This window comes from Pseudomonas sp. P106(2024) (assembly GCF_057480815.1).
The window spans coordinates 1-111866 of record NZ_JBLIYU010000009.1 but is presented as its reverse complement, the minus strand read 5'-3'; the positions used below and the strand labels follow the sequence as shown (position 1 = coordinate 111866).

Annotated in this window: 109 protein-coding genes, 4 tRNA genes and 2 pseudogenes (1 of these 115 running past the window's edge); 68 read left to right on the top strand and 47 right to left on the bottom strand. The window is 63.6% G+C overall.

All coding sequences use genetic code 11. From position 1 onward, the window contains the following. Positions 1-1291, top strand: partial view of a Si-specific NAD(P)(+) transhydrogenase gene (gene sthA, locus AC25M7_RS16275; RefSeq protein ID WP_023631920.1) — the 3' portion only. It extends 104 nt beyond the left edge of the window; 1291 of the gene's 1395 nt are visible here — the last part of the coding sequence; its start codon lies off the left edge, out of view; its stop codon occupies positions 1289-1291. A gap of 48 nt (positions 1292-1339) precedes the next feature. On the opposite strand, the gene AC25M7_RS16270 is transcribed toward sthA, so the two are convergent. Then, positions 1340-2056, bottom strand: a complete 717-nt coding sequence (locus tag AC25M7_RS16270) for a glycerophosphodiester phosphodiesterase (RefSeq protein ID WP_028692729.1) — start codon at positions 2054-2056, stop codon at positions 1340-1342. Positions 2057-2088: 32 nt separating this feature from the next. Next, positions 2089-2673, bottom strand: a complete 585-nt coding sequence (locus AC25M7_RS16265) for a PilZ domain-containing protein (RefSeq protein ID WP_236248512.1) — start codon at positions 2671-2673, stop codon at positions 2089-2091. Between the two features lie 93 nt (positions 2674-2766). Between AC25M7_RS16265 and AC25M7_RS16260 the strand changes: the two genes are divergently transcribed. The 3 genes from AC25M7_RS16260 (at position 2767) to AC25M7_RS16250 (ending at position 6015) form a co-directional block, all read left to right on the top strand. Next, positions 2767-4017, top strand: a complete 1251-nt coding sequence (locus tag AC25M7_RS16260) for a lipoprotein-releasing ABC transporter permease subunit (RefSeq protein WP_486971274.1) — start codon at positions 2767-2769, stop codon at positions 4015-4017. 7 nt (positions 4018-4024) lie between these two features. Then, complete coding sequence (gene lolD / locus AC25M7_RS16255; protein ID WP_207851595.1) at positions 4025-4708, top strand: lipoprotein-releasing ABC transporter ATP-binding protein LolD; 684 nt, start codon at positions 4025-4027, stop codon at positions 4706-4708. A gap of 62 nt (positions 4709-4770) precedes the next feature. Further along, a complete protein-coding gene (locus tag AC25M7_RS16250; protein WP_486971273.1) occupies positions 4771-6015 on the top strand; it encodes a lipoprotein-releasing ABC transporter permease subunit in 1245 nt (414 codons plus the stop codon). A 60-nt stretch (positions 6016-6075) separates the two neighbouring features. Here AC25M7_RS16250 and AC25M7_RS16245 read toward each other — a convergent pair whose 3' ends face one another. After that, positions 6076-7419, bottom strand: a complete 1344-nt coding sequence (locus AC25M7_RS16245; protein ID WP_486971272.1) for a heavy metal sensor histidine kinase — start codon at positions 7417-7419, stop codon at positions 6076-6078. Next, on the bottom strand, positions 7419-8099 hold the full coding sequence (locus AC25M7_RS16240) for a heavy metal response regulator transcription factor (protein WP_028692723.1): 681 nt from the start codon (positions 8097-8099) through the stop codon (positions 7419-7421). The genes AC25M7_RS16245 and AC25M7_RS16240 overlap by 1 nt, the downstream gene beginning before the upstream one ends. Before the next feature lie 156 nt (positions 8100-8255). Between AC25M7_RS16240 and AC25M7_RS16235 the strand changes: the two genes are divergently transcribed. Continuing rightward, complete coding sequence (locus tag AC25M7_RS16235) at positions 8256-8771, top strand: cupredoxin domain-containing protein (protein ID WP_062574603.1); 516 nt, start codon at positions 8256-8258, stop codon at positions 8769-8771. A 67-nt stretch (positions 8772-8838) separates the two neighbouring features. After that, positions 8839-9669: an NADPH-dependent 7-cyano-7-deazaguanine reductase QueF gene (queF, locus tag AC25M7_RS16230; RefSeq protein WP_486971271.1), complete on the top strand. Its 831-nt coding sequence runs from the start codon at positions 8839-8841 to the stop codon at positions 9667-9669. Positions 9670-9702: 33 nt separating this feature from the next. On the opposite strand, the gene AC25M7_RS16225 is transcribed toward queF, so the two are convergent. Both AC25M7_RS16225 and pcrP read right to left on the bottom strand, forming a co-directional pair. After that, on the bottom strand, positions 9703-9966 hold the full coding sequence (locus tag AC25M7_RS16225) for a DUF4404 family protein (RefSeq protein WP_186597072.1): 264 nt from the start codon (positions 9964-9966) through the stop codon (positions 9703-9705). A 123-nt stretch (positions 9967-10089) separates the two neighbouring features. Next, complete coding sequence (gene pcrP, locus AC25M7_RS16220) at positions 10090-10641, bottom strand: HAD superfamily inactivated hydrolase PcrP (protein WP_486971270.1); 552 nt, start codon at positions 10639-10641, stop codon at positions 10090-10092. Between the two features lie 188 nt (positions 10642-10829). On the opposite strand from pcrP, the gene AC25M7_RS16215 reads away from it, so the two are divergent. After that, on the top strand, positions 10830-11537 hold the full coding sequence (locus AC25M7_RS16215; protein ID WP_028692718.1) for an MlaA family lipoprotein: 708 nt from the start codon (positions 10830-10832) through the stop codon (positions 11535-11537). 51 nt (positions 11538-11588) lie between these two features. On the opposite strand, the gene AC25M7_RS16210 is transcribed toward AC25M7_RS16215, so the two are convergent. Next, complete coding sequence (locus AC25M7_RS16210; RefSeq protein WP_028692717.1) at positions 11589-11888, bottom strand: PilZ domain-containing protein; 300 nt, start codon at positions 11886-11888, stop codon at positions 11589-11591. A gap of 269 nt (positions 11889-12157) precedes the next feature. Here AC25M7_RS16210 and rssB point away from each other — a divergent pair, with 269 nt between their 5' ends. Both rssB and rssC read left to right on the top strand, forming a co-directional pair. Beyond that, complete coding sequence (rssB, locus tag AC25M7_RS16205; RefSeq protein ID WP_028692716.1) at positions 12158-13342, top strand: two-component system response regulator RssB; 1185 nt, start codon at positions 12158-12160, stop codon at positions 13340-13342. Then, on the top strand, positions 13339-13821 hold the full coding sequence (gene rssC / locus AC25M7_RS16200; protein WP_028692715.1) for an anti-sigma factor antagonist RssC: 483 nt from the start codon (positions 13339-13341) through the stop codon (positions 13819-13821). The genes rssB and rssC overlap by 4 nt, the downstream gene beginning before the upstream one ends. Positions 13822-13867: 46 nt before the next feature. On the opposite strand, the gene AC25M7_RS16195 is transcribed toward rssC, so the two are convergent. From AC25M7_RS16195 to AC25M7_RS16175, 5 genes are all read right to left on the bottom strand, one after another. Further along, complete coding sequence (locus AC25M7_RS16195) at positions 13868-15721, bottom strand: alkaline phosphatase D family protein (protein WP_486971269.1); 1854 nt, start codon at positions 15719-15721, stop codon at positions 13868-13870. Positions 15722-15918: 197 nt separating this feature from the next. Next, positions 15919-16839 carry a transaldolase gene (gene tal, locus AC25M7_RS16190; RefSeq protein ID WP_486971268.1) on the bottom strand — a complete coding sequence of 307 codons (921 nt, stop codon included), beginning with the start codon at positions 16837-16839 and terminating at the stop codon, positions 15919-15921. A 214-nt stretch (positions 16840-17053) separates the two neighbouring features. Further along, complete coding sequence (gene dusA / locus AC25M7_RS16185) at positions 17054-18061, bottom strand: tRNA dihydrouridine(20/20a) synthase DusA (protein WP_486971267.1); 1008 nt, start codon at positions 18059-18061, stop codon at positions 17054-17056. Positions 18062-18334: 273 nt separating this feature from the next. After that, a complete protein-coding gene (locus tag AC25M7_RS16180) occupies positions 18335-18604 on the bottom strand; it encodes a DUF3077 domain-containing protein (RefSeq protein WP_486971266.1) in 270 nt (89 codons plus the stop codon). A gap of 137 nt (positions 18605-18741) precedes the next feature. After that, positions 18742-18987 (bottom strand): hypothetical protein, encoded by a 246-nt coding sequence (locus tag AC25M7_RS16175; RefSeq protein ID WP_069016663.1) that lies wholly within the window; start codon positions 18985-18987, stop codon positions 18742-18744. A 397-nt stretch (positions 18988-19384) separates the two neighbouring features. Here AC25M7_RS16175 and AC25M7_RS16170 point away from each other — a divergent pair, with 397 nt between their 5' ends. After that, the gene (locus AC25M7_RS16170; RefSeq protein ID WP_069016662.1) at positions 19385-20197 is read left to right on the top strand and encodes a DNA adenine methylase; all 813 of its coding nucleotides are present in this window, start codon (positions 19385-19387) and stop codon (positions 20195-20197) included. 427 nt (positions 20198-20624) lie between these two features. On the opposite strand, the gene AC25M7_RS16165 is transcribed toward AC25M7_RS16170, so the two are convergent. Continuing rightward, complete coding sequence (locus tag AC25M7_RS16165) at positions 20625-21314, bottom strand: SOS response-associated peptidase family protein (protein WP_486971265.1); 690 nt, start codon at positions 21312-21314, stop codon at positions 20625-20627. Positions 21315-21421: 107 nt separating this feature from the next. Here AC25M7_RS16165 and AC25M7_RS16160 point away from each other — a divergent pair, with 107 nt between their 5' ends. From AC25M7_RS16160 to AC25M7_RS16145, 4 genes are all read left to right on the top strand, one after another. Continuing rightward, complete coding sequence (locus AC25M7_RS16160; protein ID WP_486971264.1) at positions 21422-21850, top strand: LexA family protein; 429 nt, start codon at positions 21422-21424, stop codon at positions 21848-21850. Continuing rightward, a complete protein-coding gene (gene umuC / locus AC25M7_RS16155; RefSeq protein ID WP_486971263.1) occupies positions 21840-23111 on the top strand; it encodes a translesion error-prone DNA polymerase V subunit UmuC in 1272 nt (423 codons plus the stop codon). The genes AC25M7_RS16160 and umuC overlap by 11 nt, the downstream gene beginning before the upstream one ends. Positions 23112-23404: 293 nt before the next feature. Further along, positions 23405-24514 carry a GmrSD restriction endonuclease domain-containing protein gene (locus AC25M7_RS16150; RefSeq protein WP_486971262.1) on the top strand — a complete coding sequence of 370 codons (1110 nt, stop codon included), beginning with the start codon at positions 23405-23407 and terminating at the stop codon, positions 24512-24514. After that, positions 24511-25227 (top strand): HEPN domain-containing protein, encoded by a 717-nt coding sequence (locus tag AC25M7_RS16145; protein ID WP_486971261.1) that lies wholly within the window; start codon positions 24511-24513, stop codon positions 25225-25227. Before AC25M7_RS16150 ends, AC25M7_RS16145 begins: the two co-directional genes overlap by 4 nt. A 671-nt stretch (positions 25228-25898) precedes the next feature. Here AC25M7_RS16145 and AC25M7_RS16140 read toward each other — a convergent pair. After that, positions 25899-26024, bottom strand: coding sequence for a hypothetical protein (locus tag AC25M7_RS16140; RefSeq protein WP_486971285.1), 126 nt, complete (start codon positions 26022-26024; stop codon positions 25899-25901). 382 nt (positions 26025-26406) lie between these two features. After that, positions 26407-27018 (bottom strand): hypothetical protein, encoded by a 612-nt coding sequence (locus AC25M7_RS16135; RefSeq protein ID WP_463401785.1) that lies wholly within the window; start codon positions 27016-27018, stop codon positions 26407-26409. Positions 27019-27134: 116 nt separating this feature from the next. On the opposite strand from AC25M7_RS16135, the gene AC25M7_RS16130 reads away from it, so the two are divergent. The 19 genes from AC25M7_RS16130 to AC25M7_RS16040 all read left to right on the top strand — a co-directional run bounded on the left by AC25M7_RS16130 (position 27135) and on the right by AC25M7_RS16040 (position 46711). Beyond that, complete coding sequence (locus AC25M7_RS16130) at positions 27135-27947, top strand: aminoglycoside phosphotransferase family protein (protein ID WP_463401784.1); 813 nt, start codon at positions 27135-27137, stop codon at positions 27945-27947. A 325-nt stretch (positions 27948-28272) separates the two neighbouring features. Next, a complete protein-coding gene (locus AC25M7_RS16125) occupies positions 28273-28857 on the top strand; it encodes a hypothetical protein (protein ID WP_036986699.1) in 585 nt (194 codons plus the stop codon). 329 nt (positions 28858-29186) lie between these two features. After that, positions 29187-29702, top strand: a complete 516-nt coding sequence (locus AC25M7_RS16120; protein ID WP_247283316.1) for a sigma-70 family RNA polymerase sigma factor — start codon at positions 29187-29189, stop codon at positions 29700-29702. Beyond that, on the top strand, positions 29699-30619 hold the full coding sequence (locus AC25M7_RS16115; RefSeq protein WP_486971260.1) for a FecR domain-containing protein: 921 nt from the start codon (positions 29699-29701) through the stop codon (positions 30617-30619). The genes AC25M7_RS16120 and AC25M7_RS16115 overlap by 4 nt, the downstream gene beginning before the upstream one ends. Positions 30620-30782: 163 nt before the next feature. Then, positions 30783-33194 carry a TonB-dependent siderophore receptor gene (locus AC25M7_RS16110; protein WP_486971259.1) on the top strand — a complete coding sequence of 804 codons (2412 nt, stop codon included), beginning with the start codon at positions 30783-30785 and terminating at the stop codon, positions 33192-33194. 222 nt (positions 33195-33416) lie between these two features. Beyond that, positions 33417-33707 (top strand): hypothetical protein, encoded by a 291-nt coding sequence (locus AC25M7_RS16105; protein WP_186600731.1) that lies wholly within the window; start codon positions 33417-33419, stop codon positions 33705-33707. Between the two features lie 11 nt (positions 33708-33718). Next, the gene (locus tag AC25M7_RS16100) at positions 33719-34351 is read left to right on the top strand and encodes a hypothetical protein (RefSeq protein ID WP_028692702.1); all 633 of its coding nucleotides are present in this window, start codon (positions 33719-33721) and stop codon (positions 34349-34351) included. A gap of 87 nt (positions 34352-34438) precedes the next feature. Further along, positions 34439-35053 (top strand): YjfI family protein, encoded by a 615-nt coding sequence (locus AC25M7_RS16095; RefSeq protein WP_051555763.1) that lies wholly within the window; start codon positions 34439-34441, stop codon positions 35051-35053. Between the two features lie 16 nt (positions 35054-35069). Next, a complete protein-coding gene (locus AC25M7_RS16090) occupies positions 35070-35771 on the top strand; it encodes a PspA/IM30 family protein (protein ID WP_028692700.1) in 702 nt (233 codons plus the stop codon). A gap of 217 nt (positions 35772-35988) precedes the next feature. Continuing rightward, complete coding sequence (locus tag AC25M7_RS16085; protein ID WP_028692699.1) at positions 35989-36645, top strand: DUF2491 family protein; 657 nt, start codon at positions 35989-35991, stop codon at positions 36643-36645. Positions 36646-36657: 12 nt separating this feature from the next. Beyond that, the gene (locus AC25M7_RS16080) at positions 36658-37083 is read left to right on the top strand and encodes a DUF350 domain-containing protein (protein WP_028692698.1); all 426 of its coding nucleotides are present in this window, start codon (positions 36658-36660) and stop codon (positions 37081-37083) included. A 25-nt stretch (positions 37084-37108) separates the two neighbouring features. Further along, positions 37109-37861, top strand: a complete 753-nt coding sequence (locus AC25M7_RS16075) for a DUF1190 domain-containing protein (RefSeq protein ID WP_062359546.1) — start codon at positions 37109-37111, stop codon at positions 37859-37861. A gap of 2 nt (positions 37862-37863) precedes the next feature. Further along, positions 37864-39021 carry a glutathionylspermidine synthase family protein gene (locus tag AC25M7_RS16070; protein ID WP_062574582.1) on the top strand — a complete coding sequence of 386 codons (1158 nt, stop codon included), beginning with the start codon at positions 37864-37866 and terminating at the stop codon, positions 39019-39021. Between the two features lie 388 nt (positions 39022-39409). Next, complete coding sequence (locus AC25M7_RS16065; protein WP_062574581.1) at positions 39410-39895, top strand: formate dehydrogenase subunit gamma; 486 nt, start codon at positions 39410-39412, stop codon at positions 39893-39895. After that, complete coding sequence (locus AC25M7_RS16060; protein WP_435768218.1) at positions 39889-41433, top strand: formate dehydrogenase beta subunit; 1545 nt, start codon at positions 39889-39891, stop codon at positions 41431-41433. Before AC25M7_RS16065 ends, AC25M7_RS16060 begins: the two co-directional genes overlap by 7 nt. Then, positions 41430-44306 (top strand): formate dehydrogenase subunit alpha, encoded by a 2877-nt coding sequence (gene fdhF / locus AC25M7_RS16055; protein WP_486971258.1) that lies wholly within the window; start codon positions 41430-41432, stop codon positions 44304-44306. Before AC25M7_RS16060 ends, fdhF begins: the two co-directional genes overlap by 4 nt. Then, entirely contained in the window at positions 44303-44506 is a 204-nt protein-coding gene (locus AC25M7_RS16050) for a formate dehydrogenase subunit delta (RefSeq protein ID WP_028692692.1), read from the top strand. The genes fdhF and AC25M7_RS16050 overlap by 4 nt, the downstream gene beginning before the upstream one ends. Positions 44507-44651: 145 nt before the next feature. Continuing rightward, a complete protein-coding gene (locus tag AC25M7_RS16045) occupies positions 44652-46469 on the top strand; it encodes an ABC transporter ATP-binding protein/permease (RefSeq protein WP_486971257.1) in 1818 nt (605 codons plus the stop codon). Positions 46470-46552: 83 nt separating this feature from the next. Next, positions 46553-46711: a YhfG family protein gene (locus tag AC25M7_RS16040; RefSeq protein WP_486971284.1), complete on the top strand. Its 159-nt coding sequence runs from the start codon at positions 46553-46555 to the stop codon at positions 46709-46711. A gap of 649 nt (positions 46712-47360) precedes the next feature. Here AC25M7_RS16040 and AC25M7_RS16035 read toward each other — a convergent pair. Beyond that, entirely contained in the window at positions 47361-49301 is a 1941-nt protein-coding gene (locus tag AC25M7_RS16035) for a methyl-accepting chemotaxis protein (protein WP_088852605.1), read from the bottom strand. A 621-nt stretch (positions 49302-49922) separates the two neighbouring features. On the opposite strand from AC25M7_RS16035, the gene AC25M7_RS16030 reads away from it, so the two are divergent. Continuing rightward, the gene (locus AC25M7_RS16030) at positions 49923-50210 is read left to right on the top strand and encodes a hypothetical protein (RefSeq protein ID WP_036986696.1); all 288 of its coding nucleotides are present in this window, start codon (positions 49923-49925) and stop codon (positions 50208-50210) included. Positions 50211-50258: 48 nt separating this feature from the next. On the opposite strand, the gene AC25M7_RS16025 is transcribed toward AC25M7_RS16030, so the two are convergent. Then, positions 50259-50708, bottom strand: a complete 450-nt coding sequence (locus tag AC25M7_RS16025; RefSeq protein WP_088852056.1) for a GNAT family N-acetyltransferase — start codon at positions 50706-50708, stop codon at positions 50259-50261. Between the two features lie 35 nt (positions 50709-50743). Beyond that, positions 50744-50945, bottom strand: a pseudogene (locus AC25M7_RS16020) (helix-turn-helix domain-containing protein); the annotation flags it as partial. Between the two features lie 104 nt (positions 50946-51049). Between AC25M7_RS16020 and AC25M7_RS16015 the strand changes: the two are divergent. After that, positions 51050-51421 carry a hypothetical protein gene (locus AC25M7_RS16015; protein WP_062359530.1) on the top strand — a complete coding sequence of 124 codons (372 nt, stop codon included), beginning with the start codon at positions 51050-51052 and terminating at the stop codon, positions 51419-51421. Between the two features lie 18 nt (positions 51422-51439). Here the strand turns inward: AC25M7_RS16015 and AC25M7_RS16010 are convergent, their stop codons facing one another. Further along, a complete protein-coding gene (locus AC25M7_RS16010) occupies positions 51440-52012 on the bottom strand; it encodes a biliverdin-producing heme oxygenase (RefSeq protein ID WP_486971256.1) in 573 nt (190 codons plus the stop codon). A 150-nt stretch (positions 52013-52162) separates the two neighbouring features. On the opposite strand from AC25M7_RS16010, the gene AC25M7_RS16005 reads away from it, so the two are divergent. Both AC25M7_RS16005 and AC25M7_RS16000 read left to right on the top strand, forming a co-directional pair. Then, entirely contained in the window at positions 52163-53203 is a 1041-nt protein-coding gene (locus tag AC25M7_RS16005) for a DUF1176 domain-containing protein (RefSeq protein ID WP_486971255.1), read from the top strand. A gap of 30 nt (positions 53204-53233) precedes the next feature. After that, entirely contained in the window at positions 53234-54283 is a 1050-nt protein-coding gene (locus tag AC25M7_RS16000; RefSeq protein WP_486971254.1) for a DUF1176 domain-containing protein, read from the top strand. Between the two features lie 42 nt (positions 54284-54325). Here the strand turns inward: AC25M7_RS16000 and AC25M7_RS15995 are convergent, their stop codons facing one another. After that, on the bottom strand, positions 54326-55111 hold the full coding sequence (locus AC25M7_RS15995) for a sulfite exporter TauE/SafE family protein (protein ID WP_486971253.1): 786 nt from the start codon (positions 55109-55111) through the stop codon (positions 54326-54328). A 193-nt stretch (positions 55112-55304) separates the two neighbouring features. On the opposite strand from AC25M7_RS15995, the gene AC25M7_RS15990 reads away from it, so the two are divergent. Next, positions 55305-55682 carry a RidA family protein gene (locus tag AC25M7_RS15990; RefSeq protein ID WP_062359526.1) on the top strand — a complete coding sequence of 126 codons (378 nt, stop codon included), beginning with the start codon at positions 55305-55307 and terminating at the stop codon, positions 55680-55682. A gap of 135 nt (positions 55683-55817) precedes the next feature. On the opposite strand, the gene mcpA is transcribed toward AC25M7_RS15990, so the two are convergent. Both mcpA and AC25M7_RS15980 read right to left on the bottom strand, forming a co-directional pair. Next, positions 55818-57704 carry a methyl-accepting chemotaxis protein McpA gene (gene mcpA / locus AC25M7_RS15985; RefSeq protein WP_028692685.1) on the bottom strand — a complete coding sequence of 629 codons (1887 nt, stop codon included), beginning with the start codon at positions 57702-57704 and terminating at the stop codon, positions 55818-55820. 150 nt (positions 57705-57854) lie between these two features. Next, positions 57855-58733 carry a LysR family transcriptional regulator gene (locus tag AC25M7_RS15980; RefSeq protein WP_486971252.1) on the bottom strand — a complete coding sequence of 293 codons (879 nt, stop codon included), beginning with the start codon at positions 58731-58733 and terminating at the stop codon, positions 57855-57857. Between the two features lie 100 nt (positions 58734-58833). Between AC25M7_RS15980 and AC25M7_RS15975 the strand changes: the two genes are divergently transcribed. Further along, positions 58834-59262 carry a PACE efflux transporter gene (locus tag AC25M7_RS15975; RefSeq protein ID WP_069016195.1) on the top strand — a complete coding sequence of 143 codons (429 nt, stop codon included), beginning with the start codon at positions 58834-58836 and terminating at the stop codon, positions 59260-59262. A 29-nt stretch (positions 59263-59291) separates the two neighbouring features. Here AC25M7_RS15975 and AC25M7_RS15970 read toward each other — a convergent pair whose 3' ends face one another. Beyond that, positions 59292-60269, bottom strand: coding sequence for a hypothetical protein (locus AC25M7_RS15970; protein ID WP_486971283.1), 978 nt, complete (start codon positions 60267-60269; stop codon positions 59292-59294). 178 nt (positions 60270-60447) lie between these two features. Next, on the bottom strand, positions 60448-60891 hold the full coding sequence (locus tag AC25M7_RS15965) for a GNAT family N-acetyltransferase (RefSeq protein ID WP_232853421.1): 444 nt from the start codon (positions 60889-60891) through the stop codon (positions 60448-60450). 99 nt (positions 60892-60990) lie between these two features. Between AC25M7_RS15965 and AC25M7_RS15960 the strand changes: the two genes are divergently transcribed. Then, complete coding sequence (locus AC25M7_RS15960) at positions 60991-61656, top strand: isochorismatase family protein (protein ID WP_307942084.1); 666 nt, start codon at positions 60991-60993, stop codon at positions 61654-61656. Here the strand turns inward: AC25M7_RS15960 and AC25M7_RS15955 are convergent. The 4 genes from AC25M7_RS15955 to AC25M7_RS15940 form a co-directional block, all read right to left on the bottom strand. Continuing rightward, entirely contained in the window at positions 61553-62242 is a 690-nt protein-coding gene (locus AC25M7_RS15955) for a GntR family transcriptional regulator (protein WP_062359518.1), read from the bottom strand. The genes AC25M7_RS15960 and AC25M7_RS15955 overlap by 104 nt on opposite strands. Before the next feature lie 19 nt (positions 62243-62261). Then, entirely contained in the window at positions 62262-62963 is a 702-nt protein-coding gene (locus AC25M7_RS15950; RefSeq protein WP_028692678.1) for a FadR/GntR family transcriptional regulator, read from the bottom strand. A gap of 70 nt (positions 62964-63033) precedes the next feature. Further along, a complete protein-coding gene (locus tag AC25M7_RS15945; RefSeq protein WP_028692677.1) occupies positions 63034-64344 on the bottom strand; it encodes a C4-dicarboxylate transporter DctA in 1311 nt (436 codons plus the stop codon). 209 nt (positions 64345-64553) lie between these two features. Further along, entirely contained in the window at positions 64554-64868 is a 315-nt protein-coding gene (locus AC25M7_RS15940; protein WP_028692676.1) for a helix-turn-helix domain-containing protein, read from the bottom strand. 243 nt (positions 64869-65111) lie between these two features. Between AC25M7_RS15940 and AC25M7_RS15935 the strand changes: the two are divergent. The 3 genes and pseudogenes from AC25M7_RS15935 to AC25M7_RS15925 all read left to right on the top strand — a co-directional run. Next, a pseudogene (locus tag AC25M7_RS15935) lies at positions 65112-65426 on the top strand (PAS domain-containing protein); the annotation flags it as partial. 174 nt (positions 65427-65600) lie between these two features. Continuing rightward, complete coding sequence (locus tag AC25M7_RS15930) at positions 65601-66710, top strand: methyl-accepting chemotaxis protein (protein WP_371877803.1); 1110 nt, start codon at positions 65601-65603, stop codon at positions 66708-66710. 12 nt (positions 66711-66722) lie between these two features. Then, positions 66723-68405 carry a putative bifunctional diguanylate cyclase/phosphodiesterase gene (locus AC25M7_RS15925; RefSeq protein ID WP_486971251.1) on the top strand — a complete coding sequence of 561 codons (1683 nt, stop codon included), beginning with the start codon at positions 66723-66725 and terminating at the stop codon, positions 68403-68405. 85 nt (positions 68406-68490) lie between these two features. Here the strand turns inward: AC25M7_RS15925 and rdrB are convergent, their stop codons facing one another. The 10 genes from rdrB to folD form a co-directional block, all read right to left on the bottom strand. Beyond that, on the bottom strand, positions 68491-71172 hold the full coding sequence (gene rdrB / locus AC25M7_RS15920) for an antiviral RADAR system adenosine deaminase RdrB (protein ID WP_062359513.1): 2682 nt from the start codon (positions 71170-71172) through the stop codon (positions 68491-68493). A gap of 1 nt (position 71173) precedes the next feature. Continuing rightward, entirely contained in the window at positions 71174-73777 is a 2604-nt protein-coding gene (gene rdrA, locus AC25M7_RS15915) for an antiviral RADAR system adenosine triphosphatase RdrA (RefSeq protein ID WP_486971250.1), read from the bottom strand. Positions 73778-73891: 114 nt separating this feature from the next. Then, positions 73892-74383, bottom strand: coding sequence for an Lrp/AsnC family transcriptional regulator (locus tag AC25M7_RS15910; RefSeq protein WP_028692673.1), 492 nt, complete (start codon positions 74381-74383; stop codon positions 73892-73894). 13 nt (positions 74384-74396) lie between these two features. Continuing rightward, positions 74397-75209, bottom strand: coding sequence for an ABC transporter ATP-binding protein (locus AC25M7_RS15905; protein ID WP_230962600.1), 813 nt, complete (start codon positions 75207-75209; stop codon positions 74397-74399). Between the two features lie 4 nt (positions 75210-75213). Continuing rightward, positions 75214-75927 (bottom strand): ABC transporter permease, encoded by a 714-nt coding sequence (locus AC25M7_RS15900; RefSeq protein ID WP_028692671.1) that lies wholly within the window; start codon positions 75925-75927, stop codon positions 75214-75216. Continuing rightward, positions 75924-76631, bottom strand: coding sequence for an ABC transporter permease (locus AC25M7_RS15895; protein ID WP_028692670.1), 708 nt, complete (start codon positions 76629-76631; stop codon positions 75924-75926). Before AC25M7_RS15895 ends, AC25M7_RS15900 begins: the two co-directional genes overlap by 4 nt. A gap of 68 nt (positions 76632-76699) precedes the next feature. Further along, positions 76700-77482, bottom strand: a complete 783-nt coding sequence (locus tag AC25M7_RS15890) for an ABC transporter substrate-binding protein (RefSeq protein ID WP_028692669.1) — start codon at positions 77480-77482, stop codon at positions 76700-76702. A 422-nt stretch (positions 77483-77904) separates the two neighbouring features. Beyond that, positions 77905-78951 (bottom strand): ornithine cyclodeaminase, encoded by a 1047-nt coding sequence (locus AC25M7_RS15885; protein WP_028692668.1) that lies wholly within the window; start codon positions 78949-78951, stop codon positions 77905-77907. A 19-nt stretch (positions 78952-78970) separates the two neighbouring features. Further along, positions 78971-79888: a citrulline utilization hydrolase CtlX gene (gene ctlX, locus AC25M7_RS15880; RefSeq protein WP_028692667.1), complete on the bottom strand. Its 918-nt coding sequence runs from the start codon at positions 79886-79888 to the stop codon at positions 78971-78973. A 199-nt stretch (positions 79889-80087) separates the two neighbouring features. Further along, positions 80088-80942 carry a bifunctional methylenetetrahydrofolate dehydrogenase/methenyltetrahydrofolate cyclohydrolase FolD gene (gene folD / locus AC25M7_RS15875; protein ID WP_028692666.1) on the bottom strand — a complete coding sequence of 285 codons (855 nt, stop codon included), beginning with the start codon at positions 80940-80942 and terminating at the stop codon, positions 80088-80090. A gap of 255 nt (positions 80943-81197) precedes the next feature. On the opposite strand from folD, the gene AC25M7_RS15870 reads away from it, so the two are divergent. The 11 genes from AC25M7_RS15870 to AC25M7_RS15820 all read left to right on the top strand — a co-directional run bounded on the left by AC25M7_RS15870 (position 81198) and on the right by AC25M7_RS15820 (position 90793). Beyond that, a tRNA-Arg gene (locus AC25M7_RS15870) sits at positions 81198-81274 on the top strand. Between the two features lie 35 nt (positions 81275-81309). Next, positions 81310-81385 (top strand) — tRNA-His (locus AC25M7_RS15865). A 56-nt stretch (positions 81386-81441) separates the two neighbouring features. Beyond that, positions 81442-81526, top strand: a tRNA-Leu gene (locus AC25M7_RS15860). 36 nt (positions 81527-81562) lie between these two features. Continuing rightward, a tRNA-His gene (locus AC25M7_RS15855) sits at positions 81563-81638 on the top strand. A 150-nt stretch (positions 81639-81788) separates the two neighbouring features. Then, positions 81789-82088: a DUF6388 family protein gene (locus tag AC25M7_RS15850; RefSeq protein ID WP_028692638.1), complete on the top strand. Its 300-nt coding sequence runs from the start codon at positions 81789-81791 to the stop codon at positions 82086-82088. A gap of 248 nt (positions 82089-82336) precedes the next feature. Beyond that, the gene (tig, locus tag AC25M7_RS15845) at positions 82337-83650 is read left to right on the top strand and encodes a trigger factor (protein WP_028692637.1); all 1314 of its coding nucleotides are present in this window, start codon (positions 82337-82339) and stop codon (positions 83648-83650) included. Between the two features lie 91 nt (positions 83651-83741). After that, positions 83742-84383, top strand: a complete 642-nt coding sequence (gene clpP, locus AC25M7_RS15840) for an ATP-dependent Clp endopeptidase proteolytic subunit ClpP (RefSeq protein WP_043213484.1) — start codon at positions 83742-83744, stop codon at positions 84381-84383. A gap of 108 nt (positions 84384-84491) precedes the next feature. Continuing rightward, positions 84492-85775 carry an ATP-dependent Clp protease ATP-binding subunit ClpX gene (gene clpX / locus AC25M7_RS15835; RefSeq protein ID WP_028692635.1) on the top strand — a complete coding sequence of 428 codons (1284 nt, stop codon included), beginning with the start codon at positions 84492-84494 and terminating at the stop codon, positions 85773-85775. Between the two features lie 155 nt (positions 85776-85930). Continuing rightward, positions 85931-88327, top strand: a complete 2397-nt coding sequence (gene lon / locus AC25M7_RS15830) for an endopeptidase La (RefSeq protein ID WP_028692634.1) — start codon at positions 85931-85933, stop codon at positions 88325-88327. Between the two features lie 153 nt (positions 88328-88480). Then, positions 88481-88753 carry a nucleoid-associated protein HU-beta gene (gene hupB / locus AC25M7_RS15825; protein ID WP_011533117.1) on the top strand — a complete coding sequence of 91 codons (273 nt, stop codon included), beginning with the start codon at positions 88481-88483 and terminating at the stop codon, positions 88751-88753. A gap of 180 nt (positions 88754-88933) precedes the next feature. Then, on the top strand, positions 88934-90793 hold the full coding sequence (locus AC25M7_RS15820; protein WP_062359508.1) for a SurA N-terminal domain-containing protein: 1860 nt from the start codon (positions 88934-88936) through the stop codon (positions 90791-90793). A gap of 107 nt (positions 90794-90900) precedes the next feature. Here the strand turns inward: AC25M7_RS15820 and AC25M7_RS15815 are convergent, their stop codons facing one another. Next, the gene (locus AC25M7_RS15815; RefSeq protein ID WP_028692632.1) at positions 90901-91941 is read right to left on the bottom strand and encodes a patatin-like phospholipase family protein; all 1041 of its coding nucleotides are present in this window, start codon (positions 91939-91941) and stop codon (positions 90901-90903) included. A gap of 158 nt (positions 91942-92099) precedes the next feature. On the opposite strand from AC25M7_RS15815, the gene AC25M7_RS15810 reads away from it, so the two are divergent. From AC25M7_RS15810 to AC25M7_RS15800, 3 genes are all read left to right on the top strand, one after another. After that, a complete protein-coding gene (locus AC25M7_RS15810; protein ID WP_028692631.1) occupies positions 92100-92378 on the top strand; it encodes a hypothetical protein in 279 nt (92 codons plus the stop codon). A gap of 14 nt (positions 92379-92392) precedes the next feature. Continuing rightward, positions 92393-93160, top strand: a complete 768-nt coding sequence (locus AC25M7_RS15805; RefSeq protein ID WP_028692630.1) for a CHAD domain-containing protein — start codon at positions 92393-92395, stop codon at positions 93158-93160. An 84-nt stretch (positions 93161-93244) separates the two neighbouring features. After that, positions 93245-94042, top strand: coding sequence for an acyl-CoA thioesterase (locus AC25M7_RS15800; RefSeq protein WP_486971249.1), 798 nt, complete (start codon positions 93245-93247; stop codon positions 94040-94042). 60 nt (positions 94043-94102) lie between these two features. Here AC25M7_RS15800 and AC25M7_RS15795 read toward each other — a convergent pair whose 3' ends face one another. The 3 genes from AC25M7_RS15795 to AC25M7_RS15785 form a co-directional block, all read right to left on the bottom strand. Then, positions 94103-94471 carry an Mpo1-like protein gene (locus tag AC25M7_RS15795; RefSeq protein ID WP_028692628.1) on the bottom strand — a complete coding sequence of 123 codons (369 nt, stop codon included), beginning with the start codon at positions 94469-94471 and terminating at the stop codon, positions 94103-94105. 91 nt (positions 94472-94562) lie between these two features. Further along, positions 94563-96041 (bottom strand): methyl-accepting chemotaxis protein, encoded by a 1479-nt coding sequence (locus AC25M7_RS15790; RefSeq protein WP_280093065.1) that lies wholly within the window; start codon positions 96039-96041, stop codon positions 94563-94565. An 86-nt stretch (positions 96042-96127) separates the two neighbouring features. Continuing rightward, positions 96128-96934: a TatD family hydrolase gene (locus AC25M7_RS15785; protein ID WP_307942068.1), complete on the bottom strand. Its 807-nt coding sequence runs from the start codon at positions 96932-96934 to the stop codon at positions 96128-96130. Positions 96935-97094: 160 nt separating this feature from the next. Between AC25M7_RS15785 and AC25M7_RS15780 the strand changes: the two genes are divergently transcribed. From AC25M7_RS15780 to greB, 4 genes are all read left to right on the top strand, one after another. Continuing rightward, positions 97095-98501: an MltF family protein gene (locus AC25M7_RS15780; protein ID WP_232853606.1), complete on the top strand. Its 1407-nt coding sequence runs from the start codon at positions 97095-97097 to the stop codon at positions 98499-98501. Positions 98502-98612: 111 nt separating this feature from the next. Further along, positions 98613-99047, top strand: a complete 435-nt coding sequence (locus tag AC25M7_RS15775; RefSeq protein ID WP_062359501.1) for a DoxX family protein — start codon at positions 98613-98615, stop codon at positions 99045-99047. A 246-nt stretch (positions 99048-99293) separates the two neighbouring features. Further along, positions 99294-99602 carry a hypothetical protein gene (locus AC25M7_RS15770; RefSeq protein WP_028692623.1) on the top strand — a complete coding sequence of 103 codons (309 nt, stop codon included), beginning with the start codon at positions 99294-99296 and terminating at the stop codon, positions 99600-99602. Between the two features lie 89 nt (positions 99603-99691). Continuing rightward, complete coding sequence (gene greB, locus AC25M7_RS15765) at positions 99692-100165, top strand: transcription elongation factor GreB (RefSeq protein ID WP_028692622.1); 474 nt, start codon at positions 99692-99694, stop codon at positions 100163-100165. A gap of 192 nt (positions 100166-100357) precedes the next feature. Here the strand turns inward: greB and AC25M7_RS15760 are convergent, their stop codons facing one another. Then, entirely contained in the window at positions 100358-102865 is a 2508-nt protein-coding gene (locus AC25M7_RS15760; RefSeq protein WP_486971248.1) for an ABC transporter permease, read from the bottom strand. Then, positions 102865-103548 carry an ABC transporter ATP-binding protein gene (locus tag AC25M7_RS15755; RefSeq protein ID WP_486971247.1) on the bottom strand — a complete coding sequence of 228 codons (684 nt, stop codon included), beginning with the start codon at positions 103546-103548 and terminating at the stop codon, positions 102865-102867. The genes AC25M7_RS15760 and AC25M7_RS15755 overlap by 1 nt, the downstream gene beginning before the upstream one ends. 10 nt (positions 103549-103558) lie before the next feature. Here AC25M7_RS15755 and AC25M7_RS15750 point away from each other — a divergent pair, with 10 nt between their 5' ends. The 3 genes from AC25M7_RS15750 to AC25M7_RS15740 all read left to right on the top strand — a co-directional run bounded on the left by AC25M7_RS15750 (position 103559) and on the right by AC25M7_RS15740 (position 105573). Further along, positions 103559-104164 carry an arylesterase gene (locus AC25M7_RS15750; protein ID WP_028692619.1) on the top strand — a complete coding sequence of 202 codons (606 nt, stop codon included), beginning with the start codon at positions 103559-103561 and terminating at the stop codon, positions 104162-104164. A gap of 58 nt (positions 104165-104222) precedes the next feature. Next, positions 104223-104504, top strand: coding sequence for a hypothetical protein (locus AC25M7_RS15745; RefSeq protein WP_028692618.1), 282 nt, complete (start codon positions 104223-104225; stop codon positions 104502-104504). A gap of 94 nt (positions 104505-104598) precedes the next feature. Beyond that, positions 104599-105573, top strand: coding sequence for a L,D-transpeptidase family protein (locus AC25M7_RS15740; RefSeq protein ID WP_028692617.1), 975 nt, complete (start codon positions 104599-104601; stop codon positions 105571-105573). A 230-nt stretch (positions 105574-105803) separates the two neighbouring features. Here AC25M7_RS15740 and oprI read toward each other — a convergent pair whose 3' ends face one another. Then, on the bottom strand, positions 105804-106055 hold the full coding sequence (oprI, locus tag AC25M7_RS15735; protein ID WP_003259780.1) for an outer membrane lipoprotei OprI: 252 nt from the start codon (positions 106053-106055) through the stop codon (positions 105804-105806). A 489-nt stretch (positions 106056-106544) separates the two neighbouring features. Between oprI and AC25M7_RS15730 the strand changes: the two genes are divergently transcribed. Then, complete coding sequence (locus AC25M7_RS15730; RefSeq protein WP_028692616.1) at positions 106545-106826, top strand: GNAT family N-acetyltransferase; 282 nt, start codon at positions 106545-106547, stop codon at positions 106824-106826. Between the two features lie 58 nt (positions 106827-106884). Here AC25M7_RS15730 and AC25M7_RS15725 read toward each other — a convergent pair whose 3' ends face one another. Beyond that, positions 106885-107961, bottom strand: a complete 1077-nt coding sequence (locus AC25M7_RS15725; RefSeq protein WP_028692615.1) for a 3-deoxy-7-phosphoheptulonate synthase — start codon at positions 107959-107961, stop codon at positions 106885-106887. A gap of 261 nt (positions 107962-108222) precedes the next feature. On the opposite strand from AC25M7_RS15725, the gene AC25M7_RS15720 reads away from it, so the two are divergent. The 3 genes from AC25M7_RS15720 (at position 108223) to cysB (ending at position 110880) form a co-directional block, all read left to right on the top strand. Then, positions 108223-109185 carry a putative 2-dehydropantoate 2-reductase gene (locus AC25M7_RS15720; RefSeq protein ID WP_028692614.1) on the top strand — a complete coding sequence of 321 codons (963 nt, stop codon included), beginning with the start codon at positions 108223-108225 and terminating at the stop codon, positions 109183-109185. A 95-nt stretch (positions 109186-109280) separates the two neighbouring features. Further along, positions 109281-109778 carry a universal stress protein gene (locus tag AC25M7_RS15715; RefSeq protein WP_028692613.1) on the top strand — a complete coding sequence of 166 codons (498 nt, stop codon included), beginning with the start codon at positions 109281-109283 and terminating at the stop codon, positions 109776-109778. A 127-nt stretch (positions 109779-109905) separates the two neighbouring features. After that, positions 109906-110880 (top strand): HTH-type transcriptional regulator CysB, encoded by a 975-nt coding sequence (gene cysB / locus AC25M7_RS15710; RefSeq protein ID WP_011533140.1) that lies wholly within the window; start codon positions 109906-109908, stop codon positions 110878-110880. Positions 110881-110947: 67 nt separating this feature from the next. Here cysB and AC25M7_RS15705 read toward each other — a convergent pair whose 3' ends face one another. Further along, positions 110948-111682, bottom strand: coding sequence for a phosphoadenylyl-sulfate reductase (locus AC25M7_RS15705; protein ID WP_062359495.1), 735 nt, complete (start codon positions 111680-111682; stop codon positions 110948-110950). Positions 111683-111866: the final 184 nt, after the last annotated feature.

Genomic DNA, 111866 nt, shown 5'->3' with positions numbered 1-111866 from the left:
CAGCCGTCGCCAGGTCGGCGGTAACTGCACCCACCTGGGCACCATCCCGTCCAAGGCGCTGCGTCACTCCGTGCGGCAGATCATGCAGTTCAACACCAACCCGATGTTCCGCGCCATCGGCGAGCCGCGCTGGTTCTCCTTCCCCGACGTGCTCAAGAGCGCCGAGAAAGTCATCAGCAAGCAGGTTGCCTCGCGTACCGGCTACTACGCGCGCAACCGCGTCGATGTGTTCGTCGGCACCGGCAGCTTCGCCGACGAGCAGACCGTCGAAGTGGTCTGCCCCAACGGCGTGGTCGAGAAGCTCAACGCCAAGCACATCATCATTGCCACCGGCTCGCGTCCGTATCGCCCGGCCGACATCGACTTCCACCACCCGCGGGTCTACGACAGCGACACCATCCTCAGCCTGAGCCACACCCCACGCAAGCTGATCGTCTACGGCGCCGGGGTGATCGGTTGCGAATACGCCTCGATCTTCAGCGGCCTGGGTGTGCTGGTCGAACTGGTCGACAACCGCGGCCAGCTGCTGAGCTTCCTCGACTCGGAAATCTCCCAGGCGCTGAGCTACCACTTCAGCAACAACAACATCACCGTGCGCCACAACGAGGAATACGACCGCGTCGAAGGCCTGGACAACGGGGTGATCCTGCACCTGAAGTCGGGCAAGAAGATCAAGGCCGACGCCTTGCTGTGGTGCAACGGCCGTACCGGCAACACCGACAAGCTGGGCCTGGAGAACATCGGCATCAAGGTCAACAGCCGTGGCCAGATCGAAGTTGACGAGACCTACCGCACCAGCGTGCCGAACATCTATGGCGCCGGTGACGTGATCGGCTGGCCGAGCCTGGCCAGCGCCGCCCACGACCAGGGCCGCTCGGCCGCCGGCAGCATCGTCGACAACGGCAGCTGGCGCTTCGTCAACGACGTGCCGACCGGCATCTACACCATTCCGGAGATCAGCTCGATCGGCAAGAACGAGCAGGAGCTGACCCAGGCCAAGGTGCCCTATGAAGTGGGCAAGGCCTTCTTCAAGAGCATGGCCCGCGCGCAGATCGCCGGCGAGCCGCAGGGCATGCTGAAGATCCTGTTCCACCGCGAGACCCTGGAAGTCCTCGGTGTGCACTGCTTCGGCTACCAGGCCTCGGAGATCGTCCATATCGGCCAGGCGGTGATGAACCAGCCGGGCGAACAGAACAACCTGAAGTACTTCGTCAACACCACCTTCAACTACCCGACCATGGCCGAGGCCTATCGGGTAGCTGCCTACGATGGACTGAACCGGCTTTTTTGAGCGGCTCCGACCGGTGGCCTGAGCCGGTCGGGGAGACCGATTTCAGCCCTACCCGAGGGTGGTCCTGGCCAAACCGGGAAAGTCTGTAATCAGGCTGTCCACGCCAAAGTCGGCGAGCCGGCGCATCAGCGCCGGTTCGTTGACCGTCCATACCGACACATGCAGGCCCTGGCGCTGCGCCTTGATCAGGCGTTCGGGGGTGCACAGCGTCCAGTTCAACGCCAGCATCTCGCAGTCGTAGTTCTGCGCGACCTTCAGCGGGTCGAGCCAGGCGTACTCGGCAACCAGTCCGCGCTTGATGTCGGGTACCAGCTCCTGGGCGGCGCCCAGCACTTCCCGTGAGCTCGAGGTGATGGTCACCTTGTCCAGCAGGCCATGCTGCTGGGCCAGTTCGCGGATCGCCAGCACGGTGCTGGCGGCACGGGTGCGCGAGGCACTCTTGACCTCCAGCTGCCAGTGCTCGAACGGGCACTTCTCGAACAACTCCTCGAGCCGCGGGATGGGGCAGGGCTGCACATGGCCCGGGCCGCCCTTGCGCGCATCGTAGGTGACCAGCTCGGCGGCGGTGTGCTCGACCACCTTGCCGCGCCGGCCAGTGGTGCGCTTGAGGGTCGGATCATGGATTACCATCAGCTCGTTGTCGGCCGACAGGTGCAGGTCGAGTTCGCAGCGGGTCACGCCATGGGACAGGCACTGGCGAAAGCTCTGCAGGGTATTCTCGGGCGCTTCGCCCTTGGCGCCGCGGTGGCCATAGATCAAGGTCACGTTCGTTCCTTCAAATCAGAGAGAAAAGGGCTTCAGGAAGCGGGGTCGTTCTGTTCCAGCGCCTGGCGTCGTTGCTGTTGCTGGCGCTGCAGGATGTAGCGGGCCAGCAGCTGGCGCTGGGCGTCGGTCATGTCGATGAACTCGGTGCCTACCTCGTAATCGCCATCCGGGCGCGGGTCGCAGTGGGTGACCCGGCCGCGCAGGAGCAGGCCATGGGCGCGGGGCATCAGCACCATCTTCACCTTGACCCGGGTGCCGGGGGCGATCTTCTGCGCCTGGGCGAACTCGATGCCGCCTTCAGAGATGATCACCGGCTGCGGCTGGCCGATTTCGCCGATCAGGGTCTGGGCGACCACGGCGCTGAGCAAGTCGAGACGTTTGTTCTGGGCGCGCAGGAAGGCTGCCAGGGTGCGGTCTTTTTCGCTCAGCTGGCGCAACAGGTGCTGCGACTCGAAGTCCGAAAGGTGCAGTTCGCTGAGCAGGTTGAACAGCTCGGAATCATCCTGCAACAGTTCTGTTTCAAGGGCTTCGGCCGCGCTAAGGGGGCTGATTTGAAGTGCGATCCGATCTTCGATGCGGTAGTATTCGCGGCGATCTTCTTCGTCTAATGTCGTCATGGCGAACCCAAGGTTACGGCGGTGGTCCGAGTGTAAAGCCGCCGTAGGCGCCTCGCCACAAGGACGTTCCCTTTCATCCGAACAAGCCCCGACATGTTCAGACCTCTATTCGTATTCATTGGTACGCGTTACACCCGTGCCAAGCGCCGCAATCACTTCGTCTCGTTCATTTCGCTCACCTCGATGATCGGCCTCGCCCTGGGCGTGGTGGTGATGATCGTGGTGCTCTCGGTGATGAACGGGTTCGACCACGAGATGCGTACCCGCGTGCTGGGTATGATCCCCCATGCAACGCTGGAGACCGGCCAGCCGATCGACGACTGGCAGGCCCTCGCCTCTAAAGTAAAGCAGAATCCGCAGGTGCTGGCGGTCGCGCCATTCACACAGATGCAGGGCCTGCTGACCCATGAAGGTAAGGTGCAGAAGGTGCTGCTCAACGGTATCGACCCGGCCCGCGAGCGCGAGGTGTCGATCATCGACAAGTTCGTCCTCGACGGCAGCCTCGACAAGCTGGCCCCGGGCGAGTGGGGCATCATGATCGGCGACAAGGCCGCGCAGAAACTGGGCGTGGGCATCGGCGACAAGCTGACTTTCGTTGCCCCCGAGGTCAGCGTCACCCCGGCGGGGATGTTCCCGCGCATGAAGCGCTTTACCGTGGTCGGCACCTTCCATGTCGGCGCCGGCGAGATCGACGGCTATCTGGGCCTGACCAACATCGCCGACCTGTCGCGCCTGCACCGCTGGAAGGCCGACCAGGTCCAGGGCGTGCGCCTGAAGTTCGACGACCTGTTCCAGGCCCCGCGGGCCTCTTGGGCCATCGCCCAGCAGCTGGGCGAGCAGGAGTTCTACCCGCGTGACTGGACCCGCACCCACGGCAACCTGTACCAGGCGATCCGCATGGAGAAATCCATGATCGGCCTGCTGTTGCTGCTGATCGTCGCGGTGGCGGCGTTCAACATCATTTCCACCCTGGTGATGGTGGTCAACGACAAGCGTGGCGACATCGCCATCCTGCGCACCCTGGGCGCCACGCCCGGGCAGATCATGGCCATCTTCATGGTCCAGGGCACGGTGATCGGCGTGGTCGGCACGCTGATCGGCGCGGTCCTGGGCATCCTCGGCGCGCTTAACGTGAGCGCGGCCATCGCCGGCATCGAGACCCTGATCGGGCACAAGTTCCTCAATGCCGATGTGTACTTCATCGATTACCTGCCGTCGCAGATCCAGTCCCAGGACGTGTACATGGTCTGTGGTGCGGCGCTGGTCCTGAGTTTCTTCGCCACCCTGTATCCGGCCTGGCGCGCCTCGCGCACCCAGCCGGCGGAGGCGCTACGTTATGAGTGAGTCGCGCATGAGTGATAAAACCGTGTTGAGCTGCCGCAACCTGGGCAAGAGCTACGAGGAAGGCCCGGAGTCGGTCCAGGTCTTGTCGGGGTTGAACCTCGAACTGCACCCGGGCGAGCGGGTGGCCATCGTCGGCAGCTCGGGCTCGGGCAAGAGTACCTTGCTCAACCTGCTCGGCGGCCTCGACACCCCGAGCCAGGGCAGCGTCTGGCTGGCCGGCGAGGAGCTGTCGGCGCTGGGCGAGCGGGCCCGCGGCCTGCTGCGCAACCGCGCCCTGGGCTTCGTCTACCAGTTCCACCACCTGCTGGCGGAGTTCACCGCCCTGGAAAACGCCTGCATGCCGCTGCTGATCGGCAAGACGCCGATCGCCGAGGCCCGCGAGCGTGCCGAGGCGCTGCTCAAGCGCGTTGGCCTGGGGCATCGGTTGAATCACAAGCCGGCCGAGCTGTCCGGTGGTGAACGCCAGCGTGTGGCGATCGCCCGCGCCCTGGTCAACCGCCCGGGCCTGGTCATGCTCGACGAGCCCACCGGCAACCTCGACCACCACACCGCCCAGGGTATCCAGGAACTGATGCAGGAGCTGTCGAATCACTCGCAGACCGCATTCCTGGTTGTGACCCACGACCTCAACCTGGCGCGGCAGATGGACCGTGTGCTGCGCCTGGAAGACGGGCACCTGGTGGCGATCTGAGTCGCCTGCATGGGGCGGCCTGAGGCGGCCCCGATTCATTTTTCACTTGGGTGTCCTCGTTCATGTTCAGACCCTTGTCGTTGTTCATCGGTGCCCGCTACACCCGTGCCAAGCGCCGCAACCACTTCATCTCGTTCATCTCGATGACTTCGATGATCGGCCTGTCGCTCGGCGTGCTGGCGATGATCACGGTGCTGTCGGTGATGAACGGCTTCCAGCGCGAGATGAGCTCACGCGTGCTGGGCCTGGTGCCCCATGCCGCGATTCTCGGCGCGCAGCCGCTGGACGACTGGCGCAAGGTCGCCAGCGCCGCCGAAAGCAACCCGGCGGTGATGGCCGCGGCGCCGATCACCGAGATGGAGGGCATGCTCTCGTACAAGGGGGCGATGCAGCCGATCCAGGTCGCCGGCATCGACCCGGCCGAGGAGGGCAAGGTCTCCATCGTCACCCAGCATATTGTCCAGGGCAGCCTGCAGGACCTGGTGCCGGGCGAGTACGGCGTGGTCATCGGTGAATTGACCGCCCGGCGCTTTCGCCTGAATACCGGCGACAAGCTGACCCTGATCGTTCCGGAAATCAGCAAGGAGCCGGGCGGCATCACCCCGCGCATGCAGCGCCTGACCGTGGTCGGCATCTTCAAGGTCGGCGCCGAACTGGATGGCTCCCAGGCCTACATCCATATCGCCGATGCCGGCGAGATGCAGCGCTGGGCGCCGGGCCAGGTGCAGGGCGTGCGGCTGAAGCTGCATGACCTGTACGCTGCGCCGCAGGTGTCCAAGGCCATCGCTGCGGGGCTGGGCGACGGCTACCGTGCCGATGACTGGTCGCACACCCAGGGCAGCCTGTTCAGCGCCATGAAAATGGAAAAGACCATGATCGGCCTGCTGCTGATGATGATCATCGCCGTGGCTGCCTTCAATATCATCGCCACCCTGGTGATGGTGGTGAACGACAAGGGCGCGGATATCGCCATCCTGCGCACCATCGGCGCGACGCCGGCGCAGATCATGGGCACGTTCATGGTCCAGGGCAGCCTGATCGGCATCGTCGGCACCCTGATCGGTGGCGTGCTCGGGGTGATCCTGGCACTGAACGTCAGCGCCGTGGTCGGCTGGATCGAGCGGGTCAGTGGGCAGCACATCTTCACCTCCGACATCTACTTCATCAGCAGCCTGCCCTCGGAGCTGCAGTGGGGCGATGTGGCGATCATCTGCCTGGCTGGGCTGGTGATGAGCTTCCTGGCGACCCTCTATCCTGCGTACCGCGCTTCGCAGATCGAACCGGCGATGGCGTTGCGTTACGAGTAAGGCAGGGGCGCTTTGCGCCCCTTTCGCCGGCTTGCCGGCGATGGGCTGCGCAGCAGCCCTCTAAGCAGGCAACTCGATCACGAAGCGCGTCCACCCACCTTCGCACTGGGCCCGAATATTCCCGCCGTGCGCCTGCACGATCGAGCGGGTGATGGCCAGCCCCAGGCCCGCATGCTCGCTGCTGCCCTCCTGGCGCGCCGGGTCTGCCCGATAGAAACGGTCGAACAGCCGCTCCAGCAGTTGCGGGGCGATTGCCGGGCCACTGTTGGCCACCTCGATGCGCAACCCCGGCGCAAGGCTCACACGAATCTCGCCCCCCGCCGGGGTGAAGCGCAGGGCATTGTCCAGCAGGTTCGACAAGGCCCGGCGCAGCATGTGTCGGTCGCCCTCGGCATGCGCCTGGCCCTCGCGAGACAGCCTGACCTCGGCTTCCTCAGCCAGCGGCGCGTAATACTCCAGCAGCGCATCGACCTCGATCGCCAGGTCCAGCGCCTGACTATTGGGCATCAGCAGACCGTGGTCGGCCTTGGCCAGATAGAGCATGTCGTTGACCAGCTGGGCCATCCACTGCAGTTCCTCGAGATTGCCATGCAGGGCCTCGCGGTACTCCTCGAGGCTGCGTGGGCGGGTGAGGGTGACCTGGGTGTGGGTCAGCAGGTTGGACAGCGGTGTGCGCAACTCGTGGGCGATGTCGGCGGAGAACGCCGACAGGCGTTGGAAAGCATCGTCCAGGCGCTGCAGCATGGCATTGACCGCGGCGGCCAGCTCGGCCAGTTCCTCGGGCATCTCGGCGGCCGGCAGGCGAGTGGTTAGCGAGCGGGCGTTGACGCTGGCGGCGACCTTGCCCATCCGCCGCAGCGGCTTCAGGCCACGGCGCACGGCCCAGGCACCCAGCAGCGCGGTGGCCAGCGCGCTGAGGCCGACCGTGAGCCAGATCAGGCGCTGCATGCCTTGCAGGAAGTGCTGGTGATGGGTGATGTCGAGGAACAAGGTCAACTGCGGCGAGTCGGGCCGGGTTTCGTCCAGCGGCAGGCTCAGTCCGCGGTAGTCGTTGCCCTGGGTATGCAGCGTGGCCAGGCCGGGCTGGGCCGGGGCGTCCGGCAGGTCGCCGCGGCTGGCGAACCAGGTGGTGCCGTCGACCGCGCGCACGCGCAAGGCCAGGTCGGACTGGTGGCTGAGCTCGTTGAGCAGCCCCGGCAGGCGCGTGGCCAGTTGCTCGGGGGTGGTGACGCCGTCGAGCAGGCTGCGCATCAGCGACAGGCGGCCGCTGAGCAGTTGCTGGTCGAGCTCGACGAAGTGCTGCTCGCTGGCGCGGCTGAACAGCAGGCCGGCGCCCAGCGAAACACTGGCGGTGCAGGCGGCGAACAGCAGCGCCAGGCGACGGCCGAGGGACAGGCGGCGCATCAGTCCTGGCGCTCCTCGAGCACGTAGCCCATGCCGCGCACGGTATGGATCAGCTTGGTGGCGTGATGGTCGTCGATCTTCAGGCGCAGGCGGCGGATGGCCACCTCGATGACGTTGGTGTCGCTGTCGAAGTTCATGTCCCACACCTGCGAGGCGATCAGCGACTTGGGCAGCACCTCGCCCTGGCGGCGCAGCAGCAGTTCGAGCAGGGCGAATTCCTTGGCGGTCAGGTCGACGCGCTGGCCGGCGCGTTCGGCGCGGCGGCGGATCAGGTCCAGGCGCAGGTCGGCCAGGTTCAGGCAGGTGTCCTGGCTGGCGCTGGCGCCTCGGCGCAGCAGGCTGCGCACCCGGGCCAGCAGTTCGGAGAAGGCGAATGGCTTGACCAGGTAGTCGTCAGCGCCCAGCTCCAGGCCGTGGACGCGGTCCTCGACGGCATCTCGGGCGGTGAGGAACAGCACCGGCGTTTCCAGCCCGGCCTGGCGCACGGCCTGGAGAATCTGCCAACCGTTGCGCCCCGGCAGCATCACATCGAGGATCAGCAGGTCGTGGTCACCGGTCAGGGCCAGGTGCTGGCCGGTGTCGCCATCGTTGGCAAGCTCAGTGACGAAGCCGGCTTCGCTCAGGCCCTGGCTCAGGTACTGGCCGGTCTTGGCCTGGTCTTCGACGATCAGCAGTTTCATGTGTTTACCAATGTTCGGATCAGCGCGATGCCGAAATCATACGTGACGATCTGGCGGCCTGCCCAAGCTGACAACGTTGTAATCTTCCCGTCAGCCAGCTGCCAGCCAGCCTTTTCGAGAATGGTCTCATTCTCCCAGAACGACCCGGAGTCACCCATGAAACACCTGTTCATCGCCGCCGCCCTCGCACTGGTCAGCCTGCCGAGCTTTGCCGACAACGGCAAACCCTTCGCCTTCGGCGAGCCGGCCGAGGCGGCCAAGGCCACCCGCACCATCGAGGTGGTACTCAAGGACATCGCCTTCGAACCGAAGAGCATCAAGGTCAAGGCTGGCGAGACCGTGCGCTTCGTGCTGGTCAACGAAGGCAAGCTGCCCCACGAGTTCAACCTGGGCGACAAGGCCATGCACGCCGAGCACCAGAAGGAAATGATCGCCATGCAGGGCAAGATGTTCACCGCCGGCATGAACCACGAAGGCATGGACCATGGCCAGATGGATCACGGCCAGATGGGCGCTGGCCACGGTCATGCGGGTGGCAACACCGTGCTGGTACAGCCCGGCCAGCGCGCCGAGCTGACCTGGACCTTCCGCAAGTCGGCGCCCATCGAGTTCGCCTGCAACGTGCCTGGCCACTACCAGGCGGGCATGGTCGGGCCGCTGACCATCGAGTGACATCGGCTCCAAGGCGGGGTGCAAAACCGGTAGACTAGGGCAATTTCGAACCTTCAGGTCAGTTTCCATGCATCCCGCCGCCGAACACTCCCCGCTGGGCAAGTCCAGCGAATACATCGCCACCTACACCCCTTCGCTGCTGTTCCCGATTCCCCGCCTGGCCAAATGGGCCGAGCTGGGCGTGAGTGGCGACGCGCTGCCGTGGCAGGGCGTGGACTTCTGGAACTGCTTCGAACTGTCCTGGCTGCTGCCCTCGGGCAAGCCGGTGGTGGCCATCGGTGAGTTCGCCATCCCGTGCGATTCGCCGAACATCATCGAGTCCAAGTCCTTCAAGCTGTACCTCAACTCGTTGAACCAGACGGTGTTCGAGTCGGTGGAGGCGTTGCAGGCGTGCCTGGTGCGGGATCTGTCCGCCGCAGCCGGCAAGCCGGTCGGGGTCAAGGTCAGCACCCTGGCCGAGGTAGAGGGGCAGGGCGTGACCACGCTGCCGGGCCAGTGTATCGACGCGCTGGATGTGAACATCAGCAACTACGAGCAGCCGCAACCGGAGCTGCTGCGTTGCGCGCCGGAGCGCGTGGTGGAAGAGACCGTGCACAGCCACCTGCTCAAATCCAACTGCCCGGTCACCGGCCAACCGGACTGGGGTAGCGTGGTGGTGGAGTACAAGGGGCAGGCGCTGGATCATGCCAGCCTGCTGACCTACCTGATCAGTTTTCGCCAGCATGCCGACTTCCACGAACAATGCGTGGAGCGGATCTACCTGGACCTGAAGAACCTGCTCAAGCCTGAGCACCTGACGGTGTATGCACGCTACGTGCGCCGCGGTGGGCTGGATATCAACCCGTACCGCAGCACTGGGGCGATCAGCCCCCAGAACCTGCGATTGGTGCGTCAGTAATGTAATGGGGCCGCGTTTGCGGCCCCATTCGGTTCAGATCCCCATGCTGTGCAGGTGATTGGCGATATTGCGCAGGATGGCGGTAAGGTCTGGGTGATCGGCCTCGAAACGTTCAACGGCGGTATTGACCCCATCGACCAGGTTGTTGTCGTTGGTCGCTTCCTCGAGCTTGATCTGGGCTTCGATCTGCTGCATCAGTTCATGCAGGTGTTCGCGCTCTTCCAGCGAGAGCGGTGGATTGCGGTCCAGTTGCTCGCGCAGGCTATCGAGTTGCTCTTGCAGTTCGCGGGCAGGCATTGTTCGTTCTCCATCAATGACTTGGCAAGCCATGGACCTCGGCGACACGGTAAAGGTTCTGGCCTGCCTTCTAGCGTAATCCACCTGCCGCAGCTTTGCATGACCCGCATCAACGGGGATGTATCAGGGTTTCTCGCCCCTGTGCCGGCGCTGGGCAATGTCCGCAAGGCAGGTGTCGAGGGATTCCAGGTGATCGATCACCGAGTGCACGCCCAGGCCGAATAGCGCCAGGGTCGCCTTGCCACGGGTGCGCTCCTGTTCCTGCCGGGTCATGGCCTGCCATTGACTGGGGCCGAGGTCGCAGGCCGCCAGGCCCACCGTCCACAGGCCGGCGTTGAGCCCGGCCTGCAGCAACCGTGGCTCACCGCTGACCAGCACGCAGCCTTCCAGGCGCTGGCTGTCGAGGCTCATCAGCGCCTGCCAGCAGGCGTTGGGCGCCGGCCATTTGCAGCCGTTGACCAGATGGCCCGGTAGCCAGCCGGGCAGCACGCTGCTCAGGCGCTTGCCCTGGGCGGCGCTGAGCTCGTCGAGCCAGATGCACGGCACCGCCTGCGCGCGCAGGCGGTGAAGGGAGTCGAGGGCGCCGGGGGCGGGCAGGGGGCTGCCGTCGTTTGCCTGGACCAGGCAGCCGTGCAGTCCGAACAGCACGGCGGTGAAGGCGGGTGCGTCTTGCATGGCAACGTCCCTAAATACCCCGCAAGCTACCCGGCGATTGTGACCAAGGGATGACGACTACAGTTGTTCACGAAATCTTGACAGAGATATGTAAAACTACCGTTCAGCCAGCAAGCCAGTATACTTGCGCCCTATCGAGCAGCGCGCCATAGGCCGTTGCCGCCGTGAAATCCGATGGAGAAACATCTATGCGTAGGATCGGTGCCGGAGTGATCGAGCGAGTCACCCAGGCCTGTGTCTGCGCCAGCTTGCTGCTGGCGCCCGTGGCAGCCACCCAGGCGGCAACCGAGGAGGATCCGTGGGAGTCGGTCAACCGACCGATCTTCAGGTTCAACGATGTCCTCGACACCTATGCCCTCAAGCCGCTGGCCCAGGGTTACCAGTACGTCACCCCGCAGTTCCTCGAGGATGGCATCCACAACATCTTCCGCAACCTGGGCGACGTCACCAACCTGGCCAACAACGTGCTGCAGCTCAAGCCTCGAGCGGCGGGCATCGACACGGCGCGGCTGATCGTCAACACCACCTTCGGCCTGGGCGGTTTCTTCGACGTCGGCACCAAGATGGGCCTGCAGCGCAGCGACGAGGACTTCGGCCAGACCCTCGGCTACTGGGGCGTGCCCAGCGGGCCGTACGTGGTCATTCCGTTCCTTGGCCCGAGCACCGTGCGTGACGGCCTGGCCAAGTACCCGGACACCTACACCGAACCCTACCGCTACATCGACCATGTGCCGACCCGCAACTCGATCTTCGCGATGGACGTGATCGACACCCGCGCCAGCCTGCTGTCGGCGGAGAAGCTGATCCAGGGCGACAAGTACATCTTCCTGCGCAATGCCTACCTGCAGAACCGCGAGTTCAAGGTCAAGGACGGCCAGGTCGAAGACGACTTCTGATCGACCGGCTTACGAAAAAGGCGACCTTCGGGTCGCCTTTTTCGTAACAGTTCAATGCATGGCCAGGATGCGCAGGCCGAACTTCTGCGCGCCGCCGGGCTGGTCGGCGATCCACACCACTTCGGTGCTGGCGTGCAGGCCGGCGAGGGCGGCGTGGTCGGAGTCGATGCGCACCTCGAGCTGGTCGCCCACTTTGAATCGCTGCGGTGCCTGGACCTGCATGCCGCTGCTGGAGAGGTCGATGCACACGGCACTGATCACCTGGCCGGCGTGCAGCAGGCTGACCTCGGCTTCAATGCGCATGCGTATGAAATCGCGTTTTTCGCTGTAATCCACGGGGGGCTGGGACATGCTTGCATCCTTTCGTCAGGTTGCGCCGATGTGCTTTCTTATAACGCCGGGTGATTTGCCCTGTAAAGTGCGGGGGAGTCTTCCTTGCCATGCTTGAAACGCCAGGCGGATGGGAGTACCGTCAGCGCCTTACAGGGCACCTCGCTATTTGCCGGACCAGTCTTCTTGTCCTACAACTCAAATAGAGAGTGGCTAAAGAGCATTCCAGTAGCCGTCTGTCGGTCTTTCACAGTCGCTACGCCAACCCAAATCTGGCGCCGTTCGCCCACATGCAGAAACCCAGTGCAACGCTGCTGATCATCGATGACGACGAGGTGGTCCGTGCCAGTCTCGCCGCCTATCTGGAAGACAGCGGCTTCAGCGTCCTTCAGGCCGGCAACGGCCAGCAGGGCCTCCAGGTCTTCGAAGCACACCAGCCCGACCTCGTGATCTGCGATCTGCGCATGCCGCAGATGGGCGGCCTTGAACTGATCCGCCGGATCAGCGAGCGCGCGCCGCAGTTGCCGGTGATCGTGGTGTCCGGTGCCGGCGTCATGAGCGACGCGGTCGAAGCCTTGCGCCTGGGCGCGGCGGACTACCTGATCAAGCCCTTGGAAGACCTGGCCGTGCTCGAGCACTCGGTGCGCCGCGCCCTCGATCGCTCGCGTCTGGTGCTGGAAAACCAGCGCTACCGGGAGAAGCTCGAAGCGGCCAACCGCGAGCTGGAGGCCAGTCTGCACCTGCTGCAGGAGGACCAGACCGCCGGTCGCCAGGTGCAGATGAACATGCTCCCGGAAAACCCCTGGGTGGCTGGCGAGTTCGCCTTCGAGCACCAGATCATTCCGTCGCTGTACCTGTCGGGCGATTTCGCCGACTACTTCCGTGTGGATGACCGGCGCATCGCCTTCTACCTGGCGGACGTCTCCGGTCACGGCGCCTCGTCGGCGTTCGTCACGGTGCTGCTCAAGTTCATGACCACGCGCCTGCTGTTCGAATTCAAGCGTGGCGGTAAAATGCGCGAGTTCAAGCCTTCGCAGGTGCTCAGCCACATCAACCGTGGGCTGATCAACTGCAAGCTGGGCAAGCATGTGACCATGGTCGGTGGCGTCATCGACGAGGACACCGGCCTGCTCACCTACAGCGTCGGCGGCCACTTGCCGCTGCCGGTGCTGTACACCCCGGGCCAGGCCCGCTACCTCGAAGGCCGCGGCCTGCCGGTAGGGTTGTTCGACGAGGCCAGCTACCAGGACCAGGTGCTGGAACTGCCACCGCAGTTCAGCCTCACCCTGATGTCCGATGGCATTCTGGACCTTTTGCCCGGGGACACACTCAAAGATAAGGAAGCGGCCTTGCCGGAAATCGTCAAGGCGGCAGGTGGTAGCCTGGAGGGGCTGCGCCAACGATTCGAATTGGCTACGCTTGGGGAGATGCCGGATGATATCGCCCTATTGGTGTTGAGCAGGAACCTTGAATGAGTACTGGTAGAATCCAGTTCGCCGAGCAGAGCGGGACCTTCGTTCTGAAATTTGTCGGTGAAGTGCGCCTGACCCTGTGTTCGGCGCTGGATGCGACGATCGAGAAGATCTTCACCGCGCTGAACTTCTCGGCCATCGTCATCGACCTGACCGAAACCGAGAGCATCGACAGTACCACCCTCGGCCTGCTGGCCAAGCTGTCGATCCTGTCCCGGCAGAAGGTTGGCCTGCTGCCCACCCTGGTCACCACCAACCCGGACATTTCCCGCCTGCTGCAGTCCATGGGCTTCGACCAGGTGTTCAACATCGTCGACCGGCCGGTGCCGTGCCCGGAATGCCTGACAGACCTGCCATCGCAGGACCAGGACGAGAGCGTGGTGCGTTCCAAGGTGCTGGAGGCGCACAAGATCCTCATGGGCTTGAATGACTCCAACCGAGAAGCGTTCCACGACCTGGTGAGCGCGCTCGAGCGGTCCTGAACCTGCGCTGAACCTGCCGACACCATCGCGGGAGCTTTCGATGGTGTCAGTCCTGGATGAACGCCGTAGCCGGCGAGCCATCCGCATTCAGCTGAAACACCCGCTCCGGCCGCCCCTGGCCATCGAAGAACACCTGCCCCAGCCCCGCGCTGTTCCACAACCGCTCCCCGGCCTTGCTGCGGCTAGGCGTGCGCGGCACCACTTGCATTTCCCGGCGCTTGGTGAACCAGTTGAGCGGCGAGCGCGGTGAGTACAGCCAGCGGTTGAGCCGGTCGAGCACATCCAGCAGGCGCCGGGGAAACTCGTTCTTGATCCCGCTGCTGGTCACCTGCCACAGGTGCGGGCTGCGCTGGCGGTGGCGGATCAGCACTTCGTAGACGAACGAATAATGCACGTCGCCCGACAGCACCACGTAGTGCCCCGGCGTGCGCGAATGGCGGAAGATGTTGAGGATCACCTGCGCCGCGCCGCGATGGGCCATCCAGTTCTCCGCATCCACCAGCAGCGGGTAGCCCAGGGCGCTGAACACCCGCTGCACGGTCTCGATCAGCTTGACCCCGAAGATCGGCGCCGGCGACACGATGATCGCCGAAGGGTGGTCGAGCAGCGCCTGCTGCAGTTCGCTCAGCGCCTCCCAGTCCAGCAGGCCGGAGGGCTTGCCCAGGCTGCTTTCGCTGCGCCAGCGGCGGGTGCGGGTGTCCAGCACCAGCAGCGGCGGGTCGCTGGGCAGCGCGTACTGCCAGCCCTGGAAGCGCAGCAGCTCGCCGATCAGCTCATCCCTTGCCTCGTTCAGTTGCCGGCATTGCCCGACCAGCACCGCGCAACCGTCCGGATCGTTGCCCCAGCCTTGGCACAGCAGGTAGCCGAGCAGGGCGTTGCCGATGATGCGCCGCGAGAACGGATGGCCGTAGGCGGTCTGTTCCCATTGCGCCGACAGGTTCCAGTCGTCGGTGATGTCGTGGTCGTCGAAGATCATCAGGCAGGGCAGGTGGGCCAGCACCCGCGCCACCTGGCCGAGGCCGTCGCGGAACGCCTCGATCAGCGGCAGTTCGCGCTGATAACGGGCCTGGCGCTGCTCGGTCAGGCCCTCTGGCATGTCCATCCGCATCAGCGTCCACGGCAGCGGCGACCAGACCAGCAGGTACATGGCCATGACCTCGGCGAAGGTCACCAGGTGGTTGTCGGCGTTGCTGGACGAGAAGATCGGCTTGCGCTTGCCGCCGAAGAAGCGTTCGCGCAGGGTTTCGTTGCCTTCCTGGGCCGGCAGCAGGTCGGCGCGGTGGTAGTAGCAGGCCGGATGGCGATAGAGCGCGGCGCCGCTGTCGACCAGGGCGCCATCGAGGGCTTCGTCGAACAGGCCCAGACGCTCGATCAGCGTGTGGATGGCACGCAGCATGGGGCCGGCGACATCGTCGGCATAGACTTGGTCACCGCTCATCAGCAGCACGGCGGGGCGTTTTTCAGGGCGCGGATCGGCGGCAAGTAGGCGGTCGGCACACAGCAGGCCGTCGGCGGCCGGATGGTGGGGCTTGCGGCAGGAGCCGTGGAGCAACTGGTCGAGACGATCGCGCAGTACGAAGCTGGGGCGGCTGGCTCCGGAGTAGAGCAGGTGCGGGGCCCAGTCGGCGATGCCCTGGCCGTTGGCCAGGCGCAGGTCGTATTCGAGCGCCACATTGCAGGGCAGCGGGTGGTCGAAGTGGATGTCCAGCAGGTGGATGAAGGCGTGCTGTCCGACCGGGATCACCTCAGCGTGCATCGTGGCGTTGATGCCGGTGTGCTCGAGCAGGAATTCGGGTTGTAGTGGTTGCGAGCCGACCAGCCAGATGGCTAGGCGTTGCGGTTCCAGGCGGCGCAGGATGGGGCCGGCGAGAACGAGGGGGAGCGAAGCGGTGGCGGGCATGGATGGCTCAGGTTCGTGTGATGCTGATGGCCCTATCGCGGGGCAAGCCCGCTCCCACAGGGAATGGGGAATGCGGTGTTTTCATTGTGGGAGCGGGCTTGCCCCGCGATGGCGTCATCGGCCACCCCAACGAAAACGGGCGGGAAATGCTCTGCATTAACCGCCCGTCGATCAAGCCGAAGATGTATCAGGCTTTGTCAGCCAGCCATCAGGGCTTCCAGCTTCTCCTGGTCGCGGGCGAACTGGCGGATGCCTTCGGCCAGCTTCTCGGTGGCCATGGCGTCTTCGTTCATCGCCCAGCGGAACTGGCTTTCGTTCAACTGTTGCTTGGCCTCGCCGGCATTACCCGGCTTGAGCAGGCGCGGCAGTTCGCCCTGGTCGTCCGACAGCTGCTGCAGCAGCTCGGGGCTGATGGTCAGGCGGTCGCAGCCGGCCAGTTGCTCGATCTGGCCGATGTTGCGGAAGCTCGCGCCCATGACCACGGTGTTGTAGCCGTTGGTCTTGTAGTAGTCGTAGATGCGGGTGACCGACTGCACGCCCGGATCCTCGGCGCCGACGTATTCCTTGCCGGTGCTTTTCTTGTACCAGTCGTAGATGCGCCCCACGAACGGCGAGATCAGGAACACCCCGGCATCGGCACAGGCCTGGGCCTGGGCGAAGGAGAACAGCAGGGTGAGGTTGGTCTGGATGCCTTCCTTCTCCAGCTTCTCGGCGGCGCGGATGCCTTCCCAGGTGGAGGCCAGCTTGATCAGTACGCGGTCTTTCGGCACACCGGCCGCTTGGTACAGCTCGATCAGCTGACGGGCCTTTTTCAGCAGCGCCGGCTCGTCGAACGACAGTCGCGCGTCCACCTCGGTGGAGATGCGCCCCGGAATGACCTTGAGAATGCCCGAGCCCACCGACACGGCGAACTTGTCGCAGGCCAGGTCGACATTGCCCTTGGCATCGGCCTTGACCTGCTTGAGCAGGTCGGCGTAACCCGGGATGGCGGCGGCCTTGAGCAGTAGCGAAGGGTTGGTGGTGGCGTCGACCGGCTTGAGGCGGGTGATGGCGTCCAGGTCGCCGGTGTCGGCGACGACGATGGTGAACTGCTTGAGTTGTTCCAGCTTGGAGGTCATGGGCGTGCTCTGTCCTGTGCAATGACTCGACATTACCCGAGCCCCGACAGCCACTCAAGGCCCGTCGCAGGCGTATCGGGAAACCCTTGGAAGCAGCGCGCTCCCCTGTGTAGGAGCGGGCTTGCCCCGCGAAGGGCTGCAAAGCGGCACCGGCCAACGCCAGGGCCGCGGTATAAGGCTAACCCTTCGAGTGCCAACCCCGCCCCAGGTTCCCTCAACGCCCCTGCAACAGCTCGGCAGCCTGGTCCAGCACCTTCAGCGGCTCGCTGGTCTTGTGAATGTCCGCCGACAGCAACTGCCGGAAGCGCCGCGCCCCCGGGAAGCCCTGGCCCAGCCCGAGGATATGCCGGGTGATGTGATGCATCGCGCCGCCGCTTTGCATGTGCGCGACGATGTACGGACGCAGCTTTTCCATCGCCTCGGCCCGGCTGACCACCGGCGCCGCGCTGCCGAACAGCTGCTGGTCGACCTCGGCCAGCAGGTACGGGTTGTGGTACGCCTCGCGCCCGAGCATCACGCCGTCGAAGGTCTGCAGGTGGGTGCGGCACTCGTCGAGGGTCTTGATGCCGCCGTTGAGCACCAGTTCCAGGTCCGGGAAGTCGGCCTTCAGCTGCGCCGCCACGTCATAGCGCAGCGGTGGGATCTCACGGTTCTCCTTGGGCGACAGGCCTTCGAGGATGGCGATGCGCGCATGCACGGTGAAGCTGCGGCACCCGGCGTCGCGCACCTGGCCGACGAAATCGCACAGCTCGGCGTAGCTGTCGCGGCCGTTGATGCCGATGCGGTGCTTGACCGTGACCGGGATGCCGACCGCGTCCTGCATCGCCTTGACGCAATCGGCCACCAGACCCGGATGGCCCATCAGGCAGGCGCCGATCATGTTGTTCTGCACCCGGTCGCTGGGGCAGCCGACGTTGAGGTTGACCTCGTCGTAGCCGGCATCCTCGGCCAGGCGCGCGCAGGCAGCCAGGTCCGCCGGCACGCTGCCGCCCAGTTGCAGGGCCAGCGGGTGCTCGGATGGGTCATGGCGCAGGAAACGCTGGGCGTCGTTGTGCAGCAGGGCGCCGGTGGTGACCATTTCGGTGTAGAGCAGGGCGTGCTGGGAGAGCAGGCGCAGGAAGAATCTACAGTGTCTATCTGTCCAGTCCATCATCGGCGCCACGGAGAAGCGGCGGGATGGCTCGGGGCGCAGGGTAGCGGGTGTGGCGGCTTGAGAATGCATAAGTCTGGGACACGAACTCAGCGAAGCCAGGCGGCGGGGTGCGCTGGCTGGCGATGGAAAGAGTGAATGACGGTCAGTTTACCAAGCATGGCGGGATTCGTCCGGTTTGATCGGCGATCAGCCTCTGCGGTTTTCCACCCTTCGCGACACAAGGCCGCTCGTACAGTGACCGCGCACCCTGTAGGAGCGGCCTTGTGTCGCGAAAGGGTCGCAAAGCGACCCCGGCAGGTCCAAGCCGAACGCCAATGCTCAACACTTTAAACGGGCTGACCTTCAGCGGCTCATCCCCAACTCCGCATCATCCATCAGCGCCTTGGCCAATGCACTCAGGTAATACGCTGCCCAAAGCATCTGCGGCTTTTCCTCCATGATCCCGCTTATGGTCAGGTCACGAACGCAGCCCATCAGTTCCGAGGACTGATCCCGCGCATGCTGGCAAGGGATCCCAGGTTCGATGCAAAACAGCGGATCGGTCTGGCCTTCGCCTTGGTAGAACTTGGTCTTGCCCACGGTGGTGTGGGGTGTGGTGGTGTCTGTGGTCATTATTGGATCTCCCTGAAGTTTTCGCTGCCTGGTCTGTCGCTATCGCGGGGCAAGCCCGCTCCCACGTCGGGGCGCAATGGCGTGGGAGCGGGCTTGCCCCGCGATGACGTCAACTCAGGCGTCACATGCCTTGTGATCTAGTGCAACGGATGCGGCTGCGCGTTCGGCATCTGTACCTGGATCAATGCCGATTCGAGTAGCACGCGCAGTGCCTCCATCTCATGCATGGAGGCCAGCATCAGAATCGAGGCGGGTGACTTGGGCTGCAGTAACACGGCCTGATGCGCCACGCTCTGTGCACACAGGGCGTATTCGGTGGCCTGGATGAGGGTGTCTTCGAGGGAGTGGTGGTTGTGGGGTGGGTCGGGGACGATCTTCAACATCACGATTTTTCTCAATGATGCGGTCACCTGCCTGCTGTCAAACAGAAGGGTGGCAGCTGTACGTGGGTTGACAGACCGGCGAAAATCGTAAAATTCCGGCGCACGCAAGCGTGCCCGCACATACAGCCGCCATAAACGGCAAGCCATACACGATTATTCGTCACAGCCTGTCAAAGCTGTGTCGTTGATATTCAACGACAGCCCGAGACTAGAGCTCTGCCCAAGAGGTCGCAACGGAAAAAACGCGGCAGGAGTATGTTTGGGAAATGGACTACAAGGAAGGGGCAAAATCTGATTGTTGGCGGCTTCAATCGACTATTTTCAGGCAGGTTCGCTCTGCAGCTGAGCTTGATTTCTGGGGCAGGCACCTGCTGGTTGGGCGGTGATACATCTATGCGTGCAGGTTGAAACGCATAGCAGAAAAACAAGTCCGTCCCCGCTTTCCTGCAAGCGCCGCCTGGCCGACCGCTTGATCCCTCTCTTTCCCCCTCATGAATGCTATGTCGAAGTCTTCGCCGGCGGTGCCGCGTTGTACTTCATGCGTCCCCAGGCCGCCCCGGACGAGGTGCTCAACGACCTCAACGGCGACCTGGTGACGCTCTACCGGGTGGTGCAGAACCACCTCGAGGAGTTCGTCCGCCAGTTCAAATGGGCACTCAGCTCCCGGCAGATCTTCGAGTGGCAGAAGATGACTCGCCCCGAGACGCTGACCGACATCCAGCGTGCCGCCCGTTTCTTCTACCTTCAGCAGCACGCCTTCGGCGGCAAGGTCACCGGGCAGACGTTCGGTACCGCTACCACGGGACCGGCCATCAACCTGCTGCGCATCGAGGAGAACCTCTCGGCCGCATGGCAGCGCCTGGCCGGCACCTACGTCGAAAACCTCTCCTGGCAGGATTGCGCCGAGCGCTACGACCGAGCGCACACGTTCTTCTACATGGACCCGCCTTATTGGCAGACCGCCGGCTACGGCGTCGACTTCCCGTTCGAGGAGTACGAGCGTATGGCTGACTTCATGCGGCGCTGCAAAGGCAGGGTGATGGTCAGCATCAACGATCACCCGGACATCCGGCGAGCCTTCGAAGGCTTTCACTTTGAGTGCCTGGATATCCGCTACAGCAACACTAACCAGAGGCAGGGCAAGGCCGAGGTGACTGGCGAGCTGGTGATCATGAATTGGCGGCCTTCAGTATTGGAGCAACTTTTCTAGTTGTAGTAGGTGAATCCATCGCACAACTTCAATGCAGAGGATAAGAAACAAATTGAAGGTCGACATACTTTCTCCAAGATGAGCTCAAGCGCTCAGCGGTTGTGTGAGATGGCTTTATCCTGCGTTGGTGGTGGATTTAATAAAATGTTTTAACTTCTTGTCAATAGTTATTTGTTTGGAGCCCAGCCGGTGGCTGGAGGTCTTGCCGCTAGCCGCATGGTTGTGCTCCAGGGCATGTTCATTTCAACTCTATAAAGTTAAACGGTTAAACGGTTAAACGGTTAAACCGTTTTGTTCATTTGAAGATTGGCCGGGAGGTGGATGTGAAAATTTTTTCAACGCTTTAGCTAAACGTGTCGCTAGGAGGAGAGCAGTATCATAACTTTAGCCGCTAAAATTGCCTGTCCGAATTTCGGCTGCGGTTCACTCAGCCCATAGGTAATAGTAATTCAGGTCCTTGGTTACGGACATTGCCTACCTCCTTGCGAACTGCATGCCACTTGAAATCACCGGCGGCTCGGCAACCGGTTCGCACTATCTCTTCTGCGTGCTCAATCGAGGTGTCTGGCGAGATCCACTCACAGGCAACCTCGGGCGTGAGCACAAGCGGTTTGCGGTCGTGTATATCAACGAGGCCTTGGTCAGCTGCTGCGGTGATGACCACGAAACCGTCACGCTCGTCTGGCTCGATACCGGCGTGGACTTCAGCCAGCGCCGCGAAGAACAGCGGGGCCTGGTCCGCTGCCTGGATGTAGTAGGGCTGCTTGCGCTTTGGGTCCGCAGGATCGGGTATCCACTCGAACCAGCCATTGGCCGGCGCCAAAGCTCGGCCATTCGGCCAAAGCGATTTGAAGAACTTCCCCGTCATCACCGTCTCGGCCCGCGCATTGATCGGGTCGGGCCGCTTCCCCTTCGCCCAGAATGGCGACCATCCCCACTTCACTCGATCGACGCTCAACCCTCCAGGCACTGGCCTTATCAGCTCTACACGGGTAGAGGGCGCCACGTTGTACCGGTTGATCCGCTCATGGTCATACCCGTTGATGACCACCAGATCGAGGGCCAGCTGCCTCAGGTAGTCGTCCATGCTCTCGTAGATCGAGTACCTCCCGCACATACCACACCTCGCTCGTTTGTCGGCTGCCTCGCGTCCGCGCATTGACGCCGGAACGGTCTGACAGTTTACTGTATGAATATACAGCTATTCATTTGAGTTGATCTGCCATGACCATCACCTTCCTTGGCGCGCCGACGGGCGGCCCTGCGCTGCTACCGGTGTACTTGTTCCGTGTGCCGGCCGGATTTCCTTCGCCGGCGGCGGATCATCTGGAGCGTCATATCTCCCTCGACGAGCTGTTCGACCTGCGTGCCCCGCACGTGTACCTGGTGCAGGTGGAGGGCGACAGCATGCAGGGCGCCGGCATTTTCTCGGGCGACCTTCTCATCGTAGACCGCAGCAAGGAGGCTGAGCACGGCGACATCGTGATCGCCGCGATCAACGCCGAGCCCGTCTGCAAGCGCCTGTACCGGCGCAATGGCGTGCTGATCCTGCAGTCGGAGAATCCCGCCTACCCGCCGCGGCACGTCATGGAGGGCGACGACCTGGTCATCTGGGGTGTGGTTCGCTACACCGTGCGCGATCATGCCCAGTGACCAGGTGTTCGCGCTGATCGACTGCAACTCGTTCTATGCAAGCTGCGAGCGCGTGTTCCGGCCGGATCTGGCCAAGACACCCATCGTGGTGCTGAGCAACAATGACGGCTGTGTGATCGCCAGGTCATATGACGCCAAGCCTTACGTGAAGATGGGTGAGCCCTATTTCCAGGCCAAGGAGAAGCTGCGCCGGCATGGCATCGTGGCGTTCTCGTCCAACTATGCGCTGTATGGCGACATGAGTGAGCGGGTCATGTCGCTGATCGAGTCGATGGTGCCGGCGGCCGAGGTCTACTCGATCGACGAATGCTTCGCCGATCTCACGGGTGTGCAGGGGAGCCTGACCCAGTTCGGCCGGGAGGTGCGCGCCAAGGTGTTGCGCTGTACCGGTATCCCCGTCGGTGTGGGGATCGCCCGCACCAAGACCCTGGCAAAGCTCGCTAACCACACGGCGAAGCGCTTGCAGGCGCATACCGGTGGGGTGGTCGATATCACTGATGACTTCAAGCGCGATTGGGTGCTGCGCAACACTGAGGTGAAAGAGGTCTGGGGAATTGGCCGACGGATGACGGCACACCTCGAGGCGATGGGCATCCGCATGGCCATGGATCTGGCGAAGGCAGACCCACGGATGCTGCGCAACAAGTTCAGCGTGGTGGTGGAGAAGACCGCGCGCGAGCTCGCCGGCACACCGTGCCTCGAGCTGGATGAGGCTGACCCGCCGAAGCAGGAGATTTGCTGCAGTCGAATGTTTGGCAAGCGGCTGACGGAGTTGGCGCCGATCAAGCAGGCGGTGGCCACCTACACGGCGCGAGCGGCGGAGAAGCTGCGCGCCCAGGGATCGGTATGCAAGCGCATGCGAGTCAGCATCCGTACTGGGATGTTCAATCCAGACGAAGCCAAGTATGCCAAGGGCGCCTTGGTCGAACTGCCATACCCAACTAACGACACGCTACTGCTCACCAGGGCCGCCACCGAAGCGGCGGGGCAGGTTTACCGCTCAGGCTTCCGCTATAGCAAGGCCGAGGTTTTTTTGATGGATCTGCGGCAGCCGGGGGAGTTCAGTGAGGATCTGTTCGCTGTGACGCAGCCGGCGGCTTGTGATCGGTTGATGTCGATGCTGGACGAGATCAACGGCAAGTACGGCCGAGGGACGATGCGTACGGCCAGCGTCCCCGATACCCCTGATTGGGGGATGCGCCGCGAGATGATGAGTCGTTCGTATACCACGCGGATCGATCAGCTATGGCGAGTCCGGTAGAAAGGCAGCCCAGATCATGGGGCAAAAATGGGGCAAACTGAGCGCCATTCCATGCCCCTCTATGCCCTTTGGGCTCTTCATTGGCAGATAGAGAAAAGCGCCTAAGCCTTTTGCGTATGGGGCTTGGGCGCATTTTCTCGTCAATACTCCAGCACAATCGGTGTTCAGCGAACGCTACATGAGCGACTCAATACATAGTAGATTGCGTCGTCCATTAGAGGTATGCTCGCTCTAGTCTGTATCGATTATATGTCGCAGTGTCAACTTTTCTACTTAATTAGTCGAGTTAAAACATGGTAGCTAAAAAAATCCTTGCTCAAGATCAAGAGTCTTTAGCAGACGCCCTATTTCCATCGGAAGTCGAAGATATTGAAGATGCAATTCTATCTATTCCGCCAGAAAAAAGGGTTTTAAGAACTGATCAATATGACTTTTCGGTGTCAACATTGGTTTCCATGATGGAGAAGGGTGAGGTAAAAATTCCAGAATTTCAGCGTCGTTATGTTTGGAGTGATCGCCAAGCATCTAGGCTGATAGAGTCGTTGATAATTCAATGTCCTCTTCCTGTTATTTATATGAATCAAGAAAAAGACGAAACTTTTTCAGTGATTGATGGTAATCAACGGCTGAGTAGTCTGAGGCGATTTTTAGATGATGAATTTTCCCTCTCTGGATTAACCAGTTACCCAGAGCTGGCAGGGTTGAAATTTTCGCAACTAGATAAAAGATTTCAGCGCCATATTTCCAATAGGGTTATGCGCTGTACAATTATTTTAAAGGACACTCACCCGCAGGTGAAATTTGACGTGTTTGAACGCCTTAATTCAGGGGCTGTTGCCCTTACGAGGCAGGAATTGAGGCATGGATTGTTTTATGGAAAGCTTCTGAAGCTTGCTGCAGAGATTGTTAAAGAGCTTAAGCTTGACTCTCATCTTGGTAGTGGTGCTGATAAGCGGATGAAGGCTGAAGAATTTGTAATTCGATATTGGGCTCTCAGTAAAGGGATTGGTTATTACGAAAAGCCCTTGGCTACGTTTATTTCAAATTATGCCGAGGAGAATAGGAATCCCACTGAAGGAGAACTCGCTGACTTGAAAGCTAACATTTTGCAAGCCTATCAGCGAGCTACTGCTCTTTTCGGTAAGTACAGTTTCTCTTTTTCGAAAAATGGCAAGCCGCGATTTAACGCTGCTGTGTTCGATGCTCAAATGGTTGCGTCATCAAAGTTAACTGAGGTGAAGTATAAAAAGCTTATAGGTATGCTTGGTGATGTGCAGGCTGGGTACAAGGAGCTGCAAGAGGACGAGGAATATATAAAGAGTGTTACATTGGCTACAAGCGATAAGGCTTCTTTGCAGGGGCGAATTCATAAAGTTACTCTGCTGCTTAAGAGTCTCGTATGAGTTATCATCGCAGCAAGGCTCGCAAGGAATTTGAGGAGCAAATTAAATTTGCTGTGGCGGAGTTAACTTTGCTTTATAAGTTTGCTCACAAGAACGGTGCGAGCTCTAGGTTGCTTGGGGCCTATTATGTATTTGCGTACTCTCAGCTTGAGGTGTATATAAAAACATTTGTTGAGGATACTATAAATGTATTTAATCAGACTGCGGTTCATATCGATAAGTGGCCGGATTTAATGCTTGGTTATTTTCTGCATAAAACAGAGAATCTTGGTGCGGATTACAGGCGATATAGTTTGGATGAGGATGAAGGGGCTATCTCGAAAAAAGTTGCCATAACTGCGCGAAAGATAAAGATGTGGGCGTCTGGGGGTGGAGGGAGTATCAACGCTGACTCCTCGGATTTTCTGGATAAGAAAAAATATCCATCGCCGAAGAATATGCCTCAGTTGTTTAAAAGGATGGGTGTCGAGAAGATATGGCAGGTCATCGGGCGAGCTGGAAATATAAATAGCGAACTTGTTCTGAAGTCTCTAAATGATTTGCGTACCGGAATTGCTCATGAAGGAAAGATACCGCAAGGTTTCAGCTTTGCCGACTTAAAGGAACGTCTTGAGCAAATGCGGAAATTTGTAGCGGCCTTAGATAGAGGTGTAGCTGGCCATTATTGCTCAGGGACCTTGTCACGAGCAGATTGGAATCATTGGATGACGTGATGAGGCACCAGCCACGAAAGAGCCAGATGCCCATGCGCAAAGGGCTTCTGGTTTTTTGCTTTAGTACTTCACCGCAATTTGGGCGTGTTGCTGACAGGGTCTTTGGTCGAAAGTGTACACGCATTAATCAAAGCCTGGTACGATGGCGATGTTAATCGCTGCTAAATCGCGAGCGTCGCAACCCAAGTCTCTCCTCCTTAGTGAAAATTTTTCTACGGCTGCTCTGATGGAAACTTTGTGCAGAACTTTCAGTTCAGGGTGTTTGCTGTGATTGCGACTTTCGCGTTCACGCTGCCCTACTGACCCTGCCGATTTGTCAGGATAAAAGCGCGAGTAGCTGGATTGTCGGGCGTACGATGGCCTGCCATGCATGCGGGCGAGTGCAACTTCCTAGGGGCTGTACGAAATGTGTCTGCGCGAAGGTCGGACAAGGCGAAGCGGGGGAGGAAGCGGAGTGTACTGGAGTACTTGAGCATTCCGAGCCCCGTTTCAACGCAGTATGGGCGAGTGCAGATACATTTCGTACAGAGCATAGGTGCTGGGCGAACTCAGTTGGAGATTGCTGGGATTGGCGGGAGCGTCAGTGAATGGTACAAAAATGGTAAGAGCGCTTCCTATGCGTTCTAGAAGTGGCGTAATTAAAGGCCTTCAGGAAGAACATGCCCAATCCATCACAGGGCGTACTCGGTGGCCTGGATGAGGGTGTCTTCGAGGGAGTGGTGGTCGTGGGGTGGGTCGGGGACGATCTTGAGCATGTACTTATTCCTTTCGAAGGGCTGCCACCTGCCTGCTGTCAAACATTAGGGCCACCTGCCTGCTGTCAAACATTAGGGTGGCAGCTGTACGTGGGTTGACAGACCGGCGGAATAAGCAAAGTTCCGGCGCACGCAAGCGTGCCCGCACGTACAGCCGCCATCGAGGGCTAGCCGTATGCTTAATACCGTTGCGGCCTGTCAAAGCCGGTCGCTGAACACCAGCGACTCGCCCGAGACTAGAGTCCGATCAGGGCCGTCGCAACGGAAAAAAGGCGGCAGAAGTATGTTTGGGAAATGGACTACAAGGAAGGGCTTAATCTGATTCTCGCTGTCTGAGCTTTCTACAAGTATTGACTGGCAAGGGCTTGGGCATGGGTGTACCTCTTCAGGGCCGGTTACGTCGAACAAAGCGAGCCCCCCTTGCTTATTCAGCAGGCTCGCCATGGTGAAGTGGCTTCCTGCGCAGCGCATTGAATACCGCCTCGGTGTGCCAGGTTTCCGGCCCGATCAGGATGGCGTCCAGAGGCTCGGCATGTAGCTCGATCTGTGTGGTGATACCTTCGGTGGCGAGCAGTTGCCGGGTATCTTCAAGTTGCCGGCGGATACCCTTGAACCACAGCCGGCCTGCCCCCTTCAAAAGGAACAGGGTGTCGGGATAGGAGTAGGCGAGCTTCTGTCGCAGATTGATCACCGCCGTTCTGCTTTCACGAGTAAACGAAGGCGCCAGTACATAGGTTTTGCCCGCTGCGGCATGGAGGTCGTCCTTGTCCTGCAGGTATTCTTCGATAGTGAAGCAGTTGGCGACTGTTTCGAGCGCGCCGCTGTTTACATCGACCAGATGGGCGTTGACGCCGACGTAGCAGTACTCGGTCTTGCCATGCACTACGCAGTCCTCGCTGTTGCAACGAACTACCCAGTAGTCACCCTTCGCAGTGAGTTCACAGGACTGAATGACGAACCGTTCCGGGCGGCCGTCTCGGATGACGTCTTTAAGAAAGTCGAGGACGATGGCGCTGGCTTGGTGTGCGGATAGCATCTACTGGTACTCGAGTAAGCGTCGCGTCAGGATAGTCATTTCCGAATGAACGGCATCGATGGATGTTCACCGGCTCATAGAGCCCCGTTCACAAGTGAATCGCGAGTAATGAAACCATGTTTGACCACTACCTGAAACGATGGGCGCTTACCCTCGACGGGGACGCGCTCGTTTCGTTGAACGGCCATCTTCTCCCGGTTCGCCAGGGCGATACACCCGCCATGCTGAAAATCGCGCAATCACCCGAAGAGCAGGCCGGCAACCAGCTCATGGCCTGGTGGGGCGGTGATGGTGCGGCCTCGGTACTGGCTCATGATGGCGAGGCATTGTTGATGAAGCGGGCGCAAGGCTCGGCATCCTTGGCGCAGATGGTTGCCGATGGCCGGGATGATGAAGCCACGCGCATCCTCTGCGCAGTGGTAGCCCGCCTACACGCCCCACGCGCTGAGCCAATGCCTGCGCTGGTTCCGCTGGCGCAATGGTTCGAAGCGTTGTGGAGTGCGGCGGCAACTCACGGTGGGGTGCTGGAATACAGTGCCAGGGCGGCGAGTGAGCTTTTGGCCGAACCGCAGGATGTGGTAGTGCTGCACGGCGATATCCATCACGGCAACGTGCTGGATTTCGGGCCGGCTGGATGGCTCGCCATCGATCCCAAGGGGCTGTACGGCGAGCGCGGCTTCGATTACGCCAACATCCTCTGCAACCCCGACGATGCAAGCGCGTTGGCACCGGGGGCCTTTGCGCGTCGGATAGCGATTATCTCGACGGCTGCCGGTATTGATCGGCGCAGGATTTTGCAATGGGTGTTGGCATGGGCAGGGTTGTCGGCGACCTGGATGATCGAGGACGGTGTCGAGCCGTACCGTAGGCTTGAGATGGTGAAGCTGGCAGCTTCGGCGCTCGACTGCGACGTTCAGGTTTCTGACTGAACCGGGTGCCTCACAGATTCGACAGGGTTGACACTACCCCAGAGGTTCGTTGCAATGGCCCGGCATGTCACGGACGATGCAAGGGACTTGTCATGGCCAGGACGCTATCGCTCGCCCAGAGCAATCTGCTCTGTTTCTCCGCTGGCTGGTCAAGGACCGGCTGCGCTTTCCTGTCCGGACTTTCCAGCATTGCACGCATAGAAGCGTGTGGCGCAAGCCTGCTGGTGCCTCAGCCAGTCATCGTGCCGATCCCAGGGAGCGGCCATCAGCGGGTCGCATGGACTTGCCGCCGCTACCCGGCGCGGCCCCATACAAGGAGATTCTGATGCGACTGCAATTCCCATTGACCCTAAGTACCAGCGACTGGGAGTACGAGACTGCCAGCAGTGGCGGATTGACGGTGATGTTCGCAGCGGCCAGTGGTGGCATGCTGACCTTGAAAGATCCCACCGGTGCCCTGCATCAGTATCGCTATGGCTCGGCCGGCGTCGGCGCTGGTGCCGGTGCCCGCCTGCCACGGTACGGCAAGGTCAACTTGCAGGTGCGGGGCAAGAGCGTCGGGGCGGCAGGCGCGACTGAAGACTTCTATGCCAGGGGCAAAGTGCTGGTAGCAGACTCGATCGCGGCGCGCGGCCTGAACCGCGAGGACTTCAAGGGTGCTTGCGTGTTCATCGAAGGGGGGCTGGGGCTGATAGGCGGCGCCAGCTTCTCGGGCATGCTGTTCGGTCTGGACACCAAGCTGCTGGCCATGACTGCGGCCACGGTGATTCCGGTGGGCCAACTGCTCCTTCCGCAAGACACCACCGAGCGCCTGCTGCGCTCGGCCAAGGGTGTGATCCTCACAGGCGGCGTGAACGCGGGGTTGCAGGCTGGGGTAGGTGGGACATTTACCTTGGGCGGGCTGTTCTGAGTGGCGATCCTGCGTGAGCCGATTGAAAGCAACTGGCTTATGGGAATGGCGTCATATGCCGGGATGGCGATAACGCTCGGCCACGGGCGCTGATCCAGCAGCAGATTGCGTTGCAGATCACCGAGTTTCTGGCGCAGTCATTTCACAACTGACGACGATCCATCATGGGCGGATCAATTGTTGCGCAGCTGATGCAGGCAATCGATCCGTTCATGAACGGCTATCCAGCAATGTGAGCGTACCTGCCACCATTCCCAATCCTGCCCTCACTGAGTACACTTGCGACAAATTCTTATTTGCACCTGGTAATCTTTTTGGGGGAGGGCGAGATGTCCACCGTTGTTCCCGCCGGCACTGTCCACTGCGGCCTGGAAACGCTCTACCGCGAGCACAGCACCTGGCTCCACGGCTGGCTGCGCCAACGCCTGAACAGCTCCGCCGATGCCGCCGACCTGGCCCAGGACACTTTCATCCGCGTGCTGCTGGCGCGCACCGCCGGCACCCTCAACCAGCCACGTCATTACCTGGCCACCATCGCCCGTGGCCTGGTCATCGACCTCTATCGCCGCCGGAGCCTGGAAACCGCCTATCTCGAAGCGCTGGCGCTGCAGCCGGAGCACTACGCACCTTCCGCCGAGACCCACGCCGTCATCCTCGATACCCTGATGGCCATCGACCGGATGCTCGACGGCCTCGGTCCGCGCACGAGGGCGATCTTTCTCGCCGTGCAATTGGACGGATTGAGCTACGAAAAGACTGCCGAACGCCTCGGCGTTTCGGTGAGCACCGTGCGCAAGCATCTGGCGCGCGGGCTGATGCACTGCCTGCTGGTCGAGGGTGCATGAAGGCCATTCTTGCCGAGGCCGTGGACTGGTACGTGCGCTTGCACGACAGCAACGTCGACGCCGCCACCCGCGCCTCCTGGCAAGCCTGGCGCGCCGCCGACCCTCGCCATGCCGCCGCCTGGGCGCGGCTGGAGGCGCTGCAAGGCCGCCTGGGCAACGCCCCCAGCGGCGCCGCGCAGACCCTGGAAATCGCCCGACGGGATCGGCGCCATGCCGTGAAGGCCCTGGCGCTGTTGCTGGGGGCCGGTGTGGTGGGTTGGCAGGGTTACCGGAGCTCGCCATGGAACGCCGACTACTCGACCCGGACCGGCGAGCGGCGCCGAGTGACCCTGGCCGATGGCACGCGCCTGGACCTCAATACCAACAGCCGCGTCGATATCCGCTTCGACGCTGGCCAGCGGCTGATCCACCTGCGTCAGGGCGAGATCCTGGTGGAAACCGCCAAGGACCCGCGTCCGCTCAGCGTACGCACCGCTGAAGGCGTGATCCTTGCCCTCGGCACCCGATTCAGCGTGCGCCAGGACGCCGGGATGAGCCATGTGGCGGTCGCCGCCCATGCCGTGGAGGTGCGGCCAGGGCAAACGTCGCGAGTGGTGCGTATCGATGCCGGGTATGGGCTGAGCTTCGCCGCCGACAGCCTCGGGCCGCTGCGTCCCCTGGCTGCCGGCGCCCAAGCCTGGGCACAGGGCATGCTGGTCAGCGTCGATTGGTGCTTGGGCGATGTGGTGCGTGAACTGGCGCGCTATCGACCTGGTTATCTGGGGTGCGCGCAGGAGGTTGCCGGATTGCGCCTGTCGGGGGCGTTCAATCTTGATGATACCGATGTCGCGTTGGCCAGTCTGGAAGACGCGTTGCCGGTTCGGGCAAGGCGCGTGACGCGCTATTGGGTGCGCCTGGAGCCACTTGGGATGGGGTAGGTAGAACACACCCTTCTGAAATTTTTTCGTGGGTGATTGCTCATCCTTCCTCAACATTCGAGAATTTTTCGCATTTGGGGTAGCAGATTTTTCGCGCTGCTTCGGCTCATCAGGGCGCGCGCTTCAAGCGTGCCCAAGCCAACCAGCACAGGAACCCCTTTTCATGTCCGCACGCCGTACCTCGCTAGCCTGCAGCATTCGCCAGGCGACCCTTGCGCTTGGCCTTTGCGGTGCCGCATTGGCCACCTCGACCGCCTGGGCGGCCGCGCAGCGCTACGATATCCCGGCCGGCAGCCTGGCTGCTGCGATCAGCCAGTTCGCCGCCGCCAGCGGCGTGACCATCAGCTTCAGCAACGACGAAACAACCGGGCTGCATTCATCGGGGCTGCAGGGCAGCTTCGAACTGGAGCAAGGTTTTGCCACATTGCTGCAGGGCTCCGGATTGCGGGTACAGCAGGTGGGCGAAAAGCGCTATGTGCTGAGCAAGGTACAGAACGACGGCGCCGTCGAGCTGGGCGCCACCAGCATCGATGCGTTGGGCCTGGGCAGCACCACCGAAGGTACCGGCAGCTACACCACGGGCTCCGCTAACACCGCGACCGGCCTGCGCCTGTCGGCGCGGGAGACGCCGCAGTCCGTCAGCGTGGTAACCCGCCAGCAGATCGAGGACCAGAACCTCACGGATGTGACCCAGGTGCTCGAGCAGACGCCGGGCGTGGTCGTCGACAGCATGGGGCCAGCCGGTAGCGACGCCAACCATATCTACGTGCGGGGCTTCCAGGTCGGCAGCATCCAGGTCGACGGCGTCAACCGCCCCGATACCTTCGGCTTTCGCGACGACCTGGCCGACATGGTGTCCTACGACCGCGTGGAAGTAGTGCGCGGTGCCACCGGCCTGATGTCGGGCACCGGCGATCCCGGTGCCACCGTCAATCTGATTCGCAAGAAGCCGACCGTCGAAACCCAGCGCAAGCTGACCCTCAAGGCTGGCTCGTGGGACAGCTACCGTACCGAGCTGGACCTGTCCGGCAAGCTGTCTGAAAGCGGCCATGTGCGTGGCCGTTTCGTGGCCTCGACCACCGACAGCCAGAGCAACGTCGACCGCCAGTCGCTGGAGCGGCAGGTGGCCTACGGCGTGGTGGAATGGGACGTCACCGACAGCACGATGCTGACCGTGGGCGCGGAATACCAGGAGATGGACAACGATGGCGCGGGCAACCACGGTTTCCCGATGTACAACGCCGATGGCAGCCATTTCAACCCGTCGCGTTCGTTCAACTCGGCCTCGGACTGGAGCTACCACAAGCGCCGCACGAAAACCCTGTTCACCACCCTGGAGCATCAGTTGGACAGCGGCTGGCAACTGAAGCTGAACGCCGAGCACAGCCGTCGCCGCTACGACGACACCTTCGCCACCGCCGCCAGCGGCACCGTCAATCCCGATGGCAGCGGCATCAGCACCTGGACCGGCCGTTGGGCGGGCGAGCCGCGGCAGACGTCGTTCGACCTCTCGGCCACCGGCCCGTTCGAGCTGCTGTCCCGTGAGCACCAGGCGTACCTTGGTGCCAGCCACTACCGGGCCTACTACCGTAACCCCGGCTACCAGCTGTGGACGATCCAGCCGATCGACAACATCCATACCTGGGACGGTTCGCTGGCGATCCCGGATGCCATCCACACCAAGTATTCGCAAGACGCGCTGGACGAAACCCAGGACGGCCTGGTGGCGTCGGTGCGCTGGAGCCTGAACGATGACCTGTCGCTGATTACCGGTGCGCGGGTGATCGACTGGAAGCGCAATGAAACCGGGACGACCCTGTCGACCGGCGCGACCACACGCACCTCGCGCAGCGAGACCGGAGTGGTCACGCCCTACGTGGGGCTGGTCTACGACTTCGCCGAGAACTGGTCGGCCTACGCCAGCTACACCGCCATCTTCAAGCCGCAGAGCAGGCAGGATGCCAGTGGTGGCTATATCGAACCGCTGGAGGGGGTGAACTACGAACTGGGTATCAAGAGCGAGTTCTGGGACAAGCGCCTGACCACTGCCTTCAGTGTCTTCGAAGTGCAGCAGGACAACCTGGCCGTGGCCGACGGCGACAAGCTGGCGCCGAACGGCGACCAGGCCTACCGCGCCGAGTCCGGCACCAAGACCCGTGGTTTCGAGATGGAGGCGGCCGGGCAGATCCTGCCCGACTGGCAAGTCTCTGCCAGCTACACCTATGCCCAGGCCGAGGACGCCGATGGCAAGCGCCTGCTCACCGAAGTACCCCGCGACACCTTCAAGCTGTTCACCAGCTATCAACTGCAGTCCCTGCCGCAGCTGAAAGTCGGCGGCGGCGTGCGCTGGCAGGGCATGGAGTACAAGAAGAAAGCGGGGCCCCATGGCGAGACGTTCACCCAGGACGGCTACAGCGTGGTCGACCTGATGGCGCAGTACGCGATCACGCCGCAGACCAGCGTTTCGCTGAACCTCAACAACGTGCTGGACGAGAAGTACTACTCGGCGATCGGCGCACGTGGCTGGTATGGCACACCGCGCAGTGCCACGGCGACGTTGGTCTACGCGTTCTAGCGTTGTGGCGTCCGATGGTTCCCATGCGTGGGAACCATCTCCTTCCTGAAAGTACCTGTTACACCCTCAACCGACACGCCTTTCCCTGGCAAGCCATAGTGCTTACCCAGGCGTTTTCCGCATCCCGGAGCAACAGCAGCGCCGCCGGTCGGCTGAATCAACTGCAAGGGTGGATTCTGTCGAGGTTTTGTACGATGATTTTCGTAATGACAGGGAAGGATCATGCCAAAGGGTTTCAGGGCAGTCAGGAGCGCGGTAGTCGCCGCACTCGAATCCGGCAATTATCTGCATGTTTCAAGGGGCGATATCGAGGTCAAGAACCTGCTGGCCATTGGCGAGGTCGGCGCAGGTGAAGTCATCGACATCATCCATTCCTGCGACGGTAGCCACTACAGCAGCAGTCCGCATCATGCCGTGCCGGCCATCGAGGTCCATGTGCTCAAGCGCTGCGGTTGGTACATCAAGTTCTATTTCATCGAACCCCAGACGTGGTTCATCAGCGTTCACCAGTGAGTATTCCGACCATGAAGATCCTGTTCGAAGGCGATACCGGCCAGGCCCTGTGCGAGCACTGCCAGGCGCTCGTCGGCATGCATTACATCCGGCGTGATGTGCCCTTCAGCGATGGCCAGGGCATTGCGCGGGACATCCTGGTGGGCGTGTGCGATGGCTGCGACACGGTGGTGGCCATCCCGCCGCAGTCCACCCCGGCGATCCGCGAGGCGCGCAAGCAGCAGCTCAAGTCCATCGAGGCGCGGCTGCCGGCGGTCTATCTCGATGTGCTGGATGCGGCGATGCAGGCCGTGTGCAGCGAGGCGGGCGCGCACCTGCGCAAGCTGTTCCTGGCCCATTACTTCCAGTGGCTGGTGCAGGCGCGCCAGGGCATGGGATTGCAGCCCGGCCACGAGGCCTTCGTGACGGCCCTGGAGGCGCAGCGGCGTCAGCGTGGGTTGCAGGCATCGGGGGCCACCCGGCGCTTGTCGATGAAGGTCAATCCGCACATGGCCGAAGACTTTCTGGCACTGCTGCAGCAGACCCGGATGAGCCAGACCGAGCTGCTCAAGGCGGTGATTGCGCGGATCCGGATGGACGTGCTCGAAGTGCGCGATCCGCAGGTGATCGAGGTGTTGCAGCGGTTGGTGCGGGTGGCCGGGTAGCGGGCGCATCGTGGCTCACATGTGAGACTTGCGAACGTCACAATCCAGGCGTAACGTACCTCACATGTGAGACAAGGACACCCCTCGATGGCAGGCAAGAAAAGCTCCACCGACTACATGCGCGACATGCGTGCCCGGCTCAAGGCCGCCGGCCTGGTCAAGCGTGAGCTGTGGATCCTGCCAGAGCATGCCGCCGCCTTGCGCGGTATCGAGAAGGCTTTACGTCAGCCCCTCGCGGGCAAACAGGTCAGAACGGAGGATTTCATGACCGAGCACAACCATTGGACGATCGAATCGCTGCACGGCGCCCTCCAGGGCCTGGAGGATGTGCGTGGCGGGGCGATCGGCCTGTCCCTGCAACAGGGCGCCGAACCCAGCCTGAAGCTGGTGATGCACGAGCTGGACGGCTTGCCGCTGTACATCGCCGTGGCCGGCGAGCAGATCCTGGTCGACACGCTGCTGGTCGAAGCCAGCCAGGTGAAGGACGCGGCCGCCTTCAACGATGCGGTGCTGCGCACCCGCGACGTGTTCCCGCTGTCGTCCATCGGCCTGCACAGGCTGCCCTCGGGCGAGTCGGTGTACACCATGTTCGGCGCCTTGAGCGCGGCCTCGTCGCTGGACAACATCGTCCAGGAGATCCACACCCTGGCCGACAACGTCATCACCGCCGCCGAAGACTTTGAAGACTACTTCACCCACTGATTCCGGAGATTGCCCCATGAGCCTGTTGAAAAAGATCGTCACCGCCCTGCGTGGCGGCGCTTCGGAAGTCGGTGAGGCGATCGTCGACTCCCAGGCCCTTCGTATCCTCGACCAGGAGATCCGCGACGCGGACAACAACCTGATCGATGCGCGCAACCAGCTGGTCAAGATCATGGCCAAGCACAAGACCGCGCAGCAGCGCATCACCGAGTTCGACAAGACCATCGGTGACTGGGAGCAGAAGGCCATCGCCGCCCTGGACAAGGGCGAGGAAGGGCTTGCCCACGAGTGCGCGGCGCGCATCGCCGACCTGACCAACCAGCGCGATTCCGAGCAGGCGCTGGCCGACCAGTTCGGTGCGTCGGTGGCGACCCTGACCGCCACCGTGAGCAAGACCGAGGCGCAGATCAAGGGCCTCAAGCAGCAGGTGGACCTGGTCAAGGCCCGCGAGAGCGTGCAGCGCGCCCAGGTGAGCGCGGCGTCGGCCACCGGCGGCGCCAATGGCAGCCTGGAGACGGCGGTCGGCTCGCTGGACCGCATCAAGAAGCGCCAGAGCGAACGCGCGGCCGAGCTGGAAGCGGCGGCGGAGCTGGCCGGCAAGGCCGATGGCAGCGACCTGGAGGCACGCCTGAAGGCGGCCGGGATCGGCGCCAGCAACAGCGGCGCCGATGATGTGCTGGCGCGCTTGAAGGCCAAGGCGGCGAAGCCGGCGGAGTGATCCGTTGAGTGGGCCGGCCCTATCACGGGGCCGGCGCAACACCCGATGCCAGACCCGTTGGCGGCGCGCACGAAAAGCAGTATCGTGTCGCCCCCGCCAAAGGACTGCCGCGACCCAAGGGATCTTCAATGTCGCCTTCTCCCCACAGGCCCTGCCTGTTCGCTTCAGCACCTGCATTGGCTCCGGTTCCGTCACCCTCTCACCCAGGAGATGCCCCGTGGGTTGGTTGAAACGCTTCATGGGCTTCGAAGCCCCCAAACCTGCCGCCGGCAGCCAGGCCCAAGGCAACCTGCCGTTTGGCCTGGGCAGCGGGCGCATGCTCAAGCTCGACCCCTCGCTCAAGCTGCTGCTCGACGGTCACTCTGAACTGGAAGTCCCCGAGCAGGAAGTGGTCTGGGCCGTCGGCGAGGTCGACCTTGGCCAGTCGGTGCGCCTGGCGCGCTTCTACATGGAAGACGAAGACTACTGGCTGCAGGTGGTGATGAACGGCACGTCTGCCGAGGACGTGCGCGATATCATCCTGTTCGGCTACTACAGCGTGCTGCCGATCAACAGTGACGCCGAACTCAAACGCCTGGTGGGCCCCGAGTCGACCATCGGCCTGCCGTACTACGAGCACGAAGGCTATGAGTTCGTCCGCCAGTGGGGCAGCGAAGAGGGGCAGACCGAGCTGACGCCGATCAGCGAACGTGTCACCAGCCCCGAGACCAGCTACCGCATCCAGCACCTGTCCATGCTGTATGCCCGCGAGACCGGCCTGACCGATCGCCGCGAGTTCCTCCTGCTGTCGGTGGAGGAGGACGAACAAGGCAATGTCAGCCTGACCACTTCGGTGGGTGTCACCCTGCAATCAACGGACTTCAACGTCATCTGACAAGGATTCACCATGCTCGACGCTCTTCGCATGTCGCTCAACGCCCAGGCAGTGATCGGCTTCATCCTCTACATCAGCGTGGCGCTGGTGCTGTTCTGGGTATTCCAGTTCATCTACACGCACCTCACCCCGCACCGCGAGTTCGCCCTGATCCGCGACAACAACAGCGCCGCGGCCATCGCCCTGGGCGGCGCGCTGATCGGCTTCTCGCTGCCGGCCAGCAACATCATCGCCTACAGTGTCAGCCTGCTCGATTTCGTGGTCTGGGTGGTGATCGCCGCGGTGGTGCAACTGCTGGCCTTCGGCATCACCAGCCTGGTGCTCAAGGGCCTGGCCAGCCGTATCGCCAAGGGCGAGATGGCCGCCGCGATCTACGCCGCCGCCGTGGCGATCAGCGTGGGCTTCCTCAACTCGGCCTGCATGACCCCGTCGGTCTGAGCCGTTTGCGCGCAAGGAGCCCTACATGAGACGAAGTTCCGTCAAGCTGGTGCTGGCCAGCTCCCTGCCGCTGGCGCTTACCGCGTGCAGCGCGCCCGAGGAGACCTACACGGTCAGCAAGCGCAGCAACTACACCACGGTCCAGGCCTGCGTCGATGACAAGATGCCGGTGGACGTGTGTTCCGACGCCTACATGCAGGCGTTGGCCGACCACCGCCGCATCGCCCCGACCTATGGCGACAAGGCCGCCTGCGAGGCCGACTTCGTGCCGGACTACTGCCAGGTCACCAGTGACAACCGCTACATGCCGCGCCTCGGCGGCTTCGAGCTGGCGGTGTCGGGCGAGGTCAGCCAGTCCCAGGTCGACGCGGCCCGCGCCCAGGTCGAGAACAGCGGCCAGGCCAGTAGCGGCGGCAGCAACTTCAACGGCCTGCTTACCGGCCTGTTGCTCGGCCAAGTGCTCAGCGGCGGCAATCGCCAGTACTACTCGCAGCCGGTCTACCAGTACCGTGACAGCAGCGGCGGATACCGCAGCACCACGCTCGGCCAGCAGATCGACCAGGGCAAGCGCTTCGAGCGCTCCGACCAGGCCCAGCAGAGCGGCGGCAGCTATTCCAGCTACTACTCCGGCAGCTCGAGCGGGCGCAGCTACAAATCCAGCACCTCGACCCGCTCCAGTGTGTCCTCGTCGATCTCCCGCGGCGGCTTCGGCAGCCAGGCCACTGCGCGCAGCGGCTGGGGCGGCAAGAGCAGCGGCGGCTTCAGCTTCGGCGGTTGAGCATGCGCAAGATCAGCATCGACGAACGCCCGGACTGGCGCGCCACCGCCGAACGTGAAGGTTTCGCCTTCCACACCATCGACGGCGAGCGCTACTGGGACGAGCGCGGCTACTACCAGTTCAGCGAGGCCCAGGTCAGCCGTGACCTGGAGGCGCCCACGCAAGAGCTGCATGCCATGTGCCTGGATGCGGTCGAGCGCATCGTCGACAGCGAGGCGTTGATGACCCGCCTGGCGATTCCGCCGGCGTTCTTCGACCTGGTGCGCCGTTCGTGGAAAGAGGGGCATCCGCACCTTTACGGGCGCTTCGACTTCAGCTACGACGGCCAGGGCCCGGCCAAGTTGATCGAGGCCAACTACGACACGCCGACCTCGCTGTACGAGGCGGCGGCGTTCCAGCTGATCTGGCTGGAGCAGCAGATCGAGCGCGGCGTGCTGCCGGCCCATGCCAGCCAGTTCAATACCCTGGCCGAGGACCTGGTGCGGGCCTTCGGCGCCTTCGAGCGCGAAAGCCCGTTCTACTTCTCGGCCATCGCCGGTTCCGTCGAAGACCGTGGCACCACGGATTTTCTGCGCAAGATGGCCGGGCACGTGGGTATCAGCACCCGGCATATCGACTTGGAGGACATCGGCCTGAACGGCGAAGGGCGCTTCGTCGACCTCGAAGGCCGGCCGATCCCGCGCCTGTTCAAGCTGCACGCCTGGGAGCATATCTTCCACGAGGACTTCGGCCAGGCCATCGCCGGCTGCGGTACCCAGTTCGTGGAACCGGCGTGGAAGGCGCTGATCTCCAACAAGGGCATCCTGCCGCTGCTGTGGGAATGGCACGAAGGGCACCCGAACCTGCTGCCGGCGTTTCTCGACCAAGACCCGCGACGCCCGGTGCCCAAGGGCTGGGTACGCAAGCCGTACTTCTCCCGCGAGGGCGCCAACGTGGATATCCGCACCGCCGACGACCAGCGGGTGTTCGAGGACGGGCCCTACGACGATGCGCCGTACATCCTGCAGGGCTTTGCGCCGTTGCCCAAGTTCGGCGACAGCTACACCCTGATCGGCTCCTGGGTGATCGGTGACCTGGCCTCGGGGATCGGCATTCGTGAAGACGACACGCTGATCACCAAGGACAGCTCGCGTTTCCTGCCCCATGTAGTACTGGACTGACCGCCTGCGCTCTCCTTGTAGGAGCGGCCTTGTGTCGCGAAAGGGCCGCAAAGCGGCCCCGGCAATCTTTGCGTCAACGCTGAAATCCCGGGGCTGCTGCGCAGCCCTTTCGCGACACAAGGCCGCTCCTACACGAGCAAGCAACTGACTCATGATGGCACCTCCGGTGGTCGGTTTCAGGACGCGCCGGGTCGCCCGCGCACAACCCCCTCGTGCAATAACTGCCATGCTCTGAAGATGCCCGTGGACCGAGCGCAGCTAGACGCCCGGCCATGGACAAGGAAGGTGCCCGGCCTGCCGCCACCGTGAGCTGGCCCGCGCACCACAGCTGAACACCGCCGGACCGCCGCCCGCCAACGGGCTGCCCCGGGATGCCGAGGTCTGCTGTATGCCTGATGACTTGAACCACCTGCCCCTGATCCAACGCGTCCTGGCCCGTGAGCAGGATACCGCCGGCGCCCTGTTGCCGATCCTCCACGCCATCCAGGCCGGCGCCGGCTACATCCCCGACAGCGCCGTCGCCGAGATCGCCCACGCGCTCAACCTCAGCCAGGCCGAGGTGCGCGGGGTGATCAGCTTCTACCACGATTTTCGCACCACACCGGCGGCCCGCCATACCCTGCGCCTGTGTCGCGCCGAATCCTGCCAGAGCCGTGGCGCCGAGGCGCTGGCCGCGCAGTTGCGCGAGCAGCTCGGGCTGGATGATCTCGGTCGCACCGAGGACGGCGCGCTCGACCTGCGCCCGGTGTATTGCCTGGGTGCCTGCGCCTGCTCGCCGGCCCTGGAGCTTGATGGCCGGCTGTACGCCCGCGTCACCCCCGAACGCCTGCGAGCGCTGGTGGACGCTTGCCGCGAGGAGGTGAAGGCATGCTGAACCTGTGCATCTCCTGCGATTCGCTGGCCCGCGCCGTCGGTGCCGACGAGGTGGCCGAGGCGTTGACCCGCGAAGCCACGCAGCGGCGCCTGCCACTGCATATCAAGCGCACCAGCTCCCGTGGCCTGTACTGGCTGGAGCCGCTGGTGGAGCTGGACACCGCCCAAGGCCGCGTGGGCTTCGGGCCGGTCACCCCTGAGGATGTGCCCGGGTTGCTCGACGCCCTGGCAGGCGATCCCGGCAGCCATGCCTTGGCGTTGGGGCCGGTCGAAGCGATTCCCTACCTGAAGTCCCAGCAGCGCCTGCTGTTCGCCCGCGCCGGCATCACCCGGCCGCTGTCGCTGGACGACTATCACGCCAACGGCGGCTTCGAAGGCCTGCGCCAGGCCACGCTGCTGGACGGCGATGAAGTGGTCGCCGCGATGCTCGACTCCGGGCTGCGCGGCAGGGGTGGCGCGGCGTTTCCGGCGGGCATCAAGTGGCGCACCGTGCGCCAGGCGCCGGCCGGGCAGAAGTACGTGGTGTGCAATGCCGACGAAGGCGACTCCGGCACCTTCGCCGACCGCATGCTGATGGAGGGCGATCCGTTCCTGCTGATCGAGGGCATGATCATCGCCGGCCTCGCCGTGGGGGCGAGCAAGGGCTACATCTATGTACGCTCGGAATACCCGGATGCCGTGCGGACCTTGAACGAAGCCATCCTGCTGGCCCGCGAGGCCGGGTACCTGGATGTCGCCGGCAACGGCGTGGCCTTCGACCTGCAGGTGCGGGTGGGGGCGGGCGCGTACATCTGCGGTGAGGAAACCGCGCTGCTCGAATCCCTTGAGGGCAAGCGTGGCATCGTCCGGGCCAAGCCGCCGCTGCCGGCGCTCGAAGGCCTGTTCGGCCAGCCGACGCTGGTGCACAACGTGCTCACCCTGGCCTCGGTGCCGATCATCCTGGCCAGGGGCGCGGCGTTCTACCGCGATTTCGGCATGGGCCGCTCGACGGGCACCTTGCCGTTCCAGCTGGCCGGCAACGTCCGCCATGGCGGCTTGGTGGAACGCGCCTTCGGCCTGACCCTGCGCGAGCTGGTGGAAGGCTACGGCGGCGGCACCGCCAGTGGTCGGCCGATCAAGGCGGCGCAGGTCGGCGGCCCGCTGGGCGCCTGGGTACCGCCCGCGCAGTTCGACACCCCGCTGGACTACGAGGCCTTCGCCGCCCTGGGCGCGATGCTCGGCCACGGTGGCGTGGTGCTGGCCGACGACACCCTGAACATGGCGGGCATGGCCCGTTTCGCCCTGCAGTTCTGCGCCGAGGAATCCTGCGGCAAGTGCACGCCGTGCCGGATCGGTTCGACCCGCGGCGTGGAGGTGGTCGACCGCCTGATCGCCAGTACCGATCAGGCCTACCGCGCCAGCCAGGCCGGCCTGCTGCGCGACCTGTGCGACACGATGCAGTACGGCTCGCTGTGCGCCATGGGCGGGATGACCCCGTACCCCGTGGTCAGCGCCCTCAAGCACTTCCCCGCCGATTTCGGCCTGGAGGCCGCGCAATGATCAACTACTTCGATCCCCGCAACGACATAGACCTGGGCACCCCGGAACGGATCAGCGAGGTGCAGGTCAGCCTGGTCATCGATGGCCGTTCGATCAGCGTGCCCGCCGGCACCTCGGTGATGCGCGCCGCCGCCATGCTTGGCACCAGCATTCCCAAGCTGTGCGCCACCGACAGCCTCGAGGCCTTCGGCTCGTGCCGTATGTGCATGGTCGAGATCGACGGCATGCGCGGCTACCCGGCCTCGTGCACCACGCCGGTCAGCGAGGGCATGGTGGTGCGCACCCAGACACCGCGCCTGGCCGACCTGCGGCGCAACGTGATGGAGCTGTACATCTCCGACCATCCGCTGGACTGCCTGACCTGCTCGGCCAACGGCAACTGCGAGCTGCAGAGCGTCGCTGGCCAGGTTGGCCTGCGCGAGGTGCGCTACGGCTACGACGGCGCCAATCACCTGAGCGAACAGAAGGACGTGTCCAACCCGTACTTCGACTACGAGCCGAGCAAGTGCATTGTCTGCAACCGCTGCGTGCGCGCCTGCGAGGAGATCCAGGGCACCTTCGCCCTGACCATCACCGGGCGTGGCTTTGATTCGCGGGTGGCGGCGGCCGGTGGCGATGATTTCCTCAGTTCCGAATGCGTGTCCTGCGGCGTCTGCGTGCAGGCCTGCCCGACCGCCACCCTGAGCGAGAAAAGCCTGGTCCAGCTCGGCCAGCCCGAGCGGGCGGTGATCACCACCTGCGCCTACTGTGGCGTGGGTTGCTCGTTCCGCGCCGAGATGAAGGGCGAGCAACTGGTGCGCATGGTCCCGGACAAGAACGGCGGTGCCAACCATGGCCATGCCTGCGTCAAGGGGCGTTTTGCCTGGGGCTACGCGACGCACCCGGACCGCATCACCAAGCCGATGATCCGCAAGCGCCTGGAAGACCCGTGGCAGGAGGTCAGCTGGGACGAAGCGGTCACCTATGCCGCCAGCGAGTTCCGGCGGATCCAGCTCAAGTACGGGCGCGATTCCATCGGTGGCATCACCTCCAGTCGCTGCACCAACGAAGAGGCGTACCTGGTGCAGAAGCTGGTGCGCACGGCCTTCGGCAACAACAACGTCGACACCTGTGCGCGAGTCTGCCATTCGCCGACCGGCTATGGCCTCAAGCAGACCCTGGGCGAGTCCGCCGGTACCCAGAGCTTCGACTCGGTGATGCAGGCCGACGTGGTGCTGGTGATCGGCGCCAACCCCACCGACGCCCATCCGGTGTTCGGTTCGCAGCTCAAGCGCCGGCTGCGCCAGGGCGCGCGGTTGATCGTCATCGACCCGCGGCGCATCGACCTGGTCGATTCGCCCCATGCCCGCGCCGAGCTGCACCTGCAACTGCGTCCGGGCACCAACGTGGCCATGCTCAACGCCCTGGCCCATGTGATCGTCACAGAGGGCCTGCTGGCCCAGCGGTTCGTCGACGCCCGTTGCGAGCCCGAGGACTTCGCCCGCTGGCGCGATTTTGTCGCCCAGCCCGACAACGCCCCCGAAGTGCTCGGCCCGGTGTGCGGCGTGCCCGCCGAGCAGATCCGCGCCGCCGCGCGGCTATATGCCACCGGCGGCAACGCGGCGATCTACTACGGCCTGGGTGTGACCGAGCACAGCCAGGGCAGCACCGCGGTGATGGGCATCGCCAACCTGGCCATGGCCACCGGCAACATCGGCCGCGAAGGGGTGGGGGTCAACCCGCTGCGCGGGCAGAACAACGTGCAGGGCTCGTGCGACATGGGCTCGTTCCCCCACGAGCTGCCCGGCTACCGGCATATCTCCAACGAGAGCGTGCGCGCCGAGTTCGAGCGGGCCTGGGGCGTGACCTTGCAGCCTGATCCGGGGCTGCGTATTCCCAACATGTTCGAGGCCGCGCTGGACGGCAGCTTCAAGGCGCTGTACTGCCAGGGCGAGGACATCGCCCAGAGCGATCCCAACACCCAGCACGTCACCGCCGCGTTGCTGGCGATGGAGTGCGTGGTGGTGCAGGACATCTTCCTCAACGAGACCGCCAAGTTCGCCCATGTGTTCCTGCCGGGCAGCTCGTTCCTGGAGAAGGACGGCACCTTCACCAATGCCGAGCGGCGCATCTCACGGGTGCGCAAGGTGATGGAGCCGCTGGCCGGCAAGGCCGACTGGGAGGCCACCGTGGCCTTGGCCGGTGCCTTGGGTTACCCCATGCACTACCGGCACCCCTCCGAGATCATGGACGAGATCGCCCGCTTGACCCCGACCTTCCGCCGGGTCAGCTATGCCGAGCTCGACCGTCACGGCAGCCTGCAATGGCCCTGCAACGACGCCGCGCCCGACGGCACGCCGACCATGCACATCGACCAGTTCGTGCGCGGCAAGGGGCGCTTCATGCTCACCGGCTATGTGCCCACGGACGAGAAGGTCAACGGCCGCTACCCGCTGCTGCTGACCACCGGGCGCATCCTCAGCCAGTACAACGTCGGCGCGCAGACCCGGCGCACCGAAAACGTCGCCTGGCATGACGAGGATCGCCTGGAGATCCACCCCAGCGATGCCGAGAGTCGGGGTATCAGCGACGGCGACTGGGTAGGTATCGGCAGCCGCTCCGGGCAGAGCGTGCTGCGTGCCCGGGTCAGCGGCCGGGTGGCGCCGGGGGTGGTGTACACCACCTTCCACTTCCCTGAGTCCGGCGCCAACGTGATCACCACCGACAACTCCGACTGGGCTACCAATTGCCCGGAATACAAGGTCACTGCGGTGGAGGTGGCCAAGGTGTTCGAGCCGTCGGAGTGGCAGAAGCGCTACCAGCGCTTCAGTGACGAGCAGCGGCGCTTGCTCAAGGAGCGCCGGCAAGCGGAAACGGCGGAGGTGCGTCGATGAGCAGCGACAACCTGGTGAAGATGGCCAACCAGATCGCCCATTACTTCGACAGCGAACCGGATCACACCAAGGCGGTGCAGGGGGTGAGGCAGCACCTGCAGAGCTTCTGGACGCCGGGCATGCGCCGGCAGTTGCAGGCGTGGAGCGAGGCCCATGCAGGGGAGGGGTTGGACCCGAAGGTAAGGGAAGCATTGGGCTAGGCGTTCCGAGTGCTGCCTGTACCGCCCCTTCGCCGGCTTGCCAGCGAAGGGACGGTACAGATTCAAGATGAAATGTCCTTCATTCTTACAAGGTTAATCCTGGGCCGGTGCTACGCTCGCGAAAACACCGTCACGGAATCTCACCATGGACATGAACTGGCACCAGGCCCTGCAAGAGAGCCTGAGCTGGCTGGCAATCGCCTCGTTGGTCACCCTTGTCTGCTTCACCATTACCGCCTTGCTGGCGGTGCGCTACACCCGTTGGGGGGCTCAGTTCTGGCAACTGGCCGGACCCTATTTCAGCTTGCGCCGCAGTTGGCGACCGTTGCTGGCCTTCGCCCTGCTGCTGGTCCTGACGCTGTTCGCGGTGCGCCTGAACGTGCTGTTCTCGTTCTGGTACAACGGCTTCTACAGCGCCTTGCAGGCACTGGACCAGACCGCGTTCTGGTACCTGCTCGGGGTGTTCGCGGTGCTGGCGACCATTCATGTGCTGCGCTCGTTGTTCGCCTTCTACGTCACCCAGGCGTTCAACATCCGCTGGCGGGTGTGGCTCACCGAGCGCCTGACCGCCGACTGGATGCACGGCGATGCCTACTACCGTGGGCAGTTCCTCGCCGAGCCGGTGGACAACCCCGACCAGCGTATCGAACTGGATGTGAACGCCTTCGTCAGCGGCTCCGTGTCGCTGGCGCTGGGGGCGGTGAGCGCGCTGGTGTCGCTGGTGGCCTTCACCGGCATCCTCTGGGGCCTGTCGGCGCCGCTGGCGGTGGCCGGCATCGAAGTCCCCCGGGCGATGGTGTTCGCCGTGTATGTCTATGTGCTGATCGCCACCTGGATTGCTTTTCGCCTCGGCCAGCCGCTGATCCGCCTGAACTTCCTTAACGAGAAACTCACCGCCAACTTCCGTTACGCCTTGATGCGCCTGCGTGAGAACGCCGAGAACATTGCCTTCTACCAGGGCGCGCAGGTGGAGCGGGGCACCTTGCTCGGGCGCTTCTTCGCGTTGATCGGCAACGCTTGGGCGCTGGTGTTCCGGAACCTCAAGTTCAGCGGCTTCAACCTGGGCGTCAGCCAGGTGGCGGTGGTGTTTCCGTTCATCCTCCAGGCGCCGCGCTTCTTCAGCGGCGCGATCAAGCTCGGTGATGTGATGCAGACCGCCCAGGCGTTTGGCCAGGTGCAGGATTCGCTGTCGTTCTTCCGTGAGTCCTACGACACCTTCGCCCAGTACCGCGCCACCCTCGACCGTCTGACCGGTTTCCTCGATGCCAACCAGCAGGCCAGTGAGTTGCCGCGCGTAGTTAGCGTGGATCAGGACCACGCCTTGGGGATCCAGGGCTTGCAGGTGCGTCGCCCCGACGGCCACGCGCTGATCGCCGATCTCGACCTGAATTTGCACAGCGGCCAGGCGCTGCTGATCAAAGGACCATCGGGCAGCGGCAAGACCACCTTGCTGCGTGCCCTGGCGGGCCTGTGGCCTTATGCCGAGGGTGAGGTCAGGCGGCCGTTGGGGACGCAGGCACTGTTCCTCTCGCAGCGCCCGTACCTGCCGCTGGGCGACTTGCGCACCGCCATCGCCTACCCGGCACAGGGTGCGCCCGGGGACGATGCGCGCATGCAGCAGGCCCTGCGCCAGGTCAACCTCGCCCATCTGGCCGAACGGCTGGACGAGCAGCGCGACTGGTCGCGGATCCTGTCGCTGGGCGAACAGCAGCGACTGGCGTTTTCCCGGGTGCTGTTCAACCGGCCGCAGGTGGTATTCCTCGACGAGTCCACCTCGGCGATGGATGAAGGGCTGGAGCATGCGCTGTATTCGCTGCTGCGCGCGGAGCTGCCGGCGACGCTGCTGGTCAGTGTCGGGCATCGCAGCACCCTGGCGGGATTCCACTCTCATCGGCTGGAGGTGGACGGGCAGGGGGGATGGTCGTTGCTGGAGCAGCAGCCTGCGACGGAGGTGCCTGCCTAGCGTCTATACGTAGCACGATGCTTCTTTCGATCCGCTATAATCGCGATGTGTTCACCCATCAAGGTGTGTTAAAGGTGTAAGGGATCAGCCTGGAAACCAAGAAGGCTTACTGTGCCAAGACACGTCGCTCTAACTATGTGGCCAGCCTGCGGCTAGAGAGGTTCACCGTGTCGCCGGACGCGGCTGAGCGAGAGCTTCCCACCCGGGAGGAACTGCTGCGTAAATACCGTAAGCAGAGCTGACGTTGGATAAATACGGGGGCGGGCAGGATGCATATTGCTATGCCGGCACCTCGGTTTTGCGCAATCGGCTCGGTATTCATGATGACGAGGAGCTGTGCAGGGCCGAGCGGGACTTCTCCGAGTTGGCCGCGAGCGAGATCGAATTCAGTCTGCCACCCTATGATCTTCGGCGCTGGAGCGTATTTTTCACCAATCCCTGGGTTTGTCGGCAATCAAGTGAAGTCCGATTTCCGCGAGCTGATTTACATTCGGTTCCTGGAGCGTAGGGATCTAGCTGTCAGGCAGGGTAGGTCGAAATTAGAGTAGGGAAAATAAATCTGTACACGTTTCGGTGCACTTTTCGCTTAACGGTTAAGATTGAAAGTTAGCGAACAGTGAACGCCCTGCGTTGATGCGTAGAGGGCGCCTGAATACAAACCGTATTCATTGGTTGGGCATGGTGCTCTCGAGGATGGCGTCGAGTTCACTGTAGTCGAGCCATGCGCAAGTTCTGTGGAGCGGCCTTGCCGAGGCGTCGGACCGGTCGGAAAGGGCCGCAAAGCGGCCCCGGCAATCTTTGCATCAACGCTGAAATCCTGGGGCTGCTACGCAGCCCTTTCGCGACACAAGGCCGCTCCTACAGGGCCCGCGTACAGGCTCAAGCCAAAAGTCACGACTTGAACCGCCCCACCAGCCCATTCAACTCATCCGACAACTGCGCCAGCCTGCCGGAGTCAGCCTGGGCGGAACTGGCCAGCCCCTCCACCAGCCGTGCCTCGTCGTAGATCTGCTGGATATGCCGGTTGATCTCCTCGGCCACGCTGTGCTGCTCCTCGGCTGCGGCGGAGATCTGCAGGTTCTGGTCGCGGATCTCGTTCACCGAGAGCTGGATGCCCTCGAAGCTGTCCCGCGCGCTCTCGATCGACGACACGCTGGCGCGCGACAGGTCCAGGCAGCTTTCCATCTTTTGCGAGACCTCCTGGGTCTTGCCGCCGAGGGTGTTGAGCAACTGGTCGATCTCGCCGGTGGAGTCGGCGGTGCGCTTGGCCAGCGCCCGCACCTCGTCCGCCACCACGGCAAAACCACGGCCCTGGTCGCCGGCCCGGGCCGCCTCGATGGCGGCGTTGAGCGCGAGCAGGTTGGTCTGCTCGGCGATGGCGCGGATGGTGCCGAGGATCTGGTTGATGCTGCGGCTGCCTTCTTCCAGCTCGACCATGGCCTGGGACGACTCGCTCAGGCGCCGGCCGAGGCGATTGACGTTGTCGGTGGTCGCCTCGATCTGCTGCTTGCCCTCGGCCACCCGGCGATGGCCATGCTCGGCGGCGTCGGCGGCGCTGCTGCATGAGCGCGCCACTTCGTTGGCGGTGGCGACCATCTCGTTGAACGCGGTGGACACCAGCTCCACCGCCTCGCGCTGGCGCCCGGCGGCCTCGTTCATGTTGCCGGCCATCTCGCTGTTGCTGCGCGATGCCTCGTGCAGGTTGGTCGAGGCTGCGCCGATGCGCTGGATCAGCTGGCGGATGGCGGCGAGGAACTTGTTGAACCAGCCGGCCAGCTCGGCGGTTTCGTCCTTGCCCTGGACCTGCAGGTCGCGGCGCAGGTCGCCTTCGCCCTCGGCGATCGATTGCAGGCCGATGCTGACCTGGCCGATCGGCTTGACGATCACCCGCGAGAACGCCGCGGCGACCAGGGCGAAGACCAGAGCCAGCACTATCACGATCAGCGCAGTGACATAGGTCATGCGCGTCGCCGCGGCCATTACCTCGTCGTATTCGATCAGGCCGACGAAGCGCCAGCCCAGGCCCGGTGAGGTCCATACGTTGGCCATGTAGCGCACGCCGTCGATCACCACCTCGGTGGAACCCTGGGTGGTGGCGGCCAGTTGCGCGTAGGGCGCGCCGAGCTCCTTGAGCTGCTTGAAACCGTGGCTGGCGTTGCGCGGGTCGACCAGCACGGTGCCGTCCTCGATCAGCATCACGTAGCCGCTGTCGCCCAGCTTGATGCTCTTGACCAGCTCGGTGAGGTTCTTCAGCGACACGCTGACCACGAACACGCCCTTGGCCTTGCCGGCCTCATCGAGCAGCGCCCGGGCGGTGCCGACCAGGGCTACATCGTCCTTGTCGTAGTAGTAAGCGGTGGTGCGCACGGTCTTGTCCGGGCTGGCCATGGCGGCCTTGTACCAGGGGCGGGTGCGTGGGTCGTACTTGGCCAGTTGCGGGTCGTCCGGCCATTTGGCGTAGCTGCCGTCCTCGAGGCCGATGGACAGGATCGCCGCCGCCGGGTGGGTGGTGCCGTAGCGGGCGAAGGCGTCGATCACCTGCTGCGCGGCCTCGGGCATCGGCTGGTTGGCGGCGTCGGCGCCGGTGTAGTCCTTGAGCGAGGTGACCGAGGTGTATACAGGATCCTTGGCCATTTGATCGACGTTCTGCAGCGTGCCATCGAAGAACTGGCGCATGTTGCCGTCGATCTGGCGGATTTCCCGGGTGCTGCCGTCGAGGAACTGGTCGACCGCCTCGCTGCGGATGTTCAGCACCGAGATCCCGCCAACCAACGCCACTGGGATGAAGGCCACCAGTACGAAGGCCAGGATCAGTTTGTTTTTTATTTTCATGGTGACGCCCATCCGTGAGAGTGAAGGGTGTACATGGCCGCTTCGATGAAGTGGTGGCCACTTGCTACCTTTTCTGTTTCGGCGGGCGGAATATAAACCTTTAGTAGATATTTCGTGTACAGAAAAATAAGAAATTGTCCTGACTTTCAGGGCAAATAACTGGGCAGATAGCGGGAGAAACGTGGGAGCGGGCTTGCCCCGCGATGAGGCCAAGACAGTTGTTTCAAGCGGATTACTAAGACTTTCCCTATTTCACGTAGGACGTTTCCCAAGCATGCTTTTACGGCCTTTCAGCTGTTGTTCTGGCCAGTCGCATTCCTTAGTCTCGCCCTGTCGTTGCTGATTCAACGACCGGGTGTGCAAGCCCGTACAGGTACAACGCGAAAGCGCTTTTGGGCCTTGCCGGTAGTCTGCGATTCTGGCCCTCCAATGGCGGCTATGCGTGGGAGGCCCTAGGGCCTGCCGAGTTCCTGTACCCTCGGTCTTGCACACCTGCGTATAGCTGCCACCTATTCGAGTGCAAGCGGATTCAGGCAGTTTTCCCATGACGGTACAGGAGTGCTGAACCATGCTGAAAATCGTGCCCGACCCACCCCACATCTTGCCCCGGGAGGTTCGCCCATGACCCTCGATACGACCCCTCGAACCTCCCGCCCCACCACGGCCCACGCCCATTTTGGCACCTGCCACGACGCCCATCCACCGATGTTCTCGGTGCATGCTGGTATTGATGGCGAGGATGCGCTGGTGTGCGCGGTAGCGGCCTTGCAGGCGGCCTACGAAACCAATGCCATGGCCCTGGAGAAAGCCAGCGAACCACTGCGCAGCCTGCTGGTGGCGACGGAGAACTCCCTGGAAAAAGGGCTGGCCTTGGCGTCGGCGGTGCTGGACGGGATAGAGCGAGGATAGTCGATGGCAGCGAGGGCCCCCTGTGCGGCCCGACCCTGCACCTGCCCGTCAGTGATCGAGCATCTTGTGATAGGTCACGAAATCCTGCTCGGCTACATACCCCAGCGATTCATACAGCGCCTGGGCGGCGAGGTTGGTCCGGGCGGTGTCCAGGCTCAACCGCTGCGCGCCCTCGGCCTGGAAAATATCGGTCAGTTGCTGCATCAGGAAGCGGGCATGGCCGCCCCTGCGGGCGTGCGGAGCAACGAACAGGTCATACAGCCAGTAGAAGCGCTTCATCGCCAGCGAGCAGGTCGCCGGGTACAGCTGGGCAAAGGCGATGGCCTGGCCGTCGGTGTCCAGCAGCAGGTAGATGCGCGAGTTGCCGGTCTCCAGGTTGGTCTTTAGGAATGCGCGGGAAGCGGGGAGGTCATCCGCTTCCTGGTAGAACATCCGGTACTGGTTGAAGAGGTCCGCGGCGGCGTCCAGGTGGTGCAGATCACAGGCAATGACGTTCATGTCGGGGCTCGCTATCAGGCTGTCCAGCGCCCTTGCTATGTGGGGCGATCCTGCAGGATTTCATGAAACACATCCGGCCGTACAGATGCGATATGCAGTAGCGTATGTGCAGCTCCCGAAGGCGTGCGCCGGCGTGGTTCCCCATTCTTGCAATGTACGTACGCAGACGCCGAGCAGCTCGGCGAACTTCAGCTGGGACAAACCGGTCTTGCTCCGGGACTCTGCGGCTTCGGTCACGAGGGGTTGCCAGCCAATGCTGCGGCTTGCTGGCGTCCATTCAGGCCATTAGCATCCGCTTTCCTCACTCACGGCCCTGCGGCCGGCTCCAGGATCAAGGACGAATGTTGCCGTTGCTTTCCCGTTTCCTGCTGCACGCATTGGCCTGTGTGGCGTTTCCCTTCCTCTTGAGCCAGGGCTTCGATTTCTATCGGCAGCATGTTGGCCCGCCCATGGCGCGAGGCGTCAGCGCCGGCTTGGCGACGATGATGGTGTTCTACGCCTTCGTGCTCTTCAACCTGCTGATGGTGGTCATTTCAAGGGCGGCAATCCGCTACGGCTTGGCGCTGTTGCTGGTGCTGTTGGTGCTGGCGTTCTTCAATACCTTGCACCCGTTGCGGGCGCTCGGCTTCGCGGTGTTATGCGGTGGTTTGTGCGCAGCGGCGATCAGCATGACGCCTGCGGTGACATCGCTGTTGAACAAGTGCCGCAAGTGAGGGCCCCAGCGCGCGGGATCAACAGACCAGCACGCGTCGCTCTTCGAGCCATCGTTCGAAGCAGGTGAAGGTCTCGACCGCAGCCTTTACCGTCCGGGCCTGGGCGGCAGGCTCCGGATCGGCGCCAGCCAGGCGACCGAGGAAGCTGCGCCAGCGTACGCCGGTCTGCGGGCCGTAGACGTCGAGAAACGCACCGCCGTTGTCGGCGTCGATCCCCAGGCGTTCAGCCATGGCCCGCTTGAGCACCTGGCCGCCCAGGGTGGAGCCTTCCAGTACATACATCACGCCGAGTGCGCAGGCTTCGTCGTCGATACGAGGCAGGGTGTGGCACAAGGGCAGCGATTCGACATCGATGGCCAGGGCGCCCAGGTCGCGTGACAAGGCGGGTGTCTTGTTGCGTTCGGTGCCCTGGTACTCGGCCAGCAAGGTATCCAGCGGCGCGTGGAAGCCATGGTAGGCCCCGAGCAGGCGCGCATAGGCCGCCCGGTCGAAACCTTCGCTGAAGAACGGCAGGCGAGCCTCCAGCCCTTCGTGGCAGGCGCGGGTACCCTCGCGCAAGGCAAGCAACAGCGGGCTGACGGTAGCGGACATGGCGCAGGCTCTTAACAGGACGCCACCGATACTGCCAGATCCCATGGCGCAATCACCACTGCCGATTTTCCGCACCTGGCATTTGATCTGTGGAATCATTGCGCCGCCTCTGGAGTGGGGCTTTCACGGCTAAGACAGGAATGCAGCACGATGCGCGCTACAACAAGGAACTGGCTGGCCCTGGGGCTGGCGTTGCTACCGGGCCTGGTCGGCGCGGCGGAGCCAGAGCCGGTACCGGTGTACCGGGAGATCAAGGACTGGGTGGTGGGCTGCGACAACACGCGTTTCTGCACCGCGGTGCTGGCCGATCATCCGGAGAAGATGCGGGTGGGCATGCTGGTGCAGCGCGAGGCGGGCGCCTGGGGCAACCTGCACCTGACCCTGGTGGGCAGCACCGATTGGTCGGGCGAACCCCTGCTCGACGGCCAACTGCTGGTCGCCCCCTGGCGCATGACCCGCGGCGCCGAGACCACCCTGGAACTGGAGGGCGCCGATGCCTACGCCGTGTTGCAGCAATTGCGTAACGGCCAGCGCCTGGTGGACGACACCCGGCCAGGGGAGCGCGTGAGTTCGCTGCAGGGCCTGAGCGCCGTCTTGCTGCTGATGGATGTGGTGCAGGGCCGGGTCGGTCACTACAGCGCGCTGATGCGACCCGGTGACAGCGTCGCCGACACCCAGCTGCCCATCCCGGCCAAGCCCAAGGGGCCGGCCTTTGTGGCACCCACGCCGCTTAGCGAGCAGGAACTGGCGGGCATCAACCCGGTAGTGATGGCCAAGGCGGCCGCCGAAGACCAGTTGAAGAACGAATACGATGTCGCTCCCAAGCTTGAGCTGCATGCCCTGGACGGCCAGCACGCCCTGGCGTTGCTCAGCTACAACTGCAACGACTTCCATTGCCTCTACGCGTTGTACAAGGTGTCGCGTAAGGCGCCTTACACCCTTGGGCCGCTTGAGTTCGAGGCACCGTCCAGCCCGGTGCTGATCAGCCGGATGCGCGATGCCATCGAGTTCTACCCCAAAAAAGGCGAGCTCCACAGCTATGCCAAGGACGACTATCCCGGCAGTTGTGGGGCCGAGGAAAGCTGGCGCTACGACGGCATGCGCATGCGCCTGGTCAGGTTGGCGCGGATGGACCGGTGTGCCGAAGTGGGCACTGACAGTTGGCCGGTACTATGGCGCAGCGAAGGCTGAAAGCGTGAAAGGGACGTCAGGGGCAACACCATGAAAAGGATGAAAAACTACCATGCGGCACTGCTGCTAGCGCTCATCGCGCCACTGGCCGCGCAGGCTGAAAGCGCCCAGGCAGCGCTCGAGGCGGTGCCGCTGTACCGGCAGGTCAAGGACTGGGTAGTCGGCTGTGACAACACCCGTGCCTGCACGGCGTTGCTGGCGATCGATGACGAGCTGATGAGCGGCCTGCAGACCATCGTCCGGCGCGAGGCGGGGCCGCGGGGCAAGCTCGAGCTGACGCTGCGTGTCGGGCCGGCGTTTGCCGACCAGGTGCTGCTCGATGGCCAGGAACTGTCGGCTCAATGGCGGCGAGTCGAACGTGAGTACGATTTCGACCTGCAACTCGAAGGTGATGCGGCACTGGCGCTGATCCGTCAGATACGCAATGGCAATCGCCTGAGCTCATTGACCGAGGATGGCGAGCTGGTAGCCTCGTTGCAGGGGATCAGTGGCGCGTTGCTGGCCATTGATGCGGTCCAGGGGCGGGTAGGGCATGCCGATGCGCTGGTGCGGGTGGGGGACGCCCCGACTGCCGAAGTGCCTGACGCTCCTGCCGCGGCGGTGTTGCCACGGTTCATCGCTGCGCCGGGCATGAACGATGAGCAGGCCCATGAGATCGGCAGGGCGGTGAAACGCCATGCGAAGGTCGAAGGCGATGTAGAGGGCATGAGCAACAGTCATTACGAGGTTCACCCGCTGGACGATGCCAATGTCCTGGTCATCCTCAATGTGGGGTGCGGTGGCGAGTTCTGCGCCAATTACCTGTACCGGGTGTCTCGTGCCGTGCCCTACCAGATCAGTGAAATGGCCTTCGAGGCGCCAACGCCGTTGCTGGCTCCACGCCTGAGTGGCTACGCGGCGTTCGATGCACGAAGCGGCCAACTGTATGTTGCGGACAAGAGCCAGCTCGAGCGAGGCTGCGGGCTGATCCAGCAGTGGCGCTACGATGGTGAGCGCATGCGCCTGGAGCGTGTGGCTCGGCTGGATCGCTGTGGGTACGTGAAGCCGGAGTTCTGGCCGGTGCTATGGCGCCTTGGTTGACACGCTCCTACAGCGGGGGGCGTGCATGGACTGAAGCTCGGATTAGAACGCCAGCTTGTAGCCGATCAGCAGCAGCATGGTCGCCAGGCAAGGCCGCAGCACGCGGTCAGAGATGCGCCCGGTCAGGTGGCTGCCCAGGTAGATCCCCGGCAGCGAACCCAGAAGCAGGTAGCCCAGCAGTGACCAGTCCATGTTGCCCATGCCGGCATGACCGAGGCCAGCCACCAGGGTCAATGGCACGGCGTGGGCGATCTCGGTGCCGACCAGACGGCGGGTGACCAGGAACGGGTACAGCAGGAACAGCGCCACGGTCCCCAGCGCGCCGGCACCGATGGAGGTGAGGGTGACCATTACCCCCAGCACCACACCGGTGATCACGGTGAGGATGTTCAGGGGGCGGTCGCTGAGGTGGTAGTGATCGCCGGCATGCTTGCTGGCGAACGCCTGCAGGCGCGATTTGAACAGGATCGCCAGGGCGGTGAGGATCAGCACCACCGCCAGGCCTTGCTTGATGATGGCGTTCAGCGCCGAGGTATCGGTGTGCAGGGTACTGAGGAACCACAGGGTGAGGGCGGCGGCGGGCACGCTGCCCAGGCTCAGCCAGCCGGTGATCTTCCAGTCGATGTTCTTGTTGCGGCCATGCACCCAGACGCCACTGGCCTTGGTGATGGCGGCATAGAGCAGGTCGGTGCCCACGGCGGTGGCCGGGTTGATGCCGAACCACAGCAGGATCGGGGTCATCAGCGAACCGCCGCCGACGCCGGTCATGCCGACGATGAAGCCCACAACCAGGCCCGCAATGGTGAAACCGAAAGAACCTACATCCATACGCTACTCGACTGCCCAGCTTGCCCGTGATCGGATGCTGCCAGCATATAGATTTTTTTATAGCCAAATAGACTTGTTCGTTATTAGGTTATAACCGCTGGCCTGTTCAAGATGTGCGACGGGCGTGCTGCAATCTCGATGAGTTCGCGCGCTGTCCCCGGCACGTTCCAACCAACCCTGAAAGGAGTGTTCCATGAGCAATGACATCCAGCGTTTTCCCAGCAGCCTGCCGTTTCCATTTTCACGTGCGGTGAAGGCTGGAGGGTTCCTGTTCCTCTCCGGGCAGATTCCGATGAATGCGGCCGGCGAGGTGGTCAAGGGCGATATTCAGGAACAGACCCGCGCGGCCTGCGAGCGGATCGGCGAGAGCCTGGCGGCCTGCGGGGCGCGCTTCGACCAGGTGGTGAAGTGCACCGTATGGCTGTCGGACATGAGTCATTTCGCGGGTTTCAACGAGGTGTACAAGACGTTCTTCGGCGCGGCGTTGCCGGTGCGCTCCACGGTGGCCTCGGCGTTGGCCCTGGGCGTGGATGTGGAGATCGAGGTGCAGGCCTTCGTCGGGCAGGAATGACAGCGGCACCGTCCTAGGCGGTCAGGACGATGGGCTGATGCGGCGGGGCAGGGGAGATTGAGGTGGCCTGAGCGGCCGGCTCGCCGACAAGCCGGCTCCTGCAGTAGGAGCCGGCTTGTCGGCGAAGAGCACGCCTTAGATACGGAAGCTGCCGACCAGTTGCTTCAGGCGTCCGGCCTGCTGGCTCAGGGCGTCGCAGTGGCGCAGGGTTTCGTTGAGGTTCTCCACCCCTTGCTGGTTCAGCGCGTTGATCTGGGTGATGTCCAGGTTCAGGCTCTCGACCACGGCGGTCTGCTCTTCGGTGGCGGTGGCCACCGACTGGTTCATGCCGTCGATCTCGCCGATGCGCTGGGTGACGCTGGCCAGGCGCTCACCGGCCTCGTTGGCCACCTGCACGGTCTCTTCGCTGGAGACCTGACTGGTGTTCATGGTGTGCACCGCCTCGCGCGAGCCGACCTGCAGGCTGGTGATCATGCGGTGGATCTCTTCGGCCGACTCCTGGGTGCGGTGGGCCAGGTTGCGCACTTCGTCGGCGACCACGGCGAAGCCTCGGCCGGCCTCACCGGCACGGGCGGCCTCGATGGCGGCGTTGAGCGCCAGCAGGTTGGTCTGCTGGGAGATGCCCTTGATCACGTCGAGGATCTTGCCGATCTCGTCGGTGCTGGCGTTGAGGGTCTCGATCTGCTCGCAGGACTCGCTGATGCGCTCGGACAGGGCGGTCATGGCGCTGATGGCCTCTTCGACCACCTGGCGGCCACCGTTGGCCTGTTCGCTGGCGCCACTGGCGTGTTGCGAGGCATCGGCGGCGTTGCGGGCGATTTCCTGGGTGGCGGCGCCCAGTTCGTTGATGGCGGCAGCGACGCTGTTGGTGCGCATGCTCTGCTCTTCGGAGCCGGTGAGCGAGGCGTTGGAGGCGACCACGACCTTTTCCGACAGGTCATGCACCAGGCGGGTGGCCGAGGACACTTCGCTGATCGAGGCGTGGATACGCTCGACGAAACGGTTGAACGAGATGGCCAGCTCGCCGAACTCGTCCTTCTGCTCGACAGTCAGGCGGCGGGTCAGATCGCCTTCGCCTTCGGCGATGTCCTGCATGGCGCGGCCCATGGTGGTCAGCGGGCGCATCAGCACCGGGATCAGCAGGCCGAGCAGGCCGGCGATGACCGCCACGGCGATGAGCATGGCGATGATGGCCGAGGTGCGGAACTGGCTCAGCGGGGCGTAGGCTTTTTCCTTGTCGATGGACAGGCCGATGTACCACTGCGCCGACGGCAGGCCGTCGACCGGGGCGAAGGAGATGATGCGCTCCTTGCCGTCGAGGCTCACTTCCTGGATGCCGGTTTCCACGCGCAGCGGCGAGCCCGGGTAGATGTCCTTGAGGTTCTTCATCACCCGGTCCTTGTCCGGGCTGACGATCACCTGGCCATTGCGGTCGACCAGGAAGGCGTGGCCGATGCCGCCGAAGTCGACGGCGTTGATGATGTCGACCAGGGTGTTCAGGCTCAGGTCACCGCCGACCACACCGATCAGCTCGCCGCTACCCTTGGCCTTGACCGGCATGGCGATGGTCACCACCAGGCCACCTACCGCCGCCATGTAGGGTGGGGTCAGCATGGTCTGGTTGGCGGCCACGGCCTGGGTGTACCAGGGGCGCTGACGCGGGTCGTAGCCATCGGGCATCTTGGCGTCGGGGCGCTGGGTGAACAGGCCGGTGTTCTGGCCGAAATAGGTGAACTGGAAGTTGCTGGTGTACGACGGCTGGTCGACCAGGCCCGGCACGTTGCTGCCGGCACCCTGCTGGGCGATGTCCTGGGCCAGGTTCTCCAGTACCAGAATGCGGCCGCTCATCCAGTTCTGCACGCTGCTGGCGGTCTGCGCGCCGGCCTGGCGCACCGAGGACTCGATGTTCTGGCGGATGGTGTTGCGTTGCAGGTAGTCGTTGTAGAGGGTGAACAGCGCGAAGGCCAGTACGACGACGGCGCAGGCACTGAGCAGGATCTTGTGGCGGAATTTCAGGTTCATGTTTCGAGACCTTGAGCCAGTGAAAGGAGGGCGCCGCGTGCTTGTGGCACGGATGGCGGAGCCTGTTGCAACGCTATCGGCCGAGTCTGAAAAATGTTGAAAGACTAAATGTCGCAATGCTTGGCGCAATTGCCCTAACAGGGTGACAAATCATTTCGAAGCCAACAGGCTCACCAACATCCTGGCCGCCTGGCCGAGGGGTTGCTGCTTGAGCCAGAAGGCATTCACCGGCAGTTGCAGTTCGTTGCGGGTGTTGTGGAATTCCAGGCGCACCAGGCGCCCGGCGTCGATCAGCGGTGCGACCCGTGACAGGGGCAAATCACCCCAGCCCAGCCCCGCCTCGACCATCTGCACGGCAAGGTCCAGGCTGTCGGTGCGCCAGTGCGAGGTGCCGATCAGCGAGCGCGGGTCGGACAGTGGCAGGTCGCGGCTGCGTACCAGGATCTGTCGCAGGTTTACCAGGTCTTCAAGGTGACGGATGCGCCCTTCACGCAGGGCGGGGTGCTGCGGCGACAGCGTGGCCACCAGCGATTCGATGGCGATGTGCTGGAAGCTGCGCCGCGGATCCACCTGCAATCCGGCGAAGGCCAGGCACAGGCCGGCGCGGCCACTGTCGAGCAACTGCAGGGCCTCTTCCTGGGGCGCGGCGAGCAGTTCGATGTCCAGCAGCGGATAGCGCTCGCCAAGGCGAGTAATGGCTTCGAGCAACGGGCGCTGGTCGATGTCCGGGACCACGGCGATGGCCAGGCTGCTTTCGAGCCCACGCGACAGCTCCAGCGCGTGCACCTCCAGCAGCCCGAGCTGTTCGGCAATCAGTCGGGCATGGGGTTCCAGGGCCTGGGCCTGCGCGGTCGGGCGCGCCTCGCGCGAGCCGCGTTCGAACAACGGGTAACCAATCTCCGCCTCGAGGTTGCCGATAGCCATGCTCACCGCCGAAGGCACGCGGCCGAGGGCCCGCGCGGCGGCGGAAAACGAGCCGCGGTCGAGCACGGCAAGGAACAGCAGGATGGTATCGCTGGAAAAGTTCATGGCAGTCTCCTTTCAGCAAATCTGAAGGCTACTTACTTTTCCTGTCAAATTGATTGATTCATCCTGCGCGCCTTCGTCATACCCGCAGCAAGGTAACTTCGTGCAAGGACTCAAACGCAAACTGGTCTACGTGACCTTCTATGAACTGATTGGCCTGTGCATGTCGACCCTGGGCCTGGCCTACCTGTCCGACACCCAGGCTTCGCACACCGGGCCCCTGGCGGTGATGATCACCACCATCGCCATGCTCTGGAACCTCATCTACAACACCTTGTTCGAGCGCTGGGAGAGCCGCCAGGCCAAGCGCGGCCGCAGCCTGGGCCGACGGGTGGCGCATGCCATCGGCTTCCAGCTGACCCTGGTGGTGTACTTGATCCCGCTGATCGCCTGGTGGCTGGACATGACGCTGCTTGAGGCGTTGCTGGTGGACCTGGCGTTCATCATCCTGGTGCCGTGCTACACGTTCCTCTACAACTGGGCGTTCGACCGGATTTTTGGCTTGCCGACCTCGGCAATGGCGACGGCCTGAGCCTTTTGCAGGCGCGCGTCGACTTCGCTTCAGGGGGATCGGTAGCCGAGCAAACTGTCCTCCACCTGCCCCGACAGGTAGTACACCCCGGCCATGGCCCCGCTCTGGCGGTTCTCCATCAGCTCCTGCCATTCCTGGTTCAGCGCCACATTGAGGATCACCCGCAGTTGCTCGACCATCTGCGGCTGTTCGCGGTCATGGGTGATGATGCCGTAGCCAGTTGCCGCCACCGAGATCAACGCCCCCGCCGCCTTGCCCACCGCCGCCGCGATCGCGCTGGCGGCGCCGCGCGGGGCCAGGGTGGCGCCGAGTTTCTCGCTGGCTTGGTTGGCCACCGACGACAGCCCTGCCTCGGTCTGCCCAGGGGCCTTGGCGGCCTGCTGGTGCAGGTGCTGGCGCAGGGATTGCCAGGCCGGTTGCTGGTCCAGCGATTTAGCCCGCAGCAACTGGTAGAGCGAGGCGTTGCGTGCGTCCGGTGGCCCCAGGGCGATGATCGGGATGCGATTCAGGCGCTGGCTGAACTGCTCGGGCGGCGCGTTGTAGCGCTGGATGATCGCCGCCAACTGCTGGCCGAGCAGTTGCAGGTACAACTCGCTGGCGCGGTCGCGGATGCCCTCGGGGTTGATCTGCTCGGCCACCGGGTCGATCACCCGTTCGCGGTATTGCGCTTGTAGGTACAGGCCCAGGCGCTTCTCTGGCGGCTCGTTGCCGTTGCCGCTGTTCATCGTGTACCAGGCCACCTTGAGCGTGAGCCATTGCTGGGTCCAGTAGCCGGTGAACCAGGGGATGAAATCGTTCTCGGTACGCTGCTGTACCTGCTCCTTCCACACACGCATGGAGCGCCGGGCGTAGTCGTTGGCCGAGTCCGCTGCGGCGACCGAAGCTTCGATGATGTCCTGGTCGATGCGTTGCCAGGCGGCGGGGGGCAGATTCTGCGGGGGTGGCGGGGCCGGGGGACGTTTGCCTGCGCAGCCGGCGAGGGCCAGCAGGAGGCAGAGCGCAAACATCACGAGGATTGATTTCACGCGGATTGCCCCCTTGGCGAGAGGCTGGGTGATTACCCGAAGTATAGGTTTGTCTTGGCCAAGCCCGCTTCCACAGGGACCGCCACGCAGTACCTGTGGGAGCGGGCTTGCACCGCGATGGGCCGCAGAGCGGCCCCCTTTGCAGGCGTGAATGACATGCTCACCCCTCCAGCTTCAAGTGCAGCAATGGGTACGGATCGCCCTGACCATCCACCTCGGAGCGGCCGACCTGAACGAACCCCTGTTTCAGGTAGAACCCCACCGCCTGCGGGTTCTGTTCATTGACGTCCACCTCACGCACGCCCAGCTCCTCGACCACGCTGGTCAGCAGCGCCTTGCCGATGCCCTGGCCGCGGCAGGCGGGGTCGACGAAGAGCATTTCCAGCTTGCCGTCATGCACCCCGGCAAACCCGCGGATATGGCCTTCCTGGTCACGCCAGGCACGCAGCTCGACAAAGCCCAGGTACTGCTCACGCACCAGCGGACGCAGGCGCTCGATGTAGCCGTCGGGAAGAAAGTCATGGGTCGCCCGTACCGCGGCTTCCCACAGATCGGTCAGCCGATCGAAGTGTTCCGCGCCCGCTGTCGCGATAGTGTGCTGCATGTTGGCCTCCGGGGCACTGTGATGATTCGACGGGTATGGTACGGCGTGCCCTGGTGCTGCGCTATGCTCGACGTTTCATCCCGCGTCCTGGAACATCGCATGTCCGCTGAACCGATCCCCCGGGCCGAGGCCCTGTTGCTGGTGGACGTGCAATGCGCGTTCATGGAAGGGGCCGACGCCGTCCCCGGTCACCTCGCCCTGCAGGCGAGCATCGCCCGCCTGCTGGCGCGGGCGCGGCAGGCCGGCGTGCCGGTGATCTTCCTGCAGAACGACGGCGCGCCCGACACCCCGGACGCCCCGCACACAGCCGGCTGGCAGTTGTATTTTCCGGCGGGTCGTGGCGAGTACGTGCTGTTCAAGACCGAGGACGATGGTTTCGTCGAGACTGGCCTGCAGGCCTTGCTGCACGAATTGGGTGTCCAGTGCCTGGCCCTGTGCGGCCTGCTCTCGGAAATGTGCCTGGCCGCCACCGCCCGCGCCGCGCTGCAACGGGGCTTCGAAGTGTTGCTGGCGCACGATGCCCACGCCACGTACGACGTGCCGCCCGGCCCGGGCGGTTCACCCGGCGTGTCCGCCGCCTTGGCGGCGCGGGCGGCGGAATGGTCGTTGGGTGATGAAGTGGTGGTCCTGCCGGATGTCGAGGCGGTGGCGTTCGCCCGATTCAGCCAGTCGGATCCAGATCGAGTTTGGCCTCAAGGCGGTCCAGATGATCATGCATCAGCGCCAGCGCAGCCTCGCCGTCGCCGCTTTCCACTGCATCGATGATCGCCGCATGCTCCTGCCACGCGCAGTGCTCGCAGCATGGTGACTCATAGCGGGCGATGATCAGCGAGGTCATCGGCACCAGGCCGTTGAGGAAGCGCGCCAGTGGTGCGTTGGCGGCCATCTGCGCCAGTTTCATGTGGAACTCGCCGCCCAGGCGGATCGCCGTGCAGCGTTCGCCGCGCTCATGGTGCTGGCGCTCGCGCTCGACCAGCTGGCGCAGTTGGCGGATCTGCGCCGGTCGGGCGCGCTGGGTGGCCAGGCCGATCAAGGTGGTCTCGGCCAGGCGCCGGGCGCTGAGTACCTGGCGCGCCTGCTCGGGGTCGGGCGCGGCCAGGTGCGCGGTATGGCTGGGGCGCTGCACCACCACCTGCTGGTCGGACAGGCGCCCGAGCACCCGGCGGATCACCGTGCGGCTGACACCGAAGGCATTGCCCAGCGCCTGCTCGGGCAGGGCGCTGCCGGGCGGCAGGCGCTGTTCTAGGATGGCGTCGAACAGCCGTGGATAGATCTGCTCCGCCGACAGGCGGGTCTCGCCGGCACCGAGCAGGGCAGGCAGGCGGGGGGCGGCTGGGGCGCAGGCGGTCATGGTCGCTCTCCTTCTTTGTTCAGGTGCCTGGTTGGTCGTCCGGGATGTTCAGGGCAATGCCCATGCGCTGCCCCTCGGCGAGGATGTGCTGGCGCATTTGCTGGCTGGCCTTGGCGCTGTTGCGTTCGCGGATGGCGCGCACCACCGCTTCGTTCTCGCTCAGGCGCGCGGCCAGGTGCTCGGGCGAGTTGCGTAGCATGGCGGCGCTCTGCTTGAGGGCATTGCCGGTCTGCTGCACCACGCTCTGGAAGATCGGGTTGGTGGTCAGGGCGAACAGCGCCTCGTGGAAGGTGATGTAGGCGTTGATCCCCGCCTCGCTGTCACCGGCCTCGAGGGCTTCGCGCATGTCCATCAGGGTCAGGCGCAGCTGGCCGATGTCCTGGCTGCCGGCCGATTGCGCCACCAGCCCGGCGATGAAGGGTTCAAGGGTGTAGCGCAGCTCGAGCACGTCGGCCAGGCTGGCCTCGGCGACGGTGTCCGCCTCCTGCGCCTGGGTGACGTCGGCATCCAGCACCAGCACGCCCTTGCCGGGCATCGAGCGCACCAGGCCCAGGGTTTCCAGGACAATCACCGCCTCGCGCAGGCTTGGCCGGCTGATCCCCAGTTGTTCGGCCAGCTCGCGCTGGCCGGGCAGCATGTCGCCGCTGCGCCACTGGCCACGGGCCAGGGCCTGGCGGAGTTTCTCCACCACTGAATTGACTACGGTCGAAGAGCTGATCACGGTTCGCTCCTTGGTTGACGCGGCATCTTTGCGCTTGGCCGGCCGGCGCTGGGCGCCGGCGGCCTTGGGCTTAGAATTCCTGTTGATGGGGTTGGCCCTGCTTGCGGGTGATCGGGGCGAAGCCAGGCTTGTTGGCCAGCACGTTGTGGGCGCGTTCCAGGTCGATGTCTTTCTCCCAGCGGGCGATGGCCACGGTGGCGACGCAGTTGCCGATCAGGTTGGTCAGCGCCCGGCCGATGCCCATGAACCAGTCCACGGCCAGTACCAGCACCAGGCCCACCACCGGAATCGCCGGTACCGCGGTCAGGGTGGCGGCAAGGATCACCAGGGCCGAGCCTGGGATGCCGTGGGCACCTTTGGAAGTCACCAGCGACACCAGAAGAATGGTCAACAGGTCGGTCATCGCCAGCGGCGTGCCGGTGGCATTGGCGATGAACACGATGGCCAGGGTCAGGTAGATGGAGAAGCCATCGAGGTTGAACGAGTAGCCGGTGGGGATCACCAGGCCGACGGTGGAGCTGCCGATGCCGAGGTGTTCGAGCTTGCGCATCACTTGGGGCAGCACGGCGTCGGAGGAGGCGGTGCCGAGGACAATGGACAGCTCCTCGCGCAGGTACTTGATGAACGGCAGCAGTTTCAGGCCCGACAGGCGCATCACCGTGCCGAGGACAATCAGCACGAAACCGGCGCAGGTCAGGTAGAACAGGGCCACCAGACCGCCCAGGTGCTGCAGCGAGCTCAGGCCGTACTTGCTGGTGGTGAAGGCGATGGCGCCGAACACGCCGATCGGCGCCAGGCGCACGATCATGCCCATGATGCGGAAGATCACGTGGCTGAGCTCGTTGATCAGCCGCGAAATGCCTGAGGCCGACTCGCCCACCAGGTTCAGCGCGCTGCCAAACAGCACCGAGAACAGCAGCACCTGGAGGATGTTGTTGTCGGCGAAGGCGCCCACCACCGAGGTGGGGATCAGGTCCATGAGGAAGGAGGTGGTGTTGTGGATGTGCGCGCCGCGCTCGGCCAGGGCGCCAGCGTCGGCGCTGGACAGCTGGTCGAGGTGGATGTTGGCGCCGCTGCCGATGCCGGTGGAGAAGGCGAACACCAGGCCGATCACCAGGGCCAGGGTGGTCAGCACTTCGAAGTAGATCACCGATTTCAGGCCGATGCGCCCGACCTTTTTCAGGTCGCCGGCGCCGGAAATGCCGCTGACCACCACGCAGAACACGATCAGGCCGATGAGCATCTTGATCAGCTTGATGAAGCCGTCGCCCAGGGGTTTGAGTTGCAGGGACAGGTCGGGGAAGCTCAGGCCGCAGACAATGCCGAGGGCAAGGCCGAGCACAACCTGGAGGAAGATCGAACGCGAACACCATTTGAGCATGGGAGGAGTCTCTGGTCGGTGTCCTTGCCCCCCAAGCCACACGGAGCGAAAGAGCGCAGGACTTAATTATTGTGGTCTTACCGGTTTGTTCACTGCCGAGCCATAAAACTCCGAAATTTCCTACAATGCAAGCGATTTTGGCCTTACCGGTCTTACCAGTTGAGGTGCACTGACGCGGCTTCTGCTCTAGCGTGGTGCCGGGGGAGATTTCATGGCTTTGCCAGCACCTGATCGACGGCGGCGATCAGCTTGCCGAGGTCCTTGGGGGGGGCGTTATGGATCACGCCGAAGAGGTAGGCGCGTTGTTCTTCTTCGTCTTCGGGGTCGCTGAAGAACACTTTTGGCTTGACCCCCAGGGCATCAGCGAAGCCCACCAACGACTCGACGCTGGGGGTATAGGTGCCGGTCTCGAAGCGGCTGATGGTCTTGGGGTCGAAGCCGGTTCGCTCGCCCAGTTGCGCCTGAGTGAGGCCCGCCAGTTTGCGGTAGCGGCGCAGGGCTGGACCTAGACCTGTTCTCGTCATCGCTCAATTCCCATTTAGAATCAAGCACTTAACGATATATGTCGATATGGCGCAACGCCATGATTCGTCACCTTTATTTGCAAAATGTGATGGAATTCGTAGAATTCGCCGCTTTGATTGATCAGTCATTCAAGTCGTCGTCCAAGGCGATCCGGCCATTTGCCGGCCCGTGTGCAAGCGTTGTCGGACATTGGAACTGATCCAGGATGACCGGTTCCGGCGCACCTGGCCTCCTGTCAGGCCATGCGTCGGCCCGTATATGAATGGAGTCTCATCGTGCGTCAGAACCTGCCGGTCAATCCGGTCGAGCAAAGCTTCCCCGAGCACCAGCGGCTGATTTCGGCAACCGATACGGCCAGCCTGATCACCTACTGCAACGCCGAGTTCGCCGCCATCAGCGGCTACAGTCAGGAGGAGCTGATCGGCAGCCCGCACAACCTGGTGCGTCACCCGGACATGCCCGAGGCGGTGTTCGAGCTGATGTGGCAGTACCTCAAGGCCGGTCGCAGCTGGATGGGTATCGTCAAGAACCGCTGCAGCAACGGCAACTTCTATTGGGTCAACGCCTACGTTACGCCGATGCTCGACAACGGCCAGGTGGTCGGCTACGAGTCGGTGCGCGTGCGTCCGACCCGCGAGCAGGTGGCCCGTGCCGAAGCCCTGTACGCCCGGCTGCGTGAGGGCCAGGCGGCGCTATCGCCGACCCGGCGCCTGGCCCTGCTGGGGCGGGCCATGGCGTTGCCGCTGCTGGCGGGGGCCGTCGCCATTGGCGCCGGCCAGGTATTGCCGGACCTGCCCGCCCAAGGTCTGACCCTGGCGCTGTTCGCCGGCGTCGGCCTGTGGGCGCAAAGCCGCATGGGGCGCCACTTGCGGCGCATCGTCCAGGTTGCGGACAACACCTTCAGCGACCCGGTTGCGGCCTTGACCTATAGCGACCTGCCTGGTGCCGCCGGGCAGCTGCAGCTGATCCTGGTCAGCGAGGAGGCGCGCTTGAAGACCGCGCTCACCCGCCTGAGCGACCTCGCGGTGCAGATGGCCGGCGCCGCCCAGGATGCCGGACGGTTGTCGCGCAGTACCGAGTCGGCGCTGCTCGAACAGCGTGCCGAGACTGACCTCACCGCCACCGCCATGACCGAGATGGCCGCTTCCATTGGCGAGGTCGCCGGCCACGTGCAACTGACCGCCGAGCAGGCGCATACCGCGCACCTGCTGGCCGGTCAGGGCAGTCAGGTGGCTGACGCCACCGGCGCGGCGATCCAGAGCCTGGCCGGCACGGTCGGGCAGATCAACCAGGCGGTCAACGACCTGGCCGGTCAGACCGGTGCAATTGCCGAGGCAGCCGGAATGATCCGCGCCATTGCCGAGCAGACCAACCTGCTGGCGCTCAACGCCGCCATCGAGGCGGCGCGCGCCGGCGAGCAGGGGCGTGGCTTCGCGGTGGTCGCTGACGAGGTCCGCGCCCTGGCCGACAAGACCCGTCAGTCGACCCTGCATATCCAGTCGATCATCGACAGCCTGCGCGGCGGTGCCGAGCAGGCGGTAAGCATCGCCAGCCAGGGCCTGGAGGGCGCGCAGCAGGGTGTGGCCCAGGTTGCCTTGACCCAGGAGGCGCTGCAGGGCATCCAACACGCGGTGCAGCGTATCAGCGACATGAGCCAGCAGATGGCCGCGGCCTCGCAGGAGCAGTCCAGCGTGGCCGAGGATGTCTCGCGGCAGATCAACGGTGTGGCCGGCACGGTGCAGCAGAGCGCCCGCCGCGCCAATGCCGCAGCCGTGCGCGGCGCAGAACTGGAGCAAGTGTGCGCCGGGCTGCGCGCCCTGGTGGAGCGCTTCAACCGCTAGGTTGCGAGGGTTATGGACGACAACTACCGCGCGGCCGTCGATGCGGCCGCGATCTTTTCCGAGACCGACCTGCGCGGTTGCATCACCTACGTCAACCAGCAGTTCTGCAGCATCTCCGGCTACAGTCGCGAGGAACTGCTGGGAGCCAACCACCGCATCCTCAATTCCGGGCTGCACGAGCCGACTTTCTTCCTCGAAATGTGGCGCGCCCTGGCCGCCGGCCGGGTGTGGAAAGGCGAGATCTGCAACCGAGCCAAGGACGGTTCGCTGTACTGGGTGGACAGCACCATGGTGCCGCTGATCGACCCGCACACCGGCCGGGTGCGCAAATACGTGTCGATCCGCTTCGACGTCACCGAGAAGCGCCAGTTGCTGCACACCCTGCAGTGGCGGGTGGGGCATGACGTGCTGACCGGCCTGCCGAACCGCGCCTACCTGTCCGACCTGCTCAACCAGGCCTTGGCGTTCTCCCGGCGGGAAAGTATTCCGTTGGCGGTATGCATGCTCGACCTCGATGGCTTCAAGGCGGTCAACGACGGCTACGGCCATGCCACCGGCGACCTGCTGTTGGTGGAGGTCGCCCAACGCCTGCAGGACATCCTGCGTGGCGGTGATGCGGTGGCGCGGCTGTCGGGTGACGAGTTCGTGCTGATCTTGCGCCATATCGAAGGCCCGCAGCAGTTGCATGCCGCGTTGCAGCGTATCCTCCAGGCGCTAGCTGCGCCCTATGTGGTGCGCGAGCAGTCGCTGAGCCTGAGCGCGAGCATCGGCGTGACCCTGTTCCCGCAGGATGACGAGGATGCCGACACCCTGGTGCGCCACGCCGACCAGGCCATGTACGTGGCCAAGCAGCGCGGACGCAACCGCTACCACCTGTTCGACGTGTCCCAGGAGCTCGAGCTCAAGGCCACCCACCAGACCGTGGCGCGGGTGCGCCAGGCCCTGCGCCAGGGCGAACTGTGCCTGCACTACCAGCCCAAGGTGAACATGCGCAGCGGTCAGGTGATCGGCTTCGAGGCCTTGCTGCGCTGGATGCATCCATCCAAGGGGCCGGTGCCGCCGGGGGAGTTCCTGCCCTTCGTGGAGCAGACCGACCTGATCGTCGAGTTGGGCGAGTGGGTCATCGACCAGGCCTTGACCCAGTTGCAGCAGTGGCAACTGTCCGGGCGCGATTGGTCACTGAGCGTCAACATCGCCGCCCGCCAGCTGCAGCGCGGCGACTTTGCCCAGCGCCTTGAGCGCCTGCTGGCGCGTCATCCCGGGGTGTCGCCCGGGCATCTGGACCTGGAGATCGTCGAATCGGTGGCGATCGACAACCTGCCGCGGGTCGGACGTTGCCTGGATGCCTGTCGAGCCCTGGGCGTGCGTTTTTCGCTGGACGACTTCGGTACTGGCTATTCCTCGCTGAGCTACCTCAAGCGCCTGCCGGCGCAGACCATCAAGATCGACAAGTCCTTTGTGCGCGACATCCTTCATGACCATGACGACCTGACTCTTACTGGCGCGGTGATCGGCCTGGCGCGGGCGTTCGGGCGCGAAGTGATCGCCGAGGGCGTGGAGACTGTCGAGCACGGAAGGGTGCTGATGGGGCTGGGCTGCGAACTGGCCCAGGGTTATGGCATTGCCCGGCCGATGCCGGTGGAGGCGGTGGCGCAGTGGGTGGCGGGCTACCGGCAGCCAAAGGCGTGGCGCTGAGGGTCGGCAGGTTGCTTAACCTGTGGGAGCGGCGCACTGACGCTCCCACGCTGGTGATGCTTGCGTCTTTGGTCCCAACGCTATGTCAGCGGTCCCTGAACACCGGCCGATGGTTGCGCTGGAACTGATCGTTGGCATAGATCCGCAGTCGTTCCAGCCATTCCTCGGTTCGGGTCCTGGATATGCCCATCGCCTTGGCCGCTTCCTGGAGCAGCGCATACTCGGTGCGCAAGGTCGTCGGAATCACGCCAGGATCGTCGGTATTGATCGTGACCCGGATCGGCCCGCGTCGCAGTCCGAAGCGATTGTGTATTGCGCCGCGCTCCAGCGTGCTCTCGTCCGGAGGGTTCCAGCGGAAGATCGGGTGATCGGCGTGCTTGCCGATCCGGGCGATGTACACATTCGAGCTGGGATTGGTCTCGAAGATGATCCCACGCTGGTCGCAAGTTTCGATCAGGTGGTCCTGCAATGCCTCCATGAATTCCAGCTCTTGCGGGGTTTCGTAGTCCGGCAGCAGGCCTTGCTCGCCTGGCATCGGCGGGGTCTCGACCAGGGCGTGGCGCTGGATGCGCACATGCACCATGCGGGGCTTGTACTGGGCATGGCTGAGCAGGGTGGAACGACGCCAGTACAGCAGCGCCGCCCCCGGGTCGTCATGCTGGCCGTTGAGCTTGAGGAAGTTGACCGTGCCGAGGATCTCCCGGTCGGGCAGGGCGGCGCGCATCTTGTCATCGAGCGGTTCGTTCGGCCGGTACTGCTCCAGCATGTGGAAGCAGTTGCGGCGCAGGCGCCAGGCTTCATGCAGGGTGTGCGGGTTGATGTAGCGCCGCGACTCTTCGGGCTGGGATTGCGCCTGGCCTTTGCCGAGCTTCTGCCGAGGGTAGAACGCATTGAGGTAATGAGGGCTGGTCCAGGCGACATGGGGCACGAACTGGGCGATACGGCGTTCCAGCCGCGGCAGGATCTGATTTGCCAGCGGGACGCAGGTTGCCAGTTGCGTGGCGTGGTGCCAGAGCCACACCAGGTTGTCCAAGTGCTCATCCACCGGCAGCAGCATGTCGCCCTGGTTCTGGCACCATTGCAGCGGCGACACGCCGACCGCCAGCGCATGGCCGATGCGATCACCGTGGCGCATCTCGCAAAAGTGCACGGTCTCGTCGATATGGCGCATGCCCGACAGCGGGTGGGCATAGTCCTCGCCGGTGTGAATGCTCAGGTGCAGCCCGCCCTGGAAGCCATCGCCATGGCCGGCCGGCTGCAGGCCGGCACGCAGCCAGCGCAGCATAGGAGCGTAGAGCTCGTTGCGGGTCGTGTTCTCGTCGCCGGCGACGTCCAGCCCGCGCACCCAGGCGCTCGGCTCGAAACGGAAGTGCTCGCTGACCTTGCCATGCAGAAACTCAGGGGACGACCAACCGGAATGTTCTCTGAGCTTTCGGTGCAGTTTCTCGCCGTCGGCCCAGATCTTGCCGCGTTTGTGCAGGTGCTCTACCCGGCGCAGGAAGTGGATGCACAGGTGCCAGCGTTCCATGCGTGAGCGGAAGTGTTTGGCTTGGTGCAAGGTGACCGGCTTGAGCGGTGTGATTGGCTGTTGGCCATGGTGCTGTTCAAGGGCGCTGACCCAACTGGCCATGTGCTCGCTGGTGAAGATGCTTTCGGTGATCTTCAGTTCGGCGCAATCCTCGGGGTTCTGGAACAGTTGGCGGGCGCATGCGCGACCGTACGTCAGCAGCTGTTTCTGGGGGTTGTGCCTGGAGGCTTTGCTGAACCCTCCATAAATCGCCGTAAAGCGCGTCAACCCCTGGCCGTCCATCAACAGCTTGCGCCGTTCGGCCATCAGCGCCAGAACCAGGTAGAAGATGCCCATGCGAAGCACGGGAGGCGCTTCGGCATCCTGGTACTGAGTCCACAGCCAGATCAGTAGCCACAGCCAGGCTTTGCTCAAGTCACCCGCAGTGATGGCCTGGGCCAGCTGCAGTTTCATCCAGCTGGGGTGGCAGCGGTCATCGGTGTGCGGCTGCAGGGTGCTGAAGCCCGGCCAGCTGAGGATCAGCGGCCCGTCTGTCAGGTGCGCCTTGCCCAGGGTGCGCTGGTACAGCTTGAGAATCTTGCCTGGGTTTGCATCCAGGCGCCCCGGCCATTCGCCGAGTAGCCCGTGGCAGAGGCGATGCAGCGGTGCGAAGGCTTCCATGCCTGGCTGGTGGGTGATCTGGTTCATCAGGATGATGCCGTCGAAATGCGCACCACCCAGGTGTACGTGCCCTTCGGAAAAGGGTTTGTTGGCAATCGACGGTGGGCTGAACAACGGCTGCTGGGCCAGCACGATGCGCTGAGCATCGTTGGCCGACAGGTGCGGGTTGTGCCTGAACCGCTGCGCCAAGTGCCAGGCGACGATGATGGTCGGGTCGACCATGGCACAAAGGTGGGCGTAATCCGTCAGGCATTCGGGGCGGTAGTGGACGTGGTCGCCGTTGCACAGGAAGAGCGATTGGAACAGGGTGTCCAGAACGCTCAACTCCGATGTGCGAAACAGGTTGGTCGGGCACAGTTGCTCTGCAGCGTGTTTTAGATCATTCAGGCGAAAGCGGCCGTAGTGATGCTGGTCTAGCTGATCTCCCAGGCACAACCGATAGGGTTCGATGAACTGCCGGGTGTCGCACAGGCGTTGCGGCAGATCCCGGGACAGCAGGTCAGCTTTGAGGTGCTCGGCCAGTGTGCTGCTGCAGAGCAGGTTACCGGTGGCAAGCTCCAGCAGAGAAGGCTGGAGCATGTTAATCCGCCTTCCGGATCATGCTACGCAGCAGTTCAAAGTAACGGTTGTTATGGATGGTGCGACGCGATATTCCGTCGTCCAGACACAACCGGAATATTTTGGTTAGATCATCGGGTGCAGGTTTTATTTCGTTAAAGCTTTCTTCGATCTGACCCGTAATGTTGTAATATTTTTTGATGTGGTTAGTGACCAGCCGGCTGCTGTATATCGACTCGTCATCCATGGCCTTTTCGTCAGATTCCTGTGGCCGGTCGAGGGTAGTGATAAGGTCTTCAATCAGGGCGAGGAGGGGGTGGTCGGCGAGGCAGTAGGTATAGGCTTGTACTTCTTCACCAAATGCGCGGTCCCCCTGCTTGCGCATGAATGCTTGAATGTTTTGTTTGTAGCTTAAGCTTTGTTCGAAGTTATCACGGTCACTGACTTTAAAGCTCGTCGTAACGGGCGGGAGCCCAAAGGTGTCGCCTTTTTCGAAGCAAGCGAACGCATTCCATAGGCCGCGGTAAATTCGTCGTGCTGTAAGGAAGAGCGCAGCTGGCGTGGCGCGTGTTGGGCTTTGACCGTTTTTCACCGGTGGGTTGAAATCCCATGCGCTTGAGTACACGCTGTTCATGCAGTTGAAAATAAACCAACTGGAAAGCGGGCGATGTTCAAGTGCATGTCGCTGGCGCCAACGCTTAATGTTATTGGTAAACTGTATCAGGGTGTCGTCATAGCCGCTGTCCTGGTGAACATCGGTGGAAAGTTCTTCGGTATCGTCGTCTGCTTCCAGCAGGCTTGGGACCGAATAGAACGGCGGCCTGATAATTAGGTCATGTATGTCGTGAGGCTCAATATCTGTGACCAGGCTGGTGACAACGAGTTCGAAGAGCCTGCCGGTGAATATCATTTGCGCACTTTTGCTTTCTGTATAGAAGCTACGATGCAGCAGCAGATCCTTGATGAATTGCCCAGAAGGTGATAGCGCCACACGTTTGTAAGAGGTTGTCGCTTGTCCAGCCTCTGGAAGTGCATAGGGGTAGTATTCGTCGGACGAAACGCCGTCGAGGAGGTAAGTAGGCGATATGTTGTACCATTCGGACAGATGCTGCCTGCGAAGGGTCTCAGGGAATTGCTCGATGGTAGTGGTGGGCAATTGCATTGGATGGAAGAGCCGAGGCTTGAACAGCGACGATGCTCGAGTGTCTGCGTTATATTTTCTCAAGGCATTCAAGTGCAGGTCTGCTTCGAGAACCAAGCAGGCCGGTGTATGGGGGTTCTCATGGCGAAGGTGTGCAAGCAGTATTGTTTTTGATGCAGAGATCAGCGCTTCCTGTTCAGGGTTTGGAGCGCTTCGCTGCACATCGGTAGCTGCAAAAAAATTAGTGTATGCGTGAAGGCGGCCTGCTTCTCGCTGATGCTTTTCACTCTGTCGTTGAGCGCGCTTGAAGTCGCGAGAAAAATGTTCAAGGGCTGGGACTGCTGCACTGGGCATGAAAAGGAATCGGTGAGGAGCCCACTCAGCTTCAAGCGGTACTTCTGCGGTTTCGAGCAGCGTGTGCAGGCGGGGAATGATGCTTCTGAAGGCAAATACCAATTGCGCAAGCTCACGAACGGTACTAATCGATATTGACAGCCGTTTGTTTGGCTGGCTATTGGTTCTCTCGTTAAGCAGAGCATCTATCCATCGCCAGAACGTCGGCAGGGGAATGTAGTCTTCGTCATCCTTGCAAAGGAAAATTTTGCTGTCCGACAAATATTGCGAGGCTGTCGGCATTTTCAGGCGTAGAGGAAGTGGCATGATTTTACGCTGGTATTCTTTTGCTAGGTCCTCAGCCGTGCCGCGAGCGTCTGGGGTGTGTACGCCGTTGGTAAGCTTTTTATGGAAGTCGCGCCACGTCACGTCGAGGTAGAGTTCTAGGTCGCCGGAGATGATAGGTTGGACGTAGGGGGAGGTCAGGTAGCGTCGGACGACTTCCAGGTTTTCGAAAGCCTTGTTCAGTGAGGTGTCGACGTCATCAATCGGCAATACGAGTAGTTTTTTATTGACCAGCCCCAGTGCTCTTTTGAACAGTTCGTGAACCTGCTGGTTGATATCATGGCTACCCATGAAGGCACGTAACTTGTCCAGCCCGTATTTTTCGCGTTGAGACTGTAGGGCTTCAAGGGTTTTACCCAGAATCTGAAGTTGATGATGAAATTCTTCTGCCTTGGGAGAAGCGGTGCTCAGCGCGTTGGCCACTGCTTTGTCGCGGATGATCGCAGCCACGATGACGTTGAGAAACAAATCATCGCTTTCTTCCAGTAGTGTTGGGTCGACGGGCTGTAGCACATGTATTTCGTCCACAAGCTTTTTTTGCCCATGGCTGGCCAAAAAACTGCTGAGGTTGACCAACACCGAACTCTTGCCCGTGCCGCGCTTGCCGTCGATCAAAATAGCCCTGTGGGCGCGATGCTGATCGAGATTGTCTTCGTCGGGAAGCGCATAGAGGTTCTCTGCAAGCAGCCCGGAAAGCTTGGCATACACATCCCGCGCCAGCAACGTACTGTGGTCGCGCTGTGCCGCCTGTTCCTTCTGCTCGATGGGAAAACGAATACGCGAATCGTTGGATTGGCTGCTGGCCACGGCTGTACATCCCTGGAAATGTGGAAACGCCCCGCGGTTTTACCCGCGAGGCGTGGTCATTGGATCCAGTAATATTACTAAGCCACTATCTTGCGCCACAAGCGCTACCTTGGCTCAAGCCTGCGGCGCCGTGCTCTTCACCGCCGCCAGCTCCGGATGCGCCACCAGCTTGTCGATATGCAGCTCGTCGTTGTTCATCCAGGTCTCGGTCAGCACCCGGTAGTGCTCCATGTCGCGGCAGCGCATACGCAGGCTGTAGTCGAAGTGCCCGCTGATCAGCTGGCACTCGTAGACCTGCGGGCAGGCGCGCACGGTGGCTTCGAAGGCACGTTGCGCCGAGCGCCCGCTCTGGTTGGACAAGGCCACCAGCACCAGCAACGACAACCCGGGGGAGACCTGCTGCAGGTCGATGATTGCCCCGTAACCGCGGATCACCCCGCGCCGCTCCAGCTTGCGCACCCGTTCCAGGCAGGGCCTGGGGGTCAGGTGAACGAGGGTGGAGAGCTTCTCGTAGGTGATCCTTCCTTGGTGTCGCAGCACGTCGATGATCGCTTCGTCGATGCGATCCAGCGGTGTAGCTGCGGGGGTGATGGCCTTGTTATCCATAGGCGGCGTGACTTCACTTCAGACGATTGGAGAGGAACTGCCGCAGGCGCTCGCTCTGTGGCCGGTCGAGGATCTCGGCGCTGCCGCTTTCCTCGACCAGGCCCTGGTGCAGGAACAGCACCTGGCTCGATACCTGGCGGGCGAACCCCATTTCATGGGTGACCATGAGCATGGTACGTCCTTCCTCGGCGAGCGTCTGTATCACCTTTAGCACTTCGCCGACCAGCTCGGGGTCCAGCGCCGAGGTGGGCTCGTCGAACAGGATGATCTCCGGCTCCATGGCCAGCGCCCGGGCGATGGCCACGCGCTGTTGCTGGCCGCCGGAGAGAAACGCCGGGTACTGGTCGGCGGCGCGGGCCGGCAGGCCGACCTTGTCCAGGTACTTGCGCGCCCGCGCCTCGGCTTCGCCGGCGCTGATGCCCAGCACCTTGCGCGGCGCCAGGCAGATGTTCTCCAGCACCGTCAGGTGGCTCCACAGGTTGAAATGCTGGAACACCATGGCCAGGCGCGTGCGCAGGTTCTGCAACTGGGCCGCTGGCGGAGTGCCCTTGCTCAGGTCGAGGGTCTGGCCGTCGAGGGTGATGCTGCCGGCGTTGGGCTTTTCGAGGAAATTGATGCAGCGCAGGAAGGTGCTCTTGCCCGAGCCGCTGGCGCCGATCAGGCTGATCACGTCGCCCTTGCGCGCCTGCAGCGAGACGCCCTTGAGCACCTGGTGCTCGCCGTAGTGCTTGTGCAGGCCGTCGACGCTGAGCTTGAGGGTGCCGGCATGGGCACGTGCCTTGGGGGCCTGTTCGAAGGTGGTGAGTGGCAGTGCGGTAGCGGTCATGGGTTCAGCCTCGTGCAGGGTCAAGGAAGCGCATCCAGCGACGTTCGGCCACGCGGAACAGGCCGACCAGGGCGAAGGACAGCAGCATGTACAGCAGGGCGGCGACGCCGAAGGCCTGGAAGGTCAGGAAGGTCGCAGCGTTGGCGTCGCGGGCCACCTTGAGGATGTCGGCGACGGTGGCGGTGAAGGCCAGCGAGGTGGCGTGCAGCATCAGGATCAACTCGTTGCTGTAGGCCGGCAGCGAACGGCGCAGGGCCGCCGGCAGGACCAGGAACAGGTTGAGCCTCCAGCCGCGCAGACCGTAGGCCTGGGCCGCTTCCAATTCGCCGGCGGGCAGGTTGCGGATGGCCCCGGCGAAGATCTCCACGGTGTAGGCGCAGGTGTTGAGCACGAACGCCAGCAGGGTGCAGTTGAGCGCATTGCGGAAAAACTGGTCGAGCAGGGCATGCTCGCGCACCACTTGCAGGCCGTAGAGCCCGGTATAGCAGATCAGCAGCTGGATATAGAGCGGCGTGCCGCGGAACACGAAGGTGTACAGCTGCACCGGCAGGCGCAGGTAGGCGTGGCGTGAGGTGCGTGCCAGGGCCAGCGGCAGCGACAGGGCGAAGCCCAGCACCATGCTGGCCAGGAACAGCCAGAGGGTCATGGCCAGGCCCGACAGGCCGCTGCCATCGTGGTACAGGTAAGCAAGGCCGTATTCCTGAAGGAGTTCGATCATCGCGCCAGCTCCTTGATGCCGATGTTGTAGCGCCGCTCCAGGTGCTTGAGCAGGCGGTTGGACAAGGTGGTGATGACCAGGTACACCAGGCCCGCCAGGCACAGGAAGAACAACACGTCGTTGGTGCTCTTGCCGGCGTTCTGCGCGGCCTTGACCAGGTCGGCCAGGCCGATGATCGACACCAGCGCGGTGGACTTGAGCAGCACCAGCCAGTTGTTGCCCAGCCCCGGCAGGGCGAAGCGCATCAGTTGCGGGAACAGCACCAGCCGAAACCGCTGCGCCCGGCTCAGGCCGTAGGCCGTGGCGGCCTCCAGCTGGCCGGCGGGCACGCTGAGGATGGCGCCGCGAAAGTTCTCGGTGAAGTACGCGCCGTAGATGAAGCCCAGGGTGATGACCCCGGCGCCGAACGGATCGATCTCGACATAGTCCCAGCCCAGCGCCTCGGTCAGGTCGTTGAGCCAGATCTGCATGCTGTAGAAGATCAGCAGGATCAGCACCAGGTCAGGGACGCTGCGGATCAGCGTGGTGTAGAGGGTGGCCGGCAAGCGCAGCAGCCGGGACCGTGACAGCTTGGCGCTGGCGCCGATCAGGCCGAGCGCGAGGCTCAACGCCAGTGACAGCAAGGCCAGCTTGACGGTCATCCAGGTGCCTTGGGCCAGCAGCGGGCCGAAGCCTTGCAGGCCGCTTGTGAGGAAGTCGTGCATGAGAGGGGTCTCGCGGGGAGGCTATCGCGGGGCCGCCCCACTCCCACAGGGAGGGGCGGCCTGCCGGGTCACTCGTTGTAGATGTCCAGGTCGCCGACGTATTTCTTCTGGATCTCGGCGTAGGTGCCGTCGGCGTGGATCATGGCGATGCCCTTGTCGAGCAGGGCCTTGAGCTCGGGGTCGGTCTTGCGCAGGCCCATGGCAATATCCAGCGGCAAGGTCGGGTCCTTGATCGCCGGACCGCTCCTGAAGTCGGCGCCCTCGGGCTTGGAGAGGAAGTTCAACTGGGCTTCGAGCTTGTCGGTGACGGTGGCGTCGAGCCGGCCGTTGAGCAGGTCGGCGTAGTTTTGGTCCTGGCTCTGGTAGGCCTTGACCTGCGCGCCCAGCGGCGCCAGCACGGCGCGGGCGTAGGCCTCCTGCAGCGAGCCCTGGAGCACGCCGACCTGTTTGCCCTTGAGCGATTCGGCGCTGTCGCCGAAGTCGGCCGACTTGCGCACGATCACCGAGGTGGGGCTGAGGAACAGGCGGTTGCTGAAATCGATCTGTTTCAGCCGCGCCGGGGTCACGGCCATGGACGACATGATGGCGTCGAACTTGCGCGCGCGCAGGGCGGGGATCATGCCGTCGAATTCGTTGTGCACCCAGGTGCACTTGACCTGCAGCTTGGCGCAGATGGCATTGCCCAGGTCGATGTCGAAGCCTTGCAGGCTGCCATCGGCGGCGACGGATTCGAACGGTGGGTATTCGGGGAAGACACCGAAGCGGATCTCGGTCCACTCCTTGGCCTGGGTGAGGGTGGTGGCGCACAACGAGAACAGCAGCACGCCGAGGCGTTTTCGCATGGAGGGCATGGTCTTGGGTCCCTGGGTGTTGTTATTGGTAGTAGGGCGATTAGCGCGTGTAGGTCCGTCGGTGACTCATGGGTCGGGCTCAGAATGCGCGAGATAGACAGGTTTTTTGTGTCGTTTGCCTGCGCATGGGCTGCCGGATTCGGCTGTAAAGTTTCTTTCTGCAGCCGAATCGGCTGCTGCGACAAAGTTTTATGGAAGTGCGACAGCGGTTTCTGTCAGGCCGAGAGGCTGCCATGCTTGTCGGTCGCTGTTTACGCGGGCCCTGGAGCGGCCTTGCCGAGGCGTCGGCCCGGTCGGAAAGGGCCGCAGAGCGGCCCCGGCAATATCGGCTGCGTAGCTCAAACCCTGGGGCCGCTGCGCAGCCCTTTCCGACCGGTCCGACGCCTCGGCAAGGCCGCTCCCACAGGGTTGCGTATAGCCGGTCAGGCGGCGCTGGCTTTGCGTTGCGCCACTTTCGGCTGCAGCAGGGCAAACAGGTCCTTCGGGTTCTCCAACTGCGGCACCAGCGCGATGTCGCGCCCGATGTCCAGCGCCCTGGCCACATCCAGCACATAGCGCAGCGCCGAGTAGTCCTCCAGGGCGAAGCCGACCGAGTCGAACAGCGTTACCTGCGCGGCGTTCTCGCGCCCGGCGGCGATCCCCTCGACTACCTGCCAGAACTCGGTGGTCGGCGAGTCCGCTGGCATCTGCTGGATCTCGCCCTCGATCCGGCTCTGCGGTTCGTACTCGACGATCACCCGCGCCCGCTCGACGATGTCGCGGTGCAGCTCGGTCTTGCCCGGGCAGTCGCCGCCCACGGCATTGAGGTGCATGCCCGGCTCGATCATCTGCGGGGTGAGGATGGTGGCGTAGGCCTTGTCGGCGGTGACCGTGGTGACGATGTCGGCGCCGCGCACCGCCTCGGCCACGCTGTCGGCGATGATCAGTTTCAGTTGCGGGAAACCGGCCAGGTTGGCCGCGAGTTTCGCCGAGGCCTTGTGGTCGATGTCGAACAGGCGGATTTCTTCGATGCCGAGCAAGGCATGGAAGGCGATGGCCTGGAACTCGCTCTGCGAGCCGTTGCCGATCAGCGCCATGCGCTTGCTGTCCGGACGCGCCAGGTAGCGGGCGGCCAGGGCCGAGGTGGCGGCGGTGCGGATGGCGGTGGTCAGGGTCATCTCGCTGAGCAGCACCGGCGCGCCGGTGTCGACATCGCCCAGGGCGCCGAAGGCCATGACCGTCAGCAGGCCGTCATGGGTGTTCTTCGGGTGGCCGTTGACGTACTTGAAGGCGTACAGGTTGGCGTCGGATACCGGCATCAGCTCGATCACCCCGTCCGCCGAGTGGTTGGCCAGGCGCGGGCATTTCTCGAAGTCGTGCCATCGCAGGTAGTCCTGGCGGATGTATTCGGCCATCTCGGCCAGGCAGGTGGGCAATCCCTTGCGGTTGACCAGGTGGGCGAGGTCGTGCACGTCGATGTAGCGGGTCATGATGATTCTCCTTGTCGAGTCAGTGGCGCGAGGGCAGGTGGACTTCGGCGAGCATGCAGCGCGCGCTGCCGCCGCCGATGCGTTCGATATGGTCGATGTTCACCACCAGTGGATGGCTGTGCCGCTCGACTTGGCGGCGCTGGGCGGCGTCGAGCGCATTCCAGGCGCTGCGAGACATCACCAGCAGGGAGCGGCCGTCACGGTCGTGGACTTCGAGCATGTTGCCGGCGAAGTTCTCCAGCTGGTCGAAGTTCAGCGCCAGCACCTGCTTGCCGGTATCGCGCAGCGAATGCTCCAGGGCACGGCGTTCATCGTGGTGGGGCAGGGCGTCGAGGCAGGCCACGGCGAGCTGGCGGCCGACGTTCATCATTACGTTGCTGTGGTAGATCGGCGCCTGGTGGCGGTCCACGGCGTGGAACAGGCACAGGCGATAGTCCAGGCGCTCGGCGAACTGGCGCAGGGCGTGTTCGTGGGTGCGCCCGGAGTGACAGGCGTAGCTGATGCGGTGTTCGCGGTCCAGGACCATGCTGCCGGTACCCTCGAGGAACAGATTCTGCTGTTCCAGCGGGCTCAGGTCGATGGTGCGCTGGATGGCGAAGCGCTCCCGCAGCACGCCCAGCACGCCCTTGCTGCGCTCCAGGCGGCGGTTCTCGCCCTCCATCGGGTACAGCACCAGGCTACCGTCGGCGTGGCTGCTCCACCAGTTGTTGGGGAAGATCGAGTCGGGGGTGTGAGGTTCAGGGGTGTCCTGCACCACCAGCACATCGACGCCATGCTGGCGCAGGGTGTCGACGTAGCCGTCGAATTCTTCCAGGGCCTTTTCGCTGGCGGCCTGAGGGTCCGACGGCGCCTGCTGGAAGCGGTTGTTGGCGGCGGTGTCGGGGTTGAAGGCGAACCGCGCCGGGCGAATCATGAGGACGGTATTTGTTGTTTGCATTGGGCACGCATCCACGGGTGGGCTGTGTGACCATTGTCAGGGGGATCGCGAGGCAATCCCGGCTGAAGCGTGAGAGGTGGGCAGCCGGTCCAGCTGAAATGGATGGGTTGCCAGCCGAATCGGCTGCGGCTCCGTGGAGACGGGCATTCAAACGAAAACGGCGCCTCGAGAGGCGCCGTTGCGTCATTGCCGGAACAACCTACTTGTGCAACTCTTCAGCCGCATACAGGGTGTTCTCCAGCAGGCAGGCGCGGGTCATCGGGCCTACGCCGCCCGGCACCGGGGTGATCCAGCCGGCGCGGGGCAGGGCGGTCTCGTAGACCACGTCGCCGACCAGCTTGCCGTCGTCCTGGCGGTTGATGCCGACGTCGATGACGATGGCGCCTTCCTTGACCCATTCACCCTTGACCAGGCCCGGCTTGCCGGCGGCGACCACCACCAGGTCGGCGCGGCCGACGTGGCCGGCCAGGTCCTTGGTGAAGCGGTGGCAGACGGTGACGGTGCAGCCGGCCAGCAGCAGCTCCATGGCCATTGGCCGGCCGACGATGTTGGATGCGCCGACGATCACCGCGTTCATGCCGTACAGGTCCTGGCCGGTGCTCTCCAGCAAGGTCATGATGCCCTTCGGCGTGCACGGGCGCAGCAGCGGGATGCGCTGGGCCAGACGGCCGATGTTGTAGGGGTGGAAACCGTCCACGTCCTTGTCCGGGCGGATGCGCTCGAGCAGCAGGGAGGCGTCCAGGTGCTCGGGCAGCGGCAGCTGCAGCAGGATACCGTCGACGGCCGGGTCATCGTTGAGGCGATCGATCAGGTCGGTCAGGGCTTGCTGCGTGGTCTCGCTGGGCAGGTCGAATGCCTGGGAGATGAAACCGACCTCTTCACAGTCCTTGCGCTTGTGCGAGACATAGACTTGGGAGGCCGGGTCGGTACCGACCAGGATCACCGCCAGGCCAGGCGTGCGCAGGCCCTGCTGGCGGCGCTCGGCGACACGTTGGGCGATCTGCTGGCGCAGGTTGGCGGCGATCGCCTTGCCATCGATTAGGTGTGCAGTCATAGACGCGTGATTAACCATCGAGAAGGGAACATATATAAGAAGCGCGCATTCTCGCACGACACGGCCCAAGGGCAAAGGCGAGTGGTCGGGCAAATCCCCTAACCCCTTCAATAATTTAAATTTTTTTGCGAAAGGTGTTGACGACCTGCAGGGTCGCCTATAAGATTCGCCGCACTTGTCGGGCACTGCCTGGCACGGGTTGGCAAAGTCGGGCAGAATAAGCGGTTCGTTTGTTCGGCTGGACTGTAAGCTTAAGCGCCCGTAGCTCAGCTGGATAGAGCATCCGCCTTCTAAGCGGATGGTCGCAGGTTCGAGTCCTGCCGGGTGCGCCATTAAGGCCTGGGCAAGTAAGCAGTACCGCAATATGGTGGGCGTAGCTCAGTTGGTAGAGCGCCGGATTGTGATTCCGGTTGTCGTGGGTTCGATTCCCATCGTCCACCCCAGATTCTGCAGGGGCGCCTCGATTGAATGATCCGGCGCCTTTGTTTTTGAGTTTCATGCGGACGTGGTGAAATTGGTAGACACACTGGATTTAGGTTCCAGCGGCGCAAGCTGTAAGAGTTCGAGTCTCTTCGTCCGCACCATGTTTCTGTAAGGCTGTACCGCAACACTGCATTATGGTGGGCGTAGCTCAGTTGGTAGAGCGCCGGATTGTGATTCCGGTTGTCGTGGGTTCGATTCCCATCGTCCACCCCATATTTGAAGAAGGCGCCCGCATCGGATGATCGGGCGCCTTTTTCGTTTCTGCCGTACGGGCCTCGTGGCTACTGGTGGCGGAGCAATAAAAGCTGATAGATTTCAGCCGGTTGAAGGGCTGGCCGAGATGCCGGCAGAGGAATAGCGCAGATGATTGCAAAAGAAGCGCGCCAGGCCCTGGCGCTGCAACGTTTCGCCGAGGCCAATCCGCAACTGCTCGAGGAGATCCGCGAGCTGGATGCCCGCGAGCAGGCCCAGCAGATCGAGTGGGCGTTCGAGGATGCGGCGCAGGAGCAGGGCGTCGAGCCCTGGGAGTATGCCTTGCAACTGATCGCCGAGTCGCCGGAACAACTGCAGGCCATGCGCCTGGAGACTCATCGCGAGGTGGCCGAGGCGCTGGGCATGGCCTGGGAAGAATACTGCCAGTTCAACGACCTCGATCCGCAGTAAGCCGGACGATCTTTCTGGCTGTTGTTTGTTTGACAAGGTTTTACAACCGCGCGGGCCACAAGGGCCTGCGCGGCCGTGAATGAAACAGGCTCGACGCCAAGGCGGGCGGGCCTTTCAAGGAAATCGACCGGCGCGGCTCGCCGACAATCCGGGTGGGGTGACTTCTGCTTGATGAGTCACTAGAATGTTTGCCCTTGATTCTGGAGTCGGGCTATCGCCGGCTAACGTCTGTGCAACGAGGAATATCCATGCAAGTTTCTGTTGAAAACACTTCCGCTCTTGAGCGCCGCATGACCATCGCCGTTCCGGCCGAGCGCGTCGAGAACGAAGTCAACAAGCGTCTGCAGCAGACTGCCAAGCGCGCCAAGGTTGCCGGCTTCCGTCCGGGCAAGGTGCCGATGAGCGTGATCCGCCAGCGTTTCGAAGCCGATGCCCGTCAAGAGGCTTTCGGTGACCTGGTCCAGGCTTCCTTCTACGAAGCCATTGTCGAGCAGAAGCTGAACCCGGCTGGCGCCCCTGCCGTAGAGCCGAAATCGTTCGAGAAAGGCAAGGACCTCGAGTTCGTCGCCATCTTCGAAGTCTTCCCTGAATTCACCGTTGCCGGTTTCGAGTCGATCGCCGTCGAGCGCCTGAGCGCCGAAGTGGCTGACGCCGACCTGGACAACATGCTGGAAGTCCTGCGCAAGCAGAACACCCGTTTCGAGGCCGTCGAGCGCGCTGCTGCCAACGATGACCAGGTCAACATCGATTTCGTTGGCAAGATCGACGGCGAAGCCTTCGCCGGCGGTTCGGCCAAGGGCACCCAGCTGGTGCTGGGTTCCGGCCGCATGATCCCGGGCTTCGAAGAAGGCCTGGTTGGCGCCAAGGCCGGTGAAGAGCGCGTGGTCAGCGTGACCTTCCCAGAGGACTACCAGAACCTGGACCTGGCCGGCAAGGCCGCCGAGTTCACCATCACTGTCAACAGCGTTTCCGCCCCTGTGCTGCCTGAGCTGAACGAAGCCTTCTTCGCCCAGTTCGGTATCAAGGAATCGACCCTGGAAGGTTTCCGCGCCGAAGTTCGCAAGAACATGGAGCGTGAACTGCGCCAGGCCATCAAGGCCAAGGTCAAGAACCAGGTCATGGACGGCCTGCTGGCCGCCAACCCGGTCGACGTGCCTAAGGCCCTGCTGGAAAACGAAGTCAATCGTCTGCGCGTGCAGGCCGTCCAGCAGTTCGGTGGCAACATCAAGCCTGACCAACTGCCAGCCGAACTGTTCGAAGAGCAAGCCAAGCGCCGTGTCGTGCTGGGCCTGATCGTCGCCGAAGTGGTCAAGCAGTTCGACCTGAAGCCGGACGAAGCCAAGGTTCGCGAAGTCATCGAAGAGATGGCCTCGGCCTACCAGGAGCCTGAGCAGGTCATCGCCTGGTACTACAAGAACGACCAGCAACTGAACGAAGTCCGTTCGGTTGTGCTGGAAGAGCAAGTTGTAGATACTGTCCTGCAGAAAGCGACTGTGACTGACAAATCGGTCTCGTACGAAGAAGCCGTCAAGCCAGCACAGGCTGCTGCCGACGCTGAGTAACAGGCTACTCTCGTAGGAAACCCCCACAAGCCAGCCTTCGCGCTGGCTTGTGCGTATTCAAGCCATGACTATTTGGGAGTGAGTGCAGGACATGTCCCGCAATTCTTATATTCAGCAGAGCTCTGACATCCAGGCCGCAGGCGGCCTGGTCCCGATGGTTATCGAGCAGTCCGCCCGTGGCGAACGCGCCTACGACATCTATTCGCGCCTCCTGAAGGAGCGCGTGATCTTCCTGGTTGGCCCCGTAGAAGACTACATGGCCAACCTGGTGGTGGCGCAGCTGCTGTTCCTTGAGGCGGAAAACCCGGACAAGGATATCCATCTCTATATCAACTCCCCGGGCGGCTCGGTAACTGCCGGCATGTCGATCTACGACACCATGCAGTTCATCAAGCCGGATGTCTCGACCATCTGCATCGGCCAGGCCTGCAGCATGGGTGCTTTCCTGCTCGCGGCCGGTGCCGCCGGCAAGCGCCACTGCCTGCCCAACTCGCGCGTAATGATTCACCAGCCGTTGGGCGGCTTCCAGGGCCAGGCGACCGACATCGAGATCCACGCCCAGGAAATCCTCAACATCAAGGCGCGCCTGAACGAGTTGCTGGCCCATCACACCGGTCAGGACCTCGAGACCATCAAGCGCGACACCGAGCGCGATAACTTCATGAGCGCCGCGCGCGCGGCCGAGTACGGCCTGATCGACTCGGTCTACGACAAGCGGCAACTGGCATCCTGAAGCAATACGCCAGAGCGTTCGGGCGCGGATTGCGCCCGAGCGCGGACTTGAAAAAGCCAGCGATTGCCTTCATCTTGTGTTTCAAGCCTACCGGATTGGATCGATCGAATGACTGACACCCGTAACGGCGAGGACAACGGCAAATTGCTCTACTGCTCCTTCTGCGGCAAAAGCCAGCATGAAGTGCGTAAATTGATTGCCGGCCCCTCGGTATTTATCTGCGACGAGTGCGTCGACCTGTGCAATGACATCATCCGTGAGGAGGTGCAGGAAGCCCAGGCCGAGAGCAACGCGCACAAGTTACCCTCGCCGAAAGAAATCAGCGGCATCCTGGACCAGTACGTGATTGGTCAGGAGCGCGCGAAAAAGGTCCTGGCAGTAGCGGTGTACAACCACTACAAGCGCCTGAACCAGCGTGACAAGAAAGGCGACGAAGTCGAACTGGGCAAAAGCAACATTCTGCTGATCGGGCCGACCGGCTCGGGCAAGACGCTGCTCGCCGAGACGCTCGCGCGCCTGTTGAACGTGCCGTTCACCATTGCCGACGCCACCACCCTGACTGAAGCTGGTTATGTCGGTGAGGACGTCGAGAACATCATTCAGAAGTTGCTGCAGAAGTGCGACTACGATGTGGAAAAGGCCCAGATGGGCATTGTCTACATCGACGAGATCGACAAGATCTCGCGCAAGTCGGACAACCCGTCCATCACCCGTGACGTTTCGGGCGAGGGCGTGCAGCAGGCGCTGCTGAAGCTGATCGAAGGCACCGTGGCCTCCGTGCCGCCGCAAGGGGGCCGCAAGCACCCGCAACAGGAGTTCCTGCAGGTCGATACCCGCAATATCCTGTTCATCTGCGGAGGCGCCTTCTCGGGCCTGGAAAAGGTCATCCAGAACCGCTCGACCAAAGGCGGCATCGGCTTCAGTGCCGAAGTACGCAGCAAGGAAGAGGGCAAGAAGGTCGGTGAGTCGCTGCGTGAGGTCGAGCCGGACGATCTGGTCAAGTTCGGCCTGATTCCGGAGTTCGTCGGCCGCTTGCCGGTGCTCGCGACCCTGGACGAGCTGGACGAGGCTGCGCTGATGCAGATCCTCACCGAGCCGAAGAACGCGCTGACCAAACAGTACGCCAAGTTGTTCGAGATGGAAGACGTCGACCTCGAGTTCCGCAGCGATGCACTCAAGGCCGTCGCGCGCAAGGCACTGGAGCGCAAAACCGGCGCCCGTGGCCTGCGTTCGATCCTCGAAGGCGTGCTGCTCGACACCATGTACGAGATCCCTTCGCAGAAGGATGTCAGCAAGGTGGTGATCGACGAAAGCGTCATCGAAGGCTCGTCGCAGCCGCTGCTCATCTACGAGAACAGCGAGCCGCAGGCCAAGGCCGCCCCCGACGCCTGATCGGGCAAGGGGCAGCACGCACGAAGGGGCCTTTTTGGCCCCTTTTTGCATTTCATGGCCTGGGCGCTTGTAATTTGCCAGGCCTGCCCCCACATTAGCCCCAAGCACCATTTCCAACGGTTTCCGGCCACCAAGGCCGCTGTAGAGGCGAAATCATGAAGACCACCCTCGACTTGCCTCTTTTGCCATTGCGCGACGTCGTCGTCTATCCGCACATGGTCATCCCACTGTTCGTGGGGCGTGAGAAGTCCATCGAAGCCCTCGAGGCGGCGATGACGGGCGAGAAGCAGATCCTCCTGCTGGCCCAGAAGAATCCGGCTGACGATGATCCGGGCGAAGACGCTCTGTATCGCGTCGGCACCGTCGCCACCGTGCTGCAACTGCTCAAACTGCCCGATGGCACCGTCAAGGTGCTGGTCGAGGGTGAACAGCGCGGCGCCGTGGAACGTTTCAACGAAGTCGACGGCCATATCCGCGCCGAAGTCAGCCTGATCGACGAAACCGAGACCGCCGAGCGCGAGTCCGAAGTGTTCGTGCGGACCTTGCTGTCGCAGTTCGAGCAGTACGTGCAGTTGGGCAAGAAGGTCCCGGCCGAAGTGCTGTCCTCGCTCAACAGCATCGAGGAGCCAGGCCGCCTGGTCGACACCATGGCTGCGCACATGGCGCTGAAGATCGAGCAGAAGCAGGAGATCCTCGAGATCGTCGACCTGCAGGCCCGCGTGGAACACGTGCTGGCGCTGCTGGACGCCGAGATCGACCTGCTGCAGGTCGAGAAGCGTATCCGTGGCCGGGTGAAGAAGCAGATGGAGCGCAGCCAGCGCGAGTACTACCTGAATGAGCAGATGAAGGCCATTCAGAAAGAGCTCGGCGATGGCGACGAAGGCCACAACGAAGTCGAGGAACTGAAAAAGCGCATCGACGCCGCCGGCCTGCCGAAAGACGCCCTGGCCAAGGCCCAGGCCGAGCTGAACAAGCTCAAGCAGATGTCGCCGATGTCGGCCGAGGCCACCGTGGTGCGTTCGTACCTCGACTGGCTGGTACAGGTGCCGTGGAAGGCCCAGAGCAAGGTACGCCTGGATTTGGCCAAGGCCGAAGAGATCCTCGATGCCGACCATTATGGCCTGGAAGAGGTCAAGGAGCGCATTCTCGAGTACCTCGCCGTACAGAAACGCGTCAAGAAAATCCGCGGTCCGGTGCTGTGCCTGGTCGGTCCGCCCGGCGTGGGCAAGACCTCGCTGGCCGAATCGATCGCCGCCGCCACCAACCGCAAGTTCGTGCGCATGGCCCTGGGCGGCGTGCGTGACGAGGCCGAGATCCGTGGCCACCGCCGCACCTACATCGGCTCGATGCCCGGTCGTCTGATTCAGAAAATGACCAAGGTCGGTGTACGTAATCCGCTGTTCCTGCTCGACGAAATCGACAAGATGGGTAGCGACATGCGCGGCGATCCGGCCTCGGCGTTGCTGGAAGTGCTTGACCCCGAGCAGAACCACAACTTCAACGATCACTACCTGGAAGTCGACTACGACCTCTCGGATGTGATGTTCCTGTGCACCTCGAACTCGATGAACATCCCGCCGGCGCTGCTCGACCGCATGGAAGTCATCCGCTTGCCGGGTTACACCGAGGACGAGAAGATCAACATCGCGGTCAAGTACCTGGTGCCCAAGCAGGTCAAGGCCAACGGCCTGAAGAAGGACGAGCTGGAGGTCGAGGTATCGGCCATCCGCGACATCATTCGTTACTACACCCGCGAAGCTGGCGTGCGTGGCCTGGAGCGCCAGATCGCCAAGGTTTGCCGCAAGGTGGTCAAGGAGCACACCGGGGCCAAACAGGTGAAGGTGAAGGTCAGCGGCGAGCAGCTCGAGCAACTGCTGGGCGTGCGCAAGTTCCGTTATGGCCTGGCCGAGCAGCAGGACCAGATCGGCCAGGTCACCGGTCTTGCCTGGACCCAGGTGGGCGGTGAACTGCTGACCATCGAGGCCGTGGTGATCCCGGGCAAGGGCCAACTGATCAAGACCGGCTCGCTCGGCGACGTCATGGTCGAGTCGATCACCGCCGCGCAGACGGTGGTGCGCAGCCGCGCCAAGAGTCTGGGAATCGCTGCAGATTTCCACGAGAAGCGCGACGTTCACATCCATATGCCCGAAGGCGCCACGCCCAAGGACGGCCCGAGTGCCGGTATCGGCATGTGTACCGCGCTGGTGTCGGCCCTGACCCAGATCCCGGTGCGCGCCGATGTGGCGATGACCGGTGAGATCACTCTGCGCGGCCAAGTCCTGGCCATCGGTGGCCTCAAGGAAAAACTGCTGGCGGCACACCGCGGTGGGATCAAGACGGTGATCATTCCCGAGGAGAATGTTCGCGACTTGAAGGAGATTCCGGAAAATATCAAACAGGATCTTCAGATCAAACCGGTCAAATGGATTGACGAAGTCCTCCAAATTGCGCTGCAATACGCCCCGGAGCCCTTGCCAGATGTGGCTCCGGAGATTGTCGCGAAAGATGAGAAGCGCGACGGCGATGCTAAGGAAAGAATCAGCACGCACTAGTACGTATTTCGCTGGGGGGCGTTGGTTGACAGTATTTTCCGGCCCTTGCTATAAAACGGCACGCCAGTGTCAACAGGCCACCCAGCGCTCGTTTCATAAGCTTTTCATTACATACTTAGAAACAAACTCAATAGAGAAATAAGGGGACTTAGAGTGAACAAGTCGGAACTGATTGACGCTATCGCCGCATCTGCTGACATCCCGAAAGCTGTAGCCGGCCGTGCGCTGGACGCAGTCATCGAATCCGTCACCGGCGCCCTGAAGCAAGGTGACGATGTGGTACTGGTAGGTTTCGGTACCTTCTCGGTCAAGGAGCGCGCCGAGCGCACCGGCCGTAACCCGCAAACCGGCAAGGCGATCAAGATCGCTGCCGCCAAGGTTCCAGGCTTCAAGGCTGGCAAGGGCCTGAAAGACGCCGTCAACTAAGTCGTCTTTCAGCCGGCCCGGGCATCGTCAGGGCCGACCGCGTGACGGCGGGTCGCAAACGTTCCCGCTGGCACGCTCGCTTCGAAAAGGCGCATCCACTGGATGCGCCTTTCTTCTATCAGGATTCTACCCACGCTCCGCGGTTGTCGACGCAGTGGTACAGCCGTTTCTGGGGGACGCATGCTGCAGAATATCAGGGACAATTCACAAGGTTGGATTGCCAAGACCATCATCGGCCTTATCGTCGTGTTGATGGCGTTGACCGGCTTCGAGGCCATTTTCCAGGCCGCCAGCCATAGCCAGGACGCCGCCAAGGTGAACGGCCAGACCATCAGCCAGAACGAGCTGAGTCAGGCCGTGGACATGCAGCGCCGCCAGCTGATGCAACAGCTGGGCAAGGATTTCGACCCTGCGCTGCTGGACGAGAAGATGCTGCGCGAAGCCGCGCTCAAGGGGCTGATCGATCGCAAGCTGCTGTTGCAGGGTGCCGAAGACGCCAAGTTCGCTTTTTCCGAGGCCGCGCTGGATCAGCTGATCCTGCAGACGCCTGAATTCCAGGTCGATGGCAAGTTCAGCGCCGAGCGCTTTGACTCGGTCATCCGCCAGATGGGTTACGGCCGCATGCAGTTCCGCGAGATGCTCGCCCAGGAAATGCTGATCGGCCAGCTGCGCACCGGCCTTGCCGGTAGCAGCTTCGTCACCGACAAGCAGGTCGAGGCCTTCGCCCGCCTCGAGAAGCAGACCCGTGATTTCGCTTCGCAGACCTTCAAGGCCGACCCGGCCGCAGTCAAGGTGAGCGATGAGGAGGTCAAGGCGCACTACGACCAGCACGCCAAGGAATTCATGACCCCGGACCAGGTGGTCATCGACTACCTTGAGCTGAAGAAGTCGGCTTTCTTTGACCAGGTCAAGGTCGATGACGGCGAGCTCAAGGCCCTGTATGAGAAGGAGATCGCCAACCTTGGCGAGCAGCGCCATGCCGCGCACATCCTGATCGAGGTCAACGACAAGACCGACGATGCCAAGGCCAAGGCCCGTATCGAAGAGATACAGCAGCGCCTGGACAAGGGTGAGGACTTCGCCAAGCTGGCCAAGGAATTCTCCCAGGACCCGGGTTCGGCCAATACCGGTGGCGACCTCGGCTTCGCCGGCCCCGGCGTGTACGACCCGGCCTTCGAGGACGCGCTGTACAAGCTGAACAAAGACCAGGTGTCCGCACCCGTGCGCACCGAGTTCGGCTACCACCTGATCAAGCTGTTGGGTGTGCAGGCGCCGGACGTGCCGAGCTTCGCCAGCCTGAAGGACAAGCTGACCCACGAGCTGAAGACCCAGCAGGTGGAGCAGCGCTTCGTCGAGGCCACCAAGCAGCTTGAGGATACCGCCTTCGAAGCCTCCGACCTGGCCCAGCCGGCCCAGGACCTGGGCCTGAAGGTACACACCTCGGCAGCCTTCGGTCGCGAGGGTGGTGAAGGCATCACCGCCAACCGTGCGGTGATCCAGGCCGCGTTCAGCGAGCAGGTGCTCGAAGAGGGCGCCAACAGCAACGCCATCGAGCTGGATCCGGAGACCGTGGTGGTACTGCGCGTCAAGGAGCATCGCAAGCCTGAGCAACTGCCGCTGGAGGCCGTGGCCAAGAACATCAGCCAGCACCTGGCCAAGGAGAAGGCGATTGCCGAGCTCAAGACCAAGGCTGACAAGCTGATCGCCGGCCTGCGCGAGGGTTCGACCAAGGCCGAAGGTCAGGGTTGGAAGGTCCACGAAGCGGTCACCCGTGGCCAGGACGGTATCGACCCGGCCGAGCTGCAGGCGGTATTCCGTCTCGGCAAGCCTGCGTCCAAGGACAAGCCGGTCTACGGCAGCGTGGTCCTGGGCGACGGCAGCCTGGTGGTCCTGCAGCTCAAGGGCGTCAACGAGGGCGCCGCCGCCACCGACGAAGAGAAGGCGCAGATCCGTCGATACCTCGCGTCGCGTGCCGGTTCGCAGGACTTCGCGGCCTATCGCAAGCTGCTTGAGGGCAGTGCCGACATCACGCGCTACTGAGTGGCGCGCTGATCACGAAACAGGCCGCGTATGCGGCCTGTTTCGTTTCCGATGATCAAGACCTTCGCATATCTCCCTCAGGGACTGCACGCGGCCTGAAGAGAGACCTATCGCTGAACCCCCTCATGATTGTCCAGCGTATCCCGGGCAATCTCCCGCCCCAGGGCGATCAGCTCCGGTGCCTTGTAGAACTCGAAGAACCGGCACACGCGCTTGGGCACGTTGATCAGCACATCCGGCGGATAGCCGGCGATCTTGTATTGCGCCAGTGACGTCTGCATCACCTCGAAACTCTGGTTGATCAGGTCGAGCAGGGAGGCAGGGCCGACGTTGTCGACGATGAACGACCCGGTGGCCGACTTCGGCGCTCCCTCGCTCTGCGGCGCAGCCGCCGGCTGCTGGCCCTCGGGGGCGGCGCTGTCCGCGAGCCACGGATTGGGACTGGCCAGTCCCTCGGCAGTGATTTCCTGCTCCAGGCGAATCAGTTGTTCGGCCGGCTTGCGGCGAAACGGCAGGCGCGAGCCGAGCGAACTGATCAAGGCATCGAAGCGCATCTTGAACGCCGCCGGGCGCTCGATCACCGGCAGCTGGTACTGCTTCTGGTTGGTGGCGTTGAGGTTGACGGCGATGATCAGGTCGCAGTGGCTGGACACCACCGGCACGATCGGCAGCGGGTTGAGGATGCCGCCATCGACCAGCATGCGGTTGCCTTGCACCACGGGGGTGAACAGGCTGGGAATGGCCGCCGAGGCGCGCATGGCCTGGTGCAGGCAGCCCTCCTGGAACCAGATCTCCTGCTGGTTGGTGAGGTCGGTGGCGACCGCCGTGTAGGGGATGCGCAACTGCTCGATGTTGATCTCGCCGACGATCTTGCGGATCTGACCGAACACCTTGTCGCCGCGGATCGCTCCCAGGCGGAAGCTGACGTCCACCAGGCGCAGCACGTCGAGGTAGTCCAGGCTCTCGATCCAACTGCGGTATTCGTCGAGCTTGCCGGCGGCGTAGATGCCACCGATTACAGCGCCCATCGAGCAGCCGGCGATGCACCCGATCTCGTAGCCGCGCCGTTCGATTTCCTCGATCACGCCGATGTGCGCGTACCCTCGGGCGCCACCGGAGCCCAGCACCAATGCCACGCGTTTGCCCATGACTTTTCCCCCTGTGGCTGTGCCACCATGGTCCAACAATGCACCCATTGCCACCTGTGCTTCAATGTAGCCCGTGCTGGGCTACGCTGAGCAGGGCACTTTTCGTTTGCTTTGCCGTCGAACGGCCACCTTAGTTTTTCACCCTCGAGGTATTACCGATGAAAGCCTGGATCACCCTTCCTCTGATTGCCCTGGCCTTGGTCGGCTGCGCGGGCAAGACGGCCTATCGTGACAGTTGCGCGACCCAGCTCGATGCCGCCTGGAAGGAACTGGACCTGGCCAAGGCCGAAGGCTTTGCCGGTACCGTGAGTTATTCCAAGGCGCTGTCGCTGTTGACCGGCGCCAAGACCCAGCAGCAGTTCGAAGGCTTCGAAGGCTGTACCCACAAGGCCGAGAAGGCCCGTTTCTACATTCGTGAATCCCGCGCCGGGCGTTGACCGAGGAGCTGCCCATGTCCGCCATGCTCGATCATGTGGTCGGCCAGGTTCTGGCGCTGCAGGTGCGCCTGCTGGCCTGCCGCGAACGCCTGGCCGCCGACACCGACCGCGAGGCGTTGCACGACCTGCGCATCACCTTGCGGCGTCTGCGCAGCCTGCTGCGGCCGTTGCGTGGCTTGCCGGGCGTCGAACAGCTCGAGCAGGCGGCCGGGGCGCTGGGCACGCTGACCACGCCGCTGCGTGACCGCGAGGTGCTGGCGGCGCAACTGATCGGCCGTGGGCACGCGCAGGCAGGCCAGCGTCGCCAGGAGGGCAGGGCGCGCACCTATGCCAGTGTCGCGGCCAGTGCCCAGCTCAATCGCGTGCTGGCGATTCTCGATGCGTTCCCGATGTTCCTGCGTGCCGCCGGCCGTGAGGGGTTGGCGCAGAAGCTGGGGCAGCGCATCGACAAGCGCCTGCACAAGCAATGGCACAAGCTGCAGGTGGCCCTGTCGGACCCTGGCCACGACCGCCACCGCCTGCGCCTGCTGATCAAGCGGGTGCGCTATGGCGACCAGGCCTACCCGCAACTCGAACACGCCGGCAGCAAGCTGCAGCGCCTGCTCAAGTCGGCCCAGGGTGACCTGGGTGACTGGCACGACCGCGTACAGTGGTTGCTGCAGGTGCGCGAGCACAGCGACCTGCTCGGCTGCAAGGTGGCCTGGGAGCATGAGCTGCATGCTGCCGAGGCGCGTTCCGACCTCACCCTCGAAGCGCTGCAAAAGGCTCTGGCGCGTCGTTAGTCCCGGCAAATGACCGATATGCGGGCTGTGGCTGGCGTGATCGCTGGTTACTATCGGTTCTTTTTTGCGCAGGAGCCCTGGCATATGAACTTCACAGAATTGCTGACTGCCGCCCGCACACACCCCGAGGCCATCAGCGTACCCGCCGGCTGGGCCCAGGGACGCGCGGTGTTCGGCGGCCTGATGGCGGCAATGGTGCACGAAGCGATGCGCCAGCAGCTGGGCGACGACCGCCCGGTGCGTTCGCTGGCCATCACCTTCGTCGGCCCGGCGGCGCCGGATATGCCAATCAGCCTGGAGGTGGAGGTGCTGCGCGAGGGCAAGGCGGTCAGCACCTTGCTGGGGCGCGCCGTGCAGGATGGCCAGGTGGTGACCCTGGTGCAGGGCAGCTTCGGTGCTGGTCGCCCTTCGGTGGTGGCGGTCGACGCGCCTGCCGCGATGCCGATGAAGCCGCTGCAGGAGGCGGCGCCGGAGTTGCCCTTTATCAAGGGCATTACACCGGCGTTCATGCAGCATGTGGCGTTTCGCTGGGCGGTGGGCGGCCTGCCGTTCAGTGGCAACGACTCGCGCCATATGGGGGGCTGGGTACGCCTGCGCGATGTCGCCGAGGAGCCGGTCGGGGTGGCGCACCTGCTGGCATTGGTCGATGCCTGGCCGCCCAGTCTGCTTCCCTATCTCAAGCAGCCCGCCGCCGGCAGCACGCTGACCTGGACCATCGAGTTCGTGCAGCCCACGCCGCAGCTGTCAACCCTCGACTGGTGCCGCTATGTGGTCGAGACCGAGTATGCCCGTGATGGCTATGGCCATGCGGCCGCGGCATTGTGGACGTCTGAAGGGGAGTTGCTGGCGTTGAGCCGGCAGACGGTGACTGTGTTCGCCTGAGCCATCTTCATCAAGCCAATCGCCGGGCAAGCCCGCTCCCACGCCGGGTGATGTTTTCAGTCAGTGGCGGTGCTTGTGGCGCTCGCGCCAGGCCCGCCACCAGGCACCACTCAGCACGAAGCGCGGGAAGGTGATGAACTGCTCGGTGAGCAGGCGTTGTACGGCATCCTTGCGGTCGGTGAACGGCTCGGGTTGCTCGGCTTCCAGGCGGTGCCCCTGGCGTTGCAGGCCCAGCCCGGCCACCAGGGCGATGATACCCACGGCGATCTGCGACAGGTCCAGTCCAAACAGCCCCGACAACACCAGCAGCGCGCCCAGGATGAACAGCGGCACGGCGATCAGGTGCAGCACCAGATTGGCGGGGTGGCGATGGTTGTGGTGGTAGCCGCGCCATTGCCAGGCGGGCAGATTGGGCAGTCGTTTGCTCATGGACAGATCCTCTGGGGCTTGTCCAAAGCTTAGTGCGGCCCCCGGGCGGGGGCCAATCGAGGCTGGCTATGGTGGCCATAGCCGGCGCCGGTCACAGCTTGAGCTGGCCGATCGCCTTGTTCAGCTCGCCGGCGAGGGTCGCCAGCTCACTGCTGGTGGTGGCCGAGCCGACGGTCTGCTGCACGGTCTCCTCGGTCACGTCGCGGATACTGACCACGGCGCGGTTCATCTCCTCGGCCACCTGGCTCTGCTGCTCGGCGGCCACGGCGATCTGGGTGTTGCTTTCGCGCATCTGTGCCACGGCGCTGGTGATCTCGGCCAGGGCCTCGCCGGCCTCGCGGGCCTGCTTGACGCAATCGTCGGCCTTGAATGAGCTTTCCTGCATGAAATCCACCGCGTCGCGGGTGCCGGCCTGCAGGTCGGCGACCATGGTGGTGATCTCGTCGGTGGAGGTCTGCACGCGCTTGGCCAGGTTGCGCACCTCGTCGGCGACCACGGCAAAGCCCCGGCCCAGGTCACCGGCCCGGGCCGCCTCGATGGCGGCGTTGAGGGCGAGCAGGTTGGTCTGTTCGGCGATGCTGTGGATGACGCCGACCACGCCATTGATCTTCTGGCTGTCGTCGGCCAGTTGGCGGATCATCTCGGCGGTCTGCTGCACACCGCTGGAGAGCCCGGCAATCGAGTCCTGCACGCGGCTGACCACGGCCTGGCCGCTGCCGGCCAGGGTGTCGGCGGTCTGCGACAGGTCGCGGGTGGCGCCGGCATGCTGGGCGATATGGTGGACGGTGGCGGTCATTTCGTTGATGGCGGTGGCGGCCTGGTCGGTCTCGCTCTGCTGGCCGATCATGCCGTGGCGCACTTCATCCATGCTGCCGGCCAGGCGCGCGGCGCCGGAGTCCAGCTGCGCGGCGGTGCGCGCCACGGTGCTGACCACGCGGTGGTAGGTGGTCTGCATGGCGTTGAACGCGCCGGCCATCTGCCCGACTTCGTCGCCGCAGGCCAGGGGCACCCGGGCCGAGAGGTCGCCGGTCTTCTCCACGTGCAGCATCACATCCTTGAGGGTGTTGAGCTGGCTGAGCAGGAAACGGATCAACAACTGTGAAGCGCAGAGCATCGCCAGCATCAGGATCAGCACGCACACGGCGTAGTTGCTGAACCGATCGAAATAGACCTGGCGCAGGCTCGGCGACTGGGCGATTACCGCGAGCTGCTGGTCGCCCCGGCGCAGCACCTGGGCGCCACGCAGCGGGTTGTCGCCGAGGACCCAGGCACCGGACAGTTCGACCCAGCCCTGGCCATCGCGCAGGGCCTCGAGGGGTTCGCCGGCGAACTGCGGCGTTTGCCCATTGCGCCAGGTGATCAGGTTGGCCTGGGTGGGCAGGGCCTGCCCGGCGGGCCATGCCGCCAGCAGTTCGGCCTGGGCCTGGGCTTGCGCCTGGGCGCCGGTGGCGCGGGCCTGTTGCTCCAGGTACACCGCGTAGAGCACCAGCAGCAGGGTGGTGACGAAGGCCACGGCATTGACGGCCCAGAACTTGTATTTGAGGGAAACGTTGCTAAGCCAGGCACCCATGGTAGGTCTTCTCTGAGTTGGCGGAAACATTATTGGCAAGGTGCCATCATTGTGCCCGCCAACGCCAGGGGCCTTGTTGATATGCGTCAAGAAACCTCAGGCAGACCAAAGAACGCGCGGGCGCAGGCGCTGGTGTGGGCGGCGGTGTGCGCTGCGGTTTCATGGCGATGCAGGGCCACCTCGCGCAGCACCTCGGGCAGGAAGGCCGGCTCGTTGCGGCCGTTCTTCGGCTTGGGCCGCAGGCTGCGGGGCAGCAGGTAGGGCGCATCGCTTTCGAGCATCAGGCGACCCTCGGGGATGTTGCCGACCAGGGGATGCAGGTGGGTGCCGCGGCGCTCGTCGCAGATCCAGCCGGTGATGCCGATGTGCAGGTCCTGGTCGAGGTAGGCGAACAGCGCCTGGCGCTCGCCGGTGAAGCAGTGCACCACGGCGGCGGGCAACTGGTCGCGGTAGTCCTTGAGGATTGCCAGCAGGCGCTCGCTGGCCTCACGCTCGTGGAGGAACACCGGCAGGCGCAGCTCGACCGCCAGCGCCAACTGCGCTTCCAGGGCCTTTTCCTGGGCCGGGCGTGGGGAGAAGTCGCGATTGAAGTCCAGGCCGCATTCGCCCACGGCCACCACCCGTGGCTGGGCGAGCAGTTCGCGCAGCTGGCGTTCGCTGCCGCTGTTCCAGTGGCTGGCGTCGTGAGGGTGCACGCCGGCGGTGCTGAACAGGCGCTGGCCGGCTTCGTCCAGGCGCAGGCACAGTTCCAGGGCCTCGGCGCTGACCTCCAGGCTGGTGCCGGTAAGGACCATCTGTGCCACGCCGGCCTCCACGGCGCGCTCGACGATGGCGGCCTGCTGGTCGTGGAAACTGCTGTTGGTCAGGTTGACGCCGATATCGATCAGTTGCATGGTGCTACCTCGTGCCGCGGGGGCGGCCAGCATAGCAAAAACCGGGATATCGAGAAAAAACCAAGAACTTCAAACGTTTGCCGTGGTCTGTTGCGGTCATTTGTCACGGATCGATCACAGCACCATGGTGCCCGCCAACCGCTCTCGGACCCTTTTCCCCATGTTGCGAACCTTTTTGACGTGCCTGTTGCTGTCCGGGCTGCTGGCCGCCGGGCAGGTCGCTGCCGGCGAAGCCGGGCCGCAGCAGCATGTGCCGGCCAGCCAGGTGCGCGACCTGGCGCAGATCCGCTCGAGCAAGGTGCTGCGGGTGCTGGTCAACCAGAGCCGCAACAGCTCCGGCGAGGTCAAGGGCGAGCCGGTAGGCGTCGAGTACTATCGCCTGCGCGCCCTGGAACACGCCCTCAATGCCCGGGTCGCCGACGGCCAGGAAATCACCCTGAAGATCATCCCCCGCGCCAAGGAGCAGCTGCTTGCGGCTTTGCAACGCGGCGAGGGTGATCTCGCCGCCCCCGGCGAGCTGCTCGACCCGAGCGTGGTGCGCGGAGTCGGCGTCAGCGCCCCGGTGGTCGACCAGGTGCCGCTGCAACTGGTCGGGCGCAAGGGCGAGCGCGGCTACAGCCGCCCCGAGCAGCTGTCCGGGCGTACCGTCGCCCTGACCACCGCCAGTGCCGCGGGCGCGGCGATCCAGGCGATCAACCAGCGGCTGGCCTTGCGCAAGCGGGCACCGATCAAGGTGGAGTGGGTCGACCCGACGCTGGCGGTGGAGGATGTGCTGGAAATGGTCCAGGCCGGTATCTACCCGCTGACAGTAGTTGAGCGGCCGATCGCCCAGCGCTGGGCGCGGGTGATGCCGCGTCTGCGGGTGGACAGCAAGCTGCAGTTGGCCCAGCCCCAGGCCATGCGCTGGTATGTGCGCCAGGATGCGCCGATGCTGCAGGCGGCGGTGGATCGTTTCCTCGCCACCTATCGCGCGCCGGACAACCAGGACGCGGCCTTCGAGCGCATCTACCGGCGCCAGTACAGGGTGCACAACCCGCTGGCCCGCGGGGACCGCCAGCGTCTGGAGTCGGTGCGCTCGGTGCTGCAGAAGCACGGTGGCGACCAACAGTTCGACTGGCTCAACCTGGCCGCCCTGGCGTTCAAGGAGTCGACCCTCGATCCCAAGGCACGCGGCACCGGTGGCGCCCACGGGCTGATGCAGATCACCCCGTCGGCGGCCCAGCGGGTGGGAGTGAGCAACACCGCCACGGTGGACGGCAATGTCCAGGCCAGCGCCCGTTACCTGGCGCTGATCCGCCGCAAGTTCTTCGCCAGCCCCCAGCTCAACGAGCGTGAGCGCATGGCGTTTATCCTGGCCGCCTACAACCTCGGGCCGGAGCGGGTCCAGGCCATGCGTGCCGAGGCCCGGCGGCGTGGGCTCAATGGCAACCAGTGGTTCTTCCAGACCGAACGCATCGCCATGGAGCAGGTGGGCATGGGGCCGGTGAACTTCGTCAATAGCGTCAACAAGTACTTCCTCGCGTTCAACCGCGAGCGGGCTTCCCTGGAGCGTGTGGCGAAGCGCTAGATAAATCCAATAATTCGATAGAATTTACGTGATTATTGCGATTTTCTTATTCGATGATTTGATTAAGATGGCGCTCATCCAACACACACCTGCTCAAACAAGGAAGCAAACATGAACAACTCCCTCAAAGCCCTGTTCACTACCCGCGCCGGTTATGGCCTAAGCGTCGTGCGTATCCTGGTCGGCGTCATCTTCATGGCCCACGGCGCGCAGAAACTGTTCGGCCTGTTCGGCGGCTACGGCCTGGAAGGCACCGGCCAGTGGATGGAAAGCATCGGCCTGACCCCGGGCTACCTGATGGCCTTGCTGTCCGGCAGCGCCGAGTTCTTCGGCGGCCTGGCCCTGGTGGTCGGCCTGCTGGCCCGCCCGGCGGCGCTGGCGCTGAGCGTGACCCTGGTGGTGGCGATCTTCTCGGTGCATATCGGCAACGGGCTGTTCATGTCCAACAACGGTTATGAGTTCGCCCTGGCGCTGATGGCCGGTACCGTGGCGGTGCTGATCGAGGGCGCGGGCCGGCTGTCGCTGGACCGTCTGATCGCACGCTGATCGGCAATCGCGGGGCCAGGCCAATCCCACGAAGCGTGTGGGAGTGGGCTGGCCCCGCGATTGCTTTTGCACAAGCGCTTGTAACTTCAAGCGTCAGCCTCTAGCATACCGATTGCGCCGATTTAAACAGCTACTTGCGGGGCGCGGGAGAGGCCCCGACGGGTCATCCGAAATACCGCTAAAGCGCTGGTTCGGTGACGCCTCCCACCGCTACCCAGCGGGAACAGCGAGGCGGAGAGAGACTCCATGAGTTGCCCACGTACCAGTGTCTGCTTGACCCCCCTGGCCAAGAACCAGGCTTCCCGTACCCCGCGCATCCTGCTCGGCGGCCAGCATCAACCCACGCTTTTGCGCAATCTCGATGGCTTTTCCCGACGCAAGGGCCAGGCCTGTGCCTTCCTTATCCAGTTCTCCGACAGCTGTGAACAGCTCGACCAGTACGGCAACGACCGCTTCGACCTGGCCGTGATCCAGGCGCCTGAGGCCGAAGTGGCCGCCGAGGTTATCGGCCAGCTCACCCGCATTGCCCGCCAGGGCCTGATTACCCGCCGTTGAGCGGCGTGTCGCGTCCAGCCGTTTTTCGCTAAGCTCGGTCTCCCGGTGGGCGCCTGTCGTCCGCCGCGGATGCACTGAGGAGACAGTCGTTGAGCACCAACATCATCACCATCGAAGGCCATGCAGCGCTGAAGCAGGAGCTTGATCACCTGTGGCGGGTCTATCGCCCGGAGATCACCCAGAAGGTCACCTGGGCGGCCTCGCTGGGCGATCGCAGCGAGAACGCCGACTACCAGTACAACAAGAAGCTGCTGCGCGAGATCGACCGCCGCGTGCGCTACCTGCGCAAGCGCCTGGAAGACGTCAAGGTCGTCGAGTACTCGCCCCAGCAGGAAGGCAAGGTGTTCTTCGGTGCCTGGGTGGAAATCGAGAACGATGACGGCGAGCAGCTGCGTTTTCGCATCGTCGGCTATGACGAGATCCACGGGCGCAACGACTACATCTCCATCGACTCGCCCATGGCCCGGGCCTTGCTCAAGAAGGAGGAGGGCGACGAGGTGGTGGTGCACACGCCCACCGGTGAGGCGACCTGGTATGTGAACAGCATCCGCTACAACCTCTAGCTGGCGCAGAACTCAAGGCCATACTCGATCCCTGTAGGAGCGGCCTTGTGTCGCGAAAGGGCCGCATAGCGGCCCCGGGATATCAGCATCAAGGCAACGATTGCTGGGGCCGCTGCGCGGCCCTTTCGCGACACAAGGCCGCTCCTACAGGGAAAAGCGCAAACCCTCGATCATTCGCAATGCTTCATTTCTTCACCCCTCGCGCAACACCGCCAACGGACTGGCATTGAGCGCGCGACGTGTACCGATCACCCCGGCTCCGCCCACCAGCACCGCCCCGGCCAGCGGCAGCGCCAGCAGCCACGGATGGGGTGCCCAGTGCAGGTCGAAGGCATAGCGGTACAGCGCCCAGGTGATCAGCTCGCAACCCAGTGCCGCGAGCACGCCGCTTGCCGCGCCGAGCAGGCCGAACTCGATGCGCCTAGCCTTGACCAGCAGCTGGCGCGCCGCCCCCAGCGCCCGCAGCAGGGCGCCCTGGCGGATGCGCTCGTCGAGGGTTGCCTGCAGGCCGGCGAACAGCACCGCCAGCCCAGCCGCCAGCACGAACAGCAGCACGTACTCCACCGCCAGGGTGACCTGGGCGAGGATGCTGCGCAGTTGCGCCAGCAACGCGTCGACCTGCAGCACGGTCACCGCCGGGAACGCGCGGGACAGCGCGACGATCTCCTGGTCGTGGCCCGGTGCCAGATAGAAGCTGGTGAGGTAGGTGGTGGGCAGGCCTTGTAGCGTTCCTGGCTGGAAGATCATGTAGAAGTTGGGCTGGAAACTGTCCCAGTGCACGCTGCGCAGGCTGCTGACCCGGGCCTGGCGCTGCTGGCCGCCGATATCGAATGTCAGCAGGTCACCCAGTTGCAGGTGCAGGCTCTGCGCCAGTTCCGCCTCCACGGAAACCCCAGGCACGTCATCGCTGGCGGGCGCCTGCTGCCACCATTGGCCGGCGCTCAGGGCATTGCCCTGGGGCAGCTCGGCGGCCCAGGTCAGGCTGAGGTCGCGCTGGACGGCGCGTTCGCCGGTGGACTCCTTGCTGACCAGCTGGCGCACCGGCTGCTCGTTGATATGGGTCAGGCGCCCGGGAATAACCGGGTACAGCGGCGCGGCGGTGGCGTTGATCTGGGCCAGGCGCTCGGCGAACGGCTGGCGCTCGTCGGGCAGGATGTTCAGGGCGAAATGATTGGGTGCGTCCTTGGGCAACTGCGCCTGCCAGGTGTCGAGCAGTTCCGCCCGCAGCAGGGCGACCAGGCCCATTGCCAGGAGGATCAGGCCGAAGGCCAGGGCCTGGCCGGCGGCGGCCAGCGGGTGACGCAGCAACTGGCCAAGCCCCAGCCGCCAGGCCAGCGGCGCGCCGGCCAGCAACCGGCGCAGGCTGCGCAGGCCGAGCAACAGCAATCCACCCAGCAGCAAGGCGGCGATCAGCCCCCCGCCGAGCAGGGCGAAGGTCAGCAGCAGGTCCAGGCTCAGGCGCCACATGATCAGGCCCAGGGCGAACAGGGCGGCGCCGTACACCAACCAGCTGCTCGGTGGCAGCGGCAGCAGGTCGCGGCGCAGCACTCGCAGCGGCGGCACGCGACCCAGGGCTGCCAGTGGCGGCAAGGCAAAGCCGGCCAGGGCTACCAATCCGGTGCCTATGCCGGCCAGCGCCGGGGTGAGGCCACCGGGCGGCACCTGGCTGGGGAGCAGGCCTTCGAGCAGGCGGAACAACCCCAGCTGGGCGATCCAGCCGAGCAGCGCGCCGATGACTGCTGCGGCGACACCGAGCATTGCCAGTTGCAGGCTGTAAAGACCAAGGGCCTGGTGCCGAGACAAGCCCAGGCAGCGCAGCAGGGCGCTGGCATCCAGGCGCCGCGCGGCGTAGCGGCTGGCCGACAAGGCCACGGCGACGCCGGCCAGCAGCACCGCCACCAGGCTCGCCATGTTCAGGTAACGCTCGGCCTTGCCCAGTGCGCCGCCGATCTGCCGGTTGCCGTCGCGGGTGTCGAGCAGGCGTTGGTTGGCGGCCAGGCTTTTTTCCGCCGTCTGCCGGTACTTTTGCAAGGTGTCGATATCACCGCGCCACAGGTCGCGGTAGCTGACCCGGCTGCCGGGCTGGATCACGCCGGTTGCGTCCAGGTCGGCGAGGTTCATCAGCACTCGCGGCGTAAGGCTGTAGAAGTTGCCGGCACGGTCGGGCTCGTAGGTCAGCACGCGGCTCATGCGCAGGGTCTTCATGCCGACGTCGATGTTGTCGCCGATGGCCAGGCCGAGCGCCGCGAGCAGGCGCGGTTCGACCCAGGCTTCACCCGGCGCCGGCCCGCCGCCGGGCGCTTCCTCGGCGTAGGGCACCGCCGCGCTGCGCAATTGGCCGCGCAGCGGATAGGCGGGGTCGGCCGCCTTGATGCTGGAAAGCTGGATACCACTGTCACCACCAACCACGCTGGTGAACTCCACCACTCGCGCATGCTGCAGGCCCAGCGCGGTGCCGTTGGCGATCTGCTGCGCGGCGGGAGGGGCGCTGCCTTGCAGGACCAGGTCGGCACCGAGAAACTCGCTGGCGCGCAACTGCATGGCACCATTGAGGCGGGCGCCGAAGTAGCCGATGGCGGTACTCGCCGCCACCGCCACCAGCAACGCGAAGAACAGCACGCGCACTTCGCTGGCGCGGGCATCGCGCAGCAACTGGCGCAGGGCCAGGACACACAGTCGCGGGAACGATAGGCGAGTCATCAAGGCTCCAGGGGCGCGACCAGGCGACCGGCATCCAGGCGGATCAGGCGGCGGCAGCGCTTGGCCAGGCGTTCGTCGTGGGTCACCAGCACCAGGGTGGTGCCGCGCTCCTGGTTCAGTTCGAACAACAGGTCGCTGATGCGCTCGCCGGTGTGGCTGTCGAGGTTGCCGGTGGGCTCGTCGGCGAACAGCACGGCCGGTTGCGCGGCGAAGGCGCGGGCGATCGCCACCCGCTGCTGCTCGCCGCCGGAGAGCTGGCGCGGGGTGTGGCTCAGGCGTTTGCCCAGGCCGACCCGTTCGAGCAGACCGCGGGCGTGCTCGCGGGCATCGCGGCGACCGTCGAGCTCCAGCGGCAGCATGACGTTCTCCAGGGCATTGAGGCTGTCGAGCAACTGGAACGACTGGAACACGAAACCCACGTGCTCGGCGCGCACCCGGGCGCGCTGGTCCTCGTCGAGGGGGCCGAGATCGTGGCCGGCGAGGATCACCTTGCCGGCGCTGGGGCGGTCGAGCCCGGCGAGCAGGCCCAACAGCGTGGACTTGCCGGAGCCGGAGGCACCGACGATGGCCAGGCTGTCGCCCTGGTCGAGATCGAGGGAGAGGGCGTGGAGGATGGTCAGGTCGCCTTCCGCGCTGGGGACCACTTTGCTAAGGTTCTGCGCAACGAGAATGCTGGGGCCCATGGAGAATCCGATGCGAATGTGGTGGTTGAGTGCCGGCCTGGCCCTGTGTTGCCTGGCCCAGGGCGCGGCGGCGGGAACGCTGCTTGTCGTCGGCGATAGTATCAGCGCCGGTTTTGGCCTGGATACCCGCCAGGGGTGGGTCAGCCTGCTGCAACAGCAGCTGAAGAAGGAGGGTTTCGACGATCAGGTGGTCAATGCCTCGATCAGCGGCGACACCAGCGCAGGTGGCCAGGCGCGGCTGCCGGCGCTGCTTGCGGCGCACAAGCCGGACCTGGTGGTGCTGGAGCTTGGAGGCAACGACGGCCTGCGCGGGCAGTCGCCGCAACAATTGCAACAGAATCTTGCCGCGATGATCGACCAGTCCCGCCAGGCCGGTGCCAAGGTGGTGCTGTTGGGCATGCGCCTGCCGCCGAACTACGGCGTGCGCTACACCACGGCGTTCGCCCAGGTCTATGAGCAGCTGGCCGCCGATAAAAAGGTACCGCTGGTGCCGTTCTTCCTCGATGGCGTGGGCGGGGTGCCGGAGTTGATGCAGGCCGATGGCATCCACCCGGCGGCGGCCGCCCAGCAGCGCCTGCTGGAAAATGCCTGGCCGACGATAAAACCCTTGCTGTGACGCTTTTATCGGGGGCCGCTTTCGGCTAATGTTGCGCCCCCCGTTTCGAGTGCCCCCGATGCCGCGCCCCGCCTGGTCCCTGTACGCCTACCAACTGATCGAGCCTGATGAGCAGCTCGACCTGTTTGCCTGCCAGGAAGTGCGCATCCACCTGGCCGCCCGCCAGCTCGAACTGGGCGTGCCGGTCGACCGTACCTTGTGCGGTGGCCTGCTGCCAGCGCAGCCGCGCTGGTCGGGGGTGGAGCGCGCGATCTACCGCGACGAGCGCCTGTGCCCGCTGTGCCGGGCGATCCTCGATGCCCAGCGGCGCGGCATGCGCCCGGTATGGCCGGAACTCTGAGCGCCTTTCATCATCTGAAACGCATGCGCCTCCCGCTCGTTTCGGCGCGGGTGTACAATCGTTTTCTTGACTGATCTTTCGAAGGATTTCCCGGATGTTGCCGCGCTTTCCCGCCGTCACCCGTAGCCTGACCCTGGCCGCCATGCTGGCGACAGGCCCCGCTGTTGCGCTGGAACTGCCGTTGCCACCTCCCGGTGAAGACGTCGTCGGCCAGGTTCATACCATCAAGGCCAAGTACGAGGACACCTTCGCCGACATCGGCACCGCCAATGACCTCGGCTACCTCGAGATGATCGCCGCCAACCCGGGCGTCGACCCTTGGCTGCCAGGCGCCGGCACCGAGATCGTCCTGCCGACCCGCTACATCTTGCCGCCAGGCCCGCGTGAGGGCATTGTCATCAACCTGGCCGAGTACCGCCTGTACTACTACCCGAAAGGGCAGAACGTGGTGCACACCTTCCCGCTGGGCATCGGTCGCGAGGGCTGGGGTTCGCCGATCGCCAATACCAAGATCACCGCCAAGACGCCGAACCCGACCTGGACGCCGCCGGCCTCGATCCGCGCCGAGCATGCCGCCGATGGCGACATCTTGCCGGCCGTGGTGCCGGCCGGGCCGGACAACCCCCTGGGCCCATTCAAGTTCACTCTGGGGGTACCGGGTTACCTGATCCATGGCTCGAACAAGAAGTTCGGCATCGGCATGCGTACCAGTCACGGCTGCTTCCGCATGCTCAATAACAACGTGCTGACCTTGTCGAAGATGGTCCCTGTGGGCACGCCGGTGCGCATCATCAACGAGCCCTACAAGTTTGGCATCAGCGCCGGCAAGGTCTACCTCGAGGCGCACACGCCGCTGGACGATCACGGCAACCCGTCGGTGGTCGACAAGCATACTGCGGTCATCAACGCCTTGCTCAAGCGTGAAGACCTGGCCAACAACTTGCGCATGAACTGGGACATGGTTCGCGATGTGGTGGCGGCCGAAGACGGCATGCCAGTCGAAATTGCCGTGCCGGTCAATGGCTCGAGTGCGCCGATGGTGTCGAGCATTCCGCCAGAACTGCAGTAAGCGATTGCCCGCTGGCAACTAGCGGTGCACTTTGGGGTCGCCCGGCGGCCCATCGCGGGACACGCCCGCTCCTGCAGGTACGGCGAACGCCATGCCTTTGGGTGCAGGGTTGTTCCGCGATGGGTCGCAAGGCGGCCCCAGTTGTTTGGTCGGCATCGCCTGCTTTTCTCCCAGGCAATAAAAAAGCCGACCCACAAGTGGGTCGGCTCCATAACAATCCGTGAGGATTATTACTTGCGGCTGGCTTTGTCCAGCATACGCAGAGCGCGCTCGTTGGCTTCGTCAGCGGTCTGCTGAGCCTTCTGAGCAGCTGCCAGAGCGTCGTCAGCTTTGCGGTAGGCTTCGTCTGCACGAGCCTGGGCGCGAGCTGCTGCGTCTTCGGTAGCAGTCAGGCGAGCTTCGGTTTCTTTGGATACGCTGCTGCAACCGGTAGCCAGAACTGCGGCCAGAGCCAGAGCAGAGAATTTCAGAACGTTGTTCATCGTGTTCCCCTTCAAGGACTTTCTATTAAATAGCCATCTCTCGGAAAAGAGAAACTGGCCGGCGTACATAGTACCCATTACTTGTAGTAAGTAAACTGACTGAGCGCAAGAACTGCAAAAAAAATGCTCTGGGCGGCCCCGGCGACGGGGTTTGTAAACAAAGTGTGAAAATCCTGAGCAGCGTTCGCAAGCGATTGTAGTACAGGAACTTTTTGTTGAACTAAGGGTGACTTTAACTGTCGACGAGCGTCATAGCCCAAGAACATCCGGTTGCTGTTGCCGGGCCTCGGGCGGGTGGCTGTCAGTATTTTCATTCTGCGCAGCTTGAGCATTCTCGCTGGCGCCGCCTACTATTTGAGGGTGCCTCGACGCAGAACGATCCCGGTCGGGCTGCTGTCCAAGGGGCAACAGGTGGCGTAGAGGTTCCTCCGCCGGATAAACCACATCGGTAAGGTAAGGGTCTGCCGACAAGACCTGCGAGGAGTAGTGATGAGCGAAACGCTGACCATCCACCATGACCAGGCCGGTCATCAGTTCGAGACCACCGTGGACGGTCACCGGGCCTATCTGACGTACATGGACCTGGGCAAGCAGACGCTGGACATCTATCGCACCTTCGTCCCCAATGCCCTGCGCGGTCGCGGGATCGCCGCGGCGCTCACCGAGCAGGCCTTGGCCTATGCCGAGCAGATGGGCTATACCGTGATTCCCTCTTGCTCTTACGTCGAGCGCTATATGGAGCGCCAGCAGCGCCACTCGAGCAAGGTCTGAACGGCCGTACACATGAAAAACGCCGGGCATTGCCCGGCGTTTTCGTTTGCGCAGGATTTCAGCCGCGCTGGCGCTTGGGCAGCACGTCCTTGAGCTTGGCGTGCATGCTGCGCAGGGTCTTCTCGGTGGCCGCCCAGTCGATGCAGGCATCGGTGACCGACACGCCGTATTGCAGCTCGTCGAGGTTCTTCGGAATAGCCTGGCAGCCCCAGTTCAGGTGACTCTCGACCATCAGGCCGATGATCGACTGGTTGCCTTCGAGGATCTGGTTGGCGACGTTCTCCATGACCAGGGGCTGCAGGGCCGGGTCCTTATTGGAGTTGGCGTGGCTGCAGTCGACCATGATGTTGGGCTTGATCTTGGCCTTGACCAGGTCCTGCTCGCACAGGGCAACGCTAACCGAGTCGTAGTTGGGCTTGCCGTTGCCGCCGCGCAGTACCACGTGGCCGTAGGCGTTGCCCTTGGTAGTGACGATGGACACGCCGCCTTCCTGGTTGATGCCCAGGAAACGGTGCGGCTTGGACACCGACTGCAGGGCGTTGATGGCCACGGTCAGGCCGCCATCGGTGCCGTTCTTGAAGCCGACCGCCGAGGACAGGCCCGAGGCCATCTCGCGGTGGGTCTGGGATTCGGTGGTGCGGGCGCCGATGGCCGACCAACTGATCAGGTCCTGCAGGTACTGCGGGGAGATCGGGTCAAGCGCTTCGGTGGCGGTGGGGAGGCCCTTCTCGGCCAGGTCCAGCAGCAGTTGGCGACCAATGTGCAGGCCGTCCTGGATCTTGAACGAGTCGTCCAGGTACGGGTCGTTGATCAGGCCTTTCCAGCCGACGGTGGTCCGCGGCTTCTCGAAGTACACGCGCATGACCAGGTACAGGGTGTCGGAGACTTCCTCGGCCAGCACCTTCAGGCGCTCGGCATACTCGTGGGCGGCCTTGATGTCGTGGATCGAGCAGGGGCCGACCACCACGAACAGGCGATGGTCCTTGCCGTCGAGGATGTTGCGCACCACTTCGCGGCCGGCAGTCACGGTCTGCAGGGCCTTGGCGCTGAGGGGGATTTCCTTCTTGAGCTGATCGGGGGTGATCAAGGTCTCGTTGGAGGCAACGTTAAGGTCATCGATCGGTAAATCAGCCATCGTGTTACTCGTCAGGTCACGGGTGCCGGCCGCCAGCGTTCCCCGTGCGGCCCAGCAGCAGAATATTCGCAGCGGGGAGGCCGAACCTTAGCGCGTTAGCAGGGGCGCGACAATGGGCTGGGGCCCGTCGATACGGGGTTTTTACCCATCTGACGGCATTTGCGGGCAAGCGCCGCGCCTATGGGGAGGATTTGGCCGCGATGCCCGGCACGCGGGTATAGTGGCTGACTCACAATAATGACTCTCGACCAGGAGCACGGCATGGCGTCCCTTGACCCTCGCATTGGCAATCCCCGCATTGGCATCATCGGCAGCGGCGCAATCGGTGGCTTCTACGGCCTGATGCTGGCCCGTGCCGGCTACGACGTGCACTTCCTGCTGCGCAGCGAATACCAGGCCGTGCGCGAGCAGGGGCTGCGCCTGGACAGCGCGGTGCATGGTCAGGTGCACATGCCGGTGCAGGCATACGCCCGGGCCGCCGACATGCCGCCCTGCGACTGGCTGCTGGTGGGGGCCAAGGCCACCAGCAACGCGGAGCTGGCGCCCTTGATCGTCCAGGCAGCGGCGCCCGAGGCCCGGGTGGTGTTGCTGCAGAACGGCCTTGGGGTCGAGGAGCAGTTGCGCCCGGCCTTGCGCCCGGACCTGCACCTGCTCGGCGGCCTGTGCTTCATCTGCGTCAATCGCGAGGGGCCCGGCGAAATCCGCCACCAGTCGCTGGGCGCGGTGAACCTGGGCTATCACAGTGGCCCGGCGCAGGACGGCGGGGCCGCCGTGGTGGAGGAGGGCGCCGGGCTGTTCCGGGCTGCGGGCATCGACTCCCAGGCCATGGCCGACCTCGACCAGGCGCGCTGGCAGAAACTGGTGTGGAACGTGCCCTACAACGGCCTCTCGGTGTTGCTGCAGGCCAGCACCACGCCCTTGATGGGCGATGCCGACAGCCGCGCGCTGATCCAGGCGCTGATGGCCGAAGTGGTGGCGGGCGCCAAGGCCTGTGGCCGCGAGCTGCCGTCGGGTTATGCCGAGCACCTGTTTCGCATCACCGAGAAGATGCCGGACTACTGGCCGAGCATGTACCACGACCATGTGCAGCAGCGGCCGCTGGAGCTGCAAGCGATCTATGCCGAGCCCCTGGCCCGGGCCCGCGCGGCCGGTTGCGCGCTGCCGCGCATGGAGGCGTTGTACCAGGCCCTGGCGTTCATCGACCGGCGTAGCCGGCAGGCCTGAAGCCCGCGGCGGCTGTGCGCCGGACGGCCAGGCGACCGGCTATGGCGCTGCTAAGCTCAAGCTTGCTCTGCCGTCGCGGCAGTCGAGGAGGTCGAATGATCCGTTCCATGCTGTTTGCCACTGACCTCGGTGTCTATGCGCCCTTTGTCATGCAGCACGCCCTGGCCCTGGCGCGGACCTTTAACGCAGAGCTGTATGTGATCCACGCCGTGGAGCCCATGGGGCAGTTCGCCGAATCGCTGCTGCAGAGCTACCTCGACGAGCAGACCCTCGATGCGCTGCACAGCGAGGGCGTCAACACGGTCATGGCCAATATCGAGCAGCGGGTGCTGGAGAACTTTCGCGACGAGATGACCGAACCGGCCGACCTGGCATTGATCCGCGCGGTGCGGGTGCGCCAGGGCGACCCGGCCCAGGTGATCCTCGAGCAGGCCCAGCGGTTGTCGGTTGACCTGTTGATCTTCGGTAGCCACAGCGCCGGCGCGGGGGTGGATGTGCCGATCGGCCGCACGGCGGTGCGGCTGCTGCAGCTGTCACCGGTGCCGGTGTACATGGTGCCATTGGCTCACCATCTTGGGCGTAGGAAATCGTGAGCCTCACGGTAGGACTTTTTACAGCGAACGTAACAAAATAGTTCTAGATTTATTTCTCAAGCCACTAATATAGTTATAACTCGTCGCTGCCGGCGCGCCGGTGACCTACCGCCTTTGAGGGAAATCTATGAAGCTTCAGCAACTGCGCTACATCTGGGAAGTGGCGCACCATGACCTCAACGTTTCCGCGACGGCGCAGAGTCTGTACACCTCCCAACCAGGTATCAGCAAGCAGATCCGCCTGCTCGAGGATGAGCTGGGCGTCGAGGTCTTCGCCCGCAGTGGCAAGCACCTGACCCGCGTCACCCCGGCCGGCGAGCGCATCATCAACACCGCCGGCGAGATCCTGCGCAAGGTCGAGAGCATCAAGCAGATCGCCCAGGAATTCTCCAACGAGAAGAAGGGCACCCTGTCGATCGCCACCACCCACACCCAGGCGCGCTACGCGCTGCCGCCGGTGATCAGCAACTTCATCAAGCAGTACCCGGAAGTCGCCCTGCACATGCACCAGGGCTCGCCGATGCAGATCGCCGAGATGGCGGCCGACGGCACCGTCGACTTCGCCATCGCCACCGAGGCGCTGGAGCTGTTCGGCGACTTGATCATGATGCCGTGCTACAAGTGGAACCGCTGCGTGGTGGTGCCCCAGGGCCATCCGCTGACCAAGCTGCCGAAGCTGACCCTGGAAGCGGTGGCCGAGTACCCGATCGTCACCTACGTGTTCGGCTTCACCGGTCGCTCCAAGCTTGACGAGGCGTTCAATCACCGTGGCCTGACGCCGAAGGTGGTGTTCACCGCCGCCGACGCCGACGTGATCAAGACCTATGTGCGTCTGGGTCTGGGCGTGGGCATCGTGGCCAAGATGGCGGTCGACCCGAAGCTCGACAGCGATCTGGTGTGCCTGGACGCCAGCGAGCTGTTCGAGGCCAGCATCACCAAGATCGGCTTCCGTCGCGGCACCTTCCTGCGCGGTTTCATGTGCGACTTCATCGAGAAGTTCGCGCCGCACCTGACCCGTGAGGTGATGGCCAAGGCGATCCAGTGCCATAACAAGCAGGAGCTCGAAGAGCTGTTCGAGGGTGTCGAGCTGCCGGTGCACTGATCTGAAATAGCGGGGCCGCTTTGCGGCCCATCGCGACACAAGGCCGCTCCCACAGGCCCCGGCTATTTCAAGCCTTGGTAATTAGGTTGCCGGCATGCAACCCGCACTCCTTCTGCGTCGACTCTTCCCACCACCAACGCCCTTCGCGCTCGTGCTGGTTCGGCAGCACCGGGCGGGTGCACGGCTCGCAACCGATGCTGATGAAGCCGCGCTCATGCAGGCTGTTGTAGGGCAGCTCGAGCATGCGGATGTAGCCCCAGACTTCCTCGCTGGTCATCTGCGCCAGCGGGTTGAACTTGTACAGGGTGCGCTCCGGGGTGGAGAAGGCGCTGTCGATCTCCAGGGCAGCCACCTGACTGCGGGTACCGGGGCTCTGGTCGCGGCGCTGGCCGGTGGCCCAGGCGCTGACGGTGGCCAGCTTGCGGCGCAGCGGCTCGATCTTGCGGATGCCGCAGCACTCGCCGTGGCCGTCTTTGTAGAAGCTGAACAGGCCTTTTTCCTTGACGAACGGGTCGAGCTTGTCGCGGTCCGGGCTGAGGATCTCGATGGGCAGGTTGTACTGCTCGCGTACCTGGTCGATGAACCGGTAGGTTTCCGGGTGCAGGCGGCCGGTGTCGAGGCTGAACACCTTGACCTGCTTGTTCAGTTTCCAGGCCATGTCCACCAGCACCACATCCTCTGCGCCGCTGAAGGAGATCCACAGGTCGTCGCCAAAATGCTCGAAGGCGAGCTTGAGGATCTCCTGCGGGGACTTGCTGGCATAGGTCGCGGCCAGGGCGGCGACGTCGAAGGGTTGGCTCATCAGGCGGTTTCCATCGGTTGAGTGGCGCTGTGCGCTCGTAGTGGTCAGATGGTAACAAAAAATGGCGGGGCAGACGCCTGGCGATCGAGAGGGTGTCAGAAATTTTGTGTTCGGGCATAACATGAGTAAGAGGTGCATGTATGCCAACCAAAAAGAAACCCTTGCGTGACCTGCCCAAAATCCC

Coding starts and splice junctions, on each gene's coding strand:
- AC25M7_RS16265 (WP_236248512.1), bottom strand. CDS start 2,673: ATGACGACATTAGACGAAGAAGATCGCCGCGAATACTACCGCATCGAA.
- AC25M7_RS16260 (WP_486971274.1), top strand. CDS start 2,767: ATGTTCAGACCTCTATTCGTATTCATTGGTACGCGTTACACCCGTGCC.
- lolD (WP_207851595.1), top strand. CDS start 4,025: ATGAGTGATAAAACCGTGTTGAGCTGCCGCAACCTGGGCAAGAGCTAC.
- AC25M7_RS16250 (WP_486971273.1), top strand. CDS start 4,771: ATGTTCAGACCCTTGTCGTTGTTCATCGGTGCCCGCTACACCCGTGCC.
- AC25M7_RS16245 (WP_486971272.1), bottom strand. CDS start 7,419: ATGCGCCGCCTGTCCCTCGGCCGTCGCCTGGCGCTGCTGTTCGCCGCC.
- AC25M7_RS16240 (WP_028692723.1), bottom strand. CDS start 8,099: ATGAAACTGCTGATCGTCGAAGACCAGGCCAAGACCGGCCAGTACCTG.
- AC25M7_RS16235 (WP_062574603.1), top strand. CDS start 8,256: ATGAAACACCTGTTCATCGCCGCCGCCCTCGCACTGGTCAGCCTGCCG.
- queF (WP_486971271.1), top strand. CDS start 8,839: ATGCATCCCGCCGCCGAACACTCCCCGCTGGGCAAGTCCAGCGAATAC.
- AC25M7_RS16225 (WP_186597072.1), bottom strand. CDS start 9,966: ATGCCTGCCCGCGAACTGCAAGAGCAACTCGATAGCCTGCGCGAGCAA.
- pcrP (WP_486971270.1), bottom strand. CDS start 10,641: ATGCAAGACGCACCCGCCTTCACCGCCGTGCTGTTCGGACTGCACGGC.
- AC25M7_RS16215 (WP_028692718.1), top strand. CDS start 10,830: ATGCGTAGGATCGGTGCCGGAGTGATCGAGCGAGTCACCCAGGCCTGT.
- AC25M7_RS16210 (WP_028692717.1), bottom strand. CDS start 11,888: ATGTCCCAGCCCCCCGTGGATTACAGCGAAAAACGCGATTTCATACGC.
- rssB (WP_028692716.1), top strand. CDS start 12,158: ATGCAGAAACCCAGTGCAACGCTGCTGATCATCGATGACGACGAGGTG.
- rssC (WP_028692715.1), top strand. CDS start 13,339: ATGAGTACTGGTAGAATCCAGTTCGCCGAGCAGAGCGGGACCTTCGTT.
- AC25M7_RS16195 (WP_486971269.1), bottom strand. CDS start 15,721: ATGCCCGCCACCGCTTCGCTCCCCCTCGTTCTCGCCGGCCCCATCCTG.
- tal (WP_486971268.1), bottom strand. CDS start 16,839: ATGACCTCCAAGCTGGAACAACTCAAGCAGTTCACCATCGTCGTCGCC.
- dusA (WP_486971267.1), bottom strand. CDS start 18,061: ATGCATTCTCAAGCCGCCACACCCGCTACCCTGCGCCCCGAGCCATCC.
- AC25M7_RS16180 (WP_486971266.1), bottom strand. CDS start 18,604: ATGACCACAGACACCACCACACCCCACACCACCGTGGGCAAGACCAAG.
- AC25M7_RS16175 (WP_069016663.1), bottom strand. CDS start 18,987: ATGTTGAAGATCGTCCCCGACCCACCCCACAACCACCACTCCCTCGAA.
- AC25M7_RS16165 (WP_486971265.1), bottom strand. CDS start 21,314: ATGTGCGGGAGGTACTCGATCTACGAGAGCATGGACGACTACCTGAGG.
- AC25M7_RS16160 (WP_486971264.1), top strand. CDS start 21,422: ATGACCATCACCTTCCTTGGCGCGCCGACGGGCGGCCCTGCGCTGCTA.
- umuC (WP_486971263.1), top strand. CDS start 21,840: ATGCCCAGTGACCAGGTGTTCGCGCTGATCGACTGCAACTCGTTCTAT.
- AC25M7_RS16150 (WP_486971262.1), top strand. CDS start 23,405: ATGGTAGCTAAAAAAATCCTTGCTCAAGATCAAGAGTCTTTAGCAGAC.
- AC25M7_RS16145 (WP_486971261.1), top strand. CDS start 24,511: ATGAGTTATCATCGCAGCAAGGCTCGCAAGGAATTTGAGGAGCAAATT.
- AC25M7_RS16135 (WP_463401785.1), bottom strand. CDS start 27,018: ATGCTATCCGCACACCAAGCCAGCGCCATCGTCCTCGACTTTCTTAAA.
- AC25M7_RS16130 (WP_463401784.1), top strand. CDS start 27,135: ATGTTTGACCACTACCTGAAACGATGGGCGCTTACCCTCGACGGGGAC.
- AC25M7_RS16125 (WP_036986699.1), top strand. CDS start 28,273: ATGCGACTGCAATTCCCATTGACCCTAAGTACCAGCGACTGGGAGTAC.
- AC25M7_RS16120 (WP_247283316.1), top strand. CDS start 29,187: ATGTCCACCGTTGTTCCCGCCGGCACTGTCCACTGCGGCCTGGAAACG.
- AC25M7_RS16115 (WP_486971260.1), top strand. CDS start 29,699: ATGAAGGCCATTCTTGCCGAGGCCGTGGACTGGTACGTGCGCTTGCAC.
- AC25M7_RS16110 (WP_486971259.1), top strand. CDS start 30,783: ATGTCCGCACGCCGTACCTCGCTAGCCTGCAGCATTCGCCAGGCGACC.
- AC25M7_RS16105 (WP_186600731.1), top strand. CDS start 33,417: ATGCCAAAGGGTTTCAGGGCAGTCAGGAGCGCGGTAGTCGCCGCACTC.
- AC25M7_RS16100 (WP_028692702.1), top strand. CDS start 33,719: ATGAAGATCCTGTTCGAAGGCGATACCGGCCAGGCCCTGTGCGAGCAC.
- AC25M7_RS16095 (WP_051555763.1), top strand. CDS start 34,439: ATGGCAGGCAAGAAAAGCTCCACCGACTACATGCGCGACATGCGTGCC.
- AC25M7_RS16090 (WP_028692700.1), top strand. CDS start 35,070: ATGAGCCTGTTGAAAAAGATCGTCACCGCCCTGCGTGGCGGCGCTTCG.
- AC25M7_RS16080 (WP_028692698.1), top strand. CDS start 36,658: ATGCTCGACGCTCTTCGCATGTCGCTCAACGCCCAGGCAGTGATCGGC.
- AC25M7_RS16075 (WP_062359546.1), top strand. CDS start 37,109: ATGAGACGAAGTTCCGTCAAGCTGGTGCTGGCCAGCTCCCTGCCGCTG.
- AC25M7_RS16070 (WP_062574582.1), top strand. CDS start 37,864: ATGCGCAAGATCAGCATCGACGAACGCCCGGACTGGCGCGCCACCGCC.
- AC25M7_RS16065 (WP_062574581.1), top strand. CDS start 39,410: ATGCCTGATGACTTGAACCACCTGCCCCTGATCCAACGCGTCCTGGCC.
- AC25M7_RS16060 (WP_435768218.1), top strand. CDS start 39,889: ATGCTGAACCTGTGCATCTCCTGCGATTCGCTGGCCCGCGCCGTCGGT.
- fdhF (WP_486971258.1), top strand. CDS start 41,430: ATGATCAACTACTTCGATCCCCGCAACGACATAGACCTGGGCACCCCG.
- AC25M7_RS16050 (WP_028692692.1), top strand. CDS start 44,303: ATGAGCAGCGACAACCTGGTGAAGATGGCCAACCAGATCGCCCATTAC.
- AC25M7_RS16045 (WP_486971257.1), top strand. CDS start 44,652: ATGGACATGAACTGGCACCAGGCCCTGCAAGAGAGCCTGAGCTGGCTG.
- AC25M7_RS16035 (WP_088852605.1), bottom strand. CDS start 49,301: ATGAAAATAAAAAACAAACTGATCCTGGCCTTCGTACTGGTGGCCTTC.
- AC25M7_RS16030 (WP_036986696.1), top strand. CDS start 49,923: ATGACCCTCGATACGACCCCTCGAACCTCCCGCCCCACCACGGCCCAC.
- AC25M7_RS16025 (WP_088852056.1), bottom strand. CDS start 50,708: ATGAACGTCATTGCCTGTGATCTGCACCACCTGGACGCCGCCGCGGAC.
- AC25M7_RS16015 (WP_062359530.1), top strand. CDS start 51,050: ATGTTGCCGTTGCTTTCCCGTTTCCTGCTGCACGCATTGGCCTGTGTG.
- AC25M7_RS16010 (WP_486971256.1), bottom strand. CDS start 52,012: ATGTCCGCTACCGTCAGCCCGCTGTTGCTTGCCTTGCGCGAGGGTACC.
- AC25M7_RS16005 (WP_486971255.1), top strand. CDS start 52,163: ATGCGCGCTACAACAAGGAACTGGCTGGCCCTGGGGCTGGCGTTGCTA.
- AC25M7_RS16000 (WP_486971254.1), top strand. CDS start 53,234: ATGAAAAGGATGAAAAACTACCATGCGGCACTGCTGCTAGCGCTCATC.
- AC25M7_RS15995 (WP_486971253.1), bottom strand. CDS start 55,111: ATGGATGTAGGTTCTTTCGGTTTCACCATTGCGGGCCTGGTTGTGGGC.
- AC25M7_RS15990 (WP_062359526.1), top strand. CDS start 55,305: ATGAGCAATGACATCCAGCGTTTTCCCAGCAGCCTGCCGTTTCCATTT.
- mcpA (WP_028692685.1), bottom strand. CDS start 57,704: ATGAACCTGAAATTCCGCCACAAGATCCTGCTCAGTGCCTGCGCCGTC.
- AC25M7_RS15980 (WP_486971252.1), bottom strand. CDS start 58,733: ATGAACTTTTCCAGCGATACCATCCTGCTGTTCCTTGCCGTGCTCGAC.
- AC25M7_RS15970 (WP_486971283.1), bottom strand. CDS start 60,269: ATGTTTGCGCTCTGCCTCCTGCTGGCCCTCGCCGGCTGCGCAGGCAAA.
- AC25M7_RS15965 (WP_232853421.1), bottom strand. CDS start 60,891: ATGCAGCACACTATCGCGACAGCGGGCGCGGAACACTTCGATCGGCTG.
- AC25M7_RS15960 (WP_307942084.1), top strand. CDS start 60,991: ATGTCCGCTGAACCGATCCCCCGGGCCGAGGCCCTGTTGCTGGTGGAC.
- AC25M7_RS15955 (WP_062359518.1), bottom strand. CDS start 62,242: ATGACCGCCTGCGCCCCAGCCGCCCCCCGCCTGCCTGCCCTGCTCGGT.
- AC25M7_RS15945 (WP_028692677.1), bottom strand. CDS start 64,344: ATGCTCAAATGGTGTTCGCGTTCGATCTTCCTCCAGGTTGTGCTCGGC.
- AC25M7_RS15940 (WP_028692676.1), bottom strand. CDS start 64,868: ATGACGAGAACAGGTCTAGGTCCAGCCCTGCGCCGCTACCGCAAACTG.
- AC25M7_RS15930 (WP_371877803.1), top strand. CDS start 65,601: ATGGCGTTGCCGCTGCTGGCGGGGGCCGTCGCCATTGGCGCCGGCCAG.
- AC25M7_RS15925 (WP_486971251.1), top strand. CDS start 66,723: ATGGACGACAACTACCGCGCGGCCGTCGATGCGGCCGCGATCTTTTCC.
- rdrB (WP_062359513.1), bottom strand. CDS start 71,172: ATGCTCCAGCCTTCTCTGCTGGAGCTTGCCACCGGTAACCTGCTCTGC.
- AC25M7_RS15910 (WP_028692673.1), bottom strand. CDS start 74,383: ATGGATAACAAGGCCATCACCCCCGCAGCTACACCGCTGGATCGCATC.
- AC25M7_RS15905 (WP_230962600.1), bottom strand. CDS start 75,209: ATGACCGCTACCGCACTGCCACTCACCACCTTCGAACAGGCCCCCAAG.
- AC25M7_RS15900 (WP_028692671.1), bottom strand. CDS start 75,927: ATGATCGAACTCCTTCAGGAATACGGCCTTGCTTACCTGTACCACGAT.
- AC25M7_RS15895 (WP_028692670.1), bottom strand. CDS start 76,631: ATGCACGACTTCCTCACAAGCGGCCTGCAAGGCTTCGGCCCGCTGCTG.
- AC25M7_RS15890 (WP_028692669.1), bottom strand. CDS start 77,482: ATGCCCTCCATGCGAAAACGCCTCGGCGTGCTGCTGTTCTCGTTGTGC.
- AC25M7_RS15885 (WP_028692668.1), bottom strand. CDS start 78,951: ATGACCCGCTACATCGACGTGCACGACCTCGCCCACCTGGTCAACCGC.
- ctlX (WP_028692667.1), bottom strand. CDS start 79,888: ATGCAAACAACAAATACCGTCCTCATGATTCGCCCGGCGCGGTTCGCC.
- folD (WP_028692666.1), bottom strand. CDS start 80,942: ATGACTGCACACCTAATCGATGGCAAGGCGATCGCCGCCAACCTGCGC.
- AC25M7_RS15850 (WP_028692638.1), top strand. CDS start 81,789: ATGATTGCAAAAGAAGCGCGCCAGGCCCTGGCGCTGCAACGTTTCGCC.
- tig (WP_028692637.1), top strand. CDS start 82,337: ATGCAAGTTTCTGTTGAAAACACTTCCGCTCTTGAGCGCCGCATGACC.
- clpP (WP_043213484.1), top strand. CDS start 83,742: ATGTCCCGCAATTCTTATATTCAGCAGAGCTCTGACATCCAGGCCGCA.
- clpX (WP_028692635.1), top strand. CDS start 84,492: ATGACTGACACCCGTAACGGCGAGGACAACGGCAAATTGCTCTACTGC.
- lon (WP_028692634.1), top strand. CDS start 85,931: ATGAAGACCACCCTCGACTTGCCTCTTTTGCCATTGCGCGACGTCGTC.
- AC25M7_RS15820 (WP_062359508.1), top strand. CDS start 88,934: ATGCTGCAGAATATCAGGGACAATTCACAAGGTTGGATTGCCAAGACC.
- AC25M7_RS15815 (WP_028692632.1), bottom strand. CDS start 91,941: ATGGGCAAACGCGTGGCATTGGTGCTGGGCTCCGGTGGCGCCCGAGGG.
- AC25M7_RS15810 (WP_028692631.1), top strand. CDS start 92,100: ATGAAAGCCTGGATCACCCTTCCTCTGATTGCCCTGGCCTTGGTCGGC.
- AC25M7_RS15805 (WP_028692630.1), top strand. CDS start 92,393: ATGTCCGCCATGCTCGATCATGTGGTCGGCCAGGTTCTGGCGCTGCAG.
- AC25M7_RS15800 (WP_486971249.1), top strand. CDS start 93,245: ATGAACTTCACAGAATTGCTGACTGCCGCCCGCACACACCCCGAGGCC.
- AC25M7_RS15795 (WP_028692628.1), bottom strand. CDS start 94,471: ATGAGCAAACGACTGCCCAATCTGCCCGCCTGGCAATGGCGCGGCTAC.
- AC25M7_RS15790 (WP_280093065.1), bottom strand. CDS start 96,041: ATGGGTGCCTGGCTTAGCAACGTTTCCCTCAAATACAAGTTCTGGGCC.
- AC25M7_RS15785 (WP_307942068.1), bottom strand. CDS start 96,934: ATGCAACTGATCGATATCGGCGTCAACCTGACCAACAGCAGTTTCCAC.
- AC25M7_RS15780 (WP_232853606.1), top strand. CDS start 97,095: ATGTTGCGAACCTTTTTGACGTGCCTGTTGCTGTCCGGGCTGCTGGCC.
- AC25M7_RS15775 (WP_062359501.1), top strand. CDS start 98,613: ATGAACAACTCCCTCAAAGCCCTGTTCACTACCCGCGCCGGTTATGGC.
- AC25M7_RS15770 (WP_028692623.1), top strand. CDS start 99,294: ATGAGTTGCCCACGTACCAGTGTCTGCTTGACCCCCCTGGCCAAGAAC.
- AC25M7_RS15760 (WP_486971248.1), bottom strand. CDS start 102,865: ATGACTCGCCTATCGTTCCCGCGACTGTGTGTCCTGGCCCTGCGCCAG.
- AC25M7_RS15755 (WP_486971247.1), bottom strand. CDS start 103,548: ATGGGCCCCAGCATTCTCGTTGCGCAGAACCTTAGCAAAGTGGTCCCC.
- AC25M7_RS15750 (WP_028692619.1), top strand. CDS start 103,559: ATGCGAATGTGGTGGTTGAGTGCCGGCCTGGCCCTGTGTTGCCTGGCC.
- AC25M7_RS15745 (WP_028692618.1), top strand. CDS start 104,223: ATGCCGCGCCCCGCCTGGTCCCTGTACGCCTACCAACTGATCGAGCCT.
- AC25M7_RS15740 (WP_028692617.1), top strand. CDS start 104,599: ATGTTGCCGCGCTTTCCCGCCGTCACCCGTAGCCTGACCCTGGCCGCC.
- oprI (WP_003259780.1), bottom strand. CDS start 106,055: ATGAACAACGTTCTGAAATTCTCTGCTCTGGCTCTGGCCGCAGTTCTG.
- AC25M7_RS15730 (WP_028692616.1), top strand. CDS start 106,545: ATGAGCGAAACGCTGACCATCCACCATGACCAGGCCGGTCATCAGTTC.
- AC25M7_RS15725 (WP_028692615.1), bottom strand. CDS start 107,961: ATGGCTGATTTACCGATCGATGACCTTAACGTTGCCTCCAACGAGACC.
- AC25M7_RS15720 (WP_028692614.1), top strand. CDS start 108,223: ATGGCGTCCCTTGACCCTCGCATTGGCAATCCCCGCATTGGCATCATC.
- AC25M7_RS15715 (WP_028692613.1), top strand. CDS start 109,281: ATGATCCGTTCCATGCTGTTTGCCACTGACCTCGGTGTCTATGCGCCC.
- cysB (WP_011533140.1), top strand. CDS start 109,906: ATGAAGCTTCAGCAACTGCGCTACATCTGGGAAGTGGCGCACCATGAC.
- AC25M7_RS15705 (WP_062359495.1), bottom strand. CDS start 111,682: ATGAGCCAACCCTTCGACGTCGCCGCCCTGGCCGCGACCTATGCCAGC.